This window comes from Dryocola boscaweniae, from assembly GCF_025215095.1.
Lineage (GTDB): Bacteria > Pseudomonadota > Gammaproteobacteria > Enterobacterales > Enterobacteriaceae > Dryocola > Dryocola boscaweniae.
The window spans coordinates 1-114,869 of the sequence record NZ_JALHAP010000078.1 but is presented as its reverse complement, the minus strand read 5'-3'; the positions used below and the strand labels follow the sequence as shown (position 1 = coordinate 114,869).

The following is a 114,869-nucleotide window of genomic DNA, read 5'->3' as shown; positions in this document are numbered from 1 at the left end:
GGGCGCGTGGTGGGGAAACCTGAACGCGTTTGCACAGCGCTTTATTCGTCGCCGCAGGCTGATATACTCCCCAGTCTTCACGAGCAAGGAGTGAGAGTCCCTATGAATGCCGAAAACCAACCGGTAATCCACAGTCAATCGACAGCCCAGAATGTCGATCATGACGAAATCGCCAAATTCGAAGCCGTTGCGTCACGCTGGTGGGATTTAGAAGGTGAATTTAAACCGCTGCACCGTATTAACCCGCTGCGTCTGGGCTATATCAATCAGCGTGCTGGCGGCCTGTTTGGCAAAAAGGTGCTTGATGTGGGCTGCGGCGGAGGCATTCTCGCGGAAAGCATGGCCCGGGAAGGGGCAGCGGTAACCGGGCTGGATATGGGCTTTGAACCGCTTCAGGTAGCACGTCTGCATGCGCTGGAAAGCGGCATTCAGGTGGATTACGTGCAGGAAACGGTAGAGCAGCATGCCGATCAACACGCCGGGCTTTATGACGTGGTCACCTGCATGGAAATGCTGGAACACGTTCCCGACCCGCAATCCGTAGTGAAGGCCTGCGCAAAACTCGTGAAACCCGGCGGCCACGTCTTCTTCTCCACGCTTAACCGCAACGGCAAATCCTGGCTGTTGGCCGTAGTCGGCGCTGAATACATCCTGCGTATGGTGCCAAAAGGCACGCACGACATTAAGAAGTTCATCAAACCTGCCGAGCTTTTGACCTGGGTGGATGAGACACAGCTACGCGAACGTCACATGACCGGTCTGCACTTCAACCCAATAACGAATAAATTTAGCCTCGGCCCGGGTGTGGATGTTAACTATATGTTGCATACGGAAGGGTAATTATCCCGTTCGTCATAGGTTAATGCTATGGATTTTGCGCAGCGCCAGGTTGCGCAATTATCCATTAAGTTTAAGAAATCAGCACTCGATCAAAAATATCATTTTTTTTGCATCCCATTGACAATTGTCACAGGCCTTATGTGCCGTGGACTTAGCGGAAACCAGCCTGCCACAACCTCAAATTCTTGCCGAAATCAATACTTGTTCTCAACGGATTAGTTACTAGAATACTCACCATATAGCGTTCAATTATTCCCAAACCCCCTACATATAGTATTTATCCACAAAGTTAACCACAAGCGGGCCGCTGTGGATAAACGGGGGGATATTTCTTTTCACGGACAGGTATAACTCACATGAATCAGAGTCTGCTGGTTACAAAACGTGACGGTCGCACCGAGCGTATTAATCTGGATAAAATCCATCGTGTTCTCGATTGGGCCGCAGAAGGGCTGAACAACGTCTCCGTTTCGCAGGTCGAGCTGCGCTCCCATATCCAGTTTTATGACGGCATCAAGACCTCTGATATTCATGAGACCATCATCAAGGCCGCCGCCGATTTAATCTCCCGTGAAGCGCCGGACTATCAGTACCTCGCCGCGCGTCTGGCCATCTTCCACCTGCGTAAAAAAGCCTACGGTCAGTTTGAACCACCTAAGCTTTACGACCACGTGGTGAAAATGATTGAGCTGGGCAAGTACGATCAACATCTGCTGGAAGACTACACGGAAGAAGAGTTCAAGCAGATGGACGATTTTATCGACCATGAACGCGACATGAGCTTCTCCTACGCGGCGGTTAAACAACTGGAAGGGAAATACCTGGTCCAGAACCGCGTAACGGGCGAAATCTACGAAAGCGCGCAGTTCCTTTATATTCTGGTTGCCGCCTGCCTGTTCTCCGGCTATCCGCGTGAAACCCGTTTGAGCTACGTGAAGCGCTTCTACGACGCGGTTTCCACCTTTAAGATTTCTCTGCCAACGCCAATCATGTCCGGCGTGCGCACCCCGACTCGCCAGTTCAGCTCCTGCGTGCTGATCGAGTGCGGCGATAGCCTGGACTCCATCAACGCTACCTCCAGCGCGATTGTGAAATACGTTTCCCAGCGTGCCGGCATCGGTATCAACGCCGGTCGTATCCGCGCGCTGGGCAGCCCAATTCGCGGCGGTGAAGCGTTCCACACGGGCTGTATCCCGTTCTATAAGCACTTCCAGACCGCGGTGAAATCCTGCTCACAGGGCGGCGTGCGCGGCGGTGCTGCAACGCTGTTTTACCCGATGTGGCATCTGGAAGTTGAAAGCCTGCTGGTGCTGAAAAACAACCGTGGCGTTGAAGGCAACCGCGTTCGCCATATGGACTACGGCGTACAGATCAACAAGCTGATGTACACCCGCCTGTTGAAAGGCGAAGACATCACGCTGTTCAGCCCGTCCGACACCCCGGGGCTGTACGACGCGTTCTTCGCCGATCAGGAAGAGTTCGAACGCCTGTACACCAAATACGAAAAAGACGACAGCATCCGTAAGCAGCGCGTGAAAGCGGCCGAACTGTTCTCTCTGATGATGCAGGAACGCGCTTCCACCGGCCGTATCTACATTCAGAACGTTGACCACTGCAACACCCACAGCCCGTTCGATCCGGCTGTCGCACCGGTACGCCAGTCTAACCTGTGCCTGGAAATCGCGCTGCCGACTAAACCGCTGGACGATGTAAACGACGAAAACGGCGAAATCGCGCTGTGTACGCTGTCCGCTTTCAACCTGGGCGCAATCAAAAGCCTGGACGAACTCGAAGAGCTGGCGACGCTTGCCGTACGCGCTCTGGACGCGCTGCTGGATTATCAGGATTACCCAATTATCGCGGCAAAACGCGGCGCAATGGGCCGTCGCACCCTGGGAGTTGGCGTAATTAACTTCGCTTACTACCTGGCGAAACACGGCGTACGTTACTCCGACGGCAGCGCGAATAACCTGACGCACAAAACGTTCGAAGCCATTCAGTACTACCTGCTGAAGGCCTCCAACGAGCTGGCGAAAGAACAAGGCGCCTGCCCGTGGTTCAATGAAACCACCTACGCGAAAGGCATTCTGCCAATCGACACCTACAAAAAAGACCTGGATGCGATCAGCAACGAGCCGCTGCATCTCGACTGGGAAGGGCTGCGCGAGTCCATCAAAACCCACGGCCTGCGCAACTCCACGCTTTCCGCGCTGATGCCGTCTGAAACCTCATCGCAGATTTCAAACGCAACCAACGGTATTGAGCCGCCACGCGGGCATATCAGCATCAAAGCGTCTAAAGATGGCATCCTGCGTCAGGTCGTGCCGGATTACGAAGAGCTGAAAAACAGCTATGAGCTGCTGTGGGATCTGCCGAACAACGACGGTTACCTGCAATTAGTCGGTCTGATGCAGAAATTTATCGACCAGTCGATCTCTGCCAACACCAACTACGATCCGTCACGTTTCCCGTCCGGGAAAGTGCCGATGCAGCAGTTGCTTAAAGACTTGCTCACCGCCTATAAATTCGGCGTGAAAACGCTGTACTATCAAAACACCCGCGACGGTGCGGAAGATGCGCAAGACGACCTGGCGCCTTCAATCCAGGACGATGGCTGCGAAAGCGGCGCATGTAAAATCTAACGCCGTTTTTTCATCGCCCTGTGGCGGGTGGCGCCCTGCTTACCCGCCCTACAGAATACGCGGTTCGAAAATACGTAGGCCGGATTAGCCCCGCGCCATCCGGCATTCAGTTCTACAACAGGACTCACATTAATGGCTTACACCACTTTTTCACAAACGAAAAACAACCAGCTTGCTGAGCCGATGTTCTTTGGCCAGCCGGTGAACGTGGCACGTTACGATCAGCAAAAATATGACATCTTCGAAAAGCTGATTGAAAAACAACTCTCCTTCTTCTGGCGTCCGGAGGAAGTGGATGTGTCCCGTGACCGCATTGACTATCAGGCCCTGCCGGAACATGAAAAGCACATTTTTATCAGCAACCTGAAATATCAGACGCTGCTCGACTCCATCCAGGGACGCAGCCCAAACGTTGCCCTGCTGCCGCTGATTTCTATTCCGGAGCTGGAAACCTGGGTGGAAACCTGGGCGTTTTCCGAAACGATCCACTCGCGCTCTTACACGCATATCATCCGCAACATCGTTAACGACCCGGCGATTGTGTTTGACGATATCGTGACTAACGAAGAGATCAAGAAGCGCGCCAAAGATATCTCCGGCTACTACGACGATCTTATTGAAATGACCAGCTACTGGCATTTGCTGGGCGAAGGCACACATAACGTCAACGGTAAAACCGTCACCGTTAACCTGCGCGCGCTGAAAAAACAGCTTTATCTCTGCCTGATGAGCGTAAACGCGCTGGAAGCCATCCGCTTCTACGTAAGCTTTGCCTGCTCTTTCGCCTTCGCCGAGCGCGAGCTGATGGAAGGCAACGCCAAAATCATCAAGCTGATCGCCCGTGACGAAGCGCTGCACCTGACCGGCACCCAGCACATGCTGAACCTGATGCGCTCCGGTGAAGACGATCCGGAAATGGCGGAAATCGCCCTCGAATGCCGCCAGCAGTGCTACGACCTGTTCGTGCTGGCCGCCGAACAAGAGAAAGAATGGGCAAGCTACCTGTTTCGCGACGGTTCGATGATCGGCCTGAATAAAGACATCCTGTGCCAGTATGTGGATTACATCACCAATATCCGCATGCAGGCCGTTGGCCTCGATCTGCCGTTTAAAACCCGTTCTAACCCAATCCCATGGATCAACGCGTGGCTGGTGTCAGACAACGTGCAGGTTGCGCCGCAGGAAGTGGAGGTGAGTTCTTATCTGGTCGGTCAAATTGATTCCAATATCGACGCCGACGACCTGAGCAACTTCCAGCTCTAAGCCATGAGCCGTATTACGCTTCGCATTACCGGCGCGCAGTTAACATGTCAGGAAGAACCCCCTTCCCTGCTGGCGGCGCTGGAACACCACCAGGTCGCCGTCGAGTATCAGTGCAGAGAGGGTTATTGCGGATCGTGTCGTACGCGGCTGCTCGCAGGGCAGGTTAAGTGGCTTACCGAGCCGCTGGCCTTTATCCAGCCCGGTGAAATTTTGCCCTGCTGCTGCCAGGCGCAGGGCGATATCGAAATCGAAATGTAAAAAGGGCCGCTAAGCGGCCCTTTAGTTTACTTACTGCTTCTGCCGTAAGAACTGCACGCCTTTATCCGGAAAATCCGTAAACAAGCCGTCGACGCCAGCCTTGTAATAAAGCACGTCAAAGAGCTGATTTACGTCGCTGACGTACTCCGGCAAAGCATCTGCCCGCACGGTGTAAGGATGCACGGTCAGGCGGCTGGCGTGCGCCTCGTTGACCATACTGGTCAATTTAACGTTGCCTTTTGCTGAACCTTCGGCGACCAGCATATGATAGTCAGGCCCTATCCCGTCCGCGTACTGTGCAATCTGCCTCATGGCGCCAGGTTTAAACATCCAGTCATAGCTGTAGTTGACCCATTTGCCGTCCGCCTGTTTCTCCTGCGTTTCGTTCCAGTCGCTGTAGGCGATAAGCTGGACCAGCTTCAGATCCATGCCCATAGCGGGCTCCAGCCGGGTTTTGATACGCTTAAGCTCATTGGCGTCAAAACATTGCAAGTAAACCTTATCGTCCTTGCCGCTATAGCCGTACTCTTTAAGCACCGCCAGCGTTTTTGCCGCGATATCCTTCCCTTCCTGATGATGGAACCATGGCGCTTTGATTTCCGGATAGATACCGATATTTTTCCCTGTAGAGTGGTTCAGCCCCTGAACGAATTCAATCTCCTCTTCAAAGGTGTGAATCCGGAAATCGGATTTGCCCATCGGGAAGCGGCCCGGAAACGTCTGCACCGCTTTTCCCTCCACGATATCGAAGCCCTCGGTAAACGTCAGGGTTTTGATTTCGTCCAGCGTAAAGTCGATGGCATAGTAGCGGCCATCATTACGCGCCCGGTCCGGGAAGCGCCGGGCCACGTCCGTCACACGATCAAGATAGTGGTCATGCAGCACCACCAGCCTGTCGTCTTTGGTCATCACCAGATCCTGCTCCAGATAATCTGCCCCCTGCGCATAGGCCATCGCCTTTGAAGGCAGGCTATGTTCCGGCAGATAGCCGCTGGCGCCCCGATGGGCGATGACTATTTTGTCCTGCGCCTGTACCGCAGCACAGATGAGCATGCCTGACAGCACGCTCAGAACCTGTTTCACAACGGGTTTCATCCCTGACTCCTTAGCTATTTTTCATCAGCCTGTCGCGGTGGTGCTTTTTCTCACCCATCATCACGACCAGCAGGAGAATAACCGCCAGCACGCTGCCGCCGATCATCACCATGAAACCGCCGTCCCAGCCGAAGAAGTCCACGGTGTAGCCCACGATGGCGCTCGCCGCAACCGAGCCCCCCAGGTAGCCGAACAGGCCGGTGAAGCCGGCTGCCGTTCCCGCGGCCTTTTTCGGCGCCAGCTCAAGCGCGTGCAGACCAATCAGCATTACCGGGCCATAAATCAGGAAGCCAATCACAATCATGCAGGCCATATCAATGCCCGGATTGCCCGGCGGGTTTAACCAGTACACCACCGTCGCGATGGTCACAAGCGTCATAAAGAACACGCCCGTCGCGCCGCGATTGCCCCGGAATACTTTATCCGACATCCAGCCGCACAGCAGCGTTCCCGGAATCCCTGCATATTCATAAAGGAAGTAGGCCCAGGAAGATTTATCCAGCGCGAAATGCTTCACCTCTTTGAGATAGGTCGGGGACCAGTCAAGGATGCCGTAACGCAGTAAATAAACGAAGACGTTAGCAATAGCGATGTACCACAGCAGGCGGTTCGGGAAAACGTACTGCATGAAGATCTGTCTGGCCGTCAGCTCTTCTTCCGCATTTTCACTGTAGTCGTCCGGGTAATCGTTTTTGTACTCCTCAATGGGCGGCAAACCGCAGGACTGCGGCGTATCGCGCATCAAACTAAAAGCAATCAGCGCGACAAGAATCGCCGCGAAGGCAGGCATATACAACGCGGCATGCCAGTCGTTAAACCACGCCATACCCAACAGGAACAGCAGCGGTGGAAGCCCTCCGCCGACGTTATGGGCGCAGTTCCAGATTGAAACGATGCCTCCGCGCTCCTTCTGCGACCACCAGTGCACCATGGTACGCCCGCACGGCGGCCATCCCATTCCCTGGAACCAGCCGCATAAAAACAGCAGCACAAACATCACCGCGATGCTGGACGTGGCCCAGGGAACAAACCCCATAAACAGCATGACGGCGGCAGCCAGAATAAGCCCGGCGGGCAGAAAGACCCGGGGATTCGAACGGTCAGAAACGGACCCCATAATGAACTTGGAAAACCCGTAGGCGATGGAAATACCGGAAAGCGCAAAGCCCAGGTCGCCACGCGAGAAGCCCTGATCCACCAGGTACGGCATCGCAAGGGTGAAGTTTTTACGCACCAGGTAATAAGCCGCGTAACCGAAGAAAATCCCCATGAAGATTTGCCAGCGCAGGCGTCGATAGGTCGGATCGATTTGCTCCGTCTTCAGCCGTGACTGATGCGCTGCGGGTTTGAAAATACTTAGCATTAATGCCTCCGTGGCCGTTTTTTGTTAAGCAATGTTCTTTTGCGAGCGCATGTTAATAATTATCGCCTTCGTTTAGTGTGAAACATCGCACATCGCGTTACATTTTTATTACAAATTAGCGAAATGGTGCATGACATCACACTTAACTTTCGATTAATACTCGAATTTGCTCGATATAAAACATCGTTTTTTGGTTGCAGCTAAGCACGGGCATTCTTTGGAGGAGGAGTCTGGTAGTGACAGATTGTGAAAACTGGAGAGGGCAGATTGAAAGGTTCGTCAGTAAAAAGGCGAGCACCTGATTCTCTTGCAGACTCGGGCGCTCGCCTGATGTTTAGATTTCGATAGCCTCGACGATATTAATCCAGCCATGTTCGGCGGCTACGTCCCAGCCATTGAGCCAGCGGCGCAGCATATTAAGCGCCATCATGGCGCACACTTCCTGACGAACGCGCAAACCGTGGCGGTTGACATTAAATTTCACGCATAAACCCTGCGTGCCCGTTGGGGTGTGCAACGCGAAATTAAGAAGATCGTCATTGATGGAACCAACGACCAGCGCCAGGTCGCATCCCGCCTGCGCGGCTAAATCTTTCGCCCGTTCGGCTGTCTCAGAGAGCGATTCAGACACGGGTGATAAAACGCTGCTGTTGCCAAGCGGCGCCTGCGCGTTTGAAAGCTGCTGGCAAAGCAGGCCTGCGGTGAAGCGTTCGCCGATTGCGATACTCAGCCCTTTCGCTTTCAGACGTTCGGCAAGCTGCGCAGGCAGGCCTTCCGTTCCCTCAAAAATGACGCTTTCACCCGCCACACGCTGCACCTGCGGCCAGACGGCCTCCATTGCTTTTCGCAGGCTGGCAGGCCCGGTAAGTTTTAGCTCAATGATGGGCATGGATGAGCGATAGCCCATTACCGCGCCCGCAGGTAACGCAAGCGGATCCAGGCTCTGAGCAAGCTCGCTTTCCGAACGGCCGAACGTTGTCAGACGCAGGCAAACCGGCGGCTCTGGCAGAGTAAAGCGTTCACGCAGGCGGGGCATGATTTGTTTATCCACCATCACCTTAAACTCAGACGGTACGCCGGGCGTGAAGAATATCAGGCAGCGATTCAACGTCATGGCGAAGCCGCAGGCCGTGCCGACGGGATTATCCACCATTTCGCTGTTTGCCGGGATGAGCGCCTGCTTGCGGTTGCTCGGAGCCATGACTCGCCCGCGGTCGGAGAAGAATTGCTCCATATGCGTGAGCCACTCTTTATGTTCTACAAGCTCAACGCCTGCCGCACGAGCGGCGGCCAACGCGCTTAAATCATCGCTGGTTGGCCCAAGCCCCCCGTTGACGATAAGAATATCAGCCTGCTCGCTGCGCTCTTTGAGCACGGCGATCAAATCTTCAAGACTGTCGCCCACCGTATTTCGGCGCGACATCGGTAAACCCTGGTTAAACAGGTAATCGGCAAGCCAGGCAGCGTTAGTGTCAACGATTTGCCCGTATAACACTTCGTCGCCGGTAGAGAGCATTTCCACTTTTATCATCGATTTACTCCGCGGGAAGATAACGGTTCACTATAGCCTAAGCGCGGTGGGATGGGCGGGGAAATGCAACAGCCGCGGCAGGACGCCGCGGCCAGAGAAAGCTAACAGATCAGAAACGTGCGCTCACGCCAACATAAGGGCCATCGGCAATAACGTTGTTGCGATCGCCATCTTTGCCGTCAAGACCGATATAACGGTAGCCCGCTTCGATGCTGACAGGACGCAGAATGCTCAAACGCGCACCCGCGCTGGCTTCCTGGTAGTTTTTCACGCCGCTTGAGAGCGAATCCGGTGAATAATAGTAGTCGCCAAAAACGGTGAAGCTATCGGTAACAGGCCAGCTCAAACCACCGCCTACGGCAACCGCATAACCTTCGTCACCGTCTTTTGGGTTCAGGTAAATACCTTTGCCCCCAACGGTACCCATAAACGGCCCCAGCGGCAGATTCAGGCCTAAACCCAGCCCAACAATATCGCCGTCGTCATCGCTATGCGCGTAGTTGCCGGTAACCGCAATGCCGCTAGTTTCGGTACCAAAACCTACGCCCACGTTGGTGTATTTTTCGCCCGCTTCTCCGCTGATGCTAATAGCGTTGGCAGTAGCGGAAACCAGTGCTAAGCCAGCAATACCAGCCATGATTAGTTTGTTCATTCCTTGGATCCTGATTTAAAGAAAAAGGGTAATCCCGAAAAAACGCAGATTGTACAGGCAGGCGCTACGTATTCAACGCTTTGAGAAAGCGATTGAGGGTTTGTTTGTAAGAAATTGAAAATGGTTCTGCATTTGCATGACAGGATCAAGGAATAGCAGCGATAGAAAGTGCCAAATTGTCCTCAGACATGACTTGCTGAAGAATAAACAGCAGTTTCAGACACGCAGTTATGGCTTACTTTTTATCCTTCATGGAGACAACAATGAACAAGAAAGGATTAACTACCGCAGCCGGGGCGCCCGTCGCCCACAATAACAATGTCGCTACAGCGGGTCCCCGCGGTCCGATGTTGTTACAGGACGTCTGGTTTCTTGAAAAGCTGGCTCATTTCGATCGTGAAGTGATCCCTGAGCGTCGTATGCACGCCAAAGGTTCAGGCGCATACGGCACTTTCACCGTCACTCATGATATTACCCGGTACACCCGAGCGAAGCTGTTCTCGGAAATTGGCAAGAAAACCGATCTCTTTATTCGTTTTTCAACCGTAGCTGGCGAGCGTGGCGCCGCCGACGCTGAACGCGATATTCGCGGCTTCTCCATCAAATTCTATACCGAAGAGGGTAACTGGGATTTGGTGGGCAACAACACGCCCGTCTTCTATCTGCGCGACCCGCTGAAGTTCCCGGACCTTAACCACGTGGTTAAACGCGATCCGCGCACCAATCTGCGTAATCCAACCTATAAATGGGATTTCTTCTCTCATTTGCCGGAATCGCTGCATCAGCTAACCATCGATTTCAGCGACCGCGGCCTGCCGCGCTCGTATCGTCATATTCACGGTTTTGGTAGCCATACGTTTAGCTTTATCAATCATGACAATCAGCGCTTCTGGGTAAAATTCCACCTGAAAACCCAGCAGGAAATTGCCAATATGATGGATGATGAAGCGGCAGGACTTGTTGCCAGCGACCGCGAAAGCTCCCAGCGCGATCTGTTTGACGCCATTGAAGGCGGTAATTTCCCTCGCTGGAAATTCTACGTTCAGATCATGCCGGAAGCGGAGGCCTCAAAAACGCCTTACAACCCGTTTGATCTGACCAAAGTCTGGCCGCACGGCGACTATCCGCTGATTGAAGTGGGTGAGCTGGAACTCAACCGCAACCCGGACAACTATTTTGCGGAGGTTGAGCAGGTGGCGATGTCTCCGGCAAACGTGGTGCCGGGCATTGGCTTCTCTCCGGACCGTATGCTGCAGGGTCGTCTGTTCTCCTACGGCGACGCGCACCGCTACCGCCTGGGCGTAAACCATCATCAGATCCCGGTGAACGCGCCGAAATGTCCGTTCCATAACTATCATCGCGATGGCGCAATGCGTATTGATGGCAACAGCGGCAATGGCCCAACCTATGAGCCAAACAGCTTTAGCGTTTTCCAGGAACAGCCTGATTTCAGCGAGCCGCCGCTTAGCATTGAAGGAGCGGCCGATCACTGGAACCACCGCGAAGATACCGACTACTTCAGCCAGCCGCGCGCGCTGTATAATCTGCTGAGCGACGAAGAGCATCAGCGCATGTTCAGACGTATCGCAGGGGACATGAAGGACGTGCCTGAATTCATTCAGGAACGCCAGATTGGCCTGTTCAGCGAGGTTCATCCGGAATATGGCGCGGGTGTTGCCAACGCGCTGAAAGCGTTAAAAGAAGCGAAGTAACTCAAATTGCGGGGAGCTGGCTCCCCGCAACCCATACCTGCACGGCTTTGCGCGAAATCTTTATCCCGCCCTCTTTTAGCGATTCCGACAGACGAAGCCAGCGCACGGGCTGTTGAAAACGCGCCAGTTTTCCCTGCACCCAACCTTCAAGTCGCGTTACGTCAAAGTCATCATCCGCTTCAACCACCGCAACAGGACGATGACCAAATTCAGCATCCTCAATCGGCACCACAAAGGCCTGCTTCACAGCCGGATGCGCCGCCAGCACACGCTCAATTTCTTCAGGCTGGATACCCTCGCCACCGCTGAAAAACTGGTTATCGAGACGCCCGATGATTGTTAAACGCTTGCCGTTTAATACGCCGCGATCCCGGGTGCTGAACCAACCATTCTTGTTAAGCAACGGAACCAGTTTACCTTGCTGCCAGTAGCCGCTGGCAAGGCTTGTAGCCCGGATCCAGACTTCCTCGTCGACGATTTTCACTTCCCGTCCCGGCAGCGCTTCGCCGACGTCCGGCAGCCCATCGGCACGCTTGGCGCAAACCGTAGACGCGAGTTCGGTTAAGCCATAGCCGCACCAGCAGTTCACACCGCGAGCCTGTGCCGCCTCCGTTAACTCAACGGGAATCGCCGCGCCGCCGAGTAAGACTTCACGCAGGCTCAGCGGCTGGGATTGTTCGAGCAAACGCCATAGCTGGGTTGGCACAAGCGAAGCATGGGTGCATCCCTCAAGCGCCTCGCCAAGAGGATGCAAATCACGCACCGCCATACGCCCGCCGGCAAGCAGCCAGCGCCACAAAATCCCTTGACCGGAAACGTGATAAAGCGGCAGCGATAAAAGCCAGCTATCGTCCTGGCCAAAATTCATCGCGGATAAAACCCCCGCCGCGCTGGCAAGATGCGCTTCGCTTGTATGCGCCGCAGCTTTCGGCAGGCCGCTGGAGCCGGAGGTTAACGTCATGGAAGCCAGCCTGTCGGGCTGCCAGTTAACCTGCCAGTTGTTGCCTGGTATAACGTTCAGCGAGGTAAAGCCCGGTACAGGAGCGTCAGTTCCCAGCGCCAGCGCATGGCTGATGGTTAAACCGGGGAGCAACTGCATAAGCAAAGCATCCGGCAACTGGGGATTAAGCGGCAGAACGCGCGCGCCGCATTGCAGCAAAGCAAGCCAGCAGAGCACGGCTTCAGCGCTGTTCCTGGCCCGCAGCGCAACGCCTTGTCCTTCGCGAACGCCCTGCTGCCAGAAGCCGCCGGCCAGAACATCGACGCGCTGGCAAAGCGTTTGCCAGTCGAGGGTTTCATTGCTCAGCCTGAGCGCCTTCGCCTCACCGCGAAGTTTTGCCCAGTGCTGCCAGGGCCAGGTGACAAAATTCATATAACGCGCTCAAGTTCGTCGATTTGCCAGCAGGGCAAGGCGCTGTTCGGCCACTGGCGTACCAACTGCGCCTGCATCAACGAAAGCGTATCCAGGCCTGGAATAGTCTGCGGCGTAAGCCAGGCATTGATGCGCGCAAGCTGGGTTAAGCCAAGGCTTGATTCGATTGACGAGCTGATGACCGCCGTTAATCCCAGCGCATGAGCCGTTTCAACCTGCTCACGCACTTTTGCGAGGCTGCCGGTAAGCGTTGGCTTAATCACCACCGCGCTCAAACCCGGCTCTGCGGCAAATACAAAATCCGCCTCGCGCAGGCTTTCATCCCAGGCGATGGCGATTCCTGTTTCACGGGAAAACTCGCGAGACTGTTCCCGGGTTTTGCACGGCTCTTCGATAAATGCGATGCGTGGCCGCAACTGCGGATTAACGTACCTGGCAAACTGCTGCGCTTTTAGCGGCGTCCAGCCGCGGTTTGCATCCAGGCGCAATTGCAGATCGGGCACCGCTTCGAGCAGCAGATTAACAACCATGCCGTCGCGCACGGCTTCGTACAGACCGACTTTAACCTTCGCCACTTTTTCACCGGGGATGGCTTCGAGCATGGCGAACAGTTCATCCGGATCGCCGGTACAAAGCGGCGCGGCACGGAAATCGGCTTGCAGCGGCAGTTCTCCGCTGATTTCCGCCAGCGCGCAGCTCAGGCCAAAGGCTACGGACGGCATTTCAGGCAGCTCAGCGTCGGCGCCCGTTTGCCAGGCTGCGAGCCACTCCAGCGCCACGTTCTTTGCATCATCCACCGTTTCGGCGCTAAATCCCGGCAAGGGCGATATTTCACCCCAGCCTTCTTTATCGCCTTGCATCAGGCGCACCAGCAGACCGTCTCGCGTTTTCAGGCGCTGCTCGCGCAGCACCACGCCCGCATCCATCGGCACCTGAAAGCGCCAAAGCCCTACGCTGCGCATTATGGATTCCGTTTGAATTTGCTGAAGTCCGGCTGGCGTTTCTGGTTAAACGCATTGCGCCCTTCCTGACCCTCTTCGGTCATATAGAACAGCATGGTGGCGTTACCTGCCAGCTCCTGAAGACCCGCCTGGCCGTCGCAGTCCGCATTCAGCGCGGCCTTCAGGCAACGCAGCGCCATTGGGCTGTTTTGCAGCATTTCGCGGCACCAGCGCACGGTCTCTTTTTCAAGCCCGGCGACGGGCACCACGGTGTTGACAAGGCCCATATCCAGCGCTTCTTTTGCATCGTACTGGCGGCACAGGAACCAGATTTCACGCGCTTTTTTCTGACCAACGATGCGGGCCATATAGGACGCGCCCCAGCCGCCATCAAAGGAGCCGACCTTCGGACCGGTCTGGCCGAAGATAGCGTTTTCCGCCGCAATGGTCAGGTCGCACATCATATGCAGCACGTGGCCGCCGCCGATGGAGTAACCGGCAACCATCGCGACAACGGGTTTTGGGCAGGTACGAATCTGACGCTGGAAGTCCAGCACGTTCAGATGGTGCGTGCCGCTTGCATCCTGGTAGCCGCCGTAATCGCCGCGCACCTTCTGGTCGCCGCCGGAGCAGAAAGCTTTCTCGCCTTCGCCGGTCAGGATTATTACGCCGATATTGTCGTCATAGCGGGCATCGGCCAGCGCGTTGATCATTTCTTTGACGGTCAACGGGCGAAAAGCGTTGCGCACTTCCGGGCGGTTAATGGTGATTTTTGCGATGCCGTCCGCAGATTTGTGGTAGCGAATATCGCTGTAACCTTCCGAGCAGTCCTGCCACTCAACCGGGGCGTAAAGCATTTGTTCATCAGGATAAATCATGGTGTGTCCTCAACAGGTTGACGCAATAAAGTCAGCAGGCAGGAGCGAAATGCCGCAGGATTTTCCCTGTGCGCATTGTGTCCGGCCGCGGGAATGAGATGTGGTGAGAGATTCAGGCTTTCTGCCACAGAGCGGAATTTTTCATCCCGCTCACCACAAATATAATGAAAAGGAATGCGCAGTTGTCTGAGCCCGGTATGCAGATTGGGCTGGACGCCAGGCGAGGTTGCTTCCAGCATCATGGCAAGCGTTGCGGGGTTATTCTGGCTGCGCCGGGTAATAAGGTCTTTACGCTGCTTTTCATTCAGCGAGCTGAACACGGGCTGTTGATACCAATCCGTGAGCACATCTTTCAGCGGCTCGGCCCGAAAGCGCTGCGCCCAGCGCCGGTCTGATGCCCGCCGATTTTTTTTGGCTTGCGGCTCCCCAAGTCCGGGATGGCCGCCTTCAACAATCAGCCCGTATAACCGCGCATTTTCATCCTGGCAGGCGTGATACATCGCCACGCGCCCGCCGAGCGAGTAGCCCACCAGCCAGTACTTCAGTATGTTGTAACTAAGAAGCGTTTTACGCAGCGCTTTATCGACGGCAGGAAAACCGTCTACGGCAATATCAGCCGACCCGCCGTGGCCGGGCAGGTCCACTCGTAACTGCGGCCAGTCGGCAAAGGCTTCGTGAAAGACCGCCCATTCCTGCTCATTACCCAAAAAACCGTGCAGCCAGACCAGGCACGGTAAGTCGGCCTTTCGCCCCGGCGTCGCTACAGCGTGCAAAATCATGCCTGGCTAACCTGCGCGAGCAAATTCTGTAGCGTCTGCGCGCCGTCCGTTTCCGGCACGGTAATTTCGATGATGGTGGCCTGCGGCCAAAGCCATGCTCTGGTGACCACATCCCGCAGTTCGCTCCATGAGCCCGGGTTGTAATAAGTCAGGCTAAACATTGCCGCTGCATGGGCAAAATTCACATCCTGCGGCATACAATAAAAGCGTTCGCGCTCCTCCACGGGCGTTGGCAGCAGCGAGAAAATCTGCCCGCCGTTGTTATTTACGATCAGCAGGACAAACGGCGCGGAAACCTGGCGGAGCAATGACAGAGAGTTCATGTCATACAGCGCGGAGAGATCGCCAACAATCGCAAGCGTGGCGCGAGCCGTGGCGCGCTGCACGCCAGCAGAAGTCGACAAAAGCCCGTCGATGCCGCTTGCGCCCCGGTTGCTGTAAACCGGGTAACCCGCCGGTAGCTGAGCAAACGCATCAACAAGGCGAACCACCAGGCTATTGCCGACGAATAACTGTCCCGCTTCCGGCAGCAATTCAGGCAAACGAGCCGCCACCTGCGCTTCGCCAAATTCAGCGGTGCCAAGCGCGACGGTATCCTGAGCAAGCCGCGCCAGCGGCGCTAATTTTTCCGCCCAGGAAGGACGTTTTTCCGCAGGATGCAGCTCCAGCCAGTCGGCAATATTGCACGACAAACGACGGCCACGATGATTAGCAGGATCGAGCCTGCCCGGCAGCGGATCGACCAGCCAGTACTCTTCCGGCGTGCAGGTCGCCTGCCACTGCAATACGCGTTTGCCGGTCAGGCTGCTGCCAAACTGGATGATAATTTGCGCGCGCGCCAGTTCCGTCGTCGCCTGGCTGTTACCCAGCCACAGGTCAGCGCACGGTAAAGGCTGGCCGGTTTGAGAGAGCACATCGCCAATCAGCGGCCAGCCGAGCATTTTAGCCCATGCGGCCACCCGCTCGCCCTCTTCCGCGCTCATGCGCCCGGCGACGACAACGCCACGTTTCTGCCGCCAGAAAAACCAGTCGCGTTGCTTAATGATTTCACGACCGTAAATTTCCCGCAGCCACGGTTTTTCGCTCTGCCACCAGTCTCCCAACTCTTTTTGCCAGCTAACGCCTGCCTCATCCGGCGCGCCGTAAAGCGGTTCCGCAAAGGGGCAGTTGATATGTACGCCGCCGCAGACCTGTTGGCCCAGGGCGCTGTCGAGGGTGGAAACCAGCCAGCGCGCGGGAATATTCTGCGTAGGACGAGGCAAGTTCACGCTGACGGTTGGGTGCGAGCCGAACATACCCGGCTGGCGAATAGCCTGGTTTGCACCGCAGTCGATAAGTTCCGGCGGGCGGTCCGCCGTCAAAAGAATTAGTTTCTCGCCGGTTAGCCCGGCTTCAATCAGCGCCGGATACAGGTTAGCCGCCGCCGTACCGGAGGTGACAATCACCGCGACAGGCTGGCCGCTGCCCTTCGCCAGGCCTAGTGCGAGATGCCCTAACCCACGCTCGTCAAAGTGGGTATGGCAAATAAAAGCCGCATTCCCGGCCGCCGTTAATGTCAGCGGCGTAGAACGCGAACCGGGGGCAATGCAGACGTGGCGCACGCCGTGGCGGGTGAGCGCTTCAAGGATCACCTGCGCCCAACGGCGATTAAAGGAGCTTATCGACATGTTTAAGTCCTGAGTCAATTTTGCTGACTCATTATAATTATTGCTGGAATGAATATTTTGATATGAACCGGTAATGTGGCATTCAGAAGGCTGATTTGGTCAGTAAAGTGCGTAATCCGGCCGCTTTATTTTCTATTTCCTGCCACTCAAGCTCCGCATCGGAACCCTCGACAATACCCGCCCCGGCATACAGCCTGACCGTGGCGTTGGTGATTTTTGCTGAACGTAGCGCGACGCAGAACTCTGTTTGTTGACGGGAAAGATATCCCGCCGATCCCGCATACCACTCACGTTCAAACGGTTCAAAGTCATTAATGAATGCTTTCGCCTGCTCTCGCGGCAAACCTGCTACGGCCGCCGTGGGCTGTAGTTGTTCAAGGCAAACGGCGTCGTCCGCTTTCAGCAATTCGGTCCAGATGCAACGACGCAGATGCTGCACTTTACGCAGGCGGACCACCTGCGGGGGCAACACGTCCAGCAGCCCGGCGTTTTCTTGCAGACGCTGGCAGATATCTTCCACAACCAGCATATTTTCGCGCTGATTTTTATCATCTTTTAGCAGCCACTGGCCTAAAGACCAGGCGTGATGATCCTCAACGTGATTAGCCACGGTGCCAGCCAGGGCTTCTGTACGCAGAGCAGAATCGATGCGGCGCCATAGCCTTTCCGGACTTGAGCCAAGAAATGCGCTATGGGCGTCAAAAGCCAACAGGAAGTGGTAGCAGTTGAAATTTACGCGACGGCTGGCGGCCATGAACCCGGCGGCGGAGACCGGCGTAGAAAAATGCAGATCGGTGGTACGAGCCAGCACCACTTTTTCCAGTTCGCCACTCGCAATCGCATCTGAAGCCTTGCCAATCAATTTATGCCACTCATCCCGATCGGGCTGGTGACGTTCGCTCAGGCATTGAAGGTGAAGAGGAAGCAAGGGCTTAGCCGGAAGGATTTGCGCAAGAAAAGCCGCAGCTTGTCTTGCGTCATCCCTTAGAGACGTTTCGCTGTAAAGGTGTAGCCACAGAAAGGCGTCTCCCCCTTTGCGCCGCCACTCCAGGCGTGACAAAAACAAGCATCCCTGCGCCGGGTCGAAGGCATTCAGCCCCCAGATACGCAGTGAAGAGGTTTGCGGATAAGCGTTCAGGAAAGCCTGAGCATCAGCCAGGGCGCTAAATTGACGCACGGCGCCAAGCGCTGCGACTTCATCATCGCCATTTCGTTGCTGCCAGTAGAAGTGCGGATAAACCTGCTGACAGGAAAGCCAGGCGAGCGGGTCACAAGCATCGCTCAGGGGAAGCTTAACGCACAGGCATTTAAGGCCAGGTTCGTCGGCAAATTCATCTGTCAATGCAAGCTGGAGTTGTTGCAGCGCGACGGTTACTGAATTCACGTTTACCTCACCTTCCCTGAAAAGCCCTGGATTATACGTGGTCATGGCAATAAAAAAAAATCCCACCCAATGGGTAAGATTTCATTTTATCTGGCGCACGTAACAAAGTGCGCCAGCGTTACTTTAGCGTCGGGCTAACAGTAACCCAAGCACCAGCCCGGCTGCGGCCCCTACGCCAATGCCCTGCCAGGGTTTTTCATGGACGTAATCGTCGGCGCGGTACACGGCTTGCTTAGCGCGATAGTAGTACGTGTCGGATGCGTTGCTGACGCGCGCTTTTACGTCATTAAGCGCCTGTTCAGCACGTTCTTTAAGTTCAATATACTTTTGATCCGCCGGATCGCCGGAAGAACGCAGGACTTCCTCAAGCGTTTCACTAAGCAGGGTCAGATCATCATCAAGACGAGATTCATACGGTTGCATTATTTTTCTCCGTGTTATTTCCACAAAAAGGAAAGGAAATTTGCTCGTCCGCTAACTATAGACAATGACGCTCCTTTTCGCCTGTCCTTAAGCGTTAGCGATTCGCCATGCCAATATGCGCAATGCCGTCTTCATCATAGATATCGGTAACCGGCTTAAAGCCAAAATGAGCGTAGAACGATTGCAAATGCGCCTGCGCCCCGAGGTAAATAGTGCTCTCCGGCCAGTGCTGTCGGCATGAAGCCATCGCCTGCTCCATTAATTTATAACCCAGCTTTTCACCACGCACGCCTGGATCAACGATAACTCGGCCAATGACTACCGGCTCCAGTTCGTTATCACTTTTCAGAATTCTGGCATAGGCCACCAGCCTGCCGTCACGCCAGCCAAGTATATGGCGATTCTCACCGACCAGGTCGTCGCCGTCGATATCCTGATACGGGCAGTTTTGTTCAACGATAAACACCGCGTTACGCAGCGCCAGCGCGTTATACAGGTCGGTCACGCTCAGTTCGGAATGATGCAGGTCTTGCCAGTGGATCATGGTTGCGCTCCTGATTGCGGCATAATAGATGGCTTATACTAAAGGTTTTTTAGCGGTTGCCGGAGCAAAAGGAAGCAATGGAGTTAACTTTTTTAGGTACCTCAGCGGGCGTGCCTTGCAAAACGCGCAACGTCAGCGCGATAGTTTTTAACCCGATGAATAATCAGCCCCATCTTTGGCTGTTTGACTGCGGTGAAGGGACGCAGCACCAAATGCTGAACACCGTATTTAACCCCGGTAAATTCAGCAAGATTTTCATTACGCACCTGCACGGCGACCATATTTTTGGCCTGCCGGGGCTGCTGTGCAGTCGTTCCATGGCGGGTAACGATGCGCCTTTGACGGTTTATGGTCCAAAAGGCATACGCCAGTTTATCGAAATGGCTTTGCAGCTTAGCGGCTCCTGGACAGCCTTCTCCCTTGAGATCATAGAGATTAACGAAGGCGAAATTTTTTGCGACGACGAGTTTCGCGTCACCGCCTTCCCGTTAACCCATCCGGTTGAATGTTATGGCTATCGTATCGAGCAACACGACAAGCCCGGCGCGCTTGATGCGCCGCGACTAATAGCTCAGGGCGTGCGACCGGGGCCGATTTTTCAGCGCCTCAAGCGCGGTGAAACGATTTCACTTGAGAATGGAGTTGTGCTCAATGGTAAGGATTATCTCGGCGCGCCTCAGAAAGGGAAAAGACTAGCCATCTTCGGGGATACCGGCCCAACTCCCGCAGGGCTGGCGCTGGCAAGCGGCGTGGATGTTATGGTGCATGAAGCAACGCTTGAAGCGTCTATGGAAGAAAAGGCCAACGGCCGCGGCCATTCCACCTCCGTACAGGCCGCGACGCTTGCGAAAGCCGCAGGCGTCGGCAGGCTTGTGATAACCCACTTCAGCTCCCGGTACGATCGGTCAGGCTGTGAAGCTTTACTCAACGAATGCAGAAACATTTTCCCGGCAACGCTTGCGGCTGAAGATTTTCTTACCGTCAAAATCTGAGCATAAAAAAACCGCCGACAAGCGGCGGTTTTTAACAGCGTTGTTCAGCTTACATCAGCGGCTTCGCTAGCTGCACCAGGTCGATAAGCGGCTGCGGGTAAACGCCCAGCAGCAGCACCAGCACGGCGGAGATCAGCACAACTACGCCGCCCGCAGTAAACGCCCAGTTTCCTGGGGTGTCGCGGTTGAGCTGCTGCGGCGCGCTTAAGTACAGGCTCACCGTCACGCGCAGGTAGTAGTAGAGACCGATGGCACTGCCCAACACAACGGCGCCGGTCAGCCACCACAGATGCGCCTGCACGCCTACCGCGATGATGTAGAACTTACCAATGAAGCCCAGCGTCATCGGGATACCGGCCAGGGAGAGCATCATCACCGTCATGACCGCAGACAGGATCGGCTTGTGCCAGAACAGACCGCGGTAGGAATACAGAGAATCTGCATCCGGACCGCGATACGGGCTGGACATCAGGCTGACCACGCCGAACGCGCCGAGGCTGCTGAACAGATAGCCTGCCAGGTAAACGCCAACGGATTCCATCGACATACTGCCGCTTTGCAGGGCAATCAGCGCCACCATCAGATAACCGAGGTGCGCGATGGAAGAGTAGCCGAGCAGACGCTTGATGTTGGTCTGGCTCAGCGCCATCAGGTTACCGAAGAGGATGGAGGCGAAGGCGATAATACCCAGCACCACTCGCACGGCTTCGCTGTCGCCCACCGGCGCATAGAGGAACAGACGCATCACCACGCCAAAAATGGCGATTTTGCTGGCGGTCGCCAGGAAGGTGGAAACCGGAGCAGGCGCGCCCTGGTATACGTCTGGCGTCCACAGGTGGAACGGTACCAGAGAAAGTTTAAAGCCAAGACCAACAATCATCAGGCCCAGACCCGCCAGCAGCAGCGGTTCGTGCAGCATGTTGTCCGCGAGGCTCTTGCCCAGGCTAACAAACGACAGGCTGCCGGACTCCGCATACACCAGCGCCATACCAAACAGCAGGAATGAAGACGCTGCGGCAGACAGGATGGTGTACTTGATGCTTGCTTCAAGCGATCGTTTCTGACGGAAGGCATAGCCAATCAGGCCGAACAGCGGCAGTGAAATCAATTCAATACCGAGGAACAGCGCGGCCAGATGATTCGCGTTAGCCAACAGAATACCGCCCATGGCGGCAATCAGCACCAGCAGGTAGAACTCTTCGCGGTTGTCGGTGTAACCCTGCAACCACGGATAAGCAAACGTACAGGTGGCAAGGCTTGCCAGCAGCACCAGGCCGGTATAGAGCATGGCGTAGCCGTCAACGCGCATCAGCGGCGTGACATCCATCGCGCCCGCCTGCCCTACAAACCACAGGGAGACAAGTGCTGCGTTAAGACCGATTACGGACAGTGTTGCATTGACAAAATGGTCGCGTCGCCACGCTATGGAGAGCATCACAACCACCACCGTCAATCCGACGACGAGCAGCGGCAGCAGCGCGATCAAATGTTGAGGAGTTATAGTCATGGCGAATTACGGCCTTGTAGTTGAAATTGAACTGCTAAACCACTGCTGAACATTGCTCATCGCAGCGTGCGAGGTATCCAGAACTGGCTGCGGCCAGAAGCCCAGCAGGACTAACAGCACCACCAGCAACAGGATGATAAAGAACTCGCGCAGCGACATTCCCGGCAGTTGTTTATCGCTGATTTCGCTCTTCGCTTTACCGAAGTAGGCGCGATGCAGCATCGCCAGAGAATAAACAGAAGCAAACACCAGACCGAAGGTCGATACCACGGTAATAACCGGCACAACGTGGAAGCTGCCGAACAGGATCATGAATTCGCCAACAAAGTTACCGGTGCCCGGCATCCCGAGGGTGGCCACGGCAAAGAACATCGACAGACCCGGCAGCCATTTGATTTTGTTCCACAGGCCGCCCATCAGGCGCATGTCACGGGTGTGCAGGCGCTCGTAGAGCTGGCCACAGATGATGAACATACCCGCTGCGGAAAGACCATGGGCGATCATCTGGATAACCGCGCCCTGGTAGGCCAACTGGTTGCCGGTGTAGATAGCAATCAGTACGAAGCCCATGTGGGAAACGGAGGTATAAGCAATCAGGCGCTTGATGTCGGTTTGCGCGAAAGCCATCCACGCGCCGTAGAAGATACCGATGACGCCCAGCCACATGGCGACAGGAGCGAACTCAGCGGAAGCTTCCGGGAACAGCGGCAGAGAGAAGCGCAGCAGACCATAAGCGGCGGTTTTCAGCAAGATACCTGCCAGGTCAACGGAACCCGCCGTTGGCGCCTGGGAGTGCGCGTCCGGCAGCCAGCCGTGCAAAGGAACCACCGGCATTTTCACCGCAAACGCGATGAAGAAGCCCAGCATCAGCAGCCATTGTACGCCGTGGGACATCGGCGTTTTCAGCAGCAGCTCGTAGTTGAAGGTCCATACGCCGGTGGCGTTGTAGTGCACAAATACCAGGCCAAGGATAGCAATCAACATCACCAGACCGCTTGCCTGGGTATAGATGAAGAACTTGGTTGCGGCGGTGATACGCGTCTTCCCGTCGGAGGCTTTATGGCCCCACAGCGCAATCAGGAAGTACATCGGCACCAGCATCATTTCCCAGAAGAAGAAGAACAGGAACATGTCGATGGCAAGGAACACGCCGATAACGCCGCCCAGGATCCACATCAGGTTTAAGTGGAAAAAGCCCTGATACTTTTCGATTTCATTCCAGGAACAGAGGACCGCCAGCACGCCGAGCAGACCGGTCAGCACGACCATCAGCAGCGACAGGCCGTCCAACGCCAGGTGGATTTCAATTCCGAAGCGTGGGATCCACGGCAGAACAAACTCAGACTGCCACTGCGGCAGACCCGCTGCCTGCGTCAGAGAGTAGCCGCCCTGCAACCACAGTTGCAGCGAAAGCGCCAGTGTCAGCCCCATGGTCACCAGCGCAATCCAGCGCGGCACTTTTACGCCGAAGCGCTCAGTTTGCCAGCACAGGAAGCCGCCAATAAAGGGGATTAATATTAGCCAGGGTAATAGCATGGCATTTGTGTCCCTAAGTCAAAATAAACCAAAACATCTCTCACATCCCCCTTCCGGCGTAGGGTGGATAAGCGTTAGCGCCATCCGCCACAAAGATAACGGCGGGTGACGCTTCGTTTACCCGCCCTGCGGGATGGGGAGTTCAAATCCGCGTTAGCGCAAGACCAGCAGCAGGCCGAGAACCACCACCGCGCCGATGCTCATAGATGCGACATACCAGCGCAGGTAACCGTTCTCGCTGACCAGCAGACCACGGCCTGCAAAGCGGGAAAGTACGGCCGGAATGTTCATCATTGAGTTCAACGGATCGCGCTTGAGCAGCCATGCGATGCCAAGGAACGGCTTCACGAAGACTTTGTCATACAGCCAGTCGAAGCCCCAGGCATGGAACCACCAGGTGCCGAAGAAGCGACCCGGCGCGCTGTTGGCGATAGCCGTTACCAGCGTACGTTTGCCAAGCCACAGCCATGCCGCAATCAGGATACCGGCGATAGCAACAACGCCTGAGGTAATCTCAAGAGTTAGCACGCTGCCGTGCGCAAGCTCTGCGGTTTCTGGCAGCACGCCCGCTAATGGCGGAACAATCAGCGCGCCAACAAAGGTGGACAGCACCAGCAGCACAATCAGCGGCAGATGGTGTGTAATACCTTTGACCTCGTGAGCGTGGATCTGCTCTTTGCCGTGGAAAACGATGAAGATCATCCGGAAGGTATACAGGGAGGTCATAAATGCCCCAACCAGTCCTGCAACCATCAGGTTGATATGACCGTTCGCCATCGCGCCAGCAAGGATTTCGTCCTTACTGAAGAAGCCTGCGGTAATCAGCGGCAGTGCGGAAAGCGCCGCGCCACCGACCAGGAAGCAGATATACACCAGCGGAATGGACTTACGCAGGCCACCCATTTTGAAGATGTTTTGCTCGTGGTGGCAGGCCAGAATCACCGAACCAGACGACAGGAACAGCAGCGCTTTAAAGAATGCGTGCGTCATCAGGTGGAAGATTGCCGCGTCCCACGCCTGCACGCCAAGCGCCAGGAACATGTAGCCAATCTGGCTCATGGTGGAATAAGCAAGCACGCGTTTAATGTCGGTTTGCACCAGAGCAGCAAAGCCCGCCATAACCAGCGTTACCGCGCCCACGATCCCCACCAAATGCAGCACTTCAGGCGTCATCAGGAACAGGCCGTGGGTACGGGCGATCAGGTAGACGCCCGCGGTAACCATGGTGGCTGCGTGGATCAGCGCAGAAACCGGCGTAGGGCCTGCCATCGCGTCCGCAAGCCAGGTCTGCAACGGTAACTGCGCAGATTTACCTACCGCACCGCCCAACAGCATCAGCGTCGCCCACTTCAGCATTTCATTGCCTTCGGCAAAGTGCGCAGGCGCCAGCTCAACCATTTCGCGGAAGTTAAGCGTACCCAACTCGTTGTAAAGAATGAACAGCGCAAACGCGAGGAACACGTCGCCTACACGAGTCACCACGAAGGCTTTCATCGCCGCAGCGCCATTCTTCGGATCGGTATAGTAGAAGCCAATCAGCAGATAGGAGCACAGGCCCACGCCTTCCCAGCCGAGGTACATCAGCAGCAGGTTATCACCCAGCACCAGCACGACCATGCTTGCGATAAACAGGTTGGTGTAGGCGAAGAAGCGGGAATAGCCCTCTTCCCCACGCATATACCAGGAGGCATACATGTGGATGAGGAAACCAACGCCCGTCACCACGGACAGCATGGTAAGCGACAGCCCATCGAGCACCAGATTAAAGCCGATATTAAAATCGCCTACCGACATCCAGGTCCACAGCGGCTGAACAAACGCCTGACGGCCGTTGTTGAAGAAATCAACGCCCGCAATGGCGGTCACCAGCGCCGCAAGTCCGATAGAGCCAATCCCGACGGTGGCAGACAGGTTTTCCGACCAGCGTCCGCGCGAAAATGCCAATAATACAAAGCCAATAAATGGCAAAAGAATGGTTAACCAGAGAAGGTTCATCCACGCATCTCACTTACTGAATCGATATTCAGATTCTGGCGACGACGATGGAGCTGCAGTAACAGCGCGAGGCCAATACTGGCTTCGGCGGCCGCAAGGCTAATCGCCAGGATATACATCACCTGACCGTCGGCCTGGCCCCAATAACTACCGGCAACCACAAAAGCGAGCGCCGCGGCGTTAATCATGATTTCCAGACTGATCAGCATGAAAAGCAGGTTGCGACGGATAACCAGACCCGTCAGCCCCAGCACGAACAAAATAGCAGCGAGGATGAGTCCATGTTGCAGCGGGATCATACGTGCTCCTCCGGTTTTCTTTTTGTAGCCATATCTGCCTGACGGTTGCTCAGCACTTCGCCGGCGCGATCTTCGCGACCCAGATGGAAGGCAACGATCAGACCAGCCAGCAGCAGCATAGACGCCAGCTCAACGGCCAATACGTATGGGCCAAACAGCGCGATACCCACCTGTTTCGCATCGATTGCCGTGCCGTCAATGCCCTGATCGTTGAGACTCAGAATGGCATAAACCAGCACGGCAAGCAGGATGGCGGACAGGATGCCCGGGCCAATCCACAGTTGTGGTTTAAGCCACTCGCGCTCCTGCTGCACCACCGAGTTACCCAGGTTGAGCATCATTACGACGAAGACGAACAGCACCATGATGGCCCCGGCGTAGACGATTATCTCCAGCGCACCGGCAAAGTATGCGCCGAGCGAGAAGAACACTCCGGCGATAGCCAGCAAAGAGATAATCAGATACAAAAGCGCGTGTACCGGATTGGTGTGCGTGATCACCCGCAGGGTGGTCAGGACCGCCACAAGGGCGCAAATATAAAAAGCGAATTCCATTGCCTTCCCCTTAAGGTAACAGGCCTTTGACGTCGATAGGCTTGGCTTCGTTTTCCGCTTCGCCCTTATCTTTGCCTTCGATTGCCATACCCGCCATCCGGTAGAAGTTATATTCCGGGTATTTACCCGGACCGGAAATCAGCAGGTCCTCTTTTTCATATACCAGATCCTGACGCTTAAACTCGCCCAGTTCGAAGTCCGGGGTTAGCTGAATCGCCGTCGTTGGACAGGCTTCTTCGCACAGGCCGCAGAAGATGCAGCGTGAGAAGTTGATGCGGAAGAACTCTGGATACCAGCGGCCGTCTTTCGTCTCTGCTTTTTGCAAAGAGATACAGGCAACCGGGCAGGCAACCGCACACAGGTTACAGGCAACGCAACGCTCGGAGCCGTCCGGATCGCGCGTCAGCACGATACGGCCACGGTAGCGTGGCGGCAGATACACTGGTTCTTCCGGATACATCTGCGTTTCGCGTTTGGCGAAAGCGTGCAGACCGATCATCCAGATACTGCGTACCTGGGTGCCGAAACCAACCACTAACTCTTTCAATGTCATGGTTTTTTCACCCCTTATGGTGCCTGATAGAGAATGACCGCGGCGGTCACCAGCAAGTTGACAAGCGTCAGCGGCAGACACACTTTCCAGCCGAAAGACATCACCTGGTCATAACGCGGACGAGGCAATGCTGCGCGAATCAAAATGAACATCATCATGAAGAACGCGGTTTTTAACGCGAACCAGATGAACGGTGGTAACCACGGGCCATTCCAGCCACCAAAGAACAGCGTCACAATCAGCGCAGAGACGGTGACGATGCCGATATATTCCCCCACGAAGAACAGACCGAACTTCATACCGGAATATTCGATGTGGTAGCCGTCAGCCAGCTCCTGCTCGGCTTCCGGTTGGTCAAACGGGTGGCGGTGACAAACCGCAACGCCCGCAATCGCAAAGGTAATAAAACCAAAGAACTGCGGGATAACGTTCCACAGATGCGCCTGGTTGTTGACGATATCGCCCATATTGAACGACCCCGCCTGCGCCACCACGCCCATCAGGGAAAGACCAAGAAATACTTCGTAGCTGAGGGTTTGCGCAGAAGCACGCATCGCACCCAGCAGGGAATATTTGTTGTTGCTTGACCAGCCCGCGAACAGGACGGCATAAACCGCCAGGCCTGCCATCATCAGGAAGAACAGGATGCCGATGTTCAGATCCGCCACCACCCAGTTCGGGCTGACCGGCACAATTGCGAAGGCCAGCAGCAACGAGGTGAAAGCAATCATTGGCGCAAGAGTAAAGATTACGCGATCCGAGAAGCGCGGAACCCAGTCCTCTTTAAAGAACATCTTGATCATGTCCGCGACGAGCTGGAGCGAACCGCCCCAGCCTACGCGGTTTGGTCCATAACGGTTCTGGAACAGGCCAAGCAGACGACGCTCGCCGAAGCTCATAAACGCGCCGCAGGTTACGACCACTAACAGGATAACCACCGCTTTGAGGATGCTCAGCAGAATGTCGATAACATCCGGTGTCAACCAACTCATAACGACGCCTCCTGCAGATTTTCAAGACGAGCACCCGCCAGAACCGGGGCAATGCCAGGCATCCCCATTGGCAGTCCAACCTGGCCTGCGGCTAACCCTTCGGATAGTTTCAGCGGCAGACTCAGCGTTTGACCTTCGTAGCTGAAGGAAATCAGGCTACCCGCATTAACGCCAAGCTTCGCGGCGTCCGCCGGGTTCAGCGTAATGTACGGCGCAACCATACGGCTCTGGAAGACCGGCGAACGTTGGGACATCTCGTCGCTGCCAAACAGATGGTAATACGGTGCGACAAGCCATTTGCCAGCTTCTGCCTGGAAAGTTTCCGGCACGTTATCGAAGAAATCGATGCCCGTATCGGAGGCTTCAATCAGGCGCACACCCGGATCGCCGTGGCGCAGTTTGCCCCCCACTTCGGCCTGGAATTTGTTCCATGCCTGCGGTGAGTTCCAGCCCGGCGCCCATGCGAACGGAATCTGCGAACGCGGCGCGGATGGCTGGTTATTCCCTTCCATAGAGAAGGCGAACATAGTGTCTTTGTCCTGCGGCTGACGCGGTTCGTGCACGCTGATGTTGGCGCGCATCGCCGTACGGCCGCTGGAGCGGATTGGAGAACGAGACAGTTTTTGGCCGCGGATACGGAAGCTTGCGTCAGGCGCGGCTTCTTTAATGCCAGCCAGGTGTGGCAACGCTTTCACACAGGCGTCGATAACGTGATCGAGCTGCGTCCAGTCTACTTCGCGGCTGCGAACGGTGCTGTGCAGGGAGTGCAGCCAGCGCCAGCTTTCAAGCATCGCAACGTTGTGGTCGTAATAAGCCGGGTCATAAACCTGGAAGAAACGCTGTGCGCGGCCTTCGTTGTTAATAACCGTACCGTCGCTTTCGGCAAAGCTTGCGGTGGACAGCACCAGATGGGCTTTGTCCATGATCGCCGTGCGCTGATGATCGATAACCATGACCAGCGGAGCTTTGCTGAGCGCCGCGTCAACGCGGGCAGCGGAAGCGTGGCGATGCAGATCGTTTTCCAGCACCACAACCGCATCGGCCGCACCGCTTTCCAGTTCGCTCAGCGCTTCTTCAAGCGAGCCGCCACCGATCATGCCCAGACCCACGCTGTTCACCGCGCGAGCTATCATGGTGATACCAACTTCGGTGCCGCGGCCTTTCAGCGCTTTTGCCACGTTTGCCGCCGCCTGAATCACCGCTTCGCTGCCGGCGTTAGTTCCGGAAACAATAAGCGGTTTTTTAGCGCCGGCCAGCGCCTGAACGATCACGTCGACTTTGTTCTTCAGATCGCGATCCAGTTCTACAGCCGGAGAGTTACTGTCCAGGGCGTTGGCAATGGCGAAGCCCAGCCGTGCCTGATCTTCAACCGGCGCACGGTAAGTCCACGCGGCAATATCATCCAGACGAGTGCTGTCCACGTTTGTCACAAACAGCGGATGTTTCGCATGCTGGCCAATATTGAGGATTGCCGCAATCTGCCAGTCGGCTACTTTTTGCGCCGCTGCCATTTCACGCGCTTTGCCTTTTACGGCCTGGCGAATCGCCAGCGCGGCACGAGCGCCGGTCTGGGTAACGTCTTCGCCCAGAATCAGCACTGCATCGTAGGATTCGATTTCACGTAGCGCAGGGGTATGAATACCGCTTTCGCGCAGCACTTTAAGCATCAGTTGCAGACGAGCCTGCTCGCCGGAAGCGATACCGGTATAGAAGTTATCCGCGCCAACCAGTTCACGCAGCGCGAAGTTGCTTTCAACGCTTGCGCGTGGGGAACCGATACCGATCACCTTCTTCGACTGGCGTAGAATATCCGCCGCGCCCTGCATTGCCTGTTCCGCGTTCAGGAGAATAAGATCGTCGCCGCGGCGCTGGATAGGCTGGCGAGGACGGTCTTTCAGGTTCACATAGCCATAGCCGAAACGGCCGCGGTCACACAGGAAGTAATGGTTAACCGTGCCGTTATAGCGGTTTTCGATGCGACGTAGTTCACCGTAACGCTCGCCGGGGCTTGTGTTACAGCCGAGGCTGCACTGCTGGCAAATACTTGGCGCGAACTGCATGTCCCACTTACGGTTGTAGCGCTCGGAGTGGGTTTTGTCGGTGAAAACGCCGGTCGGGCAAATTTCTACCAGGTTGCCGGAGAACTCGCTTTCAAGCGTGCCGTCTTCCGGGCGACCGAAGTAGACGTTGTCGTGAGCGCCATACACGCCCAGGTCTTTGCCGTCCGCGTAATCTTTGTAATAACGCACGCAGCGATAGCAGGCGATGCAGCGGTTCATTTCATGAGAGACGAACGGGCCGAGGTCCTGATTGCGGTGGGTACGCTTGGTAAAACGGTAGCGGCGGAAGCTATGGCCGGTCATAACCGTCATATCTTGCAGGTGGCAGTTGCCGCCCTCTTCACAGACCGGACAGTCGTGCGGGTGGTTGGTCATCAACCATTCCACAACGCTTTCGCGGAACTGCTTCGCTTCGCCATCGTCAATAGAGATAAAAGTGCCGTCGGAGGCTGGTGTCATACAGGACATCACCAGACGACCGCGGGTATCTTCTGCGTTTTGATATTGCTTCACCGCACACTGGCGGCAAGCACCGACGCTGCCCAGCGCCGGGTGCCAGCAAAAATAAGGAATATCAAGGCCTAAGGAGAGACAAGCTTCTAGCAGGTTGTCCGCTCCGTTAACCTCATATTCTTTGCCGTCTACATGAATCGTAGCCATAGTCAGCATGCTTCCAGTTGGCCTGAATAAATTCAGGCGTTAATCAAAAATTCTTGTGCAATACCACCCCAGGGCTGCGCCCGAGGAGGAAATATCACCAGCGCGTTTTTAACAGGTTCGGCTGAATGCCATTAATGGCACGCGTGTTACCGAAGTCCTGTTTGGCAATGCCTGCTTCGAATTCTTCGCGGAAATATTTAATCGCACTCTGTAATGGCTCAACCGCACCTGGCGCATGAGCACAGAAAGTTTTACCCGGCCCAAGGAAACGACACAGTTGCTCAAGCGTCTCGATGTCGCCTGGCTGGCCTTCGCCACGCTCCAGGGCGCGCAGGATTTTTACGCTCCACGGCAGGCCGTCACGGCACGGCGTACACCAGCCGCAGGATTCACGAGAAAAGAATTCTTCCAGGTTACGGACCAGCGGCACCATGCCGATTTCGTGGTCAACGGCCATCGCAAGCGCGGTACCCAGACGGCTTCCCGCCTTACCGATGCTTTCAAATTCCATCGGCAAATCAAGGTGAGCTTCGGTCAGGAAGTCTGTCCCCGCCCCGCCCGGCTGCCAGGCTTTGAATTTCAGTCCGTCACGCATGCCGCCTGCATAATCTTCAAGGATTTCACGCGCGGTGGTACCGAACGGCAATTCCCAGACGCCAGGATTTTTCACGCGACCAGAGAAGCCCATCAGCTTGGTGCCGGCATCTTTGCTTATGCCGCCGCCAATGCCCTGATACCACTCAACGCCGTCGGCGAGAATGGCAGGAACGTTGCACAGGGTTTCAACATTGTTGACGCAGGTCGGTTTGCCCCAGACGCCGCTTGACGCCGGGAAAGGTGGTTTTGAACGCGGGTTCGCGCGGCGACCTTCCAGGGAGTTAATCAATGCGGTTTCTTCACCGCAGATATAACGCCCGGCGCCGGTGTGCACGATCAGTTCAAAATCAAAACCAGAACCGAGAATATTTTTACCCAGCAGGCCCGCTTCTGTGGCTTCGGCAATCGCACGGCGCAAATTCACCGCCGCTTCGATGTACTCGCCGCGCAGGAAGATGTAGCCACGATAAGCTTTCAGTGCGAATGCGGAAATGAGCATGCCTTCCACCAGCAGGTGCGGCAGTTGCTCCATCAGCAGGCGGTCTTTATAGGTACCCGGCTCCATTTCATCGGCGTTACACAGCAGGTAACGGATGTTCATGGATTCGTCTTTCGGCATCAGGCTCCACTTCAGACCGGTGGAAAAGCCCGCGCCGCCGCGGCCTTTAAGGCCTGCGTCTTTCACCGCATTGACGATGTCGTCCGGCGCCATGCCGGTCAGCGCTTTGCGCGCGCCTTCATAACCGTTTTTGCTGCGATATTCATCCAGCCATACCGGCTGCTTGTCATCGCGCAAACGCCAGGTCAGCGGATGGGTCTCGGCAGTACGAATAATCGTCTTCATTTATACCGCTCCAGCAAATCAGGGATCGCTTCCGGCGTCAGATAGCTGTGAGTGTCCTCATCAATCATCATGGTCGGCCCCTTGTCGCAGTTGCCCAGACAGCAGGTCGGCAGCAGGGTAAAGCGACCATCAAACGTGGTCTGGCCCGGTTTGATGTTCAGTTTTTTCTCGATAGCCGACTGAATGCCCTGGTAGCCCGTAATGTGGCAAACCACGCTGTCGCAGTAGCGAATCACATGGCGGCCTACCGGCTGGCGGAAAATCTGGCTATAGAAGGTGGCTACGCCTTCTACGTCGCTGGCAGGAATGCCCAGCACGTCAGCAATGGCGTAAATGGCGCCGTCCGGCACCCAGCCACGCTGCTTTTGAACGATCTTCAGCGCTTCGATGGACGCGGCGCGAGCATCTTCGTAGTGATGTTTTTCGTGCTCAATCGCTTCACGCTCAGCTTGGCTTAGCTCAAAAGCTTCAGCCTGGGGTTGTAGGTTATCGTGCATAGTTAGCGATCCACATCAGACATTACAAAATCGATACTACCCAGATAGACAATCAGGTCAGAAACCAGGCTGCCGCGGATAGCCGCCGGGATTTGCTGCAGGTGCGCAAAGCTCGGGGTACGGATGCGGGTACGGTAGCTCATGGTGCTGCCGTCGCTGGTCAGGTAGTAACTGTTAATCCCTTTGGTTGCCTCAATCATCTGGAAAGATTCGTTGGCCGGCATGACCGGGCCCCAGGAAACCTGCAGGAAGTGAGTAATCAGGGTTTCGATATGCTGCAGCGTGCGCTCTTTCGGCGGCGGCGTTGTCAGCGGGTGATCCGCCTTGAACGGGCCAGCAGGCATGTTTTTCAGGCACTGGTCGAGAATGCGCAGGCTCTGGCGCAGCTCTTCGACTTTCAGCATCACGCGGGTATAACAGTCGCTCACGCCACCGCCAACCGGGATTTCGAAGTCGAAGTTTTCATAACCAGAGTAAGGGCGAGCTTTACGAATATCGAAGTCGATACCGGTAGCGCGCAGGCCAGCTCCGGTTGTGCCCCACTCCAGCGCTTCTTTCTGACCGTAAGCCGCAACGCCCTGAGAACGCCCTTTCAGGATGGTGTTACGCAGTGCGGCTTTCTCATAGGAATCCAGACGTTTTGGCATCCAGTCGAGGAATTCTTTGAGCAGGCGCTCCCAGCCGTTTGGCAGATCGTGCGCCACGCCGCCGATACGGAACCAGGCCGGGTGCATACGGAAACCGGTAATCGCTTCCACCAGATCGTAAATTTTCTGACGGTCGGTAAAGGCGAAGAACACTGGCGTCATCGCGCCAACGTCCTGAATGAACGTGGAGATGTACAGCAGGTGGCTGTTGATACGGAACAGTTCAGAGAGCATGACGCGAATAACGTCTACGCGCTCCGGCACTTTAATGCCCGCCAGTTTTTCAACCGCCAGCACGTATGGCATTTCGTTCACGCAGCCGCCGAGATACTCGATACGGTCGGTGTACGGAATGTAGCTGTGCCAGGACTGACGCTCGCCCATTTTCTCAGCGCCGCGGTGGTGGTAGCCGATATCCGGTACGCAATCGACAATCTCTTCACCGTCGAGTTGCAGGATTATACGGAACGCGCCGTGCGCGGATGGGTGGTTTGGCCCGAGGTTCAGGAACATGAAATCTTCATGCTCGCTGCTGCGCTTCATACCCCAGTCTTCAGGTTTGAAGGTCAGCGCTTCCATCTCCAGGTCTTCTTTCTGTTTGGTTAATTCAAACGGATCGAATTCGGTGGCGCGCGCCGGGTAGTCCTTACGCAGCGGATGTCCTTCCCACGTTGGCGGCATCATGATGCGCGTCAGGTGCGGGTGGCCATTGAAAGTAATGCCAAACATCTCCCAGGTTTCACGCTCGTACCAGTTGGCGTTCAGGAAAAGTTTGGTGAAGGTAGGCACGTTCAGATCGTTTTCAGACAAGGCCACCTTGAGCATGATATCGCGATTGCGTTCAATGGAAATCAGGTGGTAGAAAACGGAAAAATCCGCGGCCGGTAAACCGTCGCGGTGAGTACGAAGACGCTCGTCCATGCCATGCAGGTCAAACAGCATGACATAAGGTTTTGGCAGTCTTTTTAAGAAATCGCCCACTTCCAGCAATTGTTCACGCTTAACCCAGACCACCGGGACCCCGGTGCGGGTAGGCTGAACGGTAAAGGCATCCGGCCCAAAACGGTTACGCAACTCGCCGATCACCGGATCATCGAGATGATCACGGGTAACACATGCTTGCTGGGCGGCATCTTGCGCGGTTAAATCGGTCATATTTCTCACCATTGCAAATGGTTCTGTGGTGACTGTCGGTCAGTGCTTCGCGCTAATATTATTGATATGCGAAGGCATTTCTTACTGACTACAGGCGCAAATTAAATCTCGTCTGGTGTCCGCAGGTTGGTCACAGCAATTCGTTCGCCGCGTTTACGCTCGCGCTCTGATTGCATATTGGCGCGATAAACGCCCTGATCGCCAACCACCCACGACAGCGGGCGACGTTCTTTACCAATTGACTCTTGCAGCAGCATCAGCGCCTGCATGTAGGCTTCTGGACGCGGCGGGCACCCCGGGATGTAAACATCAACCGGCAGGAATTTATCCACGCCCTGCACGACAGAGTAGATGTCGTACATGCCGCCAGAGTTTGCGCAAGCGCCCATGGAGATAACCCATTTAGGTTCAAGCATCTGATCATAAAGACGCTGAATAACCGGAGCCATTTTGGTGAAGCAAGTGCCGGCAATCACCATCAGATCAGCCTGACGAGGCGACGCGCGCAGAACCTCTGCACCAAAACGTGCCACGTCATGCACGGCGGTAAACGAGGTCACCATCTCAACGTAGCAGCATGAAAGGCCAAAGTTATAAGGCCAAATTGAGTTTTTACGCCCCCAGTTAACCATGTCGTGCAGCGCATGTTCGAGCTTGCCCATGTACACGCTACGGTTAATTTCTTGATCAAGAGGATCGGTTACGATTTCCTGTTTTTGCAGGGGATAACGGTCATTCTCACCGTTGTTGGGGTCTATGCGGGTGAGCGTATAGTCCATCTTATTGCCTCGCTGTTAGCGCGTATGACGTTGAGTTCTACTTTCTGTTTCCGGGTTGATTTGGACACGGCGTGAACGCGCAGGAGTCCAATCGAGCGCGCCAATACGCACCAGATACACCAGACCAGCCAGTAGCACTAAAATGAAAATTGCGGCTTCCACGAAACCAATCCAGCCACTTTCTCGAATGGAAGTAGACCAGGCATAGAGATACAGGGCTTCCACGTCGAAGATAACGAAGAACATGGCCACCAGGTAAAACTTAGCGGAAAGGCGTAAACGCGCGGAACCAACGGAGTCAATACCTGACTCGAAGGGGGTGTTCTTGTGCCGGCCCTGGGCTCTCCCGCCAAGGAACCATGCCCCGAGCAGCATTACGCAACACAGGCCAATGGCAACAATAAGAAAGACAGCGAACGCCCAGTGATGAGCGATAACTTCAGTGGATGTTGACATACTCATTGCTTACTCATCAAAAGTGGCGCCAAAATCTCTGCTCTTGCTGGCAGATGAACACCACATCGATTCATGGGGAGGAACAAATAACCTTACAATAACTGCCGGGAATCAGAAATTTACCAGCAAATTGATGGGGTTTTTTACTCCTTTCTATAACCTTTTGTCAACTTTAACAAAAGTATCCACACACTAGTTTACATTGACTTCATTTCATTAACATTTAATGCGTTAAAACCCGGTGACGTAAGGTTATTAACCCGATTTAAATGGTGGTGAATCGTGTCCGTAGTGTGGAAAAATTTATACAACCCCTCTATTTTGGCAGGAAATCTCAACTATTCCTCCCCCTCATTGGGAGTATTTTCTTGATCTGAGACACGCTTTTGTTAATTCACCTCAAAAAGAAGCAACATTCCCGCCTGTTTTTTAACATTCCCTTACAGCTTTTGGTAGTAAGGGCAAGGAAGAAGCAAAACGAAACGCTACGGCCTAAGGTGTTGTTTGAAAGAAGCTTTTTTAGCCAATCCGGGCGCAAAAAGCTAAAATGCATAAAAAACGGGCCGCTGAAGCAAATAATCTCTTCAGCGGCCCGTTTTTACAGTTAACATTTTGTTACTAACGAAGCGCGTAAACCTACTCTATTCCGCCCTCAACCAGCAAAGGATCGTCCCCTTCATTTGAGGCTACCGCGTAATTATAAGGGTTTGGGTTGTTTTCCATCGCGGTGAAAATGGCCTGCGCCAGTTCGTTATTCGTCTGCGGATTACGGCAAAGCAGGTAATGCGTGTCCGGCATAACAGGAAGGCCGTCAGCCGAGCCCAATACCCGCAGTTCCGGGCTCATCATCTCCACGGGTCTGGCAGTAACGCCGAGACCGGCTTTTACTGCAGCCCTGACCGCGGCAAGCGTCGATGCGACATAAGAGATGCGCCACGGAATATGCTCCGCATTAAGGTGTTCAAGCATCATGTCGCGATACGGGCTCGGATCGTCGAGCATAACCAGCGGCACGGCCTCCCCTTTCTGAAAGACATAATCTGCCGCGCAGTACCATAAAGTTGGCGAAGTACGCAGGACAATTGAATCAAAATGGGCGGGCTTTGAAGTGGTGACAACCAAATCAACTTCCTGCTGATTGAGCATTTCAATCATGAAAGGATTACGTTTGACTCGTACATCCAACGCCAGTTTAGGGTAAACGGAGCTCACTCTGTTTAGAAGAAAGGGAAGAATGGTATCTGCGGTTTCATCAGAGGCCCCGATGGTCAGCACGCCTTGCAGGTTGCTGAACATCAGCGAAGTACAGGCCTCGTCGTTAAAACGCAGGATTTTGCGCGCATATCCCAATAGCTGAATGCCGTGTTCAGTCAACAGCTTGTTACGGCCATGACGCGCAAAGAGCTCTTTTCCAACCAGTTGCTCAAGGCGTTGCATCTGTTGGCTGACTGCGGATTGGGTACGGCACACCGCTGCTGCGGCTGCCGCAAACGTATTAAGATCGGCGACCGCAACAAAAGTTCTCAGCAGATCGAGGTCGAGATTAAGTATCGGGCGATTTGCGTTAATCATAATTTTTTCACTATTAGGTTGCTCTTGCGAGTCTGCCTTAGTTCTATTGCTGTGATTTATCAAAGAGATAAAGCAATTCCATTTACAGAACATCTCTTAAGAGTTCATGCTCTTTTTAGAGACTGTAGTTCTGTTTTTTTAATATTTTATTTTTCCTGCAGGGCGGATCAATTATGTGAAGCTCACCCATCGGGATATTGCTATGGCTAATACAACATACAAACCAATAGCTTGTCATACCAGTCAATTAATTTAACGCTAAGCAACGCTTATAAATCCCGCTTCAAAATCTGGCCTTATTTATTCTCTGCGATCGCCTACAGGGTAAGGCGCTGAGAAACCATCATTCAGAAGGTTGAGACCGGCGCTAACAGGGCGAACAAAAATACCTGTTAATACCTTATAAAGCACGGCGTTACTGAAATTGACAGCTTTTAAAAAAACCTGTCAGGCAGCGTATCTTACCGCAAATTACCTTGATTTATAAGATCAAATGCGCATTATCTGATCGCATTCTCTTTTTTAAGCTTTTCGGACAGACTTATTCCTGGCGCATTGTTAATTGTCACACGCTATAATAAAAACTGCTTAATAATTTCCAGGGTATATATTAATTACAATTCCGACTACGTTTATAAACATCTCTTTAACCACCCGCTATTGCCGGCTCGCGTAACACGCATGTTTATTAGTTCTTGCTTATACATTTCCAAAGTGGATCTTTTGGCCAACAGAAGCACGCGCTTTACAGCCCGGTATAAGACAGAATATAAATTCTCTCTTAAAACACTAACCCGGAACTTTAAGCCACTAAAAACACACAACACAATACCAACCACTAAAAAACAAAATTAATCGCCCCTTTTTTGTTTACATCCTGCTGAAGATAAATTGCTCTGAAGCGCTTCGTTTGGGTTCAAATCTGCATCGGCCAGGAGTACATTGGTGCCTGGTTGCTTCCACGGCAGGAAGCAACGCTCACATTTAAGGTCGAAGCTCCATGTCCCCTATCGAAAAATCCAGCAAATTAGATAATGTCTGTTATGACATCCGTGGCCCTGTTCTCAAAGAGGCGAAACGCCTGGAAGAAGAAGGCAATAAAGTGCTTAAACTGAACATCGGCAACCCCGCCCCGTTTGGTTTTGAAGCCCCGGATGAAATCCTTGTCGATGTGATTCGCAACCTACCTACAGCGCAGGGATATTGCGACTCAAAAGGCTTGTACTCCGCACGCAAGGCCATCATGCAGCACTATCAGGCGCGGGGCATGCGGGATGTGACCGTTGAAGATATCTACATTGGCAACGGCGTTTCTGAACTGATTGTTCAGTCGATGCAGGCGCTGCTTAACAGCGGCGATGAAATGCTGGTTCCCGCACCAGATTACCCATTGTGGACAGCAGCCGTGTCGCTCTCCGGCGGTAAAGCGGTACATTATCTTTGTGATGAATCCGCCGACTGGTTCCCGGATCTGGATGATATACGCGCCAAAATCACCCCGCGCACTCGCGGCATTGTGATAATCAACCCGAATAACCCAACCGGTGCGGTGTATTCAAAAGCATTACTGATGGAAATCGTGGAGCTGGCTCGTCAGCATAACCTCATTATTTTTGCCGATGAGATTTACGACAAAATCCTCTATGACGAAGCAGAGCATATCTCCATCGCAACGCTTGCGCCGGACCTGTTAACCATCACCTTCAATGGCCTGTCCAAAACTTATCGCGTGGCCGGTTTCCGTCAGGGCTGGATGGTTCTGAGCGGGCCGAAGAAGCATGCCAAAGGCTATATTGAAGGGCTGGAAATGCTGGCCTCAATGCGATTGTGCGCCAATGTTCCGGCGCAGCACGCTATTCAAACCGCGCTTGGCGGCTATCAGAGCATCAGCGAATTTATCGTGCCGGGCGGCCGTCTCTATGAGCAGCGTAACCGGGCGTGGGAACTGATCAACGACATTCCGGGCGTTTCCTGCGTAAAACCTCGCGGCGCGCTGTATATGTTCCCGAAAATCGACGCGAAACGCTTTAACATTCACGACGACCAGAAGATGGTGCTCGATTTCCTGCTGCAGGAGAAAGTGCTGCTGGTGCAGGGAACGGCATTTAACTGGCCGTGGCCCGATCATGTCCGTATCGTGACGCTCCCACGCGTGGATGAATTAGAAATGTCCATCAACAAGCTTGGGCGATTCCTCGGCCACTATCACCAGTAAATCTTTGCCGGGGAAGATGTTTGCATCTTCCCCTTTCTCCTCGCACAATGGTTTTCTTTGCTAAAGACCAGGTGCATCCATGAGTCAAAGCCATTTCTTCGCCCATCTTTCCCGCCTGAAACTCATCAACCGTTGGCCGCTAATGCGCAACGTGCGTACTGAAAACGTGTCGGAACACAGCCTTCAGGTCGCGATGGTCGCTCATGCCCTTGCTGCGATCAAAAACCGTAAATTCAACGGCAACCTGAACGCCGAACGCATTGCGCTGCTGGCTTTGTACCATGACGCCAGCGAAGTGCTGACCGGCGATCTCCCGACGCCGGTAAAATACTTTAATTCGCAAATTGCTCATGAATACAAAGCCATCGAGAAGATTGCCCAGCAAAAATTAATCGATATGGTGCCAGAAGAACTGCGGGATATCTGGGCGCCGCTGATTGATGAACATCAGTGCAGCGATGAAGAAAAAGCCGTCGTTAAACAGGCGGATGCGCTATGCGCGTACCTGAAATGTCTGGAGGAGTTATCCGCCGGGAATAATGAATTCTTGCTGGCGAAAAGCCGACTTGAGAAAACGCTGGCCGACCGTCACAGCGAAGAGATGGACTATTTCATGCACGTGTTCGTGCCAAGCTTCCAGCTTTCGCTTGATGAGATTAGCCAGGATTCCCCGTTGTAGGTCGGGTTAAGGCCTGAGCCGCCGCCCGTGCATTAAAAAGGAAACAGCATCGGCACCATCACTACGCTCACAACCATCACGATAACGGTAAACGGCACGCCCAGTTTCACAAAGTCGCTGAATTTATAGTTACCCGGCCCCAGCACCAGCGTATTTACCGGCGAGGAAACCGGCGTCATAAAGGCGGCGGATGCGGCAAGCGCCACAATCATCGCAAATGGATAAGGCGAAACACCCATGGATTTCGCCGCCGCCAGCGCGATTGGCGCCATTAATACCGCCGTCGCGGTATTGGAAATAAACAGCCCAATGGCCGCGCACATCACAAATAAACACACAAGCATAATATAAGGCCCGTACCCGCCGCCCAGCTTCATTAATCCGCTAACAATCAAATCCACCCCGCCGGTTTTTTGCAGCGCAAGCGCAAAAGGCATCATGCCGACAATCAAAATAATGCTCGGCCAGTGAATCGCTTTGTAAGCGCTTTCCATATCGATGCAGCGGAATTTCCCCATCAACAGGCAGGCAATGATAGCCGCAATGGGGTTAGGAATTTCATCGGTCAGCATCAGGGCAACCATTAATGCCAGACAAAAAATGGCATGCGGCGCCTGGCTATGCGCCGGAGACGCTTCGCCCTCTTCCACCGGCAGATTGAGCACTAAAAAATCGCGGCTTTTTTGGTTCAACTGGCTGATTAATTTCCAGTCGCCGACCACAAGAAGTATATCGCCAAGCTGGAGAGGTTCATCCACCAGCAGACCTTCCAGCGCCTCGCCGTTGCGCTTAAGGCCTACAACATTCAGCCCATAGCGGGTACGGAAACTCATTTCGCGCAGCGTCTGTCCAATTAGTTCCGAATCGGGGATCATCGATACTTCCGCCATGCCCACATCCAGCGCCTGGTCAGAGAAATATTCCCCGCGCAGGATCATCGGCTCAAGCCACTGTTCGCTGCAAAATTCACGCAGATCGATATCGGATGCAGACATATCAATCAGCAGCACGTCCCGGGCGCGGAACTCGGTTACGCCGGTGACGTTTACTATCACCCGACGGAATTTACGCCAGCGCTCAAGACCAATCACATTGGCGCCGTAGCGCTCACGCAGTTTTAAATCATCAAGACGGTGGCCAACCATCGGCGAGCCGGGGCGAATGGTCAGGCGACGAGCACGGCCCGTAAGACGATACTCCTTAATCAGGTCACGAAAAGTACGGCGCTTCCAGCTTTCTTTCCCCTCTTCTTTGCTCTGCCCGTTAAGTGCGAACCTGGCAAAAAGCATATAAAGGATGCCCAGCACGAGCACAACCAGTCCTATAGGCGTCACGCTAAAAAAGTTGAACCCCTGTAATCCTTCACGCAGCAGTTCGCTGTTGACCACAAGGTTAGGCGGCGTTGCGACCAGCGTCATCATGCCGCTGATAAGTCCGGCAAAGCTCAGGGGCATCATCAGGCGTGACGGAGCCGTTTTCATGCGCATGGAAACGCTGAGCACGACGGGAATGAAAATGGCGACAACGCCGGTTGAGCTCATAAAGGCGCCTAATCCGGCGACGGTGAGCATCAGAAGAACAAGCATTCTGGTTTCGCTGCTGCCGGCAACGTCCACCAGCCAGGAACCCATTTTAGTCGCAACGCCCGTACGAACCAGGCCGTCGCCGATAATAAAAAGCGCTGCAATCAGAATGACGTTGGGATCGCTGAACCCGGAAAAAGCTTCGCTAAGCGTTAGCGTATCGCTCAGGACAAAAGCCACAATCACCAGTAACGCCACGGCATCCATTCGTACCTTGCCGGTGGCGAACAGCACAACTGCGATACCAAGCAGTGACAATACCCAAATCAATTCCGAGCTCAAAACGCTTCCTTGTTTCCAAAAGTTAACCGAATGCTCAAAGAATGCCATAAAAAAACCCCGCAAATGCGGGGTTAAATCATGTGATTAGTGTTTTCTCAGCACTTCCACGCTGCCGTCAGGTAATTTTTGAATCAGCAGTTCAGTTAGCGATTGTAATGCGTAATCGACGTGCTCCAGACGGGGCGTGTCCGCGGGCGCGTTAACCGCGATGACATGGCAGCCGGCCGCAAGACCTGACAGCACGCCCGCCGGAGCGTCTTCCACAACAACGCACTCTTCAGGCTCAAGCCCCAGCAGTTGCGCGCCAAGCAGATAAGCATCTGGCTCAGGCTTGCCGCGCGGCACACGTTCTGCGGTAACGAACACCTCTGGCTCAGGCAAACCACCCGCCAGGCGGCGCGCTGCGGCAACAGGTACAGAGCCGGAAGTCACGATTGCCCAGGGAATACCCGCTTCGTTCAGATGCGTCAACAGCTCAACGGCCCCTGGAAGCGCCGTGACGCCGTCGGTGTCTTCCGACTCGATTTTCTCAAGTCTTAAGAACTCCTGTTGGATCTCTTCTTCAGACGCGCCCGCCATAAAATGACGCAGTGAAGTAATCGCCTGCTTGCCGTGGATAAAACCCAGTACCTCTGCAGGAGAGATATCAAAGCGCTTCGCCCAGTTTATCCATGCACGCTCAACCGCTGGCAGGGAATCAACCAGAGTCCCATCCAAATCAAACAAGAAACCTTTACACTTCACCACACTTATCCCCTCAGGCATTGATAATCTGCGCGATTTCATTCGCACTTAAGTGATACTGACGCGGACAGGACTGCCACACTTTCAGCATGCGTTGATATTTTTCCCACATTGGGGTCTGCGCGTTAAAGCCATGAGTGCCCGCGTCAAAATGTGCGTAGCGGCCTTCAACGTTAACCATAAAGCGAACATAGCCCAGGAAACGCGCTTCTGTTGCGGCGTCAAAGCCCAGGAAAGTGACACGACGTTCGTCGATGTTTTGACTGTCCTTAAGGTTCGCCCAGGAAACATGCAGCGCGTGATACATCTCCATGATGTCGATAACGGTGCGGCAGGTTTCTTCCGTTAGCTGACCAAATTCACGATCCAGTTCACGCATTTGCAGGCCGTAGCCGCGCTCAATAATGGTTTGCAGGCGACGGTAACGCTCGGCGTTGTCCGGGTCGAGCATGGTCATCATTTTGTACTGGTTGGATAAAATCAGACGCTGGGCGTTAGTCATTTCCATTTAAGAGCTCCTGTAGTGCAGGAATATATCCCGCTAAAAAGTATGCCTTCTTTTATATGCGCAACCGCCCTGCTTTTACAAATCATCCAGGAAAGTTTTATCAAGCTGTTTGAACGCGCGCTTGAGCACATCGGCCAGAGCCTGATAATCCGGCTTGCCTTCCACCGGCGCTAAAGCCTGGCCCGACTCCTGCAATTTACCGCGCACTTCATAGAACCAGTGCAGAATAGTTGGCGGTAACGGCGTAACGGAACGCTTGCCCAACCACCAAAGGCCCTGCATTGGCAAGCTGCAGGCAAACAAAGCGGTAGCAACGGCAGGACCAAGCTGGCCGCCAAGGGCGATTTGCCAGGTCAGCGTGAAAACGGCAAGCGGAGGCATAAAGCGGATCGCAAAACGGGTGGCGCGTATGACGCGGTTTTCGACAAAGACCGGCGCGAGGCGTTTATCAACGGGCCAGGTCTTCGAATAATGTTGGCCACGGCCGAATAAGCTAAACCAGCTAATGTGGCTATTAGGGGGTGTCGACATGGCTTTACCTCAACTTCACAGATAAAAAATAAAATTATTGTGCAAGATAACAACTCTAAATGACATGGTTCAAAATATTTTGTCTTTAAGGGCCCCGGAGGTTATCCTGTGCGGGCTTTTGACGGCCGTAGAAGGGAAACCGCCGGTTGTCAAACTGTCACTTAACTCGCCTTTGCCGAAAAAATGCGCAAAATGGCGTAAACTCTAGAGTATTTATTCGCCATGCCAGAAAAACGACTTTGGCATGACGTTAATCATAAATGTCAGCCTCATCATGCGCTACGCTGAGAGACTATCTGACGTTTTTTTAGCCACGTAAAAGTAGGTACTTCCATGTCGAGTAAGTTAGTACTGGTTCTGAACTGCGGTAGCTCTTCACTGAAATTCGCAATTATCGATGCTGTAAACGGTGACGAGTACCTCTCTGGTTTAGCCGAATGTTTCCATCTTCCAGAAGCACGTATCAAGTGGAAAATGGATGGCGGTAAACAAGAAGCGGCTTTGGGTGCAGGCGCCGCTCACAGCGAAGCTCTTAACTATATGGTTAATACCATTCTGGCACAAAAACCAGAGTTGTCCGAGCAACTGACCGCAATCGGCCACCGCATTGTTCACGGCGGCGAGAAATACACCAGTTCCGTTGTTATCGACGACTCTGTGATTCAGGGTATCAAAGATTCCGCTTCTTTTGCACCGCTGCATAACCCAGCACACCTGATCGGTATCGCTGAAGCGCTGAAATCTTTCCCTAAACTGGCTGATAAAAACGTTGCCGTGTTCGACACCGCGTTCCATCAGACCATGCCGGAAGAGTCTTACCTCTACGCCCTGCCATACAAACTGTACAAAGAGCACGGCGTTCGTCGCTACGGCGCGCATGGCACCAGCCACTTCTACGTCACTCAGGAAGCAGCAAAAATGCTGAACAAACCTGTGAGCGATGTGAACATCATCACCTGCCACCTCGGCAACGGCGGTTCTGTTTCCGCTATCCGTAACGGTAAATGCGTGGATACTTCCATGGGTCTGACCCCGCTGGAAGGCCTGGTCATGGGCACCCGTTCTGGCGACATCGACCCGGCTATCATCTTCCATCTGCATGACACCCTGGGCATGAGCGTTGAAGACATCAACAAAATGCTGACCAAAGAGTCCGGCCTGCTGGGTCTGACCGAAGTCACCAGCGACTGCCGTTATGTTGAAGACAACTACGAAACCAAGGCGGACGCTAAACGTGCAATGGACGTTTACTGCCACCGCCTGGCGAAATACATCGGTTCTTATACCGCGCTGATGGACGGTCGTCTGGACGCTGTAGTATTCACCGGCGGTATTGGTGAAAACGCAGCAATGGTACGTGAGCTGTCCTTGGGCAAACTGGGCGTTCTGGGCTTTGAAGTTGACCACGAACGCAACCTGGCTGCACGTTTTGGCAAGTCCGGCTTCATCAACAAAGAGGGTACCCGCCCGGCGGTGGTCATTACCACCAACGAAGAGCTGGTTATCGCTCAGGATGCATTCCGCCTGACTGCCTGATTCTCCCGCCGCCAGCGTTTGCTGGCGGTGTTGTTTTCTGAGTCTCGTGAGCGAGCCGCTCGCGAAAACGAAAGAGGTTATAACGTGTCCCGTACTATTATGTTGATCCCTACCGGAACCAGCGTCGGCCTGACCAGCGTCAGCCTCGGTGTGATCCGCGCTATGGAACAAAAAGGCGTCCGCCTTAGCGTATTCAAGCCTATCGCTCAGCCGCGCACCGGCGGCGATACTCCTGACCAGACCACCAGCATCGTACGCGCTAACTCCACCATCCCTGCGGCTGAACCGCTGCGCATGAGCCACGTTGAGACGCTGCTGTCCAGCAATCAACAAGACGTGCTGATGGAAGAGATCATCGCCAACTACCACGCGAGCAGCAAAGACGCGGAAGTCGTGCTGGTTGAAGGTCTGGTGCCGACGCGTAAACACGAATTCGCACAGTCTCTGAACTATGAAATCGCCAAAACGCTGAATGCCGAAATCGTCTTCGTTATGTCTTTGGGCAACAATTCCCCGGAGCAGATGAAAGAGCGCATCGAGCTGGCCCGCAGCAGCTTCGGCGGCAGCAAAAACACCAACATCACCGGCGTTATCATTAACAAACTGAATGCCCCGGTTGATGAGCAAGGCCGCACCCGTCCGGACCTGTCCGAGATTTTCGATGACTCCACCAAAGCGAGCATCGCGAACATCGATCCGAAAGAACTGTTTGCCGACAGCCCGCTGCCGGTTCTGGGCTGCGTACCCTGGAGCTTCGACCTGATTGCTACTCGTGCAATCGACATGGCTCGCCATCTGGGCGCAACCATCATTAACGAAGGCGATATCAAAACCCGCCGCGTTAAATCCGTCACCTTCTGCGCACGAAGCATTCCACATATGCTGGAGCACTTCCGTCCGGGCTCCTTGCTGGTTACTTCCGCAGACCGCCCGGACGTGCTGGTTGCAGCGTGCCTGGCCGCAATGAACGGCGTTGAAATCGGCGCAATCCTGCTGACCGGCGGCTACGAAATGGACGCGCGTATCAGCAAGCTGTGCGAACGCGCATTTGCGACTGGCCTGCCGCTGTTCATGGTTGAAACCAACACCTGGCAGACCTCTTTGAGCCTGCAGAGCTTCAATCTGGAAGTTCCAACCGACGACCATCAGCGTATCGAAAAAGTGCAGGAATATGTGGCAAGCCATATTGATGCAAACTGGATCGAATCCCTGACCGCAACCTCCGAGCGTAGCCGTCGTCTGTCTCCACCAGCGTTCCGCTATCAGTTGACCGAACTGGCCCGTAAAGCCGGCAAACGCGTTGTGCTGCCAGAAGGCGACGAGCCGCGTACCGTTAAAGCCGCCGCCATCTGTGCTGAACGCGGTATCGCGACCTGCGTGCTGTTGGGTAACCCGGATGAAATCACCCGCGTTGCTGCGGCGCAGGGCGTTGAGCTGGGCGCGGGCATCGAAATCGTCGATCCGGAAGTGGTTCGCGAAAGCTACGTTGCCCGTCTGGTTGAGCTGCGTAAGAGCAAAGGCATGACCGAAGCGGTTGCGCGTGAACAACTGGAAGACAATGTCGTTCTCGGCACCCTGATGCTGGAGCAAGACGAAGTTGACGGCCTGGTTTCCGGCGCGGTTCACACCACAGCGAACACCATTCGTCCGCCGCTGCAGCTAATCAAAACAGCGCCTGGCAGCTCGCTGGTTTCTTCCGTGTTCTTCATGCTGCTGCCTGAACAGGTTTACGTTTACGGCGACTGCGCGATCAACCCGGATCCTACCGCAGAGCAACTGGCAGAAATCGCTATTCAGTCCGCGGATTCTGCAACTGCATTCGGTATCGAACCGCGCGTGGCGATGCTCTCCTACTCCACCGGTACTTCTGGTGCAGGCAGCGACGTTGAGAAAGTACGCGAAGCAACCCGTATCGCTCAGGAAAAACGTCCGGACCTGGTTATCGACGGTCCGCTGCAGTATGACGCAGCGGTAATGGCTGACGTTGCGAAATCCAAAGCGCCTAACTCCCCTGTTGCGGGTCGTGCGACCGTGTTCATCTTCCCGGACCTGAACACCGGTAACACCACCTACAAAGCGGTACAGCGCTCAGCAGACCTGATTTCCATCGGGCCAATGCTGCAGGGCATGCGCAAGCCGGTCAACGACCTGTCTCGCGGCGCGCTGGTTGACGATATCGTCTACACTATCGCTCTGACTGCGATTCAGTCTTCTCAGCAAGACTAATTCCCGTTGAGTAGCGAAAAAGGCCGCAAGAATTTGCGGCCTTTTTTATTGTGAATTTCCCGCCCGCTGCCCCGTCTATTCTGCTGTTAATCACAAAAAACACATCGCTTTTCTGACTGTTCTTGACAACCTAAATGAGTAGTGGCAAATCTGCTTCACCGATTGAGCAAATGTAATCGCAATGCTAATAAAAAGCTTCATTTTGGTTTCTTAACGTTAAAAACATAACCTCTGCCTCCGGTCGCAACTTGTGAGGCGGTCATCGTGTTCGAGTCAGTGAGGAGCAGAAAAATGCGTTACCCTACAATGTTCAAAGCATCCCTTATGGCTGTGTTTGGTTTTACCGGTTTAGCCCACGCGCAAGAAGCCGCGACCGTGGCTTTTTTAATGCCCGATCAGGCATCCACCCGCTATGAGCAGCATGATTTCCCCGGCTTTAAGGCGGAAATGAATAAGCTCTGCCAGCAGTGCAAGGTCATCTATCAGAACGCCAACGCCAGCGCATCTTTGCAGCAACAGCAGTTCAACTCTGCCATTGCGCAAGGCGCGAAGGTGATAGTGCTCGATCCCGTTGATTCATCCGCAGCGGCGGGTCTGGTGGAAATTGCCCATTCACAGGATGTGAAAGTGGTTGCTTACGATCGCCCCATCCCGGCAAAGCCCGCGGATTTTTATATCTCTTTTGACAACGAAGGCATCGGCTACGCCATTTCCACCTCGCTGGTCGAGCATCTGAAAGCGACAAATGTTCCTGCCGGCTCTGGCGTCCTTGAAATCAACGGTTCGCCAACGGATGCCGCGGCGGGACTTATTCGCGATGGTATCCATCGTGGGTTGAAAGATTCCGGCTACACAACGCTTGCGGAATTCGACACGCCGGAATGGGCGCCGCCGAAAGCCCAGGAGTGGACAGCCGGTCAAATCACCCGCTTTAGCGATAAAATTAAAGGTGTGGTTGCTGCGAATGACGGCACGGGCGGCGGCGCCATCGCCGCGTTCAAAGCAGGCGGAGTACAGCCCATTCCTCCGGTAACGGGCAACGATGCCACTATCGCCGCCTTGCAGTTAATCATTTCCGGCGATCAATACAACACCATTTCCAAGCCTTCGGAAATCGTTGCCGCAGCCGCAGCGAAAGTCGCCGTGCAATTAATTAACGGCCAGACCCCAAAGGCAACCTCAACGCTTTATAACACGCCATCTCAGCTATTTGTTCCGGCTGTCATTACGGCTAAAAATATTAAAGCGGAAATATTCGATAAGAAAATTCAAACGCCGGAACAGGTCTGCAGCGGAGAATATCAGCAGGCCTGTAAAAAATTAGGCATTACTAACTAAGTAACGATTGGTGCGTCCGTAAAAAATACTTACGGGCACACGGACGATATTAAGGTTCTGGCTATGTTAATTGAAAATGACCTCGCATCCCGTGCAGAAAAACCGCTGCTTAAATTAAGTAAAATTTCTAAAAATTTTGGTGCCGTTTCGGCACTGACGGATATCGATCTTGACGTCTATGCCGGTGAGGTTGTCGCTCTGGTCGGAGACAATGGCGCAGGGAAATCTACGCTGGTCAAAATATTAGCCGGCGTGCATCAGGCTACGTCCGGCACGATTGAGTTTGAAGGTGAAAAGATAACCCTCGACAGCCCGGGGAAAGCGCTGGAATACGGTATTTCCACCGTCTTTCAGGACCTGGCTTTATGCGAAAATCTGGATGTGGTGGCGAACCTGTTTCTTGGCCATGAATTGTCAGCCTGGAAACTGGATGAAGTCACCATGGAAGTTCGCGCGTGGACATTGCTTAAAGAGCTGGCGGCGCGAATTCCTTCCGTACGCGAGCCGGTTGCTTCGCTGTCCGGCGGCCAGCGTCAAACCGTCGCCATTGCCCGCTCGCTGCTGCTAAATCCGAAGATAATCATGCTGGATGAACCTACCGCGGCCCTTGGCGTTGCGCAAACCGCCGAGGTGCTTAACCTTATCGAGCGCGTTCGGGAGCGCGGGCTGGGCGTGATTATCATCAGTCATAACATGGAGGATGTCCGGGCCGTGGCGGACCGTATCGTCGTGCTGCGCCTGGGCCGCAACAAAGGTATTTTCACGCCCGAAGCAACCAACCAGGATTTAGTTGCCGCCATCACCGGGGCGACAGAAAACGCCGTATCACGCCGCGTGGAAAGAAAAACCCAGGAACATACGTTGGGGGCGAATTAACAAATGAATACCACCACAAAAAAACCGCTCAATCCCGAAACCATGTTAGATCGCAGCGATGAACGCGTTCATCACAACGATAATATTTTCGGGCTATGGCGTGCCTACATTACCAGAATTAAAACCGGCGACCTGGGGATGATACCCGTGGTGCTCGGGCTTATTATTATTTCCGCCGTCTTTACTTTGCTCAACCCTATTTATCTGGCGCCGAATAACCTCGTCAATATGTTATTTGACTGCGCCACGGTTGGATTTATTTCGCTTGGCATCGTCTGCGTGCTGCTGCTGGGAGAGATCGATCTTTCGGTGGGTTCAATGAGCGGCCTCGCTTCAGCAATCATTGGCGTACTGTGGGTTAATCAGGGCTGGCCCGTCGCAGGCGCAATAGCCGCAGCACTTGCGGTGGGTGCGTTCGTTGGCCTGCTTTACGCTGAACTTTACAGCCGTTTAGGTATGCCGAGCTTCGTGGCGACGCTTGCGGGGCTTCTGGCGTTGCTGGGGATGCAGCTTTATATTCTCGGCCCTTCGGGCAGCATTAACCTCCCCTATATTTCCCCGCTGGTTCGCTTTGGTCAGGTTCTGGTTATGCCCGGCTGGCTGGCGCATACTTTTGCGGTACTGCCCGGCGTTGTCACGATCGCCCAGGGATTACGTACCCGCGCTCGCCGCGCAGAGGTGAATCTCTCTTCCGAACCTCTTGGCGCACTGTGGGCTCGTGGCATCTTTATGACTGCCATTTTTGAATTTATGGTGTTTTATCTCAACATCGGCCGCGGCGTGCCGTGGGTTTTCGGCCTGTTTATTCTTGTGGTTGTCATACTCAACTACGCGCTTAAACGTACAAAATGGGGCCGTTCGATGTTTGCCGTTGGCGGTAATCGCGAAGCCGCCCGCCGCTCGGGTATTAACGTGCGGGGCATTTACATTAGCGCGTTTATGATTTGCTCAGTGCTCGCCACCACCGGCGGAATTCTTGCCGCATCGCGCCTGGCATCCGCCAGTCAGCAGGCCGGAACGGGCGATGTCAATTTGAACGCCATCGCCGCGGCGGTGATTGGCGGCACCAGCCTGTTTGGCGGACGCGGCAGCGCTTACTCTGCCCTGCTGGGCATTATCGTCATCCAGTGTATTTCCAACGGCCTGACGCTGCTTAATCTGCCTTCGTCATTGCGCTACATGATAACCGGCGGGGTGCTTGCCATTGCCGTTATTGTGGATTCGATGGCCCGACGCTCGCGCGTCAGCCACGGTCGAGCCTGATGTGTGAGGCGTTGTAAAAAGAAAGGAAGCGCAGAAATCCGGGCCAGCGGACCGTTTACTCTCCCAGGATGTTTTCTGCGCTTCCGTATTTGTCAGCAACTGCCGGTAAGCACCGGCTTCACATGAAGTTCCAAAGCCTCGATGAGCTCGGTAAGCGCCGGGTAACGCCCTGCCGCCGCCGAAAATTTTGCCTCCTGATAATCAGGTGCGACGACAAAAGTTTTTATCTGCGCCCGGCTAGCAGCGATAAATCCGTTCAGGCTGTCTTCAATGACCACACATTCACCGGCGTTGAGGCCCAGTTTGAACAAAGCAGTCAGATAGACTGCCGGATGCGGTTTGCCGAAGCGTTCGTCATCCGCGCTGCAAACCACTTCAAACCATTCCCACAGCGCCAGCTTGTCAAACACCGCTGCAATAATCTGCTGGCTTGATGATGTCGCCAGCGCCATGCGATAACCATTGGCCTGAAAACAGCGTAAAGCCTGGTACAGCCCGCTCATCGCCCTTCCCTCGGTTCTGATAGATTGGCAGACCTGTGAAACAATGTGTTCCTCAAGCCGCAGCGGCTGAACGGCCAAAGAATATCTTTCACACCAGACACGAGCGATTTCATCGATACGTTTCCCTTTGGTGTATTTCTCGCATTCTTGCGCGGTAATGGCGATGCCAAAGCCTGCAAGCACCTCAATCTGCGAATCCTGCCAGAAGCCTTCGGAATCAATAATGACGCCGTCCATATCAAAAATAACCGCTTGCACGCTCATTGCTGTTCCATTTCTTTTAAGGCTGGCTGTGAGCCAGCCATTATCTTATTACGATGCTCTGACCGCCGCTTTCGCAGCGTCGGAGGCATAGCTCTCAAAGCCCGGCTGTTCGACACGGATAAAGTGGCAAAGGAAGAAGGCGATGATATATAGCGTCGTGTAGGCGATAACCACGCCAACGGTGCTGAAGTAAGGCAGCAGCACAACCGCGATGGCCGGGGCAAGGAAGTTAGACAGACCAGCGGAGAGGTTATAGACCGAAATCGCCGCCCCTTTGTGACGAGGTTCAAGCGCCGGGAATACCGCTGCCATCGGCACAAAGGCCGCGACGAAAATTCCCAGCGCGATGGCGGGAATCAGCGCCATCGCGAAGTTATGTCCGAAGTGCTGCGGCACATAGTAGAACGCCAGGCTGGACAGGGCCATGCCGATGCAGCCAAACCAGCGAACAACGCGCATCCAGCCCATTTTCTCAGCCACAATTCCCCAGAAGATATTGGAGAAAATAGTGGTGAAGAAAAATACCGCCCACACCTGCAGCCATTCGGAGGTGGTAAAGCCCAGCTCGTCGACAAACATCATCGGCATAATTACCGCAAAACCGAACAAAGACAGGGTGTTGATAATACGCACCATGCTCGAATACATAATGCTGCGGTTGGTATACAGCAGAGTAATGGCGCGGCTTAGTTCATTAAATTTCTCGCGGGTAGTGAGATTGTGCATATGCGTTGGGGTATGGACTTTACGCAGCGATATCATCGCAATCATTCCGCCTGCCAGGCAGAAGAACAGCGCCATCCATAGCGTGCCCAACTCACCCACCAGCGGGATAGTAAAGCTTGGAATGTAGCTGCCAGCCACGCCGATGCCGATGGAGTAAACCGCCCAGTACCAGCCAAGGGCCGAACTGGCGTTCTCGCTCTTCACGTTATGGATAATCACCACGATGAAAGAGTAAAGGAATAACGGATAGGCAAACCCACGGATGCCGTAGAACAGCAGGATCAGCGGATAGTTTGCGTGCCCCAGGCCGAAGGTCAAAAACAGAACATGGAAAACGCACCACAGCACAAAACCGATAAACATGGTTTTCTGCGGCGTAATAATTTCAGCCACCACGCCGGAAACCCAGGCAGACAGCGCCGCGGCAAGGCCATAGAGCGTAAAGGCAAAAGATGCTTGCGCCGGAGAAAAACCCAGCTCCTTAATGTAGTGGGACAGAAATGCCAGCTCAAAGCCGTCGCCGGTCATAAACACGGCGATGGCGATGTAACCCCACAGCAGGTGAAGCGGTAATCCAAACCACTGTTTGTTAGCAATGGACATAGTGACCTCGTTTTTCGTGTACAGGGGTATACCCCGGCCGTAGCCGGGAGTATTTTTATTATTAAAATCAGAAGGTTCTATAATTCAGATCGTTAAGATACAGGGCGTTAAACTGCGTATATCTCTCCATCAGACCTGCATGCTGCTCAGGACGGGCAAGCCATGTCTGGTAAATTTCCGGCTTTTTACAAACCGTTTCCGGAGATTTGCCTGCCGCCAGACATGCCAGTCGTGCAGCGCCCAGCGCGCCGCCGGTTTCACCGCCTTTGTGCGTGACGACCGGCATATTGAGAACATCCGCCAGAAGCTGCGCCCAAAGCGGACTGCGCGCGCCTCCGCCAACCAGCGAACATTGCTGGATAAGCGTGCCGCTTTCCTGCAGCACTTTGAGGCCATCGGCGAGACCAAAGCTGACGCCTTCAAGTACGGCATAACCCATGGTTGCGCGGTTGCTGGCATGAGTCAGGCCGTGGAACATGCCTTTGGCGTTGGGATCGTTATGAGGAGTACGCTCGCCGGACAGATAAGGCAGAAACATCGGCGCGTTTGCTTTTTCGCTGTCGCTTAGCTGCGCCACTTCTTCCAGCAGCACCGTTTCGGTTATCCCAACCAGGCGGCAGAACCATTGCAGGCAGCTTGCGGCGCTTAACATTACGCTCATCTGATGCCAGCGATCGGGCAAGACGTGGCAAAACGCGTGTACCGCAGAGGCCGGGGCCGGACGATACGCTTCATTCACCACAAACAACACGCCGGAGGTGCCGAGCGAAATAAAAGCGTCACCGGGATTAACCGCTCCCACGCCAATCGCGCTGACTGCGTTATCTCCCCCGCCGCCGGCCACCACGATTGAAGGATTGAGTCCCCATCTTTGGGCAATTTCCGGCGCAAGCGTGGCCGAAACTTCGCAGCCTTCGACCAGGCTCGGCATGTTGCGCCTTGAAAGCCCGCACTTAGCAAGCAGGCTGTCTGACCAGTCACGCCTGGCGACATCAAGCCATAGCGTGCCTGCGGAATCGGACATATCAGAGATTTTTTCCCCCGTCATCCTGTAACGCAGGTAATCCTTCGGCAGCAAAACCGTATCAATGCGTTTGAAGTTTTCTGGCTCATGCCTGCGAACCCACAGCAGCTTCGGCGCAGTGAATCCTGGCATGGCGAGGTTGCCGGCGACCGCATGCAGCTCCGGGGCAATCTCTTCCAGCTCCGCGCACTCTAATGCGCTGCGGGTGTCATTCCACAAAATAGCGGGGCGAATCACCTCTCCCTGCGCGTCGAGCAATACCGCGCCGTGCATTTGCCCGGAAAGGCCAATGGCTTTTATTGCCGACCAGTGCTGTCCGCATTTCTCTTTAAGCGTGGTCATCAGGTAGTCGGTGGCTTCCCACCAGGCCTGCGGGCTTTGCTCCGACCAGTGCGGATGGGGCCGCTGAATAGTCAGCGGCGCGCTATGGCTGGTCACAATGTCGCCGTTTTCGTCAATGACCAGCGCCTTAACTTCAGAAGTGCCGAGATCGATGCCTAAGTACATGATTTATTCCTCAGCGGATCAGCGAATAGACAGCCTGAATTTTTTCACGCAGCAGCGCTCGGAAATCATCCCGCTCCGCTAATTCGCCGAACAGCGCTTTATCGCTGGCGAAGCGCGCAATGGGGTCTTCGGCGTTGAACATGGCGTGTACCGCTTCCACATTCAGAATGCCGTCCTGATATTCATAAGGCAGTTGTCCTTTGTGCCACTGCTCCATAAAGACAAAGAACAGCGCAGGCAGCATGGCGGTCGCGTGCGGAATGGCGCCACGGTGATAACACTCGATCATCGTCGGGGTAATCATCGCCGGAATTTTGGAGAAGCCGTCCGCCGCCACGCGCTGGTTGGTGTCTTCAATGTACGGGTTGGTGAAACGCTTAAGGACCACATCACGGTATTTCGGCAGGTCGATACCGTTGTCCCCAAGGCTTGGGATCACATCTTCCGTGACATAGCGATCGGCAACGGCGTAAATGGCGTCGGTGAGCGTGCTTTCATGAATAAACTGCTTGCCCATCAGCGTTCCGGCCCAGGCGATGCAGCTATGGGAAGCGTTGAGAATGCGGATTTTCGCCTCTTCGTATGGGATAACAGATTCCACCATTTCTACGCCAACGGCCTCAAGGTCAGGACGCGCATCGCGGAAATTGTCCTCAACTACCCACTGAATAAAGGTTTCGCCCATCACCGGCGCTTTATCATCAACGCCGGTTTTCTCTTTAATGCGCGCAGGAAGGTCGGCCGCCGGACGTGGCGTGATGCGGTCGACCATCGTGTTCGGGCAGGTGGCGTTCGCTTTCAGCCAGTCGATAACGGCCTGCTTGCCTGTCAGCGTGAGAAACTCCACCAGGCCGTCATGGAAACGCTCGCCGTTATGACGAACGTTATCGCAGTTGAGCAGCGTTAACGGACCGGCATTGTTCGCCATACGTTGTTCAAGAATACGGGTAATGACGCCATAAATTGTTTTGTTGCCGCCCTGCAGGTCGCAGGCTAAATCAGCGTTGCTAACCTCCAGCTTATGGGCAGTATTCAGGTAATAACCCCCTTCCGTCACGGTAAAGGCGATCACTTTAGTTTCAGGCTTCGCGCCTTCCGCAATCAGCGGCTGCAGGTCGGCCTGCCAGGGGATCAATTTTTGGATGGAGGTAATTTCTTCATATGCGCGCTCCCCTTCCGGGCTGACCGTTTCCAGCACATAGCGCCCTTTTTGCGCGGTAAGGGCGGCGACGACATGTTCCGCATCATTACGGATATTACCGGCAGCGATATGCCAGCGAGTATCGCCTTCAGCAATCAAACGGTGCAGATACCAGGCCTGATGCGCGCGGTGAAACGATCCCAGACCAATATGTAACCAGGTACTTTGCGTAGTCATAACGTTGCTCTCCATTTAAGTTTGTGATGAAGAATGTAATAGAACAATTAACTAATTTAAGAGCTTTACGTCACAAAAGAGCAAATGACCCAATAAATTACAAATGACCAGAGACAAAGAAAATAGAGTTGCCTGCACCGTCTGCACACGCCAAAATGCAGAGGTTTATAAAAGAATTAACCCTGCCGTTTAACGTCTTAAGGTGCTGAAAAAATTGATAACTGAAGAAGACATACGGTTAGATCAGAAAGTTCGCGCCGCGTGGATGTACTACATCGCCGGGCAAAACCAGAGCGAAATAGCCACGCAGCTCGGCACTTCACGCCCGGTTGTGCAGCGGCTGATTGCCGCAGCGAAAGAAGAAGGCATTGTTTCTATTGGGCTCAACCACCCGGTCGCCAGTTGCCTGAACTACGCGCAGATGCTCAAAGAGAAGTATGACCTCACTGAATGCAACGTCGTGCCGGCCTTTACCAGCGATATGACGCTCGACAGCGTCTCCTTCGGTTGCTATCAGCTTATGGAAAAATACCTGCGCGCCGACAACGACAAAATTATCGGCATCGGCTCCGGGTTAACGTTGAAAAAGACCATCAGACGCATCGATTTCGACAGCCCTAACGCGCGCTGCGTCGCCTTAATCAGCGCTATGGACGCGGAAGGCAAATGCAATTACTACGACGATGTTCCCCTGCTGCTGGCGAGTAAAATTCAGGCTAATTACTATCAGTGGCCCGCGCCGCGCTATGCGCAAACGTCCCTTGAACATCAGATGTGGTGTTCAAACCGCTTATTCAACAATGTGTTAAATGTCGCGCATAATGCTGACGTTATTTTTGTCGGTATCGGCGCGCTTTCGCAGGAAAGCCCGATTTTCAAGGATGGGTTTATCACGCTCGAACAGCTTGAAACCCTGACGTTGCAAGGCGCAATCGGTGAAGTCCTTGGCCGTTTTATCGACGCGAACGGCGAGGTGGTGGAAAGCGATATCAACAATCTGATCACCAGCTATGATATCCGCCGCAGCCAGTGCCCGCGAATCGCTGCGGCCTGCGGAGAAGACAAACGTGCCGCCATATTTGCAGCACTTAAGGGCAAATGGATTAGCGGTCTGGTCACCGATGAGCACACCGCCCGCTGGCTGTTAACCCGCTAAAGCGGCGATCCGCTGGTAAGGGTGGGCGAAATTTCAATGCACTGAATTTTATTGTCGCCAGAATCAATAATAGAAAACGCCGCCTCAAGCATAGCCGGGACGTCCTGCCTGACCATATCGATATCATGCCCCAGCAGTGGAACAAAGGGGTCCCAGTCAAAGCAGCCCATCGGCGGCTGCTTTGTGCCGGTTTGCCCTTTCGCGGCCAGCCACTGAACGACGCCTTCCAGTGAAATGGTGGAGTTAACAAACAGGCCGTAAACGCCATCCGCAGGCGGCGCAAAGTCGCAAAGCGCGGCCTGCACGTGTTTTGGTGAGTAGCCTTCAATAAAAATATTTTTTGCCGCAACCAGCAGCCCCATTTCTTGATGGGCATCGCGGAATCCCCGTAAACGTTCGCGGGTGTTGTGGTCATTGCGTCGGCCGCCGACAAAAGTTAAAGAGACTTTTTGCCCGAAACGCTTTTGCGCATTAAGCAAAATACGCTCGGTAAGCGCCTTCGCTCCGGCATAGTTATCTGAAATTACCGACGGCGCCAGCGTCCCCGGCAGATCCAGGTTTAGCGTATGGACACCGGCCTGCGAGCACAGCTCGGAGATTTCATCAGGCCGCGTCGCACCGGTCGCAATCACCCACTCCACCTGCCAGGAAAGCATGGTGCGCACCGCTTCGAGCTCCAGCTCCGGGTCGCGACGGGTACAGGTAATGATGGGGAAAAGGCCGCGCTCTCGTGCCATTTCTTCAAATTTTTCAACGATTGAACCGAAATAGCGGTTGTCGTATTTCGGCACAATCATGCCGATAACGCGTGATTTCTTTTTCCGCAGCAGGCTGGCCTGCCGGTTAACGGCATACCCCTGCTCCTGCGCCACCTGAGTAACTTTTTCCGCCAGTTTTGCGCTGATTCGGCGCTTTTTCCAGTTGCCGTTAAGGATAGCGCTGACCGCGCTCGCTGAAACTCCCGTCAGCTCCGCCAAATCGTAAATGGTAATTTTCTTCGTTTTCCTGGCGCGTATCACAAATTTTTCTCTCCGTTTTTTATCCTGCTTGCCGCAAATTTCATCTGGTGCTACATCTGCTCTATCGATTGAGCAAAAATTATGGCACAACAAATTCTGAACACCTGAAAGGATTATAAAATGAAAAACGACTTACCCTCTATCAATAGCTCTCTTAGCGGCAAAGTAGCAGCCATCACCGGCGCCGCTTCCGGTATTGGACTTGAATGCGCCAGAACCCTGCTGGCGGCTGGCGCTAAAGTCGTACTTATCGACCGTGACGGCGAAAAGCTTGAGAAACTGACGGCGGAAATGGGTGAAAACGCCTTTGCGCTGGTTGTGGATCTTATGCAGCCGCAGCAGGTCGATAACATCCTTACCGGCATTCTGGAACGTGCCGGGCGGCTGGATATCTTCCACGCCAATGCCGGCGCGTACATTGGCGGCCCAATCGCAGAAGGCGATCCGGATGTCTGGGACCGCGTGCTGAATCTGAATATCAATGCCGCATTCCGTAGCGTGCGTGCGGTTCTGCCTCACCTTATCGCCCAGAAATCAGGCGATATTATCTTCACCAGCTCCATTGCAGGCGTTGTGCCGGTCATCTGGGAGCCAATTTATACCGCGTCAAAATTTGCCGTGCAGGCCTTTGTTCACTCTACCCGCCGCCAGGTTGCGCAGTATGGCGTGCGCGTGGGCGCGGTATTGCCAGGCCCGGTGGTAACCGCCCTGCTGGACGACTGGCCGAAAGAAAAAATGGAAGAAGCGCTGGCAAACGGCAGCCTGATGCAGCCGATTGAAGTCGCGGAATCCGTACTCTTTATGGTCACCCGCAATAAAAACGTAACCGTTCGCGATCTGGTCATACTGCCGAACAGCGTCGATCTCTAATCCCGGGGAAACTGGTTACGAAGATGAAAAATGAAACCAAAAATACCCTCATCGGCGTGGACGTCGGTTCGGGCAGCGTACGCGCCGGAATTTTCGATCTTTCAGGGCATTTGCTTGCCCACGCCACGCGTCCGATTACGCTCAAACGCTATGCGGGAAATAGAGTTGAGCAGTCCAGCAACGAAATCTGGCAGGCGGTATGTCAAAGCATTCGTGAAGCCGTAGACGCAGCGGGCGTATCACCCGCAAGCGTAAGCGGCGTCGGTTTTGATGCAACTTGCTCTCTTGTGGTGCTGGGGCGAGACGGCGAACCGCTTGCGGTGGGGGACGCCTGCGATCCGGAACGCAATATCATCGTCTGGATGGATCACCGCGCCACCGAACAGGCCGAGCGTATTAACGACACTGGCCATTCCGTGCTGCAATATGTCGGCGGTAAAATTTCGCCGGAAATGGAAACGCCGAAAATCCTCTGGCTGAAGGAGAACCGCCGGAAAGTCTATGACAACGCCTGGCAATTTTTCGACCTGGCGGATTTCCTCACCTGGCGCGCAACGGGGGATCTGGCCCGCTCAACCTGCACGGTAACCTGTAAATGGACCTATCTTGCCCATGAGAAACGCTGGGATGCGGACTATTTCCGTACCATTGGGCTTGATGAGCTGGCGGACGAGGAATTTGCGCGTATCGGCCAGCGTATCGTGGAGCCTGGAACGCCTTGCGGCCAGGGGCTTAGCGCTGCTGCGGCCGATGAAATGGGGCTGCCGGCAGGAACGCCGGTCGCCATCGGTATGATTGACGCCCACGCAGGCGGCATCGGCACGGCGGGCGTTGATAATGGCGCGCTGCACAACCTTGCGTGGGTATTTGGCACCTCCGCCTGCACCATGACCTCCACGGAAAATCCCGTTTATATTCCCGGCGTGTGGGGCCCGTATTATTCAGCGATGGTGCCGGGCATGTGGCTAAGCGAAGGCGGCCAGAGCGCTGCCGGAGCGGCTATCGATCAGCTTGTCGCCTTCCATCCCGCCGCCGCCGAAGCAAGCGTACAGGCGCGGGCGCTCAACGTTCCGCTACCGGTTTATCTGGCGGATCTGGCGCTGGCAAGGCTCACCGATCCTTCCAAAGCCATCGAACTGGCTCGCGGTCTGCATGTCGTGCCTGAATTTTTAGGTAACCGCGCGCCCTTCGCCGATCCCCACGCGCGGGCGGCCATCGCCGGTTTAGGGATGGAGAGGGATTTGGATAACCTGGTCGCCCTGTACGTCGCCGGATTATGCGGTATCGGCTACGGGCTGCGGCAGATCGTTGATGCGCAACGTCAGCAGGGCGTTAAGACGGATAAAATCGTCATCAGTGGCGGTGCGGGTCAACACCCGCTGGTTCGCCAGTTGCTGGCCGACGCCTGCGATCTGCCGATCCTCGCCACCAAATGCAGCGAACCGGTGCTGTTAGGCTCGGCTATTCTGGGGGCCGTCGCCGGGAAGGTGACTTCATCCGTAAGTGAAGCCATGAAGCAGATGACGAAGCTCGACAGGCAGTTTGAACCTCAGGATGCTTATCGCCAGACGCACCAGACGCGTTATGAGAACTATAAGCTCTTACAACAGACCGTTAAAACATTCCGGGATTGCTAAAACCAGGCGGACGAAAGTCCGCCTCAGACCGTTGACAACGTCCTGATGAGCAAAAGTTACTTTTACTTATTGTTTTAAAAACAAAGGATTCTGTCTTCTGGTTTACCCCAAACATCCGAAAACCACGCTTTTCGGATGTTTGTCATCAATCTCTGGCGGACGAAAGTCCGCCTTTTTACATCACCAAAGCGAGGATGCCCTGGTCAATAAACTTACTCCGCCGTCGCCGACTGCTTCTCATTCTTGGCGTTGCGCGTCATCCACAGCGCCAGCGCTTTCAAAGAGTCTGGAGTGAACTCATCGCAGCGGGCGGTAATTTCTTCCGGCGACATCCAGCTCACTTCGCTGACCTCTTCTTCCTGAAGCGCAAACGGCCCGTGCGAGACGCAGCTAAACAAGCCGCCCCATACACGACAGTGCTCATCTTCAAAATAGAACTGGCCATGCTCGGCAAAGGGAACTCCGGCAATTCCCAACTCCTCCTCCGCCTCGCGGCGCGCAGAATCGAGAAGCTGTTCGTCTGACTGGACAACGCCGCCTGCGGTAGCATCAAGCATGCCCGGCAGGAAGTCTTTCGTCTCAGTGCGGCGCTGCACCAGAATTTTACCCATGCCGTCATGAACAACTATATAGGTAGCACGATGGCGTAAGCGCTGCGCGCGCATTTGCTCACGGCTGGCTTGTGCTATCACTTCATTGTCTTCGTTAACAATGTCTACCCATTCCGTGCCAGTAAAATGACTCTGTTCCACCATCGGGAAACCTTCTCTTTAGGGCGCTCTTACGGCGCGTTATGGTTTTACAAGCGGTAAGTTACGGGGTAATGTCGACCTGTGCAATAACCCCATCATTATTCAGCGCGTGAACGCTCAGAACGCCGTCATTCAACATGCCGTAGCTCGCTGCAAATCCCCCTTTCGGCATGCTTACCGAACCGGGGTTGAAGAAGTAGAGCCCGTCACGGTTTTCAGCCATCGGAAGATGAGTATGACCGAAAATCAGCACGTCGTGTGGTGCCAAAGGTGGCAATTTATCAGGGTTAAAAAGATGTCCGTGGGTGACAAATAAACGCAGGCCCGGTAACAGGATTTGGGCAAACGGCGCGGTGATGGGAAAACGCAGCAGCATCTGATCGACTTCGCTGTCGCAATTGCCGCGCACGGCAATAATTTTATCCGCCGCGCCGTTAAGCCTGTCTGCTACCGCTGCCGGATCGTATCCCTCAGGTAACGCATTTCGCGGCCCGTGATTAAGCAAGTCGCCAACCAGAACGAGCCCCTGCGCGCCGCTTTGCGCAAAAATCGCCAATACTCTCTCGGTCGCTGGCAATGAACCGTGAATATCCGAGGCAAACATCAGCTTCATAAATCCACATCCCTTTTAATGGTAAGTGGCTTAATGATAGCGAACAAAGCCGTACGAATCAGCCCGCTCGTTTTGCTGAACGGGCAATAAAACCCTGCACGGAAGCGCGTTGCCACTGAAATGCCGCGTATTCCTGCAGGCGCTCGGGCATGTCGTCGCCGTTAAGAATCAGACGATTCAGCATCAGGGCAAGATCCGTATCGGCGATACACCATTCACCGAACAGATTTTGCTGGCCGGCTGGCAATACAGCTTCAACCGTTGAGATAAGTTTTTCGACCGCGCTCAGGCCCGCTTCGCTAAGGGCTGGCTTTTTCGCGCTGCCAAAAACGACATCCGTCGGGCGCTCTTCGCGAATCGGCATCAGATCGCTGCGCAGCCAGGCCTGAATCTGGCGGGCGCGGGCGCGCTTTTCGATATCGACAGGATAGATTCTTTCCCATACCGGCGGCGCAAAGCGCTCTTCGAGATATTCAGCGATTGCTGAAGACTCGCTGAGAACAAAATCATCTACCGCAAGCACCGGCACGCGGCGCGTGAGATCGTAGCCTTTCCAGCCAGGCTGCAAATTTTCTCCGGCGACGAGATCGACTGTTTGCAAGGTGAAGTTAAGGCCTTTCTCTTTCAGGGCAACGTAGACCGAAAGTACGTAGGGGCTGAAATAGTTTGCATCGGACCAAAGTGTTATCGCAGGCTGGCTCATTATTATCCTCGTCATAATTGCTTCCGACTTCTGAAAATATAGCGAAAAACCGCCGCTGTCACTTGAGCAAACCTCAACATTGGCCGCCCCTCTCACGCCACAAAGCCTATACTGCAAAAGTTTGCCGAAACTGATATTACAGGAGTTTGACCATGATCGATCTCTTCTACGCACCAACGCCAAACGGCCACAAAATCACGCTGTTTCTGGAAGAAGCGGGGCTGGATTACAACATTCATCGCATCGATATTGGCAAAGGGGACCAGTTCAGGCCTGACTTCCTCGCCATTTCCCCAAACAATAAAATCCCGGCGATAGTCGACCATCTGCCCGCCGACGGGAGCGGCCCTTTAAGCATCTTTGAATCTGGCGCCATTCTGCTTTATCTGGCAGAGAAAACCAGTTTGCTGCTGAGTAAAGACCTTCGCGAACGCGCCCACACGCTCCAGTGGCTCTTCTGGCAAGTTGGCGGATTTGGGCCGATGCTGGGGCAGAATCATCACTTCAATCATTTTGCTCCACAAACGGTTCCGTATGCCATTGAGCGCTATCAGGTGGAAACCCAGCGTTTGTACGGCGTGCTTAATAAGCAGCTTGAGAAAACGCCGTGGCTGGGCGGACAGGACTACAGCATTGCTGATATCGCCACTTACCCCTGGGCGGTTTCCCACGAGCGCCAGCGCATCGATCTGGCGAACTATCCTGCGGTAAAAAACTGGTTTGAACGCATTCGTTCGCGTCCAGCCACGGAGCGAGCTTACCAACAGGCGGAAAACGTCTAAGCCTGCGTGTCAAAATCTTCCCGCCGTGGTGTATTCTGTGGCGGGAAGCAACACACGGAGGAAACCTGCAATGTCATCCCCTCAGCCAGACGCTATTATTCGAATTAAAAATCTCCGCCTGCGCACGTTTATCGGCATTAAAGAAGAAGAGATCGCCAACCGTCAGGATATTGTCGTTAACGTGACTCTTCACTATCCGGCGGACAAAGCGCGCGCCAGCGAAGACATCAACGATGCCCTGAACTACCGCACCATCACCAAGAACATCATCCAGTTAGTGGAGAATAATCGCTTCTCTTTGCTGGAAAAATTAACTCAGGATGTGCTCGATATCGCATGCGACCATCCTTGGGTGTCTTATGCTGAAGTGGAGATAGATAAACTTCACGCGCTGCGTTATGCCGACTCGGTGTCAATGACCATGAGCTGGCGAAGGTAGGCGCACTCGACAGGAGACGCGCATGCAGATATTGATTACCGGCGGTAGCGGGCTTATTGGCGGCCATCTGGTGCCGCGATTGCTGGAAACAGGGCACGACGTTACCGTGGTCACAAGAGATCCGGACAAAGCTCGAACCCGGCTCGATCCTCGCGTCACACTGTGGAAAGGGCTTAACGACCACGCCACGCTTGACGGCTTTGACGCCGTCATCAACCTCGCGGGCGAACCCATCGCGGATAAACGCTGGACGGAGGCGCAGAAACAGCGCCTGTGCCAGAGCCGCTGGCAGATTACTGACCGCCTGGTGGAGATGTTTAAAGCCAGCCAGACGCCGCCTTCCGTGCTGATCTCCGGCTCTGCCGCAGGTTACTACGGCGATCTGGGTGAAGTTGTCGTCACGGAAGATGAACCGCCGCACAATGAATTTACCCATAAGCTGTGCGCGCGCTGGGAGCAAATCGCCTGCGGCGCGCAAAGCGAAAACACGCGCGTTTGCCTGCTGCGAACCGGCGTTGTGCTGGCGCCAAAAGGCGGCATTCTGGCTAAACTGCTGCCCATTTTTCGTTTAGGGCTTGGCGGGCCAATGGGCAATGGCCGTCAGTATCTCGCCTGGATCCACGTCGATGATATGGTTAACGGCATTCTTTGGCTGCTGAACAACGATCTGCGCGGTCCGTTCAATATGGTTTCGCCCTACCCCGTACGCAATGAACAGTTTTCCCATGCCCTGGGCCACGTATTGAATCGCCCGGCCTTTATGCGAGCCCCTGCCACGGCCGTGAAGCTGATGATGGGAGAATCTGCGGTTCTGGTGCTGGGCGGGCAGCGCGCGCTGCCAAAGCGTCTTGAAGAGTCCGGATTTGGCTTCCGGTATTTCGATCTGGAAGAGGCGCTTGCGGATGTGGTGCGCTGATTTAATAAGGCGGATGGCACAGGCTTATCCGCCCTACGATTTTATCGCTCCATGGGTTGTAGGGGGGATAAGCGCAAGCGCCATCCACCTGCTTTTTATTTCAAAGACCCCGATAAAAACTGCTGCAACCGCGCGCTCTTAGGATTGCCGAACAGCTCATCCGGCGCGCCCTCTTCCTCAATGCGCCCCTGATGCAGGAAAATCACATGACTTGAAACATGGCGGGCAAAGTCCATTTCGTGCGTCACGACGACCATGGTTTTCCCTTCTTCGGCAAGTTTCTGCATGATGCGCAGCACTTCGCCCACAAGCTCCGGGTCCAGCGCAGAGGTTGGCTCATCGAACAGCAGCACTTCCGGTTCCATCGCAAGCGCCCGCGCGATTGAGACACGTTGCTGCTGGCCGCCGGAAAGATGCACCGGGTATTTCGCCTGCTGGCGCTCATCAATTCCTACTTTCGCCAGATATTTAATCGCACGCTCTTTTGCTTCGGGCTTGCTCAGCCCCAGCACCTGGATTGGCGCCTCCATGACGTTTTCCAGCACCGTCATATGGCTCCACAGATTGAAGTGCTGGAACACCATGGTCAGGCGGGTGCGCAGCAGGCGCAGTTGGTTTTTATCCGCAACTTTCAACTGCCCGTCTTTATCGCGCACCAGGTTGATGTTCTGATTGCTCACCACAATCGTGCCTTCGCTCGGTTTTTCGAGGAAGTTTATGCAGCGCAGAAATGTACTTTTCCCCGAACCGGATGAGCCGATGATACTAATAACATCGCCAGCGTTAGCCTGCAGAGAAACCCCTTTGAGCACTTCATGTTCGCCGTAGCGTTTGTGCAAATCAGTAACGTTTAATTTATTTTCAGCCATGGAAATCACTCAGTGCGAAGAACTGGGTTTAACATGCTGCATAAAGCGTTTTTCCGCTCTGCGGAACAGGCTTATCAGCACGTAAGAAATAATCAGGTACAACACCGCAGCGATACCGAACGCGGTAAACGGCTGATAGGTTGCGGAGTTAATATCGCGGGCGATTTTCAGCAGATCCGGCACGGTGGCGGTAAATGCAAGCGCGGTGGAGTGCAGCATTAAAATCACCTCATTGCTGTATGCCGGCAGCGCGATACGCAACGCCGATGGCAAAATGATGCAGCGGTACATTTTAACGCGTGAGAAACCGTATGCCCGCGCGGCTTCAATTTCACCGTGCGGAACCGAGCGAATGGCGCCGGCAAAAATCTCAGTCGTGTAGGCGCAGGTATTGAGGGTTAGCGCCAGCACGGTACAGTTCAGCCCGCTGCGGAAGAACTCGTTTAGCAGCACGGTGCCCTTCACCACTTCCAGCGTATACATCCCGGAGTAAAACACCAGCAGTTGCACATACAGCGGCGTACCGCGGAAAACATAGGTAAACAACCAGATGGGAAAAGCGATGAATTTATTGCTGGAAACGCGCCCGATAGCGAGGAATAGCGCCAGAATCCCGCCCATCACCACTGATGAAATCAGCAGCCACAGCGTGATAGCCACGCCGGTGAAGCGATAACCGTCCGTCCATAACAGGGATTTCCAGTATTCCTGAATAATCTCGATCATAACTCGGCCCTCTTCACGCCCACAGAATAGCGGCGCTCAAGCCAGAGCAGCACACCGTTGGAAACGGTGGTAAACACCAGATAAATAATCCCGGCGACGATGGCAAAATAGAACGGTTGCCAGGTGGTTTTCCCGGCCAGTTGCGTCGCTTTCACCACGTCTTCCAGACCTAATAATGAAACCAGCGCTGTGGCTTTCAAAATGACCTGCCAGTTATTGCCGATCCCCGGCAAGGCGTAGCGCATCATGGCCGGAAACAGGATACGGCGGAAAGTTTGTGAGCCGGTAAAGCCGAAGGCGGTGGCCGCTTCGATATGCCCTCTTGGCACAGCGAGAAAAGCGCCACGGAAGGTTTCGGTAAAATAAGCGCCGTAGATAAAGCCAAGCGTAATAATACCGGCCACCATCGGGTCGATATCAAACTGCGCCATGCCTAAGGCATCGGTAATGCTGTTGAACAGCATTTGCAGGCCATAGAAAATCAGCAGCATCAGCACCAAATCCGGCACGCCACGAATAAGCGTGGTGTAGCCTTCAAACAGCAGCGCCAGCGGGCGATTTTTCGATAATTTGGCGCCCGCACCGGCAAGACCAATCACTACGGAGAGGATAACGGAGCTTAACGCCAGTTCCAGCGTGACGAGCGCCCCTTTAAATATCACTTCAGAAAAGCCATACAACATGCTGCGTATCCTGTCGTCAGTGTCTGCACAAATTCAGCTAAGCGTAGAGCGGGTGAGTAACGCTCACCCGCCGCAACTTTATCAATGGTGGATGGCGTCTGCGTTTATCCACCCTACGACACTGTTAACCACCGTAGACATCAAAATCGAAGTACTTCTTCGCAAGCTGCTCGTAAGTGCCGTCTTTGCGCATTTCGGCAAAGGCTTTGTTTAGCGCTTCACGCAGTTCGTTATCTTCTTTACGCAGGCCCATACCGGTGCCCACGCCAAACAGCTTGTCGTCTTTAATGGACGGACCGCCAAACTGATAATCTTTGCCGATTGGCTGCTTGAGGAAGCCTTCGCTGGCCGCGACTTCATCCTGGAATGCTGCATCAATACGGCCTGCGGTCAGGTCAGCGTAGATGGAGTCCTGGCCCTGATAGGAGACAATTTCAATACCTTTCGGCGCCCAGTGAACGTTGCCGTAGGTTTCCTGCGTGGTGCCCTGCAGCACGCCCACACGTTTACCTTTCAGCGATTCCAGCGTTGGCTGGATTGGGGAACCTTTGGCTACCACCAGACGGGAGTCGGCCGCGTAAAGCTTGTCGGTAAAGGCGATTTCCTGCTGGCGTTTTTCAGTAATTGAAAGCGACGACATAATAACGTCGATTTTTTTCGCTTTCAGAGAAGGAATCAGCGCATCAAGAGGGTTCTCAACGAAGGTACAGTTGGTTTCGATGCGTTTGCAGAGTTCTTTAGCCAAATCGATATCAAAACCGACTAATTCACCCTGAGCGTTTTTCGATTCAAACGGGGCATAAGTCGGATCGGTACCGATACGGACATTTTTCGGAATGGCGGCGAATGCTGTGGAAACGCTGGAGAATGCCAGCACCAGAGAAAGGGACAACACCAACTTTTTCATAATTATCCTCAATAGACTGTCTTTTTAGCGCTAATGCCGTTTTTATGGCTAATTAATAAGAGATAAAAGTGCAGGTTTTATGCCATTTTTGCGCGGTTGATGCCAGCGTGAATTCCACAATCAGAAAAAACAAATGACCCAAAACAGTGCATGAGGCGCGCCATAATGATGCATCGTTACCAATTTGCACCACTGATGTGCAGATAAATCGTAAGCCTCCACAACTGCATTTTTATCCAGCCCGGTTAAGAATATATTCAAAACCGGGCCACAGACTACGGGAAAAACTTATTCACCGTAAACATTAAAGTCGAAGTACTTTTTCGCAAATTTGTCATAGGTGCCGTCTTTACGCATTTCAGCAAGCGCTTTGTCGAAGGCTGCTTTTAACTCGGCGTCGTCTTTACGTAAACCGATGCCGGTGCCGTCGCCGAAGTACTGTTTGTTTTTCACGGAAGGCCCGGCAAAGGCAAATTCTTTACCCGCAGGCTGTTTCAGGAAACCTTCACTGGCGGCGGTTTCGTCCTGGAATGCAGCATCCAGACGGCCCGCAGACAGGTCAGAATAAATCAGGTACTGGTTTGCGTAAGCCACAACGTCGATGCCTTTTGGACGCCACTCGGCGTTAGCAAACGCTTCCTGAGTAGACCCCTGCAATACGCCAACGTGTTTACCTTTCAGCGACTCAAGAGTGGGCTGAATTGGCGAGCCTTTGCTGGCAATCAGACGCGAGTCGGCCGCGTAGAGTTTGTCGGAGAAAGCAATTTCCTGCTGACGCTTTTCAGTGATGGACAATGAGGAGATGATCGCGTCGATTTTCTTCGCTTTCAGAGAAGGGATCAGCGCGTCAAAGTCGCTACCTACCCACGTACATTTGGTATTAATGCGTTTGCAAAGCTCATTACCTAGATCGATATCAAAACCGACAAAATCCCCTTTCGCATCTTTGGAAGAGAAAGGCGCATAGGTGGCGTCCGTACCAATACGAACGTTCTGCGGAATTGCTGCGTAGACGCTACTGGTAAGACCGAGCAGCAAAGACAGAGCGAGAACCTGCTTCTTCATACATAACCCTCAAGTTGTCTCTTATTATGTGTAATGTTGTGTGGTGCCAACGAGGAGTTGCAGTTCTCATGCCACTTTTCCCTGCGTAAAAGAAAGTGCGTGGTTTTATGTTAATAAAACGTTGCAACTCTGTCGTCTGGTTGAAAGATAGCAGGTCTGGCGAAGGGGCAAAGCGTTTACCGAGTAAAATGCGGACTAAATTTCTCAAAAGCGATCGGGGTTACAAAATCGCCCCAAATTGATGCAGGTGATTTTGTGACGCATCGCGCTGGCGCATCTTTTATGCACCCTGCCAGCGCGTGAATAAATCGTGAGGCAGGTCAACGTCGAACTGATCCAGCACGCGATTGACCGTCTGATCGATGATATCTTCCAGGGTTTGCGGGCGATGATAAAACGCGGGCACCGGCGGCATAATCACGGCGCCCAGCTCAGCCGCCTGCGTCATCAGACGCAAATGGCCAAGGTGCAGCGGGGTTTCACGCACGCAAAGCACCAGCGGACGGCGCTCTTTAAGCACGACGTCTGCGGCTCGCGTCAACAGGCCGTCTGTATAGCTGTGAACAATACCTGAAAGCGTTTTAATTGAGCAGGGCAATACAACCATGCCATGGGTCTTAAACGAGCCTGAGGAGATGTTCGCGGCGATATCACGGGCGTCATGAACCACATCGGCAAGAGCCTGTACGTCGCGCAGGGATAAATCGGTTTCTAAAGTAAGGGTCTGGCGGGCGGCATTACTCATAATGAGATGGGTTTCCACCTCCGGCACTTGTTGCAGAACCTTAAGCAGACGCACACCATAAATCGCGCCGCTGGCACCTGAAATTCCAACAATTAACCGTTTCATAAAAGCTTGCCCAAAGAGTTTGTTTGGGCTGACTTTGCCGCAAGATGAGGCTGGATGCAACCGGAAGGCGTTTTTACAAATTCGCAGGGCGGATAAGCAAAGCGCCATCCGCCGTTAACGCAAATCCGAAGGTGGACGGCCCTTCTTTATCCACCCTGCGAATAATGAACTTTAACCTTCGTTATGCATCTCTAAGTTTTCCACTTCGTTCTGACGCAGCAGCGCTTTGGAGTCGTCATTACGCAGGGATTCGAGATATTCGAGGTACTTGTGATCAACATCTTTAGTGACGTACACGCCGTTAAACACGGAGCACTCAAACTGGGTGATGTCCGGATTTTCAACGCGTACCGCTTCAATCAAATCGTCCAGATCCTGGAAGATTAACCCGTCCGCGCCGATGATCTGACGAATTTCATCCACTTCACGACCGTGAGCGATAAGTTCGTTAGCGCTTGGCATATCGATGCCGTACACGTTCGGGAAACGGATTTCCGGGGCGGCAGAAGCCAGGTAAACCTTCTTCGCGCCCGCTTCACGTGCCATCTCGATAATCTGTTCGGAAGTCGTACCGCGCACGATGGAGTCATCCACCAGCAACACGTTCTTACCGCGGAACTCAGCGCGGTTGGCGTTGAGTTTACGACGCACTGACTTACGGCGTAGCTGCTGGCCCGGCATGATAAACGTGCGGCCGACATAGCGGTTTTTCACGAAGCCCTGGCGGTATGGCTTATCAAGAATGCGGGCGATTTCCAGCGCGATATCGCAGGAAGTTTCCGGAATCGGGATCACCACGTCGATGTCCAGGTCTTCCCATTCGCGCGCAATTTTCTCGCCGAGCTTTTTACCCATTTCAACGCGGGCGCTGTAAACGGAGATTTTGTCGATAAAGGAGTCCGGACGCGCAAAGTAGACATACTCGAACAGGCACGGGTTGCTGGTCGGGTTGTCTGCGCACTGGCGGGTGAATAGCTGCCCTTTCTCGGTAACGTACACCGCTTCACCCGGCGCGATATCGCGCAGGAATTCGAAGCCAAGGGTATCAAGCGCCACGCTTTCGGAGGCCACCATGTATTCGGTGCGCCCGTCGCCCAGCTCACGTTTGCCCATGACGAGTGGACGGATGCCGTTAGGATCGCGGAACGCGACCATGCCGTGGCCGATAATCATCGCCACGCAGGCGTAAGCGCCGCGGATCTGGCGGTTAGTGGCGGCAATAGCGGCAAAGATGTTGTCTGCTTCCAGCGGATAATTGCGGAAGTTGTCCAGCTCGCTGGCAAAGATATTGAGCAGGATTTCAGAATCTGAAGTGGTGTTAATGTGGCGGCGTTTCTCTTCGAACAGCTTTTTGCGCAGTTCGTGAGCGTTGGTCAGGTTGCCGTTGTGCGCAAGCGTAATACCATAGGGGGAGTTAACATAGAAAGGCTGCGCTTCGGAGGCGCTGGAGCTGCCAGCGGTTGGATAGCGGACATGGCCAATCCCCATGTTGCCCTGCATACGCTGCATGTGGCGGGCTTCGAATACATCACTCACCAGGCCGTTCGCTTTACGCAGACGGAAGCAATTTAAAGCATCAATGGTGACGATGCCTGCGGCATCCTGCCCACGGTGCTGAAGCACCGTTAACGCGTCATAAATCGACTGGTTTACCGGCATAAAACCGGCGATACCGACAATACCGCACATGTTGTCTTTTCCTCATTAAGCCACAACCCCGATACGATTAGCGGGGCAAGAAACTTGACGAGCTTTGCAGATAGTCAAAGAACCATCTGATGATGAAACTGAATTGCGGGATAAGCTGCGACTTTTGCCAGTCTTCGCTCTTTGAGAAACCGGTGAATGTATCAAGAAAGAACAGAATGGCGGCGACGATCAGCGCACCTCGTAGTGCTCCGAAACAGATCCCCAACACCCTGTCTGTACCCGACAGGCCGGTTTTCTCCACCAGCGCGCCAATCACATAATTGACAATCGCACCGACGATGAGTGTCGCGATAAACAGTATCGCGATAGCAATCCCATTACGTACCAGTTCGTCTTCAAAGCCTGTGAACCAGACTGCCAGGTAAGTGTAGTAATGACTGGCGACAAAGAAAGCGCATCCCCAGGTCACCAGCGATAAAGCTTCGCGGACAAAGCCGCGAATCACACTAACCAGAGCCGAAAAGCCGATAACAGCAATAATGGCGTAATCTATCCAGACCATGACCAAATCTCGCGATAAATCGCCCTGACGTCCAGTTCGGGGCGCATTCTAACAGAAAAAGAAAACGTTTGCGTAGGGATTTCCTTCCCCCGCGTAAATAAATAATGGCGCTGAATTAATACTCAACGCCATTAAAATTTTGCCCTTTCGAGCCGGGTATTTACCTACCGAACGGTGTAATTCATCACCACGCCGTTAAGCCCGGAAATCGAACTTAGTTCACCCAAAGACGATTTCAGTTTGTCTTTTGAAGCGTCCGGCCCTACCAGAATGCGGGTCACTTTTCCCTGCACCGGCGTGGATGGCGAGGTGTAAACCCGGAACCCAGCGCCGCGCAGTTTACCAACAATTTCATTCACTTTGTCGGCATTTTTTAATGCCCCCAACTGCACGACATAAGCTTTGCCGGTCGGGGCTGCCTGCTCGTCCTGCTTCGCTGGTTTATCGACTTTCGGCGGCTGCTCGTTGCCCATTGCCAGCCGCTCTTCGGTTTGATCCGCCGCAGGTTTGGTTTGCGGTTTTTCCACCGGTTTCGGTTTAGGCTTTTGGGCAACAGGCTTAGGCTGCGGCGGTTTTTCAGGCGTGATGGGCACTTCGTCGATATCCGCGCCGTTTTCTCCAGGAAGCGTTGCCGAATCTAACCCCGGCGCAAAGGCGTTATTACCGGCCTGCACCTCCGCGGCCGCCCCTTCCGGCGGCTGAGAAGGCAAAGCCTGAGTTGCCGCAGGCAGCATGTCAGGCTCGTCCGTATCCCCGGGTTTTGGCACCAATGGGATCGCCGCAAACTCATCCTGATAATGTTTTTTCTGGCCATCAAGCAGACCGGGCAGCACGATAACGCCCAGCGCGACCAGAATAATGGTCCCGACTAATCGGTTTTGAAACTTACTCGCCACCTGTTCTCCCCGCGTCCAGCGCTTCCATTACGTGGGCTACCGTGTGGAACGAGCCACACACCAGCACAGTATCATTTTCCGTAGCTGCAGCCATTGCCGCATGCCAGGCCTGAGCCACGCTGTCATGGACTTCTCCAGACCCAAGATGCTCAACCAACTGTTCCGCCGTGGCACCGCGTGGCCCTTCCAGTGGAGCACAATACCAGCTATCGACCTGCGCCGACAAACAGGCCAGCGTGCCCGCAATATCTTTATCGTGCAACATGCCGATTACCGCCAGCACGCGTCCCCGTTTTGACAGCGCGGCGAGCCTGTCGGCAAGGTAAGCCGCAGCATGGGGATTATGCGCCACATCCAGAATAACGCGCGGAGCTTCAGAGATAATCTGGAAGCGTCCGGGTAACGTGGCGCTGGCGATACCTTCACGAATTGCTGCTTCGCTGACGTCCAGCTCGCTTGCGCGCAGCGCGGCAAGCGCGGTGGCGGCGTTCGGCTGCGGCACTAACGGAAGCGCAAGCCCGGCAAGCTCGCCCTGCCCGTCTTTGAAGCTCCAGCTATTCGCTTCAACGTGATAAGACCAGTCCACGTCGCGACGCAGCAACTGCGCGCCCTTTTCAGAAGCGACATCGGCAATGGAATGCGGCATATCCGGTTCGCCAACGATAGCGGGTTTTGCGCCACGGAAGACGCCCGCTTTTTCACGGCCGATGCTTTCGCGGTCTGGCCCCAGCCAGTCAGTGTGATCCAGCGCGATGCTGGTCACCACGGCGACATCAGCGTCTACGATATTCGTTGCGTCCAGACGCCCGCCCAGCCCGACTTCAAGGATAACCACATCAACATTCAACTGCCTGAACAACAGCAGCGCGGAAAGCGTGCTGTATTCAAAATAGGTAAGCGTCGTTTCGCCACGCGCGGCTTCAATCTGCGCAAACGCCGCCGTGTGATAAGCCTCGTCCAGCTCTTCGTTCTGAATGCGCACGCGCTCGGTGTAGCGCACCAGATGCGGAGAACTGTAAACGCCCACGCTGTAGCCCGCGGCAATTAACGCCATTTCCAGAGTACGGCAGGTGGTGCCTTTGCCGTTGGTTCCGGCGACGGTAAAGACCGTTGGCGCAGGTTTGAGCACATTAAGCGTCGCTGCCACTTTTTTAACGCGGTCGAGGCCAAGTTCAATAGCCTGAGAGTGGAGATTTTCCAGATAACAAAGCCACGTGGCCAGGGGCGACGTGGCTTGAGGGATGAGGTGTTTTTCCATGATACCCGTTCTGTCTGCGGTTCAATACGGTTCAAGAAAAAAGGCAGTTCCGCGAACGGCCCTGCCCTGGTTGACTATCAGGCCTCTTGACCTTGTTCCGGCGCTGGCGGAACCACAACAGGTTCACGCGGCGCTTCCGGATTCGGTGCCGGCAGATTCATGAATTTTGCCAGCACGCTTGCCAGCTTCAGACGCAATTCCGGACGACGCACGATCATGTCGATCGCGCCTTTTTCAATCAGGAATTCGCTGCGCTGGAAGCCCGGCGGCAGTTTTTCACGCACGGTCTGCTCGATAACACGCGGGCCGGCAAAGCCAATCAGCGCTTTCGGTTCGGCGATATTCAGGTCGCCCAGCATCGCAAAACTTGCAGAAACGCCGCCCATGGTTGGATCGGTCAGCACGGAGATGTAAGGCAGACCGCGTTCCTGCATCTTCGCCAGCGCGGCGCTGGTTTTTGCCATCTGCATCAGCGACATCAGCGCTTCCTGCATACGGGCGCCGCCGGAGGCGGAAAAACAGATCAGCGGGCAGTTATCTTCCAGCGCCTGCTCGACGGCACGAACAAAGCGCGCGCCGACGACAGAACCCATAGAACCGCCCATAAAGGCGAATTCAAAGGCCGCAGCGACAACAGGCATACCGTGAAGGGTGCCTTTCATCACGACAAGCGCGTCTTTCTCGCCGGTTTCTTTCTGGGCGGAAGCCAGACGATCTTTGTACTTTTTGGAATCTTTGAACTTCAGCACGTCTTTCGGCTCAAGCTCACTACCCAGCTCAACCATAGAGTCTTCGTCGAACAGACTGTGCAGACGCTCGCGCGCCGCCATGCGCATATGGTGATCGCACTTCGGGCAGACTGCAAGATTGCGTTCCAGCTCGGCGCGGTACAGGACCTGGCCGCAACTGTCGCACTTGGTCCACACCCCTTCAGGGATGCTCGCCTTACGGGTGGGGGTAATATTGCTCTTATTGAGAATTCGTTCAATCCAGCTCATTGATGACCTTTCTGCTTGAACCTGGTCGATGCCAGTTTTTCTGTGGCAGTGTGACCTGCCCCAGACCATAAATGGTGCTCATTAAAACATAACGGCCCACGACTTTGGACAAAAAAGTGGTCGAACCGCGCTCGTAAGTTATTTTTGCGCTCGTGCGTGAGCGCGTTTGTGGCGGATAATTTCGATGATGCCCGGCAGAACCGACAACACGATGATCGCCACAATTAACAATTTCAGATTTTCCTGCACAATCGGCAAATCACCGAACAGGTAACCTGCGTAGGTGAACAGCAATACCCACAGCAACGCCCCGGCGACGTTATACATCGCAAAGTGGCGATAGGACATATGTCCCATGCCCGCGACGAACGGTGCGAAAGTTCGCACAATAGGAACGAAGCGCGCGAGGATAATCGTTTTTCCGCCGTGACGCTCGTAAAAAGCATGAGTTTTGTCGAGATAGCTGCGACGGAAGATCTTCGAATCGGGGTTACTGAACAGCTTTTCGCCAAACAGCCGCCCAATAGTGTAGTTCACGGCATCGCCGATAATCGCGGCGAGCACCATCAAAATCACCATGGTATGAACGTTCAGATCGTTGGTTGGCAACGCGGCAAGCGCGCCCGCCACGAACAACAGCGAATCGCCGGGCAGGAACGGCGTCACCACCAGACCGGTTTCGCAAAACAGAATCAAAAACAAAATGGCGTAAACCCAGATACCATACTGCGCGACCAGCTCCGCCAGATGCACATCAATATGCAAAATAAAATCAATAACAAAGCGGATAAAATCCATAGTGATTTACCTTTCTCGACTGCATCAGTCAGCTCAAAAACAGAGGGCCCATAGGGGGTTCAGGCAATGCAAAATGTTCTGGATAATCGACAGAAACAAGGTATAAGCCTTCCGCTTTTCCTGTTGCTGCCGCAAGCTTACGATCTTTTGCCGCCAGCAGCTCAGCCATCCAGTCTTCCGCCTGGTTGCCGCAGCCGATTTCCATCAGGCTGCCGACAATATTGCGTACCATATGATGGACAAAAGCGTTCGCTTTGATGTCCACAACCACATAAGCGCCGTAGCGAGTGACGTTGATGTGCATCAGGTTGCGCCATGGCGTACGGGACTGGCACTGCACCGCACGGAATGAAGTAAAATCATTCTCGCCCAGCAGGCACTGCGCGGCACGATGCATGCGGTCGGCGTCTAAAGGATGATAAAAATGCGTCACCCCCTGCGCCAGCACCGCAGGCCGCAGGCGCTCGTTATAAATCACATAACGATAGCGACGCGCCGTTGCGCTGAAGCGGGCGTGAAAATCATCCGGCACAGCTTTAACCCATCGCACCGCAATGTCACCAGGCAAATTCGCATTTACGCCTAATGTCCACGCCGCATCTTTACGCTGCATATGCGTTTCGAAATGCACAACCTGACCGGTGGCATGTACGCCCGCGTCGGTGCGCCCGGCGCAGAAGACGTTAATCGGCTCATTCGCCACTTTGGAGAGCGCTTTTTCAAGCTTCTCCTGCACGCTGCGCACTTCATTCTGGCGCTGCCAGCCGTAATATTTACTGCCGTCGTACTCAATGCCGAGCGCAATCTTGTGAAGCGGGCTTGTTTTGTGTATCGAAAGAGTAGGCAACTCGTCGGACATTAGTACATATACTCCTGCACTAATTTTTCAGCCGTTTTCACCGCCATCAGCGCGCCGCCGAAACGGACGTTATCCGCAACGGACCAGAACTGAATTTGCTCAGGCATGCCGTAATCGTTCTGTACGCAGCCAATGGAAAGATGAGCGCTGCCGGAAGCGTCGGTTACCTGAGTCGGGAACTGCCCTTCTTCAGACAGCTCAAGATCTTCAACCTGGCCGAACGCATCACGCGCTTCTTCTGCCGCAAGCGGACGCATCGCTTCAAAATTTACCATTTGCGCGTGACCATAGAAGATAGGCGCCTGCACGTAGCTTGCGGAAATCGGCAGGGCTTCGTCCTGCAGCACTTTACGCACTTCATTTACCAGGCGACGCTCCGCGCGCACGCTGCCTTCGGCATCCGGCACCAGCGGCAGCATATTGAACGCCAGTTGGCGTCCGAAGAGATCGTCTTCGTCTATCGGCATACCGTTAAGCAAACGGGCGCTCTGCCCCGCCAGCGCGTCAACGGCAACTTTGCCGCGTGCGGAAGCAGCCAGCAGGTTAGTCACCTGAATGCGCGATAAACCGCCTTGCTCAATCAGCGGCTTCAGGGCCGTCAGCAGTTGGCTGGTCAGGCTATCTGCAACGGCCACCAGGTTACGATTGCGGTAATCGCCAAGCACAAATGGGTTAACATCCGGCACCACTAACGGCACGTCTGGCTCAAGGGCGAACAAACCGCTTGAGTCAATCACCAGGCAGCCCGAGTTGGCGGCTTCGTCGGCATAACGTGCCGAGGCTTCCGCTCCTGCCACGAAAAAGGCTAACTGCACCTGCGTCCAGTCAAACGCTTCGGCATCCTGCACCATCACCGTTTTGCCTTCATAACGCAGATTTTCCCCGGCGCTTTCGTTGCGGGCGAGAGCATACAATTCACCAACCGGGAACTGGCGCTCGGCGAGCAGTTCAAGAACAGCCGCGCCTACGGCACCCGTGGCACCTAAAACGGCAATATTCCAGCCTTCAGACATGTTGGTTTACTCCAGACTTAAAAAAGCGTCCCGCCGGGGATGTACTCCGGCAGGACAGAAGATTAGGGTTAACGGGCGGTGTGATAAACCGCGCTAAAGCCCAGATTTTGCAAGGTGGCCGCCGCATTTTCATCATCGCACTGAATATAAAGCGATGACCATTCGCGGCGCTCCTGGTAATTTTTACGCAGCTTGTCGAATTCGCCCGGCTGACCTGCCACTTTGCGCAGCGGCGCGTCATCGCGACGCACATCATACACCAGATGAACCAGTCTTTTGAGCGTGGCTTGATCGAGCGGGCCATGAAGCGTGATGCGGCCAAATTCTGGCGCCGGAAGCAGCGTGTCGAGCGCCACCTGCTGACGTTGACCGATAAATTCGCCGAATGCTTCAAACACCTGCGTAGTGCCGCGAGCTTTGCCTTCCAGCGTATAGCCTGCGATATGCGGCGTGCCGATATCGACAAGTTCGAGCAGCTCGACGTTAAGTTCAGGTTCCGGCTCCCACACGTCGAGTACGACGCTAAGATCCTGCCCGCCTTTCAGGCACTTCAGCAGCGCGGCGTTATCCACCACCGGGCCACGGCAGGCGTTGATTAAAATAGCGCCAGGTTTAAGGCTGGAAATAAGCCGCTCATCGGCAAGATGCAGCGTTTTATATGGGCCGTCTTTGAACAGCGGGGTATGGAACGTCAGCACATCGGCTTCGCGTACAAGTTGCTCAAGCGGCTGGAAATCCTCTTCATCACCGCGGTCCGCACGCGGCGGATCGCAAAGCAGCGTGCGAACGCCGAAAGCTTCCAGGCGCGCCTGCAAACGTACCCCCACGTTGCCCACGCCAACGATGCCAACGGTGCGGTCAGTCAGCGTAAAGCCGTCGCGTTCGGCCAGCATCAACAGCGAGGAGAAAACGTATTCCACTACGGCTATAGCGTTACAGCCTGGCGCTGCAGAAAACGCGATGCCCGCCCGGTCAAGATAAGCTTCATCAATATGGTCGGTGCCCGCCGTAGCGGTTCCGACAAATTTGACGCCTTTACCGTCAAGCAAATCTGCGTTCACCTTAGTGACGGAACGCACCATCAGCGCGCCGGCATCGGCCAGTTCGTCAACCGGAATTGGGCGACCCGGAACGGCGGTTACCTCGCCCAGACGGCTAAACAATTCGCGGGCATAGGGCATATTTTCATCAACGAGGATTTTCACGTTAGCTACCTGTCTGTTAATCGTCGAGAATAAGCCGGATAGTGTGCCATAATCTGGCGTCCGGGCATAACGGGCTACGGTGTAATGTTTTGTCGTTTGTCAGTCATCTTAAGGAAATGCCATGCAACCCATTCAGGGGGCCTCGCCTCGCCCTCCGGGGGAACCTTCCCCAGCGCCTTCTGCTGCAGGCGAACAGCCGCTTTCCTCCGTGCAGCGTACCGTGCTGGAACGTCTGATTACCCGCATCGTGGCGCTTAGCCAGTTGCAGAGCGCTGAAGTGTGGGCCGGGGTTAAACACGATCTGGGTCTGAAAAACGAGACGCCGTTGCTCTCGCGCCATTTCCCGGCCGCCGAACAGAACCTCAACCAGCGCCTCGCTACCGTGCAGACTACGCACGCCACGCGCCAGATTGTGCAACAGCTCAGCGACTTGCTGCCGCAGGGAAATAATCGTCAGGCGGTAAGCGACTATATTCGCCGGGAGTTCGGCCATAGCGCGCTCAGCCAGCTTACGCCGCAGCAATTAAAAAGCGTACTCACGTTACTGCAAAATAACCAGTTAACCATTCCACAACCGCAGCAACGCCCGGCCACCGACCGCCCCCTGCTGCCTGCGGAACATAGCGCGCTGAATCAGCAGGTAGCGAAACTTACTGCGGCTACGGGCGAATCCGGCAAGCAAATCTGGCAGTCCATGCTGGAGCTTTCCGGCGTGAAGACGGGCGAGCTGATACCGGCCAAACACTTTACGCTGCTGACCACCTGGCTGCAGGCGCGCCAGACGTTAAGCCAGCAAACCGCCCCCACTTTGCACGCCATCCAGGCTGCGTTAAAACAGCCTTTAGAGCCCGCCGAGTGGAAAGAAATAACGGATTATTCGCAGCAGCGTTTTCAGGCCACGCCGCAGATGCAGCTTACCGCAGCGCAGGTGCAGGATATTTTAAATCAGGTGTTTTTAAGACGTGCGGAACGCCAGCCGGATATCCTGGAAGTTCGCAATATTCAGCCGATCTTCAGCCCGCTTTTTGCGCCATTCGCCGAGCCGTTTAAAGCTATTTCGGCCCGCCCAGGGCTTGCGTTAATCGCGCTGATTGTAGTGATGATTTTATTCTGGATGGTTGTTTAAAATGGCTCCCCCTCAGCCTGAGGGGGATTTCCGTAGGTCGAATAACCAACCGCCATCCGACAAGATTTTTTTGATGGCACCGTCGCTTATCAAGCCAACAGCTTATGCATTACTTCCTGAAAGCCACAAGCGTCACCACAATCCCTGCCGCTGCAGAAATCGCGCCCGCCAAAAACACGGAAGAGTAACCAAGCGAAGTCGCTAACAGCCCGGTTAGCGGCCCGGTAACGCCATACGAGATATCCTGAAACGCGGCATAGCCACCCAGCGCCGTGCCGCGAACCTGCGCGGGCACCCGCTTAACAACCTCAACGCCCAGCGACGGGAAAATTAACGAGCAGCCGCAACCGGTTAAGGCTGCGCCCAGCAGGGCAACCCAGGCGACGGGAGCCTACCAAAGCAGTATCAGGCCGATGGCCTCAATAACTAACGAAACCAGCGCCACGCGTACGCCGCCAAAACGGTCCGGCATCCAGCCGAATAAGAAGCGCATCAGTACAAAAGCCCCGCCAAATGCGCTCAGCGTGAAGCCTGCCCATGCCCAGCCCTTTGAGGCGAAGTAGAGCGAAACAAAAGTACCGATAACCGCGAAACCTACGCCCTGTAAAGCTAACCCGAGACCCGGTTTCCAGATAAGACCCACTACGGCGAACAGGGACGGGCGCTCGCCTTTATGGGCTGGCACAGGCTTCACTCGCCCGTTAAACAACAAGGCGACCAGCGGGAGCGCGATGGTGGACACGCCCAACGCAACGAATCCCCAATGGCTATTAAGCAGCAGGCCCAGCGGCGCGCCAGCCGCTAATGCGCCATACATTGCCATACCGTTCCACGACATAACCTTGCCGGAACGAGCCGGCCCCACCAGCCCCATCCCCCACGTTAGCGTACCGGTCAGCAACTGGCTTTCGCCAAAGCCGAGGATAAGACGCCCGACAATCAGCAGCCCGAATTTGACAGCGGCTTCAACGGGCAGCAGCGCCGCCAGCAGGTAAGCAATGCCCGCAAGCGCGCAGGCAAACATGCCCTGAATGGTTGAACGTTTTGCGCCCTGCTGGTCGGCAAGCCGCCCCGCATAGCCGCGCGTCAGGACCGTGGCGAGGAACTGAATGCCCACGGCTATGCCGACCATCGTGTTGCCATAGCCAAGCTGCTGATGCACAAACAAAGGAATAACGGGCAGAGGCAGACCGACGGTCATATAGGTCAGAAAAATAGCGAAGGTAATTTTGAAAAGCTGTGCGTTAGCCGATTTTGGCTTTTTAAGATGAGATTCAACTGTTGCAGACATACTGCTTACTCCATTAACAGCAGAGTAAGGCGGGGAGACAAGATACCGCGCCTCTCTATCTGATTGGTCAGATTAAAGGTGCGTTGGTTGACGTTGAACGCTTACGCATTATCAATAAGATAATGTTATGGCGCGCATAGTGCTGACAAACAGCCGCTTTGTCAATCTTCGTAAAGGCAAAAAAAAGACGCCCGAAGGCGCCCGTTTGATAGCGTCAGCGAATTACGCGTCGAGTTTACGCATAACCAACGTTGCGTTAGTGCCGCCAAAGCCGAAGCTGTTGGACATCACGGTGCGCAGCTTACGCTCGGTCGGTTCCGTCACGATATTCAGACCTTTCGCCTGCTCATCCATTTCTTCAATGTTGATGCTTGGGGCGATAAAGCCGTTCTCCAGCATCAGCAGAGAGTAAATCGCTTCCTGAACGCCTGCGGCCCCCAGGGAGTGGCCGGTCATCGCTTTGGTTGCGGACATCGCCGGAGAGTTATTGCCGAAGACTTCGCGGATGGCACCGAGTTCTTTCACATCGCCAACCGGCGTGGAAGTCCCGTGGGTGTTCAGGTAGTCGATTGGCGTATCAATGTCGTGCATCGCCATCTTCATGCAGCGCACAGCGCCTTCACCTGACGGAGCAACCATATCTGCGCCGTCGGACGTTGCGCCGTAGCCAACGATTTCAGCGTAGATATGTGCGCCGCGAGCCAGAGCGTGTTCCAGCTCTTCCACCACAACCATGCCGCCGCCGCCTGCGATAACGAAACCGTCACGGTTTGCATCATAAGTACGGGAAGCTTTAGCTGGCTCGTCGTTGTATTTGGTGGACAGCGCGCCCATCGCATCGAACTCACAGGCCATCTCCCAGCCCAGCTCTTCGCCGCCGCCGGCAAAGACGATGTCCTGTTTGCCCAACTGAATCTGCTCAACAGCGTTGCCGATGCAATGAGAAGACGTTGCGCATGCGGAGCTGATAGAGTAGTTCACACCGTGGATTTTGAACGGTGTTGCGAGACAGGCGGAAACCGCTGAGCCCATCGCTTTGGTCACAACATATGGACCAACCGCTTTCAGGCCGCGCGGGCTACGCATTGCGTCCGCACCGAATACCTGCGCTTTAGATGAACCACCGGAGCCGGCAATCAGACCAACGCGCGGGTTGTTCTGGTAAACCTCTTCGCTCAGGCCAGCATCTGCGATAGCTTCCTGCATGGAAAGATAGGCATAGATAGAGGCATCGTTCATGAAACGAACCACTTTACGGTCAATCAAACCGGTGGTGTCCAGTTTGACGTTACCCCATACGTGGCTACGCATACCTGAATCTTTAAACTCTTCAGAGTAAGTGATCCCGGAGCGTCCTTCACGCAGAGATGCCAGGACTTCCTGCTGGTTATTACCGATGCTGGAAACGATGCCCAGGCCAGTAATCACTGCACGTTTCATTCAATACCTCTTCACTGCACTATTTAGGATTTCGACTGGCACAATAGCGTACACTTGTACGCCGAACAAGTCCGATCAGCCAAATCGGCCCGAAATTTGCGCCGCTTCGCACACATCGTTACTATCCTTTCACCGCCTGCCAGACGAGCAACTTACGTGAAACACTCCCCTATACAATCCGCCAGCCTCGGCTTTAACGAAGAAGGTACACCTGTATCCCGAGAGTTTGATGATGTGTACTTCTCTAATGATAATGGACTTGAGGAAACTCGTTATGTATTTCTGGAAGGAAATCGTCTGTCAGAACGCTTCGCAACCCACGATCGCTCGCTCTTTGTCGTCGGTGAAAGCGGCTTTGGCACCGGCCTTAACTTTTTGACTTTATGGCAGGCTTTTGACGAATTCCGTACAAAACAGCCACAGGCCAGGCTTCAGCGCCTTCATTTTATTAGTTTTGAAAAGTTTCCGCTCACCGCCGCTGATTTACGCATGGCGCACAGCCACTGGCCGGAGCTGGCGGAGTTTGCCGAAGCGCTCCAGCAACAATGGCCGCTCCCCGTTTCTGGCTGTCACCGCCTGCTGCTGGCGCAAGGACGTGTTACGCTTGACCTGTGGTTCGGCGATATTAATGATCTGATACCACAGTTGGATGACACTTTGACGAACCAGGTTGACGCCTGGTTCCTGGACGGTTTTGCGCCGTCGAAAAATCCGGATATGTGGACGCCGCAACTCTTCAACGCCATGGCGAAGCTGGCCCGTCCCGGCGGCACGCTGGCCACTTTTACCTGCGCGGGATTCGTACGCCGTGGGCTGACTGAAGCCGGTTTCACCATGACGAAAGCCAAAGGCTTCGGGCGCAAGCGCACGATGTTAACCGGCGTGATGGAGCAGGCTCTCCCCTTCCAGGCTCAGGCGCCGTGGTATGCACGCCCCGCAGCGCAAGGTAAAGAAGCGGCGATTGTAGGCGGAGGCGTTGCCAGCGCCCTGCTCTCTCTTGCGCTGCTTCGTCGCGGCTGGCAGGTCACGCTTTACTGCGAAGATGAAGCGCCTGCGCAAGGCGCGTCCGGCAATCGCCAGGGCGCGCTTTACCCGCTGCTAAGCACGCACGATGCCTCGCTCACGAACTTTTTCGCCGCCGCCTTTACCTTTGCCCGCCGTCTGTATGATTCGCTTCCCGTAGAGTTTGATCATGACTGGTGCGGCGTCACGCAGCTCGGCTGGGATGACAGAAGCCAGCACAAAATCGAGCAGATGCTTAGCCTGGCATTTCCGGAACCTCTTGCGCACGCCGTTGACAAAAAAACCGTCGCCGAAATTAGCGGCGTTGAAACAGGCTGCGGCGGCATCACCTACCCGTTGGGCGGATGGCTATGCCCGGCGCAGCTTACCGCAGGCGCGCTCGAACTGGCGCTGCGGCAAGGTTTGAAGGCCCATTACGGTCACCGGGTTACGGCGCTGGATAAAACAGAAAAGGGCTGGAAACTGGAATTTGCAAACCAGGCTCCCCGGCAACACGCAGTCGTGGCGCTGGCTAACGGGCATCAAATTAACAAATTCCTGCAAACTGAAAAGCTGCCGGTTTCCGCCGTCGGCGGCCAGGTTAGCCATATTCCAACCAGCCCATCGCTTCAAAAGCTCAAACAGGTGCTGTGCTACGACGGTTATCTGACGCCGCGTAATCCGGGCAATCAGCAGCATTGCATCGGCGCAAGCTATCACCGGGGCGTAGAAGACATGCGCTACAACGAAGAAGATCAGCAGCATAATCGCCAGCGTCTTATTAACTGTTTACCGGATGAAAAATGGCCGCAGGAAGTGGATGTAACTGCCGGCGAAGCCCGCTGCGGCGTGCGTTGCGCCACACGCGACCATTTGCCGATAATCGGCAGCGTAGCAGATTATCAACGCACGCTGGAAAGCTACGCTAATCTCGTCGAAGACAAAGAAAACGCCGGGCCAGCTCCAGTCTACGGCAATCTGTTTATGCTTGCAGGCTTAGGCTCAAGAGGCTTGTGCACCGCCCCGCTGGCAACAGAAATCCTGGCGGCGCAAATGAGCAATGAACCGATCCCGCTTGATAGCACAACGCTTTCGGCATTAAATCCGAACCGATTTTGGGTGAGGAAGCTGCTGAAGGGAAAAGAAGTCCGTTAATTTTGTCGGGCGGTTTCGGGCGGTTCGGGTTGTCGGGTGACGCTTACACTTACCCGACCTACAAATTGTTGTGTAGGGTGGATAAGCGCAAGCGCTACCCACCCTCTGTTACGGATTACTTAAATTCCGCCTGCTGATACAGGTTATCCCACATGCCCAGCACCAGAGACTGGTCGCGCGGAGAAAGCTCGCCCGCCTGAATCGCTTTTTCCAGGCTGCTGGAAACGGCCGCATGCAAAGCTTGCGGCGTGTGGTTGTCGCCGTGTTCCAGCTCCGCGACTGCGAGAGTGAGGTGGCCGCGCAGATAACCGCTGGCAAACAGCTCATCATCCCCGGCGGTATCCACCATTCCATCAATTAACGCCAGAATGCGAGTTTCAAATTCCGCGATCATCGTACGTTCTTCCTCATTTGCAGGTAATTAGTTTAAATCTTCCGGCCACGGGAACAGCTCTGCTGTAACCGGCGGCGTTTTATAGTAGTCACGCAGGGCAGCCATCAGGCGTGCCGGGCGTTCAGGGATGCCTTCTTCGAGATAAGCCATCACCTGAGCGTGAACGCGACGCTGAAAAGCAATCCTGTCCGGGTCGAAATCACCGCTCAGATTGTCGCAGCTTACGTTAAACGGGAAGCCCGCAGCCACGCATAACAGCCATTCCAGCGCCTGAGGCTTCACTTCGACATCTTCGAACTTACTTTGCGTTTGCGCATCGCGTCCGTCCGGGCAATACCAGTAACCAAAATCCACCAGCTCACGGCGGGCTTTCCCGGCGATGCACCAGTGCGATATCTCGTGCATACCGCTTGCATAATAACCGTGGGCAAAAACCACCCGGTTGTACGGCACTTCCGCATCCGCAGGAAGATAGATCGGTTCGTCGTCGCCTTTAATCAGACGGGTATTAAAATCTTCTTTAAAGCAACTGTCGAAGATATCGATTAGCTGCTGATAATGGTGTTCTGTCGTCATACTTTGTGTGGTCATGTCAGGCAGCCCCCAACCAATGGAGGATCTCCGTTCCGTGGCTGTCAAATAAGAGTTTGGCGCTCATCACCGCCGAGACAATGACGATCATCGGCCGGATAAGCTTTTGCCCTTTGCTTAATACCAGGCGCGAACCCATACGCGCGCCCAAAAATTGCCCGGCCATCATCACAAAGCCGGTCCCCCAAATCACCTTCCCGCCAATGATAAACAGCAGCAGTCCGCCGAGGTTCGACGTGGCGTTCAGCACTTTGGCGTGAGCGGTAGATTTGGCGAGATTAAAGCCGCACAGCGTAACAAACGCCAATGCGTAAAATGAACCTGCCCCCGGGCCAAAGAAGCCGTCGTAAAAACCGACACAGCCGCCAGCGACCAGTGCAAAAGGCAAACCGTACAGGCGGCGCTGCCTGTCTTCTTCGCCAAGTTTCGGCATCAGCAAAAAGTACAGGCCAATGCCAATCACCAGCAGCGGCAGGATTTGGCGCAGCACGTCTGACTTAACGTGTTGCACCAGCAGCGCGCCGGTGGTGGAACCAAGAAACGTCATCAGAATATTGAGCTTCTGAGAGGACAGGCTTACCACTTTGCGGCGGATAAAATAGATCGAGGCGGAAACCGAACCGCCGCAGGCCTGAAGCTTGTTGGTCGCCAGCGCCTGAGCGGGTGACATACCGGCTGCCAGCAACGCGGGCACGGTTAACAATCCGCCGCCGCCCGCCAGTGCATCAATAAAACCCGCCAGCAGGGCGACAAAAAACAGCGCCACCAGCATCACGGGGGAAACCATAAACCATTCCATTAGACTGACGACAAACCTCATGCAGTTGAGAGACAAAAGATCTCACCCAAAAAGTAAAAAGCAAAATCAATGAGTGATTTTCGGCTGTTTACAACAAAGAAGGAAAAACCACGTTTTTTCCTTCTTTGTTAGCGATTTCCATTCCATGAACTTATCCGTCAGAGTTCGTGACTATCCAGCAAGGCCTGACAAGAAGCCGGTATCGGAGGCGGAGTTTTCTTTTTCGGTGGCTTGCTGCCCGGAGCTGGCGGCGCAAACCAGCTTTGCAATTCGGCACCGCAGCCGTCGCCCGGAGGCGGGAGCGGCTGATCTTCACACTCAAGGCTGTCCGCCGGGCAGCGCAGGCGAACATGCATATGAGCGCGATGGGCAAACCACGGGCGAACCTTACGCAGCCAGTCACGGTCAGCGCCTGCGTCCAGGCAAAGCTGCTGCTTAATCGCCGGGTTGACGAAGATGCGCGTCACGTCGTTATCAATCGCCGCCAGCTTGATCAGGCTGTAGATTTCCGGCTGCCACAGGCGTTGAACAACATGCTTATCGTCGCTTGCCACTAAATCCAGCGCCTGCGGTTTGAGAAGCTGTGACGGCGTCCAGCGTGTTTTTGGCAGTTGCAGGAAGATATCGACATCAAGTCCGGTCTGGTGGCTTGCATGACCGGAGCTAAACCGCCCCCCCGCAGCCATGCCCATATCACCAATTAGCACCGTGCCCAGCTCAAGCTGATGCACCTGATTACTCAGGCGCTGAATAAACATCACTAAGTCGGGATGACCGAAATAGCGGCGCTGGTCCGGCCGCATCACCTGATAACGGGCATCGTTTAGCGGCAACTCGTGGGCGCCAACAATACAGCCGTTGGAAAACGCGCCAATAGATTGCGGGCTGCCCGTAACCGGATGGCTGATTTTTTGCCACGGCGTGGCGGCGAATGCTGTGGCGCTGACAAAGAACACCAGCAGGCCCACGAGAGCTTTTTTCATTGCATTACCAGCGCGGCAGAGTAGTGGTTACGTCGGCGTTTTGGGCACGCTGACGCAGCATATGATCCATCAGCACGATCGCCAGCATCGCTTCTGCGATCGGCACCGCACGGATCCCTACACAAGGATCGTGGCGCCCGCGGGTAACCATTTCCACTTCTTCGCCTTCGCGATTGATTGTGCGTCCTGGGACCATAATGCTGGAAGTTGGCTTCAGCGCCATATTAGCCACGATCTGCTGACCGCTGCTGATGCCGCCGAGAATGCCGCCCGCATGGTTGCTCTGGAAACCTTCTTTGGTGATTTCATCGCGGTTCTGGCTGCCGCGCAGATTGACCACGCCAAAGCCTTCGCCGATTTCAACGCCCTTCACGGCGTTGATGCTCATCAGCGCGTGGGCGATATCCGCATCCAGACGATCGAATACCGGCTCGCCAAGCCCTGGCGGCACGTTATCAGCCACCACGGTCACCTTCGCGCCGATGGAATCACCCTCTTTTTTCAGCCCGCGCATCAGCTCGTCAAGCGTTTCAATTTTGTCCGGATCGGGGCAGAAGAACGGGTTCTGTTCAACCTGCTCCCAGTCTTTGATTTCAAGCGGCACGTCGCCCATTTGCGTCAGGCAGCCGCGAATAGTAATGCCATATTTATGCGCCAGGTATTTTTTAGCGATAGCGCCCGCTGCAACGCGCATTGCTGTTTCACGCGCGGAAGAACGACCGCCGCCACGGTAATCGCGCAGGCCGTATTTTTGCTCGTAGGTGTAATCTGCGTGGCCCGGACGGAACACGTCTTTGATAGCGCTGTAATCCTGAGAGCGCTGATCGGTATTTTCAATGAGCAAACCGATGCTGGTGCCGGTGGTGACGCCCTCAAAAACGCCTGAGAGAATTTTGACCTGGTCCGGTTCGCGACGCTGCGTGGTATAGCGCGAAGTGCCCGGGCGGCGGCGATCGAGATCGTGTTGCAGATCGGCTTCTGTAAGAGGAATGCCCGGCGGCACGCCATCCACAATGCAGCCCAGCGCTACGCCGTGGGATTCACCAAATGTCGTTACGCGAAATACTTGTCCAATACTGTTGCCTGCCATCACGGCTCCTTACCGTTGTCGTTGTTCTTATAAGATTGTGTTGTGAGCGACGAACGACGGGCCCTGCGGCCCGTCTTTAGTGCTTAATCTTTATAAATGCTGAAATGTTCGCGAGCCGCAATAAGCTGCGTTTTGGTCAGCATAAAGACGCCGTCACCGCCGTTGTCGAATTCAAGCCAGGTGAACGGCACATCCGGATACTGCTCCATCAGATGTACCATGCTGTTACCCACTTCACAAATCAGAATCCCGCCGTCGGCCAGATAATCCGGCGCGCAGGCCAGAATGCGCCGCGCCAGTTTCAGCCCGTCGCTTCCTGCCGCAAGCCCTAACTCGGGCTCAAAGCGGAACTCGCCCGGCAGATCGGACATATCTTCTGCGTCAACGTACGGCGGATTAGTGACGATGACGTCGTACTGCACTTTTGGCAGATCCCGGAACAGGTCCGAACGGATTGGCGTAACCTGGTTTTCCAGACCGTGCTCAGAGATGTTTTGCTCGGCAACCGCCAGCGCATCAAGAGAAATATCTACCGCATCCACTTCGGCATTGGTGAATTCATACGCGCAGGCAATGGCGATACAGCCGCTGCCGGTGCACATATCCAGAATGTGCTGGGGTTCGTCGTCATAAAGGCCAGCAAAACGATTATTAATCAGTTCGCCAATAGGCGAACGCGGCACCAGTACGCGCTCGTCCACGTAAAACTCGTGGCCGCAGAACCAGGCTTTATTGGTGAGATAGGCAACCGGAATGCGCTCGTTCACGCGACGAATCACGCGTTCAACGATGCGATGACGTTCGCTTGGAGTCAGACGCGCGGTGCGCATATCTTCAGGAATATCCAGCGGCAGATAGAGGCTTGGCAGCACTAACTGAACGGCTTCATCCCACGGGTTATCGGTGCCGTGACCATACCAGATGTTGGCGGCGCTAAAGCGGCTGACTGCCCAGCGCAGCATATCCTGAATGGTGTGCAGTTCATTCACTGCCTCATCGACGAAAATTTTATCCACGTTGCCCTCCGCAGGCCGTTCGCGCTAATTCAATAATCGATTAGTTTGCCATGAAGGCTGCGACAAATCAGCATTCAATCACCGCAGCGGGGGGAAATTTGCGTTTTATTTAGGGATGAGCGGCAAAGCGGGTAAACTGGCGCCAAAGCAGTTGCGAGACGAGAAAGAGATGAAGAAAAATCCTTCGCTCAGCGTTGACGATCGGAACCTTTTCCGTGATCTGATGAGCGGTACCAAAAAACTCACCCAGGACACTATCGTTCACCGTCCGGTGCGTAAAAAAGCCCGGGAAGTGCCGGTGAAACGGCTGTTACAGGAGCAGGCGGACGCCAGTCATTATTTTTCCGACGAGTTCCAGCCAAGACTCGCTACGGAAGGCCCGACTCGCTATGTGCGTGAAGACGTCAGCCATTTTGAATTAAAGAAGATCCGCCGGGGTGATTACTCCCCTGAGCTGTTTCTGGATTTGCACGGGCTGACGCAGCTCCAGGCAAAGCAAGAGCTGGGCGCGCTTATCGCCGCCTGCCGCAGAGAACATATATTTTGCGCCTGTGTGATGCACGGGCATGGCAAACACGTATTAAAGCAGCAGTCGCCGCTGTGGCTTGCGCAGCATCCGCATGTGATGGCATTCCACCAGGCTCCGAAAGAATACGGTGGCGATGCAGCGCTGTTGGTATTGATTGAAGTTGAAGAGTGGCAGCCGCCGGAATTGCCTTAAGCCAGATGGCGGGTGGCGCTTCGCTTACCCGCCCTACGTTATTGGCAAAGTCATCAATAAAGCACCGCCTCCGTTACAGGCAGCATTTGTAGGGTGGATAAACAACGTGCCATCCACCGCCATAAACAATAAGAGCCGCATTTCGCGGCTCTTTTTTCATGCTTACGGCTGTCAGATAGCTTTCGCTACTTTCAGATTTCTGGGACTCATCTGCCAGTTAAACACCCCTTTTCCGGTCTGCGCATCCAGAGTGACATTGGCAATGGCCGACGTGCAGAACATCGGCGGAGTTTCTTCAGGGCAGAGTTCAGATACCAGGTAACCGACCAACGGCAGGTGAGAAACCACCAAAGCCGACTCAACGCCTTCATTAGCCAGGGCTTGCAGATAGCAGCTCACCAGGCCGACATCGCCGCACGGAGTTAATTCCGGGAGGATGTCTTCTTTTTCCGGGAGATTAAGCGCTTCCCGCACTACGTCCAGGGTCTGTTCAGCTCGCAGGTAAGGGCTCACCAGAACACGTTCGATATCCGCTACTTGACCTTTTAACCAGGTCGCCATCACACGGGATTCGTCACAACCACACTGGGTTAAGGGACGTACCGAGTCGCTGGCGGCATCGAGTGCTGCGTCGCCGTGACGCATGATAAAAACTTGCATATTGCACCGCTTTTGTTAACCAGGAATGCTTCAATTCGCCCTCGAACAAGAGGGGGATATATTCAGCAGCCGGGCATTGTGCCTTATCCGTACATCGAATGAAACGCTGTTTTTTACCTCAATGCTGCAAGTATAGTCAATCATAGTTTACATAATGACCAACCAGCGCCCATTCACCGAGTTCATACCCCACTTTCCGGGAGGCAGAACTCATGCTTCTTTGACCTCAACTTCCGCTTCATGTTTCAGCGAATCACTGAAAGCAAGATTATTTCCGGCCATGCTTAACAGCCTGTCGCAAGGTGAAAACCGCTCTCCGTACTGGCTGGCAAGGCGTTGCAGCCTTGCGACAACTTCTCCCGCGCCCAGGCTATCCATATAGCGGAACGGCCCCCCCAGGAAAGGCGGGAATCCGATACCGAATACAGCGCCAATGTCACCGTCGCGCGCGCTGCGCACAACGCCTTCATCAAGGCAGCGGGCGGCTTCATTAAGCATCATCAACACGCAGCGTTCAGCCAGGGCGTTTGTTTCCATCTGCCCTTTCGGCGTGACGCCAGTAAGCTTATAAATTGCGGGGTCGACCTGTTTTTTGCTTTTACGCCCTTTCGCGTCATAAAGATAGAAACCGCGTCCATTTTTTCTACCTTTGCGATCGTCGTTCAGGATTGCGGCAACGGCAGCCGGAGCGGCAAAACGTTCACCGTAAGCCTGCTGTAGCACCGGACTAATTTTAGTTCCCACATCGATTCCCACCTCATCCAAAAGTTGGATTGGGCCCACGGGAAAACCAAACTTCACCAGCGCCTCGTCAATTTTATCGACCGGCTCTCCTTCTACCAGACAGCGCAGCGCTTCATTCACGTAAGGGGCAAGAATGCGGTTAACGTAAAAACCGGCGCTGTCTCCCACAACGATCGGGGTTTTGCCCTGTTTTTTGGCAAGAGAAACGGTTGTGGAAATGGTTTCCGCAGAAGTTCCAGCGTGGGGAATGACTTCCACCAGCGGCATTTTGTCTACCGGGCTGAAATAGTGCAGGCCGATGACCTGTTCCGGACGCGCGGCATTAGCGGCAATATCCGCAATAGGCAATGAGGATGTATTAGAGGCGAAAATGGTATGCGGCGCGGCATGCTGTTCAATTTCCGCTACCATTTTTTGCTTAAGCGACAGCTCCTCGAATACGGCTTCCACGACGATATCGCGGCTGTGAAAACCGCTGTAATCCGTTCCGCCGGAAATGCGCGCCATCTCGCGTTGACGCTCTGCCGCTTTCATATGTCGGCGGCGCACTTTTTTATCCAGCAGATCCCAACTGTATTTCAGGGCATGATTAATGCCTTCGTTGCCGATGTCTTTGATGCGCACCGGCAGTCGGCCTTTCGTCGCCGTAACGTAAGCAATGCCGCCGCCCATTAATCCGCCGCCCAGCACGCCAACCGCGCGAATCGGACGAGGTTCGGCATCGCTGCCCTGTTCTTTTTTAAGTTCGGTGCTGGCAAAAAATATCCCGCGCAGCGCGGCAGACTGCGGCGTCATCGCCAGTTCGCCAAAGGCCCTCGCCTCGGCTTCGTAACCGCTGTGCGTACCCTGCTCCAGACCGATTTTTATCACATCAAGAATACGTCGCGCGGCCGGGTAATTTCCTTTTGTTTTCTGTTCCGTTTTTTTGTTTACGAAATTGAATAACAGCGAACGCCCAAGCGGCCCTGCAAGGATGCGTTCACGGACAGGTAAAACGCGTGAAGTCTGGCGGCCTTTGAGCGCAAGCTCAACGGCCGCATCAAGCAGAATAGACTGCGGGACAACGTCGTCCACCAGTCCCAGCTTCAGCGCCTGGCGGGGGCGTAACTGCTTGCCGACGAGAATCATATCCAGCGCGTTACTCACGCCGATAAGACGCGGCAAACGCTGTGTGCCGCCGGAACCCGGCAGCAGGCCCAGTTGTACTTCCGGCAGGCCCAGCTTTGTTTTTTCATCAATGGTACAAATGCGCGCGTGGCAAGCCAGCGCCAGTTCGAGCCCACCCCCGAGGCAAGCGCCATGAATTGCCGCCACCACCGGGATGGGCAACGCTGCAATTTCAGCCATAATCTGCTGCCCCTGACGAGCCAGCGACTGCGCTTCTTCCGCCGTTTTGCAGCCAGCAATCATGTTGATATCCGCGCCGGCAATAAAGTTATCAGGCTTACCGGAAATAAATACCAGGCCTTGCAGGCTGGTGTTATCCCGCACCTGTTTGATGATGGCGTGAACCTCCGGGCCAAACGAAGCTTTAAGGGTATTCATTTTTTCGCCCGGCACATCAATCGTGACCACCGCGACGTTATCCAGTCGAATATGCAGTGAGAATGCGCTTGTCTGTTCCATTATTCGACCTCCAGAACCATTGCTGCGCCCAGACCGCCTGCGGCACAGGCTGTCACCAGACCAAAACCACCGCCGCGGCGACGAAGTTCATGCAGCGTTTGCGTAATCATGCGAGCCCCCGTTGCGGCAAACGGGTGCCCGTAAGCAATCGAGCCGCCGAGCACGTTAAATTTCGCATCGTCCACTTCTCCGGTGGCATGAGAACGCCCCAGCACTTCACGCGCGAATCGCTCACTGGAAAGCATTTTCAAATTGGCCAGCGTCTGGGCGGCAAAAGCTTCATGCATGTCAAACAGCGTCAAATCGTTAAGAGTGATGCCCGCCCTTTCCAGCGCCAGCGGCGTAGCCCAGGCCGGGCCTAAAAGCATGTCTTTCCATACGTCAACCGCGGTGAAAGCGTAACTGCGCAAAAAACCCAGCGGTTTCAGGCCGAGCTCCCTGGCACGGGATTCCGTCATTAAAATCACGGCGGCCGCGCCGTCGGTCAAAGGCGTGCTGTTTGCCGCCGTCACTGTGCCATGTTTGCGGTCGAAAGCGGGACGCAATTTGGCGTAATCCGCAAGCGATGAGTCTTTGCGAACGTTGTTATCTTCGCTAAAAGGCTGACGATACGGCGGGATGAAAGCGGTCATTACTTCATCAGCCAGTTTGCCTTCTTGCCAGGCGACTGCCGCGCGCTCGTGAGAACGATGCGCCAGCGCATCCTGTTGTTCGCGAGTAATGCCATGGGTTTTCGCCATTTGTTCGGCGGTATCGCCCATTCTTAAACCAGTGGAATATTCCGCAACTGCCGGAGGAACAGGCAGAAGATCGCGAGGACGCAGACGAGAAAAGAGCTTCAGCCGCTGGCTAAGCGTTCGGGCTTTATTCGCATCCACCAGCGTGCGGCCCAGCTTTTTGCTCACGCCAATCGGCAATACGGAAGAGGAATCCGCCCCGCCTGCAATGCCGGCGCGGATAGTACCGGCAAGCAAACTTTCGGCAACGTTTGCCACAGCCTGAAAGCTGGTGGCGCAGGCCCGACTCACGCTATAAGCGTCGGTATGTACGCTCATCCCGGTGCCGAGGACAATTTCACGGGCAATGTTCGGCGCTTCCGGCATTTGCACAACCTGGCCGAAAACGAGTTGTTCAATGATTTCCGGGGGAATTTCACTGCGTGCCAGCAGTTCGCTGACCACCATATTGCCAAGGTCGACGGCGGGAATGCCGTGGAAGGCGGTAGCCTGACGGGCGAATGGCGTGCGTAAACCACTGACAATGGCAATGCGGTCACCCTGACGGGTCACCAGCGGAAGTGCCTGACTCATAACGCTCCCCTGTTAAAATTTGTAAACGGACCAAAAGTGGTCTGACCTGATCACAGTTTTAACCAAAAAATTACATTCAGCCAACTGGCTGACTAAAAAATTGGGAGAGTGGACACGCTTTGGAAGGGATAAACGACGCTCCCTTAAAGAGAGCGTCTGAAGAAATTAACGCAGGCCGAGCTGGAAGATCATGGTTTCAGCCTGGCAGCTAAACACGAAGTCGATATCCAGACGCACGCCTTCGGACACTTCGGTGTAACGCGGAACAATCTGACAAGGTTCGGATTCGACTTCACGGGCTTTTGCGCTCAGCGCAGCCAGCGTTTCTTCTGCCTGTGCTTTATCAGCAAAGACGCGGCTGTATGTCGCGGTGCAATCGGTATTATCGATGATGGAGCCGACATCAATACAGCAGCAAACCGGGGTTTCATCAGCAGTGTTTTTACTCATTATGATTTCCTCTGTATTTAAAAACGAAAAGGCTTAAACAATTGCTGCTTATTTTACGCTCCCTGTTGATACGTCTCCAGCCGTTAATTTTGTCTGCGCTCGCAAGTGACCAAAATCACACTTAAAAATGATCTAAAACAAATTTCATCCGTCTGAATGATGAAGCCTGGCCGTGATTTTGCCAGGCGGATCTCGTTTTAACGATCAAATTTGAAAAAGTTTAGATACAAACTTGCAACATACCATCTGGTCAGACCTATACTCTCGCCACTGGTCAGCTTTCTCTGTTTTCGATCAGCCCCTACTATTCGCGCTCCTGTTACCACGTGTAACATTTTTTGTATAAAAATAAATCTATGAGGTTTTGGTCATGAGCCAGAAAAACCTGTTTACAAAGTCAGCCTTCGCGGTTGCAGTGGCAATTGTCTCCTCGCAGGCGTATTCAGCCGGCTTTCAATTAAACGAGTTCTCTTCCTCAGGCCTTGGCCGGGCTTATTCCGGGGAAGGTGCGGTTGCGGACAATGCGGGCTCAGCCAGCCGTAACCCAGCCCTTATTATGATGTTCGACCGTCCGTCATTTTCCGGCGGTGCGATATTCGTCGATCCGGACGTTAATATTACCGGCACATCGCCATCAGGCCGCAGCACCGACGCGGATAACATCGCACCGACAGCCTGGGTACCTAACCTTCATTTCGTCACGCCGATTAATGAACAGTTTGGTATTGGCGCGTCCCTGACCTCCAACTATGGTCTGGCGACAGAATTTAATAATAATTACGCGGCGGGTTCCGTTGCCGGTAAAACTGACCTGGAAACGCTAAACCTGAATCTTAGCGGCGCTTACCGGTTAAACAGTAACTGGAGCTTCGGTGTTGGCTTTGATGCGGTTTACGCCAGAGCTAAAATCGAACGTTATGCCGGTGATTTACCACAGCTAATCGCAGGTTCCGGTGCGCTGCCTCCGCAACTGGCAGGCCCGGTATCGCAGATCCCGGCTGGTACGCAAATCGCACACCTGAAAGGTGACGAATGGGGCTACGGCTGGAACGCAGGTATTCTTTATGAAATCAATAAAGACAACCGCTACGGCTTCACCTATCGCTCAGAAGTGAAAATCGACTTCGACGGCGACTATAAGAGCAGCCTGCCTGCCGCCTATAATCCTCTGTTAGGCAACTATGGGCTTTATGGTACCGGCGGTGAAACTATTCCAGGCGCTCTGACCCTGAACCTGCCTGAAATGTGGGAATTGTCTGGTTACAATAAAGTGGCGCCGCAGTGGGCTATCCACTATAGCTTGACCTACACAAGCTGGAGCCAGTTCCAGGAGCTGAAAGCGACCGGCAGCGACGGCCAGACCCTGTTCCAGAAAGACGAGAAGTTTAAAGATGCGTACCGCATTGCGCTGGGTACCACCTACTTTATGGACAAAAACTGGACCTTCCGTACCGGTATCGCATTTGACGACAGCCCGGTTCCGGCAAACAACAGATCCATCTCCATCCCGGATCAGGATCGCCTGTGGCTGAGCGCGGGTACAACCTATGCGTTTAACGAAGATGCCTCCGTTGACCTGGGTGTTTCTTACATGCACGGCCAGCACGTAGAAATCAACGAAGGTCCTTACACCTTCCGTTCCGAAGGGAAAGCCTGGCTGTACGGCATGAACTTCAACTATGCGTTCTGATAAGTCGGAAACAAAAAAGGCGAACCTCTGGTTCGCCTTTTTTATGCTTCTCGATTATTCGGAATCGATATCTTTCAAATCGTCCTGAATCAACGCCGCATTTGGGTTGACCTGCGGAGAAAGCTTGCCGCCGTTGGCAATAAAATCATGACGCTGGAAGTAAGCTTCGCGCACCAGAATATACGGATCGCTTGACTGCCTGAGCAGGCCGTCGGAATCCAGCAGTTGAGCGCGGGTTTCAATGCCTTCAATCGTCCATTTACCGATAGACATCGGCCAGGTCAGCCACGACAGTAACGGATAGAGCGTATCCGCATAATCGCCGCCTTCATCACGCAGAGTGAAACTGCCATAAAACGGTAGCTGAACATACGGACCATAGCCGACGCCGTAGTGTCCAAGCGTAGAACCAAAGCGATGCGGCTCTTCACGCTGTAGTTTCGTATTCGCCATGCCCGCCACGTCGATAAAGCCGCCCATGCCAAGCAAGGAGTTCAGGAAGAAGCGGGTAAAGTGCACCATTCCCTGATACGGGTCGCCCTGAAGGAAGAAGTTCACCATAATGGCGGGCTCTTCCAGGTTGCTGGTGAAGTTGCTTAATCCGTTACGCGCAGGCTGTGGCACATAATCACGCCAGGCCACGGCGACAGGTCGAACAACATACGGGTCCAACACGTTGAAGTTGAAGTTGTACATCGTACGGTTGAACCCTTCAAACGGGTCCGACCGCCCTTGTGGTTCCTGGTCACCGGAACTGGCGCAGCCGACCAACAGCGTCGTGGCCAGAGCCAGCCCGGTCAGGCGAAAATTCATATGCATCTCCCTGTTATTGTTTATCTACGCTCTGTTTGATGATGTCCTGACCTGCCAGCGCCCTCGCCTGTTCGATACTCCGCTCAACGACGGCACGACGCTGGTCTTTCGCCGGCAATACCTGCAACATGAACTGCCAGGCATTCATCGCCTCGCGATACTGCTGTTGCTCAAAAGCATTAAAGGCAAACAGGCTAAGCGCGCGTACATTAGTCCTATCGGATTTCAGCAGCTCACGCAAAAGACGCCCACCCAGAAGGGTGTCTTGCGGATCTTCAGAACGAGTCAATACTTCAGCATAGCCCAGCTTTACATCATCGTTATTGGGCGACAGTTTATATGCATGTGCAAAGGCTTGTGTAGCGGTTGTTGCATTATTTAACACCATACCAATTCGTCCGAGCATCATCCAGCCCGCAATATTATCAGGCTCTTGTTGCAAACGGGTGCGCAAGCCCAGCCCAAGACGCGCCATTTCTTCCATATTTAGCGGCTCGGCGTGCGGGTCCATTACTCGTTCTAATAGCTGAGGCGTTTGCCGCGTAACCTGCTGCCATTCACGCACCTGCTTAATGCCGGAAACTTTCAGATAAACGCCAACGCTCACAGTAATGAGCATAAGAGCGCCCGGTGCAAAAACCCAATAGCTGGTTTTTTGCGTCGATTCGCGTCGCGTAAGCTCTTCGTTTACTTCACCGAAGTAGACTCGCCGTTTGCGGCTGCGAATCACAATTACGCCAATACCGCCGACAATAAACAGCGCCGGCAGAATCCATAGAATAATCGTCGACGGGGTAACCGGCGGCTCATAAGTCACGAAGTTGCCGTAGCGCGCGACCATATAATCTATGATTTGCTGTTTGCTGTTGCCCTGCTGCATCAGCTCATACACCTTCAGGCGCATGTCTGAGGCGATCATCGCATTGGAATCGGCGATACTGTTGTTCTGGCATTTCGGACAGCGAAGCTGTTCGGTTAACTGACGAAACTGCTGTTCCTGCGCTTCATCTTTAAATGTCCAGGTGTCGATGGCGGCAGACGCATAAAAGGAAAACAGCAGTGCCGCGATTAAAAACCAGCCGCGCTTCATGCGCCCGCCTCCTTATTGTATTTATCCCATAGCGGCTTGAGCTCTTGTCGCCAGACGCTTTCGTTAAGATCGCCCGCATGGCGATAGCGGATGATCCCTTTGCCGTCGATCAGAAAGGTTTCTGGCGCGCCGTAGACGCCGAGATCCAGCCCCAGCATGCCGTTGCCGTCAAACAAACTCAGCGTATAGGGATTGCCCAGCTCGTTTAGCCAGTTAACGGCTTTCTGGCGATCGTCTTTGTAGTTCATACCGGCGATACGAATCCCCTGCGCCTTCAGCCCATTAAGAAACTGATGTTCCGCACGGCAGGTTGGGCACCAGGTCGCCCAGACGTTAAGCAGAATCGGCTTGCCATCCGTCAGTACCGTCCGATCGTAGGTTTTACCTGGATTTTCGAGTGATTCGAGGCGGAACACCGGCACCGGTTTGCCTATCAGCGCCGATTCAAGGCTTGTGGGATCTTCGCCCTGCGCATTACGCGCAAGCTGCCAAAGCAGCGCCGCCGCCAGCAGCAAAAACAGCACCAGCGGGATAAACAACACCTTGCGCTTCATGCAGCCTCCGGCATTTTTTTACGCGAACGGGAGCGGGAGTCGAACAGGCAGAAGACGCCGCCCAGCGTCATGAGTAATCCCCCCGCCCATATCCAGCGAACGAAGGGTTTGTAATACAGCCGCACCGCCCAACTGCCGTCATCCAGCTCTTCACCCAGCGCGGCGTATAAATCGCGGGTAAAGCCGCCGTCGATCGCCGCTTCGGTCATCATCGAGCGATTGCTGTTATAGAAGCGCTTTTCAGCATGAAGCGTCGCTTCATGCTTGCCGTTGCGCGTCACGTCGATGATCCCCACCCCGCCGCGATAGTTCGGCCCCGTCAGATCGTGAACGTCGCGGAACACAAAGTGGTACTGATGAATATCGATACTGTCACCGGCTTTCATGCGCACGTCACGTTCGACGCTGTAATTCTGGCTGAACGCGATGCCGACAACTGTCACCGCAAGCCCCAGGTGGCCGAACACCATGCCCCAGTGGCTACGTGGCAGTTTCCATAAACCCTGTAGCAAACCCCGGCGGTGAGTCGCTCGTTCGTAAACTTCCATCAGCGCCAGCACAAAAACCCAGACGGCCATCAACAGGCCCACAACCGTCATCGCTTCCACCCGATCTTGCATCAGCCACGGCAGCGCCAGTGAAAGGGCTACGGTGACAACCAGCGCAATCGCCAGACGTTTGGCCAACTTCTGCGGTGTATCGCGACGCCAGCGCACCAGCGGTCCGATACCGAGCAACAAAGCAAACGGTGCCATCAGCGCGGTAAACATGGTGTTGAAGAACGGCTCGCCAATAGAAATGCTGCCAAGCCCAAGCTGTTTATGCACCAGCGGCAGCAGCGTGCCCAACAACACCACCAGCATGGCGGCAATCAGCAACACGTTATTGCCAAGCAGGAAGGATTCACGCGACCACAAATCGTTCCCTACCCGTGAGCGCACTTTGCTGCCTTTCACCGCATACAGCAGCAGCGAACCGCCGATAACAATCACAAGGAAAGCGAGGATAAACATGCCGCGCGCCGGGTCAGAAGCAAATGAGTGCACCGAAACCAGCACGCCGGAGCGCACCAGGAAAGTGCCCAGCAGGCAAAGCGAAAAGGCGGTAATCGCCAGCAGCACGGTCCAGGCTTTAAAGCTGCCGCGCTTTTGGGTAACCGAAAGCGAATGAATCAGCGCGGTGCCCGCAAGCCACGGCATAAACGATGCGTTCTCAACCGGGTCCCAGAACCACCAGCCGCCCCAGCCCAGTTCGTAATAGGCCCAGCCGGAACCCAGAACAATGCCGATGGTTAAAAACGACCAGGCGGCGAGCGTCCATGGCCGAGTCCAGCGAGCCCAGGCCGTATCGAGCTTGCCCGCCATCAACGCGGCAATCGAAAATGCAAAAGCGACGGAGAACCCGACGTAACCCATATAAAGCAGCGGCGGATGGAAGATCAGCCCAACGTCCTGCAACAGCGGATTTAAGTCTCGCCCTTCGATGGGAAAATCCGGCAGCGTGCGGATAAACGGGTTTGAAGTGAAAATAATAAACAGCAAAAAACCGAAGTTAATCAAGCCCATCACGGACAGCACGCGCGCCAGGGCATCTTTTGGCATGTCGCCGCTGAGCAGCGCTACGGCGAACGTCCAGCCGCTCATCAGCAGTACCCAAAGCATCAACGAACCTTCGTGCGCCCCCCAGGTCGCAGCCACGCGGTACCAGACCGGTAGTTCGGTGTTGGAGTTGCTGGCGACATACGCCACGGTGAAATCGTTAACGACAAACGCGTAAACCAGCACTAAAAATGAGGCGAGAACGGACAGGAACAGCGCCCAGCAAAGCGGCCGCGCCGCCGCCATCAAACGCGCATCGTTACGCTGCACGCCCCAAAGCGGATAAACGCCCAGCAGCAATGACCAGCTCAATGCCAGGCACAGCAAAAAACTGCCGACTTCAGGCATCATGAAGCGTTATCCTTATCAATCTGCGGCGCTCGCTGATGATTTTTATTCATCGCCTCTTTGACCTCCGGCGGCGTGTAATTTTCATCATGTTTCGCCAGCACTTCTTTCGCCGCGATCAGATTGCCTTTCTCGAGCACGCCCTGCGCCACCACGCCCTGCCCTTCGCGGAACAGGTCGGGCAGAATGCCAACATATGTGACATCCACCACGCCGTTAACATCATAAAGTTTGAAGGTTACTTTGAGCGTTTGCTTATCGCGTTTTACGCTGCCCGGCATCACCATGCCGCCCACGCGCAAACGTTGCCCGATGTCTGGCCGTTGCTGGCTTTTGCCCTTGCCGTAAACGATTTCGCCTGGCGTATAAAAGAGATCGATATTGCTGCGTAGCGCATACAGCACCAGCGTGACAGTGAGCCCTAACCCCACCAGCACGGCGACCGCCAGGTAAAGACGGTTTTTACGACGAGTATTCACTTACCTTCCCTCTGTTTGCTTTTGCGCGCGGATTCGCTGCTCGCGCGCCTGCTGGCGTTCCACGCCATTAAGAATTTCACGCCTGTGCAGCCTTGTATGTATCAACAACGCCAGCAGAGGAATAACCGTAAAAGCGACGGCCAGCCAGACGAAAAACGCATAGCCGCCCATCGCAAAAAAATCGGCCCAACTGGCAAATGCACCGTTCATGCTTTTCTTCCTTTTTGTGCCAGCGCCAGCACCCAGGGGCGGCGACGTTCCTGTAGCAAAATAAGATTGCGCAAACGCATCAGCGTCAGCGTAATAAACAGCAGCAGGAAACCAGAAATAGTCAGGCGCAGCGGCGTACGCATGGAAGGATCGATGCTTTGCTGCATCCTGGTCGATCCCTGATGCAGCGTGTTCCACCATTCCACAGAAAAATGAATTATCGGCAGGTTCACGACGCCCACCAGCACCAGAATACCCGCGGCACGCCCGGCCAGGCGGCGATCGTCGAAGGCGTTATACAGCGCAATCACGCCGATATAAAGGAACAGCAAAACGAGTTCTGAGGTTAGACGTGCATCCCACACCCACCAGGTTCCCCACATTGGTTTGCCCCATGCGGAACCGGTCACCAGTGCGATAAAAGTGAAAACCGCGCCGATCGGCGCCATAGCCGCAACGGCCAGGTCAGACATTTTTATCTGCCACACCAGGCCGATAAACGCGGCAATCGCCATTGAGGCATAAATCCCCATCGACCAGATGGCCGCCGGAACATGCAAATACATAATGCGATAACTTTGTCCCTGCTGATAATCGGCAGGCGCATAGAAAAAACCCCAGACGCAGCCGGCAATCAGTAAAACGACGCTCGCGGCGGCAAACCAAGGTACAAATCGCCCGCAAAGCTGATACAGCCGTTCTGGTTTAGCAAGCTGATGTAACGCTTTCCACATGGTTAATTGCTCACAAAAAAGAAATAAGTTACTGAACGCTAACGCGCAGCGCCGCCGCCGTAGCGAATGGGCTCAGCGTAGCACTCCCTGCCAGCAGCGCGCCGAGAATGGCCATGTAGCCATCAACCGGAAGATGCATCGACGCGGCGTCCATCGCAGCGGTTGCAAAAATCAGCAGTGGAATGGTGAGCGGCAGCACCAGCAGGCTAAGCAGGACGCCGCCGCGTCTTAATCCCACAGTTAAGCCGACGCCTGGCGCGCCGAGAAAACTCAGCGTCGGCGTACCCAGCAGCAGCGTCAGCGCCATCACCTGCCAGCTATAAAAATCCAGCCCCAGCAAAAGTGCCGCCAGCGGCGAGAGCAGCAGTAACGGTAATCCTGTTATCACCCAGTGAGCGGTCACTTTCGCCAGCACCACCACAGGCAAAGGAATCGGCAGCAACATCAGTTGTTCAAGTGAACCGTCCTGAAAGTCCTCCCGAAATAGCCTGTCCATCGCCAGCAGAGATGCGAGCAATGCCGCAATCCAAATGACGCCCGGCGCAATGCGCGCCATGAGCTGCGATTCCGGGCCAATGCCTAAAGGAAAAAGAGTGATAACGATAAGAAAGAACCACAGCGGGTTGGCAAACTCCGCGCCCTTGCGGAACACCACGCGTAGCTCCTGCCAGAAAATTCTGCGCATCATGATTGGGCTTCCTGCAAAACGATCTGCCGCACGAAGGAAAGCGCCAGCGGCTGATGCGTGGTGAGGATAACCATCCCGCCCTCGTTGGTATGCCGCACCATTTGCCGCGTGATTTTTTCTACGCCTGCGGCATCAATCGCGGTGAACGGTTCGTCCAGAATCCAGAGCCTTGCGTGGCTTAGCCATAAACGCGCAAGCGCCACACGACGCTGCTGTCCGGCGGAAAGTTGATTGACCGGCACATCTTCAAAGCCGACTAAACCCGCCTCGGTCAGCGCCTGCCAAAGCCGCGCCTCATCACCACCGCCATGAAAGAAACTGAGGTTTTCGAAGGCGGTGAGCACCGTTTTGATGCCGGGCTGATGACCGAGCCACAGCAAATCCTGATGATAAACATCGCGATTACGCGGCAGCGTTTTGCCCTGCCAGTGAACCTCACCCTCTTCGGCCTGAGAAAGCCCCGCGAGAAGACGTAATAAAGACGTTTTCCCCGCGCCGTTTTGTCCTGCCACCTGAACCATTTCTCCCGCCGAAACGGAAAAAGACAGATTGCTAAACAGCGTTCGCTCGTCGCGTATGCAGGTCAAATTAATGGCATCAAGCATGGAAATAATCGCTACTTGTCTCAGGGGCAAAAATGATAACACATCATCCAGGCCGCTCCAGGTCAGGCAGGGCGCGAAGGGGTACTCAATAAGAGGTAATCCACCCAGGCCAGATCAAACTTAGGGCGAATTCTCCCATAAGCCGCAACAAGCAGATAAAAACCGCTACGCTTAACAGAACAGCAAAAGTGCGGAGTACTTCGAAAAATGGACAAATTAAAGGAAGAAAAAATCGGCGAATCCAACGACGAACTGGAAGTGGAAAGCGAGGAAAACTCAAGCGGCAAGGATATTGATGTCGATGAGGAAAACCTGCCATCCAAAGCGATGGCTATCCACGAACATATTCGACAGGACGGGGAAAAGGAGCTTGAACGCGACGCTATGGCGCTGCTGTGGTCAGCAATTGCTGCGGGGCTTTCAATGGGCGCTTCGCTGTTGGCAAAAGGCGTGTTTCACGTCAACCTGGATGGCGTGCCGGGAAGCTTCCTGCTGGAGAACCTCGGTTATACCTTTGGGTTTATCATCGTCATTATGGCGCGCCAGCAGTTGTTCACAGAGAACACCGTCACCGCCGTTTTACCCGTAATGCAAAAGCCCACCGGCAGTAACTTCCTGCTATTAATCAGGCTGTGGGGAATGGTGTTGCTTGGCAACCTGATTGGCACCGGCCTTGCCGCCTGGGCCTTTGAATATATGCCTATCTTTGATGAACCAACGCGGGATGCGTTCGTCAAAATTGGCATGGAAGTTATGAAAAACACGCCGGGGGAAATGTTTGCCAACGCGATAATCTCCGGCTGGATCATCGCCACTATGGTCTGGATGTTCCCGGCTGCAGGCTCGGCTAAAATCGTGGTCATTATTATCATGACCTGGCTGGTCGCACTCGGCGATTTAACCCATATCGTGGTCGGTTCCGTCGAAATTCTCTATCTGGTCTTTAACGGCACTATTCACTGGAGCGATTTCTTCTGGCCGTTCGCCCTGCCAACGCTTGCGGGCAATATCTGCGGCGGCACCTTTATCTTCGCGCTTATCAGCCACGCACAAATACGTAACGACATGAGCAATAAGAAAAAAGCTGACGCAAAGGCACAAGAGAAACGCAAGCGGGAAGTTGAGGAAGGAAAAGAGTAAGCGTCAAAGGCAAATTGGTTACGTTTCAGGCAATCAGCCCGTGAACCCCTTAACGTGACGCAAAAAGCGGGTATACTACGCCCGCTTGTCCCCTTAGTTAAATGGATATAACGAGCCCCTCCTAAGGGCTAGTTGTAGGTTCGATTCCTGCAGGGGACGCCATTTTTCCTCCTAAAAAACCCGCAATACCCGGCGCTTAGGCCATGTCCGTAATCTACTCTTCTGAGAATATCCTCAATATCATGTATTGCCTTTTAACTTCCGCTTTCAGACGGAATGTACAAATTTATCAAAACCATACGTGTTCTGAACCTGCAACCTGGCACAGGCTCGAATATTAAAGGTATAATCCTGTGAATTATTTAACTGACCTCAGAAAAGATCATGACGAAACTAACACTACAAGAGCAGATGCTTAAAGCCGGCCTGGTAAGCAGTAAAAAACTGGCTAAAGTGCAAAAAACAACTAAAAAATCACGCGTTCAGGCTCGTGAGGCAAGAGAAGCAGTGGAAGCCAATAAAAAAGCGCAAATGGAACGTGATAAAGAATTAAGTGAACAACAAAAGCAAGCCGCCTTATCTAAAGAATATAAAGCTCAGGTAAAGCAGCTAATTGAAATGAACAGGATCGTTATTTCAAAGGGCGACATTGGCTATAATTTCACAGATAATAATCTCATTAAAAAAATATATGTGGATAAAACTACCCAATCCCAGTTGATTAATGGTCGTCTGGCAATTGCTCGTCTGGTTACGGATAACAATGTTGATGGGGAATATGCAATTATACCCGCAAGCGTAGCCGATAAAATCGCCCAGCGTGATGCGAGTAGCATTGTATTAAACTGCGAGCTCAGTCAGGAAGCGAAAGACGAAGACGATCCGTATGCCGACTTTATCGTGCCTGATGATTTGATGTGGTAAGAAAAATTTGGTCAGCCTCTGCTGCGGTTTGGTAAAGCAAGGGGTTGCCTTACCTGGACAAGAGACAACTCACCAAAATAATCTCGAATGTTCACGCTATTTCGTCCACTGCTCCGGTGACAGCACCGGAGCAGTGAATCTGACTTGCTAATCAGAAGCGATAACCAACGCCAACATTGAAGCCATTAATAGAACGGCCACCATCCAGATCGGCCTGGGTACCTTCATATCCGACGTTAACGGAGAAATTAGCCACAGGATTTAATATCACACCAAAACCGTAAGCAAAAGATGTAGATTTTTCAGAAATGCTTTCGTAGCCTACATAATCATTAGTCACGTTTGCCCATTTTGTTGTGCCGGTAGCTTTGGCATATGCCACCCCGCCCAATGCATATAACGAAACATACTCATTGATGCGATAAGCTGGTCCCGCCAGCAGAGAATAATATTTCGCATCGATGCTATTATTGACTGAATTACCGAAAGCAAAATAATTCTGCTGCTCATCACCTTTCATATAAGAGAAAGATCCAAGCACGCTCAGCGGAGAACCGAATTCATAACGGTATTGCAAATTCATGCCACGGATATTTTTAAAACCCTCTACTTTGCTTTGCGCATAACCGGCCGATATCGTATGGTTATCTGCAAGCACCATACCGCTTGCCATTGATGTTGCAAGTAAAATTGCCAGAGGAAACTTCTTCATTTATACACTCCTTGTTAAATAAACTTAAACGTTTTACATAATATATTCAGCGCCGGATAGCACTGAATACCTCCACTCCTGACTAGCGAGTGAAAACTAGTTTTGCTCTACGGGAAAAGATAAAATATGGCATCCAGATACTGATACCAACCAGAGCACTTAATAAATGATTGATATCGGTGTAAGTATACCGGATATCTTAGACAAGCGAAAAATTACCGCCAAGGTAAAATTTTCTATTAAGCAAAGCCTCATCATCTGTAACCTGATAGCAGATACAACCAAAGGCTAACATATAGATGACGAGATAGTTCTTATCAGCCGTTATTTATTGCCCTTTAATTCCGATAGTATATATTGAGTATCGTAATAAAATAAATGCTGTATTTTCTTATTTTCGTGTCAATTGAAGCCTTGTTGGCTAAAATTGTGATAAAAAAACAACCAGAAAAGTATTTTTAACTTAAATCAAATCCATACCAATCCTGCATAAATTGTTTTTATTTTCAGTAGGCTGGTAGGTAATACTATGCCATCAAGCTGCATATGACCCCCCGACTTTAATATCAAAGCCGCCGCTTCCTGCCTTGTCCCGCTCTGCTCATGCACCGGCTTAAATTGCTGTCCATTTTAGCGCGGCTGGCGTTCACGCTGGCCGAGCCGGTCATTGAACCAAAGTTGAAGCTGCCGCCTGCGCTGACGTTCTGCTGTTTGCTGTGATAGCTGTCTGAGTCCTGCTCGCTGCGAATCGTCAGGTCGCGCCCGATATCTGCCGTCACGCGCTCACCGCTGACCTGTGCCCCGATAAGGTTTGCATCACGTCCGCTGACGATGCTCAGGTTGTTGCCTGCGTCCACCGTGGTTTCGCTGTGCGTCGTGCCGTTGCCTTTTTCCTGGCCCTTACCCGCATCCCTGATGGCTACGCCGGTGATACCGGCCACACCCACTTTTGCTCCGATTTCCAACCACTGCCCTGCAACTTTCATTCTGCACGGCGTGTGGCTAATGCATAGCCTCTGGCTATCACACCAGTTACGTCGTTCTCCACAACAATCCCATTCCAGGAGGCTGGAACCTTGTACTATCTGTTTTTTCTGTAGTACTGGTAGTAGATCCACCAACTGCCGATAGCAACCAGACTTCCAGCAAAAAAGGATGCTTTGATATATTTCAATGTATCCGATAGAGATAATTCAAATGGAACCCCGTACATCAAGTAAAGGAAAAAATCAGTTAGTAAATAAATACTCATAGCCAGTATTATAAATGCCACGTTGCAAGCGGCTAATAGATAAAGAAAAACAAAAATCCATTGTTGTTTTCTCATCATTTGCTCTTCTCATCTTGGGTGCCTTTGCTGAGCTTACCAGCACGGTCATTAATAATTTCTGTTCCTACGCTACCCATTGCATTTCCCGCCATACCTGGCACCGGATTAATTGGCAAAGGCTTCGATATCCCCATACCAACATCAACCCAGAGCCAGTCTTTCCATGGTTTCATTGGGTTTAAAACTTTATCAAGTGGTAACTCCACCAGTTTACCTACCCCATATCCCAGCCCCGAAGCTGCACCACTGATAGCGCCACCTTTCAGCGGATCATCACCTTTCAGATAGCTTGATGCTGCACCACTACCGGCATTCACGGCCATGGTTCCCACAACTCCAGTGTTTGCTGTTAATAAACCAGTCCAGTATCCGAGAATAACATCATTGGGGTTTATCTCACCGTTGATGACATAACCCACACCGGCATTGGCTCCGGCACCAACAAGACTGGTTGTTGCCATCACTTCCGGTAAAAATGGCCACACCATGGCACTGCCCATAGCTGCCACTACAGTCTCACAGGATACCGGTGTACCACCGCTACAGGCTTCTTTAATCGCAGTCTGCTGCTGTTCCTGCCATTTTTCAGCCGCACCCGATTTATTCGCTTCCGCAGCCGCCAGTACACTTGCAAGATTGTTATTCTCAACCGTCGTTTTCCCACCCTGCGCCCCGGCCAGCGCTGACGAGGTGCTGTCTCCCGCCAGCCCGCCTGCAATGCCCGCTGCGATGGTCGCCAGTGTGCTGATGGTCTGTTTCTCTGTTTCGCTCAGTTCACTGAGCGGCCTGTCATACATCTCCAGGGCTATCATCCCTGCCAGCTCACCGGTGGCCGCGCCCGCTGCAACCGCCAGCGCATTCTGTCCCTGCACGGTTGCCATGACCGCATTCGCCACCGCATGGGCCGCCACTTTCTCCATCCCCTCAAGGCCGGAGCGGTGACCAATCACTTCGGCGACATACGGGGCGGCTGCACCAGCAATCGCCGCGTTCATATTGCCCCCGGCTACGCCCTGCACCGCTGCCGTCACCGCCTGGATGGCCTGCTGCGTCCGGCTGCCGGTGCCGTTGCCGGCTTCCTTCATCGCTCCGGCATACGCATTCTGGTAAATCACTTCGCCGATATCTGCATCTGTCGCCGCCTTACCCGGATTCGCTTTTTCCCAGGCGGCTTTTGCGGCATCTCGTTCGTCCTGCGTGGCATTCTGCCGCTTCTCGCTGGCCTGCTTTGCCGCTGCAATAGCATCCCCGGTACCTGATACTGACCGCGCAGGAGCCGTTGCCCGCGCCACCACCTGAGCCGGAGATTATGCTGTGTAAGTTTTCCGCCCGTAAGCAACGGCAGGTCACGGAGCTGATCGAGGTCATTACCGCGCCGAAGCGGTAACTAATTGGTATATAAGTAAAATCCCAATCGCGAGAGGTTGGGATTTCTATTTAGTTAGTTTCCTCTACCTTTTCGTTCAAGTAGCCTGGCTTTCAACCAAAGAGCCGTTCCTAAAGTTAAACCAATTAATACACCTTTTTTTATTGATATAAAGATAATCTCTTTCCAGTTGAACTCAAAATACCCAAGTTTAAAAAAAACCAAAATTGATCCAATAAAATTCGCAATAAAGCAAATTACAAAAAAAACTAAAGAGCAACGAAGAGCAAGAATTAAAAGCTCATCTAGTTTATTTCTTTTCATCTTTTTTCTCCGCTTTATTGAGCGCATCCGTTACAATTCCATTGGATATTTCACTCGCTACAGAACTACCTACTGCTCCCACCACTTCAGCAGTACCTTCCTTTACAGTTGTCGATAATCCATTAGTAATGTATTTATCTGCTTTACTTCCTGCGACAGAACCAAATCCTGCGCTAATAACAGAACCGGTTGGATTCTCTCCTTTAATACCGCTACCAACCGCAGCACCGCCCATATTAATAGCCGCAGAAGCACCAATGCCTTTCCCCGTTGTAGCTGCTGCTGTGATTCCAGCCATGATCAGGTCAACATAGCTGAATGGATCTTTTCCACCAAGCTGATATACCGAATTAACAGTGGTTCCTATTGCCGCATTTATCGCGATAGTTTCTTTTATCGTGCTACCGAGCATTGACCCACTTAACGTTAATGGCAAGTCACCAATACTGGCATTCGATTTATGATAGCCCCAGGTGTTCATTATTTTCTGGGCACTGGCCATTGCCTCCGAATCAGGATTTCGTTTGATATAATCCTGCCCGGACAGCAGCCCTTTAACAAGCTCCTGTGATACCACCGGACCATACTCTTTTTCCATTTCAGCGGCATAAACACGCAGATACCCCGCCAGCTCAGCGCGTTCTGTGCTGGTCATTTGTGAAGGATCTTTGGTGAATTTAGAGACCAGGACATCACTGCGCTTATCAGCATTTTCCAGTGTAATCAGCTCATTTGCTGTGGACAGGGATTTATCTCCCTGCTTTATTTTTTCAACAGCTTTGTCGAGTTTGTCGGAGGAGGTAGCCCCAAGAACGTTATTCTCAACCGTCGTTTTCCCACCCTGCGCCCCGGCCAGCGCCGACGAGGTACTGTCTCCCGCCAGCCCGCCTGCAATGCCCGACGCGATGGTCGCCAGTGTGCTGATGGTCTGTTTCTCTGTTTCGCTCAGTTCACTGAGCGGTCTGTCATACATATCCAGCGCTATCATCCCTGCCAGCTCACCAGTGGCCGCGCCCGCTGCAACCGCCAGTGCATTCTGTCCCTGCACGGTTGCCATGACCGCATTCGCCACCGCATGGGCCGCCACTTTATCCATCCCCTCAAGACCGGACTGATGACCAATCACTTCGGCAATATACGGGGCGGCCGCACCCGCAATCGCCGCGTTCATATTCCCCCCGGCTACGCCCTGCACCGCTGCCGTTACCGCCTGGATGGCCTGCTGCGTCCGGCTGCCTGTGCCATTAGTGGCACTCTTCATCGCGTCGGCATACGCATTCTGGTAAATAACCTCGGTGATGTCCGTCTCTGTCGCCGTCCTGCCCGGATTCGCTTTTTCCCAGGCGGCTTTTGCGGCATCTCGTTCGTCCTGCGTGGCGTTCTGACGCTTCTCACTGGCTTTTTGCGCTGCTGAAATGGCATCTTCTGTTCGCGCAATATCCGATACCTGCGTACCGGCTTCGCCGATAAGCTGCGCTTCCTGTATCTTCCGCTGCTCTTTTTCCTTATCAAATATCTGCCCGATACTGCCGTTGGCGTGTTCCGTATCACGGCTCAGATTTGCCACGTCCTGCTGCTGGTTATCCCTGTCCCGGATAATGATGTTGCCGCCGCTGATGGCCGACGATGTCGTGCCCCCGGCGCTCCCTTCGCTGTTTCCGCCGGTAAGCATGCTGTTTGCCAGATTCCCTGCAAACTGTCCACCGATGCTGCCGCCGGTACTCATCCCCACGCTCTGATGCTCCACCTTATACTCCGCTTCGTTGTGAATATCGCTCCAGCCCAGCGTGCCCGTGTCCAGACGGTTTTTATCCGCCGGGGCCGTGGACGCAATCACCGCACCGTCAAGCCGGGTGTGCCCCCCGACCTTAATATCAAAGCCGCCGCTCCCTGCCGTTATCCCGCTCTGCTCGTTAACCGACGTATAGTTGCTGTCCATTTTATCGCGGCTGGCGTTCACGCTGGCCGAGCCGGTCATTGAACCAAAGTTGAAGCTGCCGCCTGCGCTGACGTTCTGCTGTTTGCTGTGGTAGCTGTCTGAGTCCTGCTCGCTGCGAATCGTCAGGTCGCGTCCGATATCTGCCGTCACGCGCTCACCGCTGACCTGTGCCCCGATAAGGTTTGCATCACGTCCGCTGACGATGCTCAGGTTGTTGCCTGCGTCCACCGTGCTTTCCGTGTGGGTGGTACCGTTGCCTTTCTCACTGCCTTTACCGGCATTCACGCTGGCCGAAACATTAATTCCCCAGCCACCGGAGCCTGCACCGATACCGACACCCACGCTCCCGCCCTTGCTTTCGTTTTTACCGTCAAGTTTCGAGGTGTTTTCTGCCGAAAGCAGGTTCACATCCCGGCTGGCCGACAGCAGCACATCATTGCCTGCGCTGACCCGGCTGCCCTGTATCAGAATATCGCCATCCTGACCTTTCTGACCGCTGCCGGTGGCAATAACGGCCAGATTATTCCCGGCGGTCAGGTTGCTGCCTTTTGAGGTGGTCTGTTCGCTGACCTGAGTGGATTTTGACGACTGGCTGCCGTAAGAGAGGCTGACCCCCACGGTATTGTTATTTGACTCCTGGTCACCCTGCGCCGCATCCATACGCACCGCCTGCGAAGCCTGGACGCCTGAAAGCGCTGCCTTCACGCCCTGAAGCGCCGCAAGCCGTTCATTATCCGTCTCTTTCGCCTGGTTTGCGGACTGCACCGCGCTGTTGACGGCACTCCCTGCCGCACCTGAAAGGGCGAGGGTAAAGCCGGAACTCTTCTGCTCCACCTCATGCGTCTGGCGGCTGCTTTCCCCGGCAGAAGTAACGCTGACATTTTTACCGACCAGCGTCATATTGTTACCCGCAATCAAATCCGAACCTTTAACATTCAGGTCATTTCCGGCGCTGAGGGTAAGCTTCGGTCTGACGCAGTTCTGCGTCGGTTTTACCCGTATTTTCAGGCTTCTCCCTGGCCGCCTTCATGGCTTCGGTCTCACCTAGCGTCATGACGATGTTACTAATCTGGCTGATGACCTGCGCTTCCTTCAGGCGCTGCTGCTCTTTTTCCTTGTCAAATATCGGCGCAATGCTGCCGTTGGCGTTTTCCACATCACGGCTGAGGTCAGCCACATCCTGTTTCTGCTTGTCCTTATCGCGGATGATAATACTGCCACCGCTGATGGCCACTTACTACAGCCGCACGCCCGGCCTGTACCTCAAAGGCGACTGGCTGACAGAGGCCGGATTCGGGACAGATACGTCGGTCACCATTGCCGTTGAACGCAGGCAACTGGTGATCCGGCCACTGGCTGAGTGACAGGCAAAAAGATCCCGGCTCAGGGGCCGGGATCTTTTTAATTATAAATTGTCAGATCTTAGTCCAACGCGAAAACTCTCTGATGGGAATAACGGCTGTATTATGATTTCATCGTTATAAATAAATAACTTTGGTGACAATGCTGTAACATCATAAACGTTTTCCGCTATCAGCTTAATATTTGTCCTGAATAGTGGTACATCTGCATCATCTGCTAAGACAAATACGTCGTGGTTTTTTACTAAGTTCGCGTTTAAGACACCATATAAATCATCATAATCTCTATATTTCATCTCCTTCCACAAAACTCCTCCGGCGGCAACAGGATAATTATAAAGCATATCGATAGCTTTTCTTTCTTCGTCACCAATAACTATATTAAAATCAACAAGCAACGCTTCTTTGCATTCGTCAAATAAAGTCATTGTTTCTACCTATTTAGCTGTTTCAATATAGTTTCAAAAGCTTTTTCATTACCTTCAAAAGGTATGACGGTTTTTACTGCCTTACCAGGACCTTTACCTTTTGAGTAATCCCACATATTAATATGTGTTCCTTTCTCTGGATCATAATCCACACGCCAGCCTACCTTGCCATCGCTGGATTGGCGACCAATAACCTTTCCGTTACCAGCACTCACTTCCAATCGGCCAATAACAGGCTTTGAATCAGCACCTAAATCACCAACCATATTTATGGCTTTATTTCTAGCAGTTTCCCAATTCTTTTCAGCTTTAAGCACCGTTTCAATACGGTTTCCGACTCCCGGAACCTTCTTGCCCGGCAGTATAATCCCCGCCAGCATCCCACCCGTTGCTTCCAGCGCAAGCTGATTTCCTTCAGATGCCTGGATTACTGTATCTTTTACAGTTGACCACGTATCACTGCTCATCAGCGCCGTAACGCTATCTGCTACTGCCTGGTTCTTACTCGCTAAATCACTCAGTGCTTTAGTACAATAGCTATCTCCAGCCACACATGAAGCCACAGCCATTGCTGCATCGGCAACATAATCCGCTGAGCCTAATGCTGCATCGCCGGTATCCGCAAGGCCGTTAATTATCGCGTTCGCGATGGAAGAAGTTGCACCGTTGCCCAGCTTATCCCTGACCTGATCCTTCAGGGATTCAGCGGCCTGTTTCACCGTTTCACGGGCTTTGTCACCGCTCAGCGAGTTATTCTCAACCGCATTCTTCCCGGCCACAGCACCGGCGCCTGCTGCCTCCGCACTGTTACCCGCAAGGCCTCCGGCTATCCCCGCCGCAATCGTCGCCAGCGTGCTGATTTGCCGGCGCTCCTGCTCGCTCAGGTTGTCAGTTTTTCCGCCGTAGTAGTTGTTGATGATGTACTGCGCCGCTGCCTCACCGCTGAACGCCCCTGCTGCCCCCGCTGCGGCACTGTTCCCGCCAAGCTGGGCTGCCAGTGCACCCCACACCGCATGCGCCATCAGGTTTGCTTTATCATCATCACCAGTTGTCTGTTTGATAAGCTGAGCAACAGCCGGATTAAGCC

105 protein-coding genes, 1 tRNA gene and 3 pseudogenes are annotated in these 114,869 nt (G+C 54.1%); 27 read left to right on the top strand and 82 right to left on the bottom strand.

Annotated features, from left to right (window positions below; genetic code table 11):
• Positions 1 to 102 precede the first annotated feature (102 nt).
• The 4 genes from ubiG (at position 103) to yfaE (ending at position 5,003) form a co-directional block, all read left to right on the top strand.
• Positions 103 to 840: a bifunctional 2-polyprenyl-6-hydroxyphenol methylase/3-demethylubiquinol 3-O-methyltransferase UbiG gene (ubiG, locus tag MUA00_RS11640; RefSeq protein ID WP_271123208.1), complete on the top strand. Its 738-nt coding sequence runs from the start codon at positions 103 to 105 to the stop codon at positions 838 to 840.
• Between the two features lie 356 nt (positions 841 to 1,196).
• Positions 1,197 to 3,482, top strand: a complete 2,286-nt coding sequence (gene nrdA, locus MUA00_RS11635; RefSeq protein ID WP_271123207.1) for a class 1a ribonucleoside-diphosphate reductase subunit alpha — start codon at positions 1,197 to 1,199, stop codon at positions 3,480 to 3,482.
• 132 nt (positions 3,483 to 3,614) lie between these two features.
• Positions 3,615 to 4,745, top strand: coding sequence for a class Ia ribonucleoside-diphosphate reductase subunit beta (gene nrdB / locus MUA00_RS11630; RefSeq protein WP_271123206.1), 1,131 nt, complete (start codon positions 3,615 to 3,617; stop codon positions 4,743 to 4,745).
• A 3-nt stretch (positions 4,746 to 4,748) separates the two neighbouring features.
• The gene (gene yfaE, locus MUA00_RS11625; RefSeq protein WP_271123205.1) at positions 4,749 to 5,003 is read left to right on the top strand and encodes a class I ribonucleotide reductase maintenance protein YfaE; all 255 of its coding nucleotides are present in this window, start codon (positions 4,749 to 4,751) and stop codon (positions 5,001 to 5,003) included.
• 30 nt (positions 5,004 to 5,033) lie between these two features.
• On the opposite strand, the gene glpQ is transcribed toward yfaE, so the two are convergent.
• The 4 genes from glpQ to MUA00_RS11605 all read right to left on the bottom strand — a co-directional run bounded on the left by glpQ (position 5,034) and on the right by MUA00_RS11605 (position 9,644).
• Positions 5,034 to 6,098 (bottom strand): glycerophosphodiester phosphodiesterase, encoded by a 1,065-nt coding sequence (gene glpQ, locus MUA00_RS11620; RefSeq protein WP_408639704.1) that lies wholly within the window; start codon positions 6,096 to 6,098, stop codon positions 5,034 to 5,036.
• A 10-nt stretch (positions 6,099 to 6,108) separates the two neighbouring features.
• Positions 6,109 to 7,461: a glycerol-3-phosphate transporter gene (glpT, locus tag MUA00_RS11615; RefSeq protein ID WP_271123204.1), complete on the bottom strand. Its 1,353-nt coding sequence runs from the start codon at positions 7,459 to 7,461 to the stop codon at positions 6,109 to 6,111.
• A 334-nt stretch (positions 7,462 to 7,795) separates the two neighbouring features.
• Positions 7,796 to 8,992 carry a nicotinamide mononucleotide deamidase-related protein YfaY gene (locus MUA00_RS11610; protein ID WP_271123203.1) on the bottom strand — a complete coding sequence of 399 codons (1,197 nt, stop codon included), beginning with the start codon at positions 8,990 to 8,992 and terminating at the stop codon, positions 7,796 to 7,798.
• 109 nt (positions 8,993 to 9,101) lie between these two features.
• A complete protein-coding gene (locus tag MUA00_RS11605) occupies positions 9,102 to 9,644 on the bottom strand; it encodes a YfaZ family outer membrane protein (protein ID WP_271123202.1) in 543 nt (180 codons plus the stop codon).
• A 263-nt stretch (positions 9,645 to 9,907) separates the two neighbouring features.
• Here MUA00_RS11605 and katA point away from each other — a divergent pair, with 263 nt between their 5' ends.
• Positions 9,908 to 11,356, top strand: coding sequence for a catalase KatA (gene katA, locus MUA00_RS11600; RefSeq protein ID WP_271123201.1), 1,449 nt, complete (start codon positions 9,908 to 9,910; stop codon positions 11,354 to 11,356).
• Position 11,357: 1 nt separating this feature from the next.
• On the opposite strand, the gene menE is transcribed toward katA, so the two are convergent.
• From menE to MUA00_RS11560, 8 genes are all read right to left on the bottom strand, one after another.
• On the bottom strand, positions 11,358 to 12,728 hold the full coding sequence (menE, locus tag MUA00_RS11595; protein ID WP_271123200.1) for an o-succinylbenzoate--CoA ligase: 1,371 nt from the start codon (positions 12,726 to 12,728) through the stop codon (positions 11,358 to 11,360).
• Positions 12,725 to 13,690: an o-succinylbenzoate synthase gene (gene menC, locus MUA00_RS11590; RefSeq protein WP_271123199.1), complete on the bottom strand. Its 966-nt coding sequence runs from the start codon at positions 13,688 to 13,690 to the stop codon at positions 12,725 to 12,727. The genes menE and menC overlap by 4 nt, the downstream gene beginning before the upstream one ends.
• Positions 13,690 to 14,547: a 1,4-dihydroxy-2-naphthoyl-CoA synthase gene (gene menB, locus MUA00_RS11585; protein ID WP_271123198.1), complete on the bottom strand. Its 858-nt coding sequence runs from the start codon at positions 14,545 to 14,547 to the stop codon at positions 13,690 to 13,692. The genes menC and menB overlap by 1 nt, the downstream gene beginning before the upstream one ends.
• On the bottom strand, positions 14,544 to 15,326 hold the full coding sequence (menH, locus tag MUA00_RS11580) for a 2-succinyl-6-hydroxy-2,4-cyclohexadiene-1-carboxylate synthase (RefSeq protein ID WP_271123197.1): 783 nt from the start codon (positions 15,324 to 15,326) through the stop codon (positions 14,544 to 14,546). Before menH ends, menB begins: the two co-directional genes overlap by 4 nt.
• Positions 15,323 to 16,993, bottom strand: coding sequence for a 2-succinyl-5-enolpyruvyl-6-hydroxy-3-cyclohexene-1-carboxylic-acid synthase (menD, locus tag MUA00_RS11575; RefSeq protein WP_271123196.1), 1,671 nt, complete (start codon positions 16,991 to 16,993; stop codon positions 15,323 to 15,325). Before menD ends, menH begins: the two co-directional genes overlap by 4 nt.
• Positions 16,994 to 17,075: 82 nt before the next feature.
• Positions 17,076 to 18,377 carry an isochorismate synthase MenF gene (gene menF, locus MUA00_RS11570; protein WP_271123195.1) on the bottom strand — a complete coding sequence of 434 codons (1,302 nt, stop codon included), beginning with the start codon at positions 18,375 to 18,377 and terminating at the stop codon, positions 17,076 to 17,078.
• Positions 18,378 to 18,500: 123 nt separating this feature from the next.
• On the bottom strand, positions 18,501 to 18,800 hold the full coding sequence (elaB, locus tag MUA00_RS11565; RefSeq protein ID WP_271123194.1) for a stress response protein ElaB: 300 nt from the start codon (positions 18,798 to 18,800) through the stop codon (positions 18,501 to 18,503).
• Between the two features lie 94 nt (positions 18,801 to 18,894).
• Positions 18,895 to 19,344 carry a GNAT family N-acetyltransferase gene (locus MUA00_RS11560; RefSeq protein ID WP_271123193.1) on the bottom strand — a complete coding sequence of 150 codons (450 nt, stop codon included), beginning with the start codon at positions 19,342 to 19,344 and terminating at the stop codon, positions 18,895 to 18,897.
• A 77-nt stretch (positions 19,345 to 19,421) separates the two neighbouring features.
• Here MUA00_RS11560 and rnz point away from each other — a divergent pair, with 77 nt between their 5' ends.
• Positions 19,422 to 20,336 (top strand): ribonuclease Z, encoded by a 915-nt coding sequence (gene rnz / locus MUA00_RS11555; RefSeq protein ID WP_271123192.1) that lies wholly within the window; start codon positions 19,422 to 19,424, stop codon positions 20,334 to 20,336.
• Between the two features lie 49 nt (positions 20,337 to 20,385).
• Here rnz and nuoN read toward each other — a convergent pair whose 3' ends face one another.
• The 14 genes from nuoN to lrhA all read right to left on the bottom strand — a co-directional run bounded on the left by nuoN (position 20,386) and on the right by lrhA (position 37,039).
• On the bottom strand, positions 20,386 to 21,843 hold the full coding sequence (gene nuoN / locus MUA00_RS11550; protein WP_271123191.1) for an NADH-quinone oxidoreductase subunit NuoN: 1,458 nt from the start codon (positions 21,841 to 21,843) through the stop codon (positions 20,386 to 20,388).
• A gap of 6 nt (positions 21,844 to 21,849) precedes the next feature.
• On the bottom strand, positions 21,850 to 23,379 hold the full coding sequence (gene nuoM / locus MUA00_RS11545; protein WP_271123190.1) for an NADH-quinone oxidoreductase subunit M: 1,530 nt from the start codon (positions 23,377 to 23,379) through the stop codon (positions 21,850 to 21,852).
• Between the two features lie 153 nt (positions 23,380 to 23,532).
• Positions 23,533 to 25,374: an NADH-quinone oxidoreductase subunit L gene (nuoL, locus tag MUA00_RS11540; protein ID WP_271123189.1), complete on the bottom strand. Its 1,842-nt coding sequence runs from the start codon at positions 25,372 to 25,374 to the stop codon at positions 23,533 to 23,535.
• Positions 25,371 to 25,673 carry an NADH-quinone oxidoreductase subunit NuoK gene (gene nuoK / locus MUA00_RS11535; RefSeq protein ID WP_121268556.1) on the bottom strand — a complete coding sequence of 101 codons (303 nt, stop codon included), beginning with the start codon at positions 25,671 to 25,673 and terminating at the stop codon, positions 25,371 to 25,373. The genes nuoL and nuoK overlap by 4 nt, the downstream gene beginning before the upstream one ends.
• Positions 25,670 to 26,227: an NADH-quinone oxidoreductase subunit J gene (gene nuoJ, locus MUA00_RS11530; protein ID WP_271123188.1), complete on the bottom strand. Its 558-nt coding sequence runs from the start codon at positions 26,225 to 26,227 to the stop codon at positions 25,670 to 25,672. Before nuoJ ends, nuoK begins: the two co-directional genes overlap by 4 nt.
• 10 nt (positions 26,228 to 26,237) lie before the next feature.
• A complete protein-coding gene (nuoI, locus tag MUA00_RS11525; protein ID WP_271123187.1) occupies positions 26,238 to 26,780 on the bottom strand; it encodes an NADH-quinone oxidoreductase subunit NuoI in 543 nt (180 codons plus the stop codon).
• A 14-nt stretch (positions 26,781 to 26,794) separates the two neighbouring features.
• The gene (gene nuoH / locus MUA00_RS11520; RefSeq protein ID WP_271123186.1) at positions 26,795 to 27,772 is read right to left on the bottom strand and encodes an NADH-quinone oxidoreductase subunit NuoH; all 978 of its coding nucleotides are present in this window, start codon (positions 27,770 to 27,772) and stop codon (positions 26,795 to 26,797) included.
• Positions 27,769 to 30,492: an NADH-quinone oxidoreductase subunit NuoG gene (gene nuoG / locus MUA00_RS11515; RefSeq protein WP_271123185.1), complete on the bottom strand. Its 2,724-nt coding sequence runs from the start codon at positions 30,490 to 30,492 to the stop codon at positions 27,769 to 27,771. The genes nuoH and nuoG overlap by 4 nt, the downstream gene beginning before the upstream one ends.
• A 94-nt stretch (positions 30,493 to 30,586) precedes the next feature.
• The gene (gene nuoF, locus MUA00_RS11510; protein WP_271123184.1) at positions 30,587 to 31,933 is read right to left on the bottom strand and encodes an NADH-quinone oxidoreductase subunit NuoF; all 1,347 of its coding nucleotides are present in this window, start codon (positions 31,931 to 31,933) and stop codon (positions 30,587 to 30,589) included.
• Entirely contained in the window at positions 31,930 to 32,430 is a 501-nt protein-coding gene (gene nuoE, locus MUA00_RS11505) for an NADH-quinone oxidoreductase subunit NuoE (protein ID WP_271123183.1), read from the bottom strand. The genes nuoF and nuoE overlap by 4 nt, the downstream gene beginning before the upstream one ends.
• Positions 32,431 to 32,432: 2 nt before the next feature.
• Complete coding sequence (gene nuoC / locus MUA00_RS11500; RefSeq protein ID WP_271123182.1) at positions 32,433 to 34,244, bottom strand: NADH-quinone oxidoreductase subunit C/D; 1,812 nt, start codon at positions 34,242 to 34,244, stop codon at positions 32,433 to 32,435.
• Positions 34,245 to 34,333: 89 nt separating this feature from the next.
• On the bottom strand, positions 34,334 to 35,011 hold the full coding sequence (gene nuoB / locus MUA00_RS11495) for an NADH-quinone oxidoreductase subunit NuoB (RefSeq protein WP_121268543.1): 678 nt from the start codon (positions 35,009 to 35,011) through the stop codon (positions 34,334 to 34,336).
• Between the two features lie 15 nt (positions 35,012 to 35,026).
• On the bottom strand, positions 35,027 to 35,473 hold the full coding sequence (gene nuoA, locus MUA00_RS11490; RefSeq protein ID WP_271123181.1) for an NADH-quinone oxidoreductase subunit NuoA: 447 nt from the start codon (positions 35,471 to 35,473) through the stop codon (positions 35,027 to 35,029).
• A gap of 630 nt (positions 35,474 to 36,103) precedes the next feature.
• Entirely contained in the window at positions 36,104 to 37,039 is a 936-nt protein-coding gene (gene lrhA, locus MUA00_RS11485; protein WP_271123180.1) for a transcriptional regulator LrhA, read from the bottom strand.
• A gap of 1,000 nt (positions 37,040 to 38,039) precedes the next feature.
• Here lrhA and alaA point away from each other — a divergent pair.
• Together alaA and yfbR are read left to right on the top strand one after the other, a co-directional pair.
• On the top strand, positions 38,040 to 39,254 hold the full coding sequence (alaA, locus tag MUA00_RS11480) for an alanine transaminase AlaA (RefSeq protein WP_271123179.1): 1,215 nt from the start codon (positions 38,040 to 38,042) through the stop codon (positions 39,252 to 39,254).
• A gap of 79 nt (positions 39,255 to 39,333) precedes the next feature.
• Positions 39,334 to 39,933 carry a 5'-deoxynucleotidase gene (gene yfbR / locus MUA00_RS11475; RefSeq protein WP_271123178.1) on the top strand — a complete coding sequence of 200 codons (600 nt, stop codon included), beginning with the start codon at positions 39,334 to 39,336 and terminating at the stop codon, positions 39,931 to 39,933.
• Between the two features lie 32 nt (positions 39,934 to 39,965).
• Here the strand turns inward: yfbR and MUA00_RS11470 are convergent, their stop codons facing one another.
• From MUA00_RS11470 to yfbV, 4 genes are all read right to left on the bottom strand, one after another.
• On the bottom strand, positions 39,966 to 41,798 hold the full coding sequence (locus MUA00_RS11470) for an SLC13 family permease (protein WP_271123177.1): 1,833 nt from the start codon (positions 41,796 to 41,798) through the stop codon (positions 39,966 to 39,968).
• Positions 41,799 to 41,882: 84 nt separating this feature from the next.
• Positions 41,883 to 42,563, bottom strand: coding sequence for a sugar phosphatase (locus MUA00_RS11465; protein WP_271123176.1), 681 nt, complete (start codon positions 42,561 to 42,563; stop codon positions 41,883 to 41,885).
• Complete coding sequence (locus MUA00_RS11460) at positions 42,556 to 43,050, bottom strand: YfbU family protein (protein ID WP_271123175.1); 495 nt, start codon at positions 43,048 to 43,050, stop codon at positions 42,556 to 42,558. The genes MUA00_RS11465 and MUA00_RS11460 overlap by 8 nt, the downstream gene beginning before the upstream one ends.
• Positions 43,051 to 43,125: 75 nt before the next feature.
• Positions 43,126 to 43,581 (bottom strand): terminus macrodomain insulation protein YfbV, encoded by a 456-nt coding sequence (gene yfbV, locus MUA00_RS11455; protein WP_271123174.1) that lies wholly within the window; start codon positions 43,579 to 43,581, stop codon positions 43,126 to 43,128.
• 333 nt (positions 43,582 to 43,914) lie between these two features.
• Here yfbV and ackA point away from each other — a divergent pair, with 333 nt between their 5' ends.
• The 5 genes from ackA to MUA00_RS11430 all read left to right on the top strand — a co-directional run bounded on the left by ackA (position 43,915) and on the right by MUA00_RS11430 (position 50,820).
• A complete protein-coding gene (gene ackA, locus MUA00_RS11450; RefSeq protein WP_271123173.1) occupies positions 43,915 to 45,117 on the top strand; it encodes an acetate kinase in 1,203 nt (400 codons plus the stop codon).
• A gap of 84 nt (positions 45,118 to 45,201) precedes the next feature.
• Positions 45,202 to 47,343, top strand: a complete 2,142-nt coding sequence (gene pta, locus MUA00_RS11445) for a phosphate acetyltransferase (protein ID WP_271123172.1) — start codon at positions 45,202 to 45,204, stop codon at positions 47,341 to 47,343.
• Between the two features lie 291 nt (positions 47,344 to 47,634).
• Complete coding sequence (locus MUA00_RS11440) at positions 47,635 to 48,681, top strand: ABC transporter substrate-binding protein (protein ID WP_271123171.1); 1,047 nt, start codon at positions 47,635 to 47,637, stop codon at positions 48,679 to 48,681.
• A 63-nt stretch (positions 48,682 to 48,744) separates the two neighbouring features.
• Positions 48,745 to 49,557, top strand: coding sequence for an ATP-binding cassette domain-containing protein (locus MUA00_RS11435; protein WP_271123170.1), 813 nt, complete (start codon positions 48,745 to 48,747; stop codon positions 49,555 to 49,557).
• 3 nt (positions 49,558 to 49,560) lie between these two features.
• Positions 49,561 to 50,820, top strand: coding sequence for a sugar ABC transporter permease (locus MUA00_RS11430; RefSeq protein ID WP_271123169.1), 1,260 nt, complete (start codon positions 49,561 to 49,563; stop codon positions 50,818 to 50,820).
• Between the two features lie 92 nt (positions 50,821 to 50,912).
• On the opposite strand, the gene MUA00_RS11425 is transcribed toward MUA00_RS11430, so the two are convergent.
• From MUA00_RS11425 to dalD, 4 genes are all read right to left on the bottom strand, one after another.
• Entirely contained in the window at positions 50,913 to 51,587 is a 675-nt protein-coding gene (locus MUA00_RS11425; RefSeq protein ID WP_271123168.1) for an HAD family hydrolase, read from the bottom strand.
• A 48-nt stretch (positions 51,588 to 51,635) separates the two neighbouring features.
• Complete coding sequence (locus MUA00_RS11420; RefSeq protein ID WP_271123167.1) at positions 51,636 to 52,916, bottom strand: RbtT/DalT/CsbX family MFS transporter; 1,281 nt, start codon at positions 52,914 to 52,916, stop codon at positions 51,636 to 51,638.
• A gap of 67 nt (positions 52,917 to 52,983) precedes the next feature.
• Complete coding sequence (xylB, locus tag MUA00_RS11415; protein ID WP_271123166.1) at positions 52,984 to 54,447, bottom strand: xylulokinase; 1,464 nt, start codon at positions 54,445 to 54,447, stop codon at positions 52,984 to 52,986.
• A gap of 10 nt (positions 54,448 to 54,457) precedes the next feature.
• Positions 54,458 to 55,825 carry a D-arabinitol 4-dehydrogenase gene (gene dalD / locus MUA00_RS11410; RefSeq protein ID WP_271123165.1) on the bottom strand — a complete coding sequence of 456 codons (1,368 nt, stop codon included), beginning with the start codon at positions 55,823 to 55,825 and terminating at the stop codon, positions 54,458 to 54,460.
• Between the two features lie 214 nt (positions 55,826 to 56,039).
• On the opposite strand from dalD, the gene MUA00_RS11405 reads away from it, so the two are divergent.
• A complete protein-coding gene (locus tag MUA00_RS11405) occupies positions 56,040 to 56,981 on the top strand; it encodes a sugar-binding transcriptional regulator (protein ID WP_271123164.1) in 942 nt (313 codons plus the stop codon).
• Here MUA00_RS11405 and MUA00_RS11400 read toward each other — a convergent pair.
• A complete protein-coding gene (locus MUA00_RS11400; RefSeq protein WP_271123163.1) occupies positions 56,978 to 58,000 on the bottom strand; it encodes a LacI family DNA-binding transcriptional regulator in 1,023 nt (340 codons plus the stop codon). The two genes, MUA00_RS11405 and MUA00_RS11400, sit on opposite strands and share 4 nt — an antisense overlap.
• A gap of 120 nt (positions 58,001 to 58,120) precedes the next feature.
• Between MUA00_RS11400 and MUA00_RS11395 the strand changes: the two genes are divergently transcribed.
• Both MUA00_RS11395 and MUA00_RS11390 read left to right on the top strand, forming a co-directional pair.
• Positions 58,121 to 58,870, top strand: a complete 750-nt coding sequence (locus MUA00_RS11395) for an SDR family oxidoreductase (RefSeq protein ID WP_271123162.1) — start codon at positions 58,121 to 58,123, stop codon at positions 58,868 to 58,870.
• A 23-nt stretch (positions 58,871 to 58,893) separates the two neighbouring features.
• A complete protein-coding gene (locus MUA00_RS11390; protein ID WP_271123161.1) occupies positions 58,894 to 60,507 on the top strand; it encodes an FGGY-family carbohydrate kinase in 1,614 nt (537 codons plus the stop codon).
• A 212-nt stretch (positions 60,508 to 60,719) separates the two neighbouring features.
• Here MUA00_RS11390 and yfcD read toward each other — a convergent pair whose 3' ends face one another.
• Genes yfcD through yfcF form a run of 3 tightly spaced genes read right to left on the bottom strand, consistent with a single transcriptional unit; the run spans position 60,720 to position 62,575 of the window.
• Positions 60,720 to 61,262 (bottom strand): NUDIX hydrolase YfcD, encoded by a 543-nt coding sequence (yfcD, locus tag MUA00_RS11385; RefSeq protein WP_271123160.1) that lies wholly within the window; start codon positions 61,260 to 61,262, stop codon positions 60,720 to 60,722.
• A gap of 58 nt (positions 61,263 to 61,320) precedes the next feature.
• Entirely contained in the window at positions 61,321 to 61,872 is a 552-nt protein-coding gene (gene yfcE / locus MUA00_RS11380; RefSeq protein WP_271123159.1) for a phosphodiesterase, read from the bottom strand.
• A gap of 58 nt (positions 61,873 to 61,930) precedes the next feature.
• Positions 61,931 to 62,575: a glutathione transferase gene (gene yfcF / locus MUA00_RS11375; RefSeq protein ID WP_271123369.1), complete on the bottom strand. Its 645-nt coding sequence runs from the start codon at positions 62,573 to 62,575 to the stop codon at positions 61,931 to 61,933.
• A gap of 152 nt (positions 62,576 to 62,727) precedes the next feature.
• On the opposite strand from yfcF, the gene yfcG reads away from it, so the two are divergent.
• From yfcG to MUA00_RS11360, 3 genes are all read left to right on the top strand, one after another.
• Positions 62,728 to 63,357 (top strand): GSH-dependent disulfide bond oxidoreductase, encoded by a 630-nt coding sequence (yfcG, locus tag MUA00_RS11370; protein WP_271123158.1) that lies wholly within the window; start codon positions 62,728 to 62,730, stop codon positions 63,355 to 63,357.
• Between the two features lie 70 nt (positions 63,358 to 63,427).
• Positions 63,428 to 63,796 (top strand): dihydroneopterin triphosphate 2'-epimerase, encoded by a 369-nt coding sequence (gene folX / locus MUA00_RS11365; protein ID WP_271123157.1) that lies wholly within the window; start codon positions 63,428 to 63,430, stop codon positions 63,794 to 63,796.
• Positions 63,797 to 63,818: 22 nt separating this feature from the next.
• Positions 63,819 to 64,712 carry a TIGR01777 family oxidoreductase gene (locus MUA00_RS11360; protein WP_271123156.1) on the top strand — a complete coding sequence of 298 codons (894 nt, stop codon included), beginning with the start codon at positions 63,819 to 63,821 and terminating at the stop codon, positions 64,710 to 64,712.
• Between the two features lie 95 nt (positions 64,713 to 64,807).
• On the opposite strand, the gene hisP is transcribed toward MUA00_RS11360, so the two are convergent.
• The 15 genes from hisP to pdxB form a co-directional block, all read right to left on the bottom strand.
• The gene (hisP, locus tag MUA00_RS11355) at positions 64,808 to 65,581 is read right to left on the bottom strand and encodes a histidine ABC transporter ATP-binding protein HisP (protein ID WP_271123155.1); all 774 of its coding nucleotides are present in this window, start codon (positions 65,579 to 65,581) and stop codon (positions 64,808 to 64,810) included.
• 9 nt (positions 65,582 to 65,590) lie between these two features.
• On the bottom strand, positions 65,591 to 66,307 hold the full coding sequence (locus MUA00_RS11350) for an ABC transporter permease (RefSeq protein ID WP_271123154.1): 717 nt from the start codon (positions 66,305 to 66,307) through the stop codon (positions 65,591 to 65,593).
• Positions 66,304 to 66,990 (bottom strand): histidine ABC transporter permease HisQ, encoded by a 687-nt coding sequence (locus tag MUA00_RS11345; protein WP_271123153.1) that lies wholly within the window; start codon positions 66,988 to 66,990, stop codon positions 66,304 to 66,306. The genes MUA00_RS11350 and MUA00_RS11345 overlap by 4 nt, the downstream gene beginning before the upstream one ends.
• Before the next feature lie 124 nt (positions 66,991 to 67,114).
• Positions 67,115 to 67,897 carry a histidine ABC transporter substrate-binding protein HisJ gene (gene hisJ, locus MUA00_RS11340; RefSeq protein WP_271123152.1) on the bottom strand — a complete coding sequence of 261 codons (783 nt, stop codon included), beginning with the start codon at positions 67,895 to 67,897 and terminating at the stop codon, positions 67,115 to 67,117.
• 288 nt (positions 67,898 to 68,185) lie between these two features.
• Positions 68,186 to 68,962 carry a lysine/arginine/ornithine ABC transporter substrate-binding protein ArgT gene (gene argT, locus MUA00_RS11335; protein ID WP_271123151.1) on the bottom strand — a complete coding sequence of 259 codons (777 nt, stop codon included), beginning with the start codon at positions 68,960 to 68,962 and terminating at the stop codon, positions 68,186 to 68,188.
• Positions 68,963 to 69,242: 280 nt separating this feature from the next.
• Entirely contained in the window at positions 69,243 to 69,812 is a 570-nt protein-coding gene (locus tag MUA00_RS11330) for a UbiX family flavin prenyltransferase (protein WP_271123150.1), read from the bottom strand.
• A 171-nt stretch (positions 69,813 to 69,983) separates the two neighbouring features.
• Positions 69,984 to 71,501, bottom strand: a complete 1,518-nt coding sequence (purF, locus tag MUA00_RS11325; RefSeq protein ID WP_271123149.1) for an amidophosphoribosyltransferase — start codon at positions 71,499 to 71,501, stop codon at positions 69,984 to 69,986.
• Positions 71,502 to 71,538: 37 nt separating this feature from the next.
• Positions 71,539 to 72,024, bottom strand: a complete 486-nt coding sequence (gene cvpA, locus MUA00_RS11320) for a colicin V production protein (protein WP_271123148.1) — start codon at positions 72,022 to 72,024, stop codon at positions 71,539 to 71,541.
• 164 nt (positions 72,025 to 72,188) lie between these two features.
• Positions 72,189 to 72,920: a cell division protein DedD gene (dedD, locus tag MUA00_RS11315; protein ID WP_271123147.1), complete on the bottom strand. Its 732-nt coding sequence runs from the start codon at positions 72,918 to 72,920 to the stop codon at positions 72,189 to 72,191.
• A complete protein-coding gene (gene folC, locus MUA00_RS11310) occupies positions 72,910 to 74,178 on the bottom strand; it encodes a bifunctional tetrahydrofolate synthase/dihydrofolate synthase (RefSeq protein WP_271123146.1) in 1,269 nt (422 codons plus the stop codon). The genes dedD and folC overlap by 11 nt, the downstream gene beginning before the upstream one ends.
• A 77-nt stretch (positions 74,179 to 74,255) precedes the next feature.
• The gene (accD, locus tag MUA00_RS11305; RefSeq protein WP_271123145.1) at positions 74,256 to 75,176 is read right to left on the bottom strand and encodes an acetyl-CoA carboxylase, carboxyltransferase subunit beta; all 921 of its coding nucleotides are present in this window, start codon (positions 75,174 to 75,176) and stop codon (positions 74,256 to 74,258) included.
• A gap of 138 nt (positions 75,177 to 75,314) precedes the next feature.
• Entirely contained in the window at positions 75,315 to 75,974 is a 660-nt protein-coding gene (locus MUA00_RS11300; RefSeq protein ID WP_271123144.1) for a DedA family protein, read from the bottom strand.
• A gap of 28 nt (positions 75,975 to 76,002) precedes the next feature.
• Complete coding sequence (gene truA / locus MUA00_RS11295; protein ID WP_271123143.1) at positions 76,003 to 76,833, bottom strand: tRNA pseudouridine(38-40) synthase TruA; 831 nt, start codon at positions 76,831 to 76,833, stop codon at positions 76,003 to 76,005.
• Complete coding sequence (locus MUA00_RS11290) at positions 76,833 to 77,846, bottom strand: aspartate-semialdehyde dehydrogenase (RefSeq protein WP_271123142.1); 1,014 nt, start codon at positions 77,844 to 77,846, stop codon at positions 76,833 to 76,835. Before MUA00_RS11290 ends, truA begins: the two co-directional genes overlap by 1 nt.
• Before the next feature lie 68 nt (positions 77,847 to 77,914).
• Positions 77,915 to 79,051, bottom strand: a complete 1,137-nt coding sequence (gene pdxB / locus MUA00_RS11285) for a 4-phosphoerythronate dehydrogenase PdxB (RefSeq protein WP_271123141.1) — start codon at positions 79,049 to 79,051, stop codon at positions 77,915 to 77,917.
• A gap of 121 nt (positions 79,052 to 79,172) precedes the next feature.
• Here pdxB and flk point away from each other — a divergent pair, with 121 nt between their 5' ends.
• Positions 79,173 to 80,177, top strand: coding sequence for a flagella biosynthesis regulator Flk (flk, locus tag MUA00_RS11280; RefSeq protein ID WP_271123140.1), 1,005 nt, complete (start codon positions 79,173 to 79,175; stop codon positions 80,175 to 80,177).
• A 109-nt stretch (positions 80,178 to 80,286) separates the two neighbouring features.
• On the opposite strand, the pseudogene MUA00_RS11275 reads toward flk, so the two are convergent.
• Together MUA00_RS11275 and fabB are read right to left on the bottom strand one after the other, a co-directional pair.
• Positions 80,287 to 81,468: pseudogene (locus tag MUA00_RS11275) on the bottom strand (arabinose transporter).
• 222 nt (positions 81,469 to 81,690) lie between these two features.
• A complete protein-coding gene (gene fabB / locus MUA00_RS11270) occupies positions 81,691 to 82,908 on the bottom strand; it encodes a beta-ketoacyl-ACP synthase I (protein ID WP_271123139.1) in 1,218 nt (405 codons plus the stop codon).
• Positions 82,909 to 83,064: 156 nt separating this feature from the next.
• On the opposite strand from fabB, the gene mnmC reads away from it, so the two are divergent.
• Positions 83,065 to 85,065, top strand: a complete 2,001-nt coding sequence (mnmC, locus tag MUA00_RS11265) for a bifunctional tRNA (5-methylaminomethyl-2-thiouridine)(34)-methyltransferase MnmD/FAD-dependent 5-carboxymethylaminomethyl-2-thiouridine(34) oxidoreductase MnmC (RefSeq protein WP_271123138.1) — start codon at positions 83,065 to 83,067, stop codon at positions 85,063 to 85,065.
• A gap of 115 nt (positions 85,066 to 85,180) precedes the next feature.
• On the opposite strand, the gene MUA00_RS11260 is transcribed toward mnmC, so the two are convergent.
• The 6 genes from MUA00_RS11260 to prmB form a co-directional block, all read right to left on the bottom strand.
• Positions 85,181 to 85,459: a YfcL family protein gene (locus MUA00_RS11260; protein ID WP_271123137.1), complete on the bottom strand. Its 279-nt coding sequence runs from the start codon at positions 85,457 to 85,459 to the stop codon at positions 85,181 to 85,183.
• Positions 85,460 to 85,486: 27 nt separating this feature from the next.
• Complete coding sequence (locus MUA00_RS11255; RefSeq protein WP_271123368.1) at positions 85,487 to 86,035, bottom strand: elongation factor P hydroxylase; 549 nt, start codon at positions 86,033 to 86,035, stop codon at positions 85,487 to 85,489.
• Positions 86,036 to 86,051: 16 nt separating this feature from the next.
• Positions 86,052 to 86,849 (bottom strand): sulfite exporter TauE/SafE family protein, encoded by a 798-nt coding sequence (locus MUA00_RS11250; RefSeq protein ID WP_271123136.1) that lies wholly within the window; start codon positions 86,847 to 86,849, stop codon positions 86,052 to 86,054.
• Positions 86,850 to 87,007: 158 nt separating this feature from the next.
• Positions 87,008 to 87,832, bottom strand: a complete 825-nt coding sequence (gene mepA / locus MUA00_RS11245; RefSeq protein ID WP_271123135.1) for a penicillin-insensitive murein endopeptidase — start codon at positions 87,830 to 87,832, stop codon at positions 87,008 to 87,010.
• Positions 87,833 to 87,836: 4 nt separating this feature from the next.
• Positions 87,837 to 88,922 carry a chorismate synthase gene (aroC, locus tag MUA00_RS11240; protein WP_271123134.1) on the bottom strand — a complete coding sequence of 362 codons (1,086 nt, stop codon included), beginning with the start codon at positions 88,920 to 88,922 and terminating at the stop codon, positions 87,837 to 87,839.
• A gap of 83 nt (positions 88,923 to 89,005) precedes the next feature.
• Positions 89,006 to 89,938 (bottom strand): 50S ribosomal protein L3 N(5)-glutamine methyltransferase, encoded by a 933-nt coding sequence (gene prmB, locus MUA00_RS11235; protein WP_271123133.1) that lies wholly within the window; start codon positions 89,936 to 89,938, stop codon positions 89,006 to 89,008.
• A gap of 169 nt (positions 89,939 to 90,107) precedes the next feature.
• On the opposite strand from prmB, the gene smrB reads away from it, so the two are divergent.
• Positions 90,108 to 90,659, top strand: a complete 552-nt coding sequence (smrB, locus tag MUA00_RS11230) for an endonuclease SmrB (RefSeq protein ID WP_271123367.1) — start codon at positions 90,108 to 90,110, stop codon at positions 90,657 to 90,659.
• Positions 90,660 to 90,830: 171 nt separating this feature from the next.
• On the opposite strand, the gene sixA is transcribed toward smrB, so the two are convergent.
• The 4 genes from sixA to MUA00_RS11210 form a co-directional block, all read right to left on the bottom strand.
• A complete protein-coding gene (gene sixA / locus MUA00_RS11225; RefSeq protein WP_271123132.1) occupies positions 90,831 to 91,319 on the bottom strand; it encodes a phosphohistidine phosphatase SixA in 489 nt (162 codons plus the stop codon).
• Positions 91,320 to 91,529: 210 nt separating this feature from the next.
• On the bottom strand, positions 91,530 to 93,689 hold the full coding sequence (gene fadJ / locus MUA00_RS11220; RefSeq protein WP_271123131.1) for a fatty acid oxidation complex subunit alpha FadJ: 2,160 nt from the start codon (positions 93,687 to 93,689) through the stop codon (positions 91,530 to 91,532).
• On the bottom strand, positions 93,689 to 94,999 hold the full coding sequence (fadI, locus tag MUA00_RS11215; RefSeq protein ID WP_271123130.1) for an acetyl-CoA C-acyltransferase FadI: 1,311 nt from the start codon (positions 94,997 to 94,999) through the stop codon (positions 93,689 to 93,691). The genes fadJ and fadI overlap by 1 nt, the downstream gene beginning before the upstream one ends.
• A gap of 165 nt (positions 95,000 to 95,164) precedes the next feature.
• On the bottom strand, positions 95,165 to 95,449 hold the full coding sequence (locus MUA00_RS11210) for a YfcZ/YiiS family protein (protein ID WP_271123129.1): 285 nt from the start codon (positions 95,447 to 95,449) through the stop codon (positions 95,165 to 95,167).
• A gap of 370 nt (positions 95,450 to 95,819) precedes the next feature.
• On the opposite strand from MUA00_RS11210, the gene fadL reads away from it, so the two are divergent.
• The gene (gene fadL / locus MUA00_RS11205; RefSeq protein WP_271123128.1) at positions 95,820 to 97,139 is read left to right on the top strand and encodes a long-chain fatty acid transporter FadL; all 1,320 of its coding nucleotides are present in this window, start codon (positions 95,820 to 95,822) and stop codon (positions 97,137 to 97,139) included.
• A gap of 54 nt (positions 97,140 to 97,193) precedes the next feature.
• Here the strand turns inward: fadL and mlaA are convergent, their stop codons facing one another.
• The 9 genes from mlaA to ccmA are packed head-to-tail and all read right to left on the bottom strand — an operon-like array spanning position 97,194 to position 104,258.
• On the bottom strand, positions 97,194 to 97,952 hold the full coding sequence (gene mlaA, locus MUA00_RS11200) for a phospholipid-binding lipoprotein MlaA (protein WP_271123127.1): 759 nt from the start codon (positions 97,950 to 97,952) through the stop codon (positions 97,194 to 97,196).
• A 13-nt stretch (positions 97,953 to 97,965) separates the two neighbouring features.
• A complete protein-coding gene (locus tag MUA00_RS11195; protein WP_271123126.1) occupies positions 97,966 to 99,042 on the bottom strand; it encodes a cytochrome c-type biogenesis protein CcmH in 1,077 nt (358 codons plus the stop codon).
• Positions 99,039 to 99,596: a thiol:disulfide interchange protein DsbE gene (gene dsbE, locus MUA00_RS11190; protein ID WP_271123125.1), complete on the bottom strand. Its 558-nt coding sequence runs from the start codon at positions 99,594 to 99,596 to the stop codon at positions 99,039 to 99,041. Before dsbE ends, MUA00_RS11195 begins: the two co-directional genes overlap by 4 nt.
• Positions 99,593 to 101,545 carry a heme lyase CcmF/NrfE family subunit gene (locus MUA00_RS11185; RefSeq protein ID WP_271123124.1) on the bottom strand — a complete coding sequence of 651 codons (1,953 nt, stop codon included), beginning with the start codon at positions 101,543 to 101,545 and terminating at the stop codon, positions 99,593 to 99,595. The genes dsbE and MUA00_RS11185 overlap by 4 nt, the downstream gene beginning before the upstream one ends.
• Positions 101,542 to 102,021 (bottom strand): cytochrome c maturation protein CcmE, encoded by a 480-nt coding sequence (ccmE, locus tag MUA00_RS11180; protein WP_271123123.1) that lies wholly within the window; start codon positions 102,019 to 102,021, stop codon positions 101,542 to 101,544. Before ccmE ends, MUA00_RS11185 begins: the two co-directional genes overlap by 4 nt.
• Positions 102,022 to 102,231, bottom strand: coding sequence for a heme exporter protein CcmD (gene ccmD / locus MUA00_RS11175; RefSeq protein WP_271123122.1), 210 nt, complete (start codon positions 102,229 to 102,231; stop codon positions 102,022 to 102,024).
• The gene (locus MUA00_RS11170) at positions 102,228 to 102,965 is read right to left on the bottom strand and encodes a heme ABC transporter permease (protein ID WP_271123121.1); all 738 of its coding nucleotides are present in this window, start codon (positions 102,963 to 102,965) and stop codon (positions 102,228 to 102,230) included. The genes ccmD and MUA00_RS11170 overlap by 4 nt, the downstream gene beginning before the upstream one ends.
• A gap of 28 nt (positions 102,966 to 102,993) precedes the next feature.
• Complete coding sequence (gene ccmB, locus MUA00_RS11165) at positions 102,994 to 103,656, bottom strand: heme exporter protein CcmB (RefSeq protein ID WP_271123366.1); 663 nt, start codon at positions 103,654 to 103,656, stop codon at positions 102,994 to 102,996.
• Entirely contained in the window at positions 103,650 to 104,258 is a 609-nt protein-coding gene (ccmA, locus tag MUA00_RS11160) for a cytochrome c biogenesis heme-transporting ATPase CcmA (RefSeq protein WP_271123120.1), read from the bottom strand. Before ccmA ends, ccmB begins: the two co-directional genes overlap by 7 nt.
• A 207-nt stretch (positions 104,259 to 104,465) precedes the next feature.
• On the opposite strand from ccmA, the gene MUA00_RS11155 reads away from it, so the two are divergent.
• The 3 genes from MUA00_RS11155 to MUA00_RS11145 all read left to right on the top strand — a co-directional run bounded on the left by MUA00_RS11155 (position 104,466) and on the right by MUA00_RS11145 (position 106,322).
• A complete protein-coding gene (locus tag MUA00_RS11155) occupies positions 104,466 to 105,398 on the top strand; it encodes a formate/nitrite transporter family protein (RefSeq protein WP_271123119.1) in 933 nt (310 codons plus the stop codon).
• Between the two features lie 87 nt (positions 105,399 to 105,485).
• A tRNA-Arg gene (locus MUA00_RS11150) sits at positions 105,486 to 105,560 on the top strand.
• Positions 105,561 to 105,782: 222 nt separating this feature from the next.
• A complete protein-coding gene (locus tag MUA00_RS11145; protein ID WP_271123118.1) occupies positions 105,783 to 106,322 on the top strand; it encodes a DUF2058 domain-containing protein in 540 nt (179 codons plus the stop codon).
• Positions 106,323 to 106,473: 151 nt separating this feature from the next.
• Here the strand turns inward: MUA00_RS11145 and MUA00_RS11140 are convergent, their stop codons facing one another.
• The 6 genes and pseudogenes from MUA00_RS11140 to MUA00_RS11120 all read right to left on the bottom strand — a co-directional run.
• Complete coding sequence (locus MUA00_RS11140; RefSeq protein ID WP_271123117.1) at positions 106,474 to 107,034, bottom strand: Ail/Lom family outer membrane beta-barrel protein; 561 nt, start codon at positions 107,032 to 107,034, stop codon at positions 106,474 to 106,476.
• An 82-nt stretch (positions 107,035 to 107,116) separates the two neighbouring features.
• The gene (locus MUA00_RS21320) at positions 107,117 to 107,209 is read right to left on the bottom strand and encodes a DUF2569 family protein (protein ID WP_408639706.1); all 93 of its coding nucleotides are present in this window, start codon (positions 107,207 to 107,209) and stop codon (positions 107,117 to 107,119) included.
• Between the two features lie 391 nt (positions 107,210 to 107,600).
• Positions 107,601 to 107,999 carry a hemagglutinin repeat-containing protein gene (locus tag MUA00_RS11135; RefSeq protein ID WP_271123116.1) on the bottom strand — a complete coding sequence of 133 codons (399 nt, stop codon included), beginning with the start codon at positions 107,997 to 107,999 and terminating at the stop codon, positions 107,601 to 107,603.
• 991 nt (positions 108,000 to 108,990) lie between these two features.
• Positions 108,991 to 109,179, bottom strand: a pseudogene (locus MUA00_RS21405) (VENN motif pre-toxin domain-containing protein); the annotation flags it as partial.
• Between the two features lie 626 nt (positions 109,180 to 109,805).
• Complete coding sequence (locus MUA00_RS11125) at positions 109,806 to 110,054, bottom strand: hypothetical protein (protein WP_271123114.1); 249 nt, start codon at positions 110,052 to 110,054, stop codon at positions 109,806 to 109,808.
• Positions 110,041 to 112,980 (bottom strand): annotated as a pseudogene (locus tag MUA00_RS11120) (hemagglutinin repeat-containing protein); the annotation flags it as partial. The pseudogene MUA00_RS11120 and the gene MUA00_RS11125, both read right to left, overlap by 14 nt.
• Before the next feature lie 41 nt (positions 112,981 to 113,021).
• Here MUA00_RS11120 and MUA00_RS21245 point away from each other — a divergent pair.
• Positions 113,022 to 113,357 carry a SymE family type I addiction module toxin gene (locus MUA00_RS21245; protein ID WP_333780889.1) on the top strand — a complete coding sequence of 112 codons (336 nt, stop codon included), beginning with the start codon at positions 113,022 to 113,024 and terminating at the stop codon, positions 113,355 to 113,357.
• A gap of 41 nt (positions 113,358 to 113,398) precedes the next feature.
• On the opposite strand, the gene MUA00_RS11105 is transcribed toward MUA00_RS21245, so the two are convergent.
• Together MUA00_RS11105 and MUA00_RS11100 are read right to left on the bottom strand one after the other, a co-directional pair.
• Positions 113,399 to 113,782 carry a CDI toxin immunity protein gene (locus MUA00_RS11105; protein WP_271123111.1) on the bottom strand — a complete coding sequence of 128 codons (384 nt, stop codon included), beginning with the start codon at positions 113,780 to 113,782 and terminating at the stop codon, positions 113,399 to 113,401.
• 5 nt (positions 113,783 to 113,787) lie between these two features.
• Positions 113,788 to 114,869, bottom strand: a 1,082-nt coding sequence (locus MUA00_RS11100; protein WP_271130464.1) for a VENN motif pre-toxin domain-containing protein, incomplete at its 5' end; no start/stop codon positions are given.

What these genes read in the sequence shown, in the direction of transcription:
- ubiG (WP_271123208.1), top strand. Translation starts at nt 103, where the DNA reads ATGAATGCCGAAAACCAACCGGTAATCCACAGTCAATCGACAGCCCAG.
- nrdA (WP_271123207.1), top strand. Translation starts at nt 1,197, where the DNA reads ATGAATCAGAGTCTGCTGGTTACAAAACGTGACGGTCGCACCGAGCGT.
- nrdB (WP_271123206.1), top strand. Translation starts at nt 3,615, where the DNA reads ATGGCTTACACCACTTTTTCACAAACGAAAAACAACCAGCTTGCTGAG.
- yfaE (WP_271123205.1), top strand. Translation starts at nt 4,749, where the DNA reads ATGAGCCGTATTACGCTTCGCATTACCGGCGCGCAGTTAACATGTCAG.
- glpQ (WP_408639704.1), bottom strand. Translation starts at nt 6,098, where the DNA reads ATGAAACCCGTTGTGAAACAGGTTCTGAGCGTGCTGTCAGGCATGCTC.
- glpT (WP_271123204.1), bottom strand. Translation starts at nt 7,461, where the DNA reads ATGCTAAGTATTTTCAAACCCGCAGCGCATCAGTCACGGCTGAAGACG.
- MUA00_RS11610 (WP_271123203.1), bottom strand. Translation starts at nt 8,992, where the DNA reads ATGATAAAAGTGGAAATGCTCTCTACCGGCGACGAAGTGTTATACGGG.
- MUA00_RS11605 (WP_271123202.1), bottom strand. Translation starts at nt 9,644, where the DNA reads ATGAACAAACTAATCATGGCTGGTATTGCTGGCTTAGCACTGGTTTCC.
- katA (WP_271123201.1), top strand. Translation starts at nt 9,908, where the DNA reads ATGAACAAGAAAGGATTAACTACCGCAGCCGGGGCGCCCGTCGCCCAC.
- menE (WP_271123200.1), bottom strand. Translation starts at nt 12,728, where the DNA reads ATGAATTTTGTCACCTGGCCCTGGCAGCACTGGGCAAAACTTCGCGGT.
- menC (WP_271123199.1), bottom strand. Translation starts at nt 13,690, where the DNA reads ATGCGCAGCGTAGGGCTTTGGCGCTTTCAGGTGCCGATGGATGCGGGC.
- menB (WP_271123198.1), bottom strand. Translation starts at nt 14,547, where the DNA reads ATGATTTATCCTGATGAACAAATGCTTTACGCCCCGGTTGAGTGGCAG.
- menH (WP_271123197.1), bottom strand. Translation starts at nt 15,326, where the DNA reads ATGATTTTGCACGCTGTAGCGACGCCGGGGCGAAAGGCCGACTTACCG.
- menD (WP_271123196.1), bottom strand. Translation starts at nt 16,993, where the DNA reads ATGTCGATAAGCTCCTTTAATCGCCGTTGGGCGCAGGTGATCCTTGAA.
- elaB (WP_271123194.1), bottom strand. Translation starts at nt 18,800, where the DNA reads ATGCAACCGTATGAATCTCGTCTTGATGATGATCTGACCCTGCTTAGT.
- MUA00_RS11560 (WP_271123193.1), bottom strand. Translation starts at nt 19,344, where the DNA reads ATGATCCACTGGCAAGACCTGCATCATTCCGAACTGAGCGTGACCGAC.
- rnz (WP_271123192.1), top strand. Translation starts at nt 19,422, where the DNA reads ATGGAGTTAACTTTTTTAGGTACCTCAGCGGGCGTGCCTTGCAAAACG.
- nuoN (WP_271123191.1), bottom strand. Translation starts at nt 21,843, where the DNA reads ATGACTATAACTCCTCAACATTTGATCGCGCTGCTGCCGCTGCTCGTC.
- nuoM (WP_271123190.1), bottom strand. Translation starts at nt 23,379, where the DNA reads ATGCTATTACCCTGGCTAATATTAATCCCCTTTATTGGCGGCTTCCTG.
- nuoL (WP_271123189.1), bottom strand. Translation starts at nt 25,374, where the DNA reads ATGAACCTTCTCTGGTTAACCATTCTTTTGCCATTTATTGGCTTTGTA.
- nuoK (WP_121268556.1), bottom strand. Translation starts at nt 25,673, where the DNA reads ATGATCCCGCTGCAACATGGACTCATCCTCGCTGCTATTTTGTTCGTG.
- nuoJ (WP_271123188.1), bottom strand. Translation starts at nt 26,227, where the DNA reads ATGGAATTCGCTTTTTATATTTGCGCCCTTGTGGCGGTCCTGACCACC.
- nuoI (WP_271123187.1), bottom strand. Translation starts at nt 26,780, where the DNA reads ATGACATTGAAAGAGTTAGTGGTTGGTTTCGGCACCCAGGTACGCAGT.
- nuoH (WP_271123186.1), bottom strand. Translation starts at nt 27,772, where the DNA reads ATGAGTTGGTTGACACCGGATGTTATCGACATTCTGCTGAGCATCCTC.
- nuoG (WP_271123185.1), bottom strand. Translation starts at nt 30,492, where the DNA reads ATGGCTACGATTCATGTAGACGGCAAAGAATATGAGGTTAACGGAGCG.
- nuoF (WP_271123184.1), bottom strand. Translation starts at nt 31,933, where the DNA reads ATGAAGACGATTATTCGTACTGCCGAGACCCATCCGCTGACCTGGCGT.
- nuoE (WP_271123183.1), bottom strand. Translation starts at nt 32,430, where the DNA reads ATGCACGATAACCTACAACCCCAGGCTGAAGCTTTTGAGCTAAGCCAA.
- nuoC (WP_271123182.1), bottom strand. Translation starts at nt 34,244, where the DNA reads ATGGTGAGAAATATGACCGATTTAACCGCGCAAGATGCCGCCCAGCAA.
- nuoB (WP_121268543.1), bottom strand. Translation starts at nt 35,011, where the DNA reads ATGGACTATACGCTCACCCGCATAGACCCCAACAACGGTGAGAATGAC.
- nuoA (WP_271123181.1), bottom strand. Translation starts at nt 35,473, where the DNA reads ATGAGTATGTCAACATCCACTGAAGTTATCGCTCATCACTGGGCGTTC.
- lrhA (WP_271123180.1), bottom strand. Translation starts at nt 37,039, where the DNA reads ATGATTAACGCAAATCGCCCGATACTTAATCTCGACCTCGATCTGCTG.
- alaA (WP_271123179.1), top strand. Translation starts at nt 38,040, where the DNA reads ATGTCCCCTATCGAAAAATCCAGCAAATTAGATAATGTCTGTTATGAC.
- yfbR (WP_271123178.1), top strand. Translation starts at nt 39,334, where the DNA reads ATGAGTCAAAGCCATTTCTTCGCCCATCTTTCCCGCCTGAAACTCATC.
- MUA00_RS11465 (WP_271123176.1), bottom strand. Translation starts at nt 42,563, where the DNA reads ATGCCTGAGGGGATAAGTGTGGTGAAGTGTAAAGGTTTCTTGTTTGAT.
- MUA00_RS11460 (WP_271123175.1), bottom strand. Translation starts at nt 43,050, where the DNA reads ATGGAAATGACTAACGCCCAGCGTCTGATTTTATCCAACCAGTACAAA.
- yfbV (WP_271123174.1), bottom strand. Translation starts at nt 43,581, where the DNA reads ATGTCGACACCCCCTAATAGCCACATTAGCTGGTTTAGCTTATTCGGC.
- ackA (WP_271123173.1), top strand. Translation starts at nt 43,915, where the DNA reads ATGTCGAGTAAGTTAGTACTGGTTCTGAACTGCGGTAGCTCTTCACTG.
- MUA00_RS11440 (WP_271123171.1), top strand. Translation starts at nt 47,635, where the DNA reads ATGCGTTACCCTACAATGTTCAAAGCATCCCTTATGGCTGTGTTTGGT.
- MUA00_RS11435 (WP_271123170.1), top strand. Translation starts at nt 48,745, where the DNA reads ATGTTAATTGAAAATGACCTCGCATCCCGTGCAGAAAAACCGCTGCTT.
- MUA00_RS11430 (WP_271123169.1), top strand. Translation starts at nt 49,561, where the DNA reads ATGAATACCACCACAAAAAAACCGCTCAATCCCGAAACCATGTTAGAT.
- MUA00_RS11425 (WP_271123168.1), bottom strand. Translation starts at nt 51,587, where the DNA reads ATGAGCGTGCAAGCGGTTATTTTTGATATGGACGGCGTCATTATTGAT.
- MUA00_RS11420 (WP_271123167.1), bottom strand. Translation starts at nt 52,916, where the DNA reads ATGTCCATTGCTAACAAACAGTGGTTTGGATTACCGCTTCACCTGCTG.
- xylB (WP_271123166.1), bottom strand. Translation starts at nt 54,447, where the DNA reads ATGTACTTAGGCATCGATCTCGGCACTTCTGAAGTTAAGGCGCTGGTC.
- dalD (WP_271123165.1), bottom strand. Translation starts at nt 55,825, where the DNA reads ATGACTACGCAAAGTACCTGGTTACATATTGGTCTGGGATCGTTTCAC.
- MUA00_RS11395 (WP_271123162.1), top strand. Translation starts at nt 58,121, where the DNA reads ATGAAAAACGACTTACCCTCTATCAATAGCTCTCTTAGCGGCAAAGTA.
- MUA00_RS11390 (WP_271123161.1), top strand. Translation starts at nt 58,894, where the DNA reads ATGAAAAATGAAACCAAAAATACCCTCATCGGCGTGGACGTCGGTTCG.
- yfcD (WP_271123160.1), bottom strand. Translation starts at nt 61,262, where the DNA reads ATGGTGGAACAGAGTCATTTTACTGGCACGGAATGGGTAGACATTGTT.
- yfcE (WP_271123159.1), bottom strand. Translation starts at nt 61,872, where the DNA reads ATGAAGCTGATGTTTGCCTCGGATATTCACGGTTCATTGCCAGCGACC.
- yfcF (WP_271123369.1), bottom strand. Translation starts at nt 62,575, where the DNA reads ATGAGCCAGCCTGCGATAACACTTTGGTCCGATGCAAACTATTTCAGC.
- yfcG (WP_271123158.1), top strand. Translation starts at nt 62,728, where the DNA reads ATGATCGATCTCTTCTACGCACCAACGCCAAACGGCCACAAAATCACG.
- folX (WP_271123157.1), top strand. Translation starts at nt 63,428, where the DNA reads ATGTCATCCCCTCAGCCAGACGCTATTATTCGAATTAAAAATCTCCGC.
- MUA00_RS11360 (WP_271123156.1), top strand. Translation starts at nt 63,819, where the DNA reads ATGCAGATATTGATTACCGGCGGTAGCGGGCTTATTGGCGGCCATCTG.
- hisP (WP_271123155.1), bottom strand. Translation starts at nt 65,581, where the DNA reads ATGGCTGAAAATAAATTAAACGTTACTGATTTGCACAAACGCTACGGC.
- MUA00_RS11350 (WP_271123154.1), bottom strand. Translation starts at nt 66,307, where the DNA reads ATGATCGAGATTATTCAGGAATACTGGAAATCCCTGTTATGGACGGAC.
- MUA00_RS11345 (WP_271123153.1), bottom strand. Translation starts at nt 66,990, where the DNA reads ATGTTGTATGGCTTTTCTGAAGTGATATTTAAAGGGGCGCTCGTCACG.
- hisJ (WP_271123152.1), bottom strand. Translation starts at nt 67,897, where the DNA reads ATGAAAAAGTTGGTGTTGTCCCTTTCTCTGGTGCTGGCATTCTCCAGC.
- argT (WP_271123151.1), bottom strand. Translation starts at nt 68,962, where the DNA reads ATGAAGAAGCAGGTTCTCGCTCTGTCTTTGCTGCTCGGTCTTACCAGT.
- MUA00_RS11330 (WP_271123150.1), bottom strand. Translation starts at nt 69,812, where the DNA reads ATGAAACGGTTAATTGTTGGAATTTCAGGTGCCAGCGGCGCGATTTAT.
- purF (WP_271123149.1), bottom strand. Translation starts at nt 71,501, where the DNA reads ATGTGCGGTATTGTCGGTATCGCCGGTTTTATGCCGGTAAACCAGTCG.
- cvpA (WP_271123148.1), bottom strand. Translation starts at nt 72,024, where the DNA reads ATGGTCTGGATAGATTACGCCATTATTGCTGTTATCGGCTTTTCGGCT.
- folC (WP_271123146.1), bottom strand. Translation starts at nt 74,178, where the DNA reads ATGGAAAAACACCTCATCCCTCAAGCCACGTCGCCCCTGGCCACGTGG.
- accD (WP_271123145.1), bottom strand. Translation starts at nt 75,176, where the DNA reads ATGAGCTGGATTGAACGAATTCTCAATAAGAGCAATATTACCCCCACC.
- MUA00_RS11300 (WP_271123144.1), bottom strand. Translation starts at nt 75,974, where the DNA reads ATGGATTTTATCCGCTTTGTTATTGATTTTATTTTGCATATTGATGTG.
- truA (WP_271123143.1), bottom strand. Translation starts at nt 76,833, where the DNA reads ATGTCCGACGAGTTGCCTACTCTTTCGATACACAAAACAAGCCCGCTT.
- MUA00_RS11290 (WP_271123142.1), bottom strand. Translation starts at nt 77,846, where the DNA reads ATGTCTGAAGGCTGGAATATTGCCGTTTTAGGTGCCACGGGTGCCGTA.
- flk (WP_271123140.1), top strand. Translation starts at nt 79,173, where the DNA reads ATGCAACCCATTCAGGGGGCCTCGCCTCGCCCTCCGGGGGAACCTTCC.
- fabB (WP_271123139.1), bottom strand. Translation starts at nt 82,908, where the DNA reads ATGAAACGTGCAGTGATTACTGGCCTGGGCATCGTTTCCAGCATCGGT.
- MUA00_RS11260 (WP_271123137.1), bottom strand. Translation starts at nt 85,459, where the DNA reads ATGATCGCGGAATTTGAAACTCGCATTCTGGCGTTAATTGATGGAATG.
- MUA00_RS11255 (WP_271123368.1), bottom strand. Translation starts at nt 86,035, where the DNA reads ATGACGACAGAACACCATTATCAGCAGCTAATCGATATCTTCGACAGT.
- MUA00_RS11250 (WP_271123136.1), bottom strand. Translation starts at nt 86,849, where the DNA reads ATGGAATGGTTTATGGTTTCCCCCGTGATGCTGGTGGCGCTGTTTTTT.
- mepA (WP_271123135.1), bottom strand. Translation starts at nt 87,832, where the DNA reads ATGAAAAAAGCTCTCGTGGGCCTGCTGGTGTTCTTTGTCAGCGCCACA.
- aroC (WP_271123134.1), bottom strand. Translation starts at nt 88,922, where the DNA reads ATGGCAGGCAACAGTATTGGACAAGTATTTCGCGTAACGACATTTGGT.
- smrB (WP_271123367.1), top strand. Translation starts at nt 90,108, where the DNA reads ATGAAGAAAAATCCTTCGCTCAGCGTTGACGATCGGAACCTTTTCCGT.
- sixA (WP_271123132.1), bottom strand. Translation starts at nt 91,319, where the DNA reads ATGCAAGTTTTTATCATGCGTCACGGCGACGCAGCACTCGATGCCGCC.
- fadJ (WP_271123131.1), bottom strand. Translation starts at nt 93,689, where the DNA reads ATGGAACAGACAAGCGCATTCTCACTGCATATTCGACTGGATAACGTC.
- fadI (WP_271123130.1), bottom strand. Translation starts at nt 94,999, where the DNA reads ATGAGTCAGGCACTTCCGCTGGTGACCCGTCAGGGTGACCGCATTGCC.
- MUA00_RS11210 (WP_271123129.1), bottom strand. Translation starts at nt 95,449, where the DNA reads ATGAGTAAAAACACTGCTGATGAAACCCCGGTTTGCTGCTGTATTGAT.
- fadL (WP_271123128.1), top strand. Translation starts at nt 95,820, where the DNA reads ATGAGCCAGAAAAACCTGTTTACAAAGTCAGCCTTCGCGGTTGCAGTG.
- mlaA (WP_271123127.1), bottom strand. Translation starts at nt 97,952, where the DNA reads ATGAATTTTCGCCTGACCGGGCTGGCTCTGGCCACGACGCTGTTGGTC.
- MUA00_RS11195 (WP_271123126.1), bottom strand. Translation starts at nt 99,042, where the DNA reads ATGAAGCGCGGCTGGTTTTTAATCGCGGCACTGCTGTTTTCCTTTTAT.
- dsbE (WP_271123125.1), bottom strand. Translation starts at nt 99,596, where the DNA reads ATGAAGCGCAAGGTGTTGTTTATCCCGCTGGTGCTGTTTTTGCTGCTG.
- MUA00_RS11185 (WP_271123124.1), bottom strand. Translation starts at nt 101,545, where the DNA reads ATGATGCCTGAAGTCGGCAGTTTTTTGCTGTGCCTGGCATTGAGCTGG.
- ccmD (WP_271123122.1), bottom strand. Translation starts at nt 102,231, where the DNA reads ATGAACGGTGCATTTGCCAGTTGGGCCGATTTTTTTGCGATGGGCGGC.
- MUA00_RS11170 (WP_271123121.1), bottom strand. Translation starts at nt 102,965, where the DNA reads ATGTGGAAAGCGTTACATCAGCTTGCTAAACCAGAACGGCTGTATCAG.
- ccmA (WP_271123120.1), bottom strand. Translation starts at nt 104,258, where the DNA reads ATGCTTGATGCCATTAATTTGACCTGCATACGCGACGAGCGAACGCTG.
- MUA00_RS11155 (WP_271123119.1), top strand. Translation starts at nt 104,466, where the DNA reads ATGGACAAATTAAAGGAAGAAAAAATCGGCGAATCCAACGACGAACTG.
- MUA00_RS11145 (WP_271123118.1), top strand. Translation starts at nt 105,783, where the DNA reads ATGACGAAACTAACACTACAAGAGCAGATGCTTAAAGCCGGCCTGGTA.
- MUA00_RS11140 (WP_271123117.1), bottom strand. Translation starts at nt 107,034, where the DNA reads ATGAAGAAGTTTCCTCTGGCAATTTTACTTGCAACATCAATGGCAAGC.
- MUA00_RS11125 (WP_271123114.1), bottom strand. Translation starts at nt 110,054, where the DNA reads ATGAAAAGAAATAAACTAGATGAGCTTTTAATTCTTGCTCTTCGTTGC.
- MUA00_RS21245 (WP_333780889.1), top strand. Translation starts at nt 113,022, where the DNA reads ATGGCTTCGGTCTCACCTAGCGTCATGACGATGTTACTAATCTGGCTG.
- MUA00_RS11105 (WP_271123111.1), bottom strand. Translation starts at nt 113,782, where the DNA reads ATGACTTTATTTGACGAATGCAAAGAAGCGTTGCTTGTTGATTTTAAT.